General features: G+C 34.4%; 110 protein-coding genes (2 of these 110 only partly in view). 85 read left to right on the forward strand and 25 right to left on the reverse strand.

Features of this window, described 5'->3' with window-relative positions:
• On the forward strand, positions 1–315 hold the 3' portion of the coding sequence (locus tag ACJJVN_RS04320) for a ribonuclease HII (RefSeq protein WP_405377245.1). The gene continues 267 nt to the left of window position 1, outside the view; 315 of the gene's 582 nt are visible here — the last part of the coding sequence; its start codon lies beyond the left edge, outside the window; the stop codon is at positions 313–315.
• An 83-nt stretch (positions 316–398) separates the two neighbouring features.
• Positions 399–2,831: a hypothetical protein gene (locus tag ACJJVN_RS04325; RefSeq protein WP_405377246.1), complete on the forward strand. Its 2,433-nt coding sequence runs from the start codon at positions 399–401 to the stop codon at positions 2,829–2,831.
• Between the two features lie 11 nt (positions 2,832–2,842).
• On the opposite strand, the gene ACJJVN_RS04330 is transcribed toward ACJJVN_RS04325, so the two are convergent.
• Positions 2,843–3,931: a DNA topoisomerase IB gene (locus ACJJVN_RS04330; protein ID WP_405377247.1), complete on the reverse strand. Its 1,089-nt coding sequence runs from the start codon at positions 3,929–3,931 to the stop codon at positions 2,843–2,845.
• A 189-nt stretch (positions 3,932–4,120) separates the two neighbouring features.
• Here ACJJVN_RS04330 and guaB point away from each other — a divergent pair, with 189 nt between their 5' ends.
• The 11 genes from guaB (at position 4,121) to ACJJVN_RS04385 (ending at position 12,694) form a co-directional block, all read left to right on the forward strand.
• Entirely contained in the window at positions 4,121–5,593 is a 1,473-nt protein-coding gene (guaB, locus tag ACJJVN_RS04335; protein ID WP_104515555.1) for an IMP dehydrogenase, read from the forward strand.
• 3 nt (positions 5,594–5,596) lie between these two features.
• A complete protein-coding gene (locus ACJJVN_RS04340) occupies positions 5,597–6,211 on the forward strand; it encodes a fumarylacetoacetate hydrolase family protein (RefSeq protein ID WP_104515554.1) in 615 nt (204 codons plus the stop codon).
• Complete coding sequence (locus ACJJVN_RS04345) at positions 6,208–6,543, forward strand: Hpt domain-containing protein (RefSeq protein ID WP_405369588.1); 336 nt, start codon at positions 6,208–6,210, stop codon at positions 6,541–6,543. Before ACJJVN_RS04340 ends, ACJJVN_RS04345 begins: the two co-directional genes overlap by 4 nt.
• Positions 6,544–7,800: a CinA family nicotinamide mononucleotide deamidase-related protein gene (locus tag ACJJVN_RS04350; RefSeq protein WP_405377248.1), complete on the forward strand. Its 1,257-nt coding sequence runs from the start codon at positions 6,544–6,546 to the stop codon at positions 7,798–7,800. It begins immediately after the preceding gene.
• A gap of 59 nt (positions 7,801–7,859) precedes the next feature.
• Entirely contained in the window at positions 7,860–8,099 is a 240-nt protein-coding gene (gene rpmB, locus ACJJVN_RS04355; protein ID WP_104515551.1) for a 50S ribosomal protein L28, read from the forward strand.
• Positions 8,100–8,119: 20 nt separating this feature from the next.
• Entirely contained in the window at positions 8,120–8,305 is a 186-nt protein-coding gene (rpmG, locus tag ACJJVN_RS04360; protein WP_104515550.1) for a 50S ribosomal protein L33, read from the forward strand.
• A gap of 8 nt (positions 8,306–8,313) precedes the next feature.
• On the forward strand, positions 8,314–8,466 hold the full coding sequence (locus ACJJVN_RS04365) for a DUF4295 domain-containing protein (RefSeq protein WP_101012092.1): 153 nt from the start codon (positions 8,314–8,316) through the stop codon (positions 8,464–8,466).
• Between the two features lie 597 nt (positions 8,467–9,063).
• Complete coding sequence (gene ftsY / locus ACJJVN_RS04370) at positions 9,064–10,017, forward strand: signal recognition particle-docking protein FtsY (protein WP_104515549.1); 954 nt, start codon at positions 9,064–9,066, stop codon at positions 10,015–10,017.
• An 81-nt stretch (positions 10,018–10,098) separates the two neighbouring features.
• Positions 10,099–11,697, forward strand: coding sequence for an amidase family protein (locus ACJJVN_RS04375; protein ID WP_405377249.1), 1,599 nt, complete (start codon positions 10,099–10,101; stop codon positions 11,695–11,697).
• Positions 11,698–11,732: 35 nt separating this feature from the next.
• On the forward strand, positions 11,733–12,074 hold the full coding sequence (locus tag ACJJVN_RS04380; protein ID WP_405377250.1) for a hypothetical protein: 342 nt from the start codon (positions 11,733–11,735) through the stop codon (positions 12,072–12,074).
• A gap of 8 nt (positions 12,075–12,082) precedes the next feature.
• Positions 12,083–12,694, forward strand: coding sequence for a DUF1684 domain-containing protein (locus tag ACJJVN_RS04385; RefSeq protein ID WP_405377251.1), 612 nt, complete (start codon positions 12,083–12,085; stop codon positions 12,692–12,694).
• Here ACJJVN_RS04385 and ACJJVN_RS04390 read toward each other — a convergent pair.
• From ACJJVN_RS04390 to ACJJVN_RS04400, 3 genes are all read right to left on the reverse strand, one after another.
• Complete coding sequence (locus ACJJVN_RS04390) at positions 12,691–13,554, reverse strand: carboxypeptidase-like regulatory domain-containing protein (protein ID WP_405377252.1); 864 nt, start codon at positions 13,552–13,554, stop codon at positions 12,691–12,693. The genes ACJJVN_RS04385 and ACJJVN_RS04390 overlap by 4 nt on opposite strands.
• Positions 13,555–13,675: 121 nt before the next feature.
• Positions 13,676–14,380, reverse strand: a complete 705-nt coding sequence (locus ACJJVN_RS04395) for a VanW family protein (RefSeq protein ID WP_405377253.1) — start codon at positions 14,378–14,380, stop codon at positions 13,676–13,678.
• The gene (locus ACJJVN_RS04400; protein WP_405377254.1) at positions 14,377–15,054 is read right to left on the reverse strand and encodes a class I SAM-dependent methyltransferase; all 678 of its coding nucleotides are present in this window, start codon (positions 15,052–15,054) and stop codon (positions 14,377–14,379) included. Before ACJJVN_RS04400 ends, ACJJVN_RS04395 begins: the two co-directional genes overlap by 4 nt.
• 166 nt (positions 15,055–15,220) lie before the next feature.
• On the opposite strand from ACJJVN_RS04400, the gene rimO reads away from it, so the two are divergent.
• Positions 15,221–16,531, forward strand: a complete 1,311-nt coding sequence (rimO, locus tag ACJJVN_RS04405) for a 30S ribosomal protein S12 methylthiotransferase RimO (RefSeq protein ID WP_405377255.1) — start codon at positions 15,221–15,223, stop codon at positions 16,529–16,531.
• A gap of 237 nt (positions 16,532–16,768) precedes the next feature.
• Here rimO and ACJJVN_RS04410 read toward each other — a convergent pair whose 3' ends face one another.
• Positions 16,769–18,655: an ABC-F family ATP-binding cassette domain-containing protein gene (locus ACJJVN_RS04410; protein ID WP_405377256.1), complete on the reverse strand. Its 1,887-nt coding sequence runs from the start codon at positions 18,653–18,655 to the stop codon at positions 16,769–16,771.
• Between the two features lie 293 nt (positions 18,656–18,948).
• On the opposite strand from ACJJVN_RS04410, the gene ACJJVN_RS04415 reads away from it, so the two are divergent.
• The 30 genes from ACJJVN_RS04415 to ACJJVN_RS04560 all read left to right on the forward strand — a co-directional run bounded on the left by ACJJVN_RS04415 (position 18,949) and on the right by ACJJVN_RS04560 (position 50,662).
• Positions 18,949–19,758: a polysaccharide biosynthesis/export family protein gene (locus ACJJVN_RS04415; RefSeq protein ID WP_405377257.1), complete on the forward strand. Its 810-nt coding sequence runs from the start codon at positions 18,949–18,951 to the stop codon at positions 19,756–19,758.
• A 2-nt stretch (positions 19,759–19,760) separates the two neighbouring features.
• On the forward strand, positions 19,761–22,220 hold the full coding sequence (locus ACJJVN_RS04420) for a polysaccharide biosynthesis tyrosine autokinase (RefSeq protein WP_405377258.1): 2,460 nt from the start codon (positions 19,761–19,763) through the stop codon (positions 22,218–22,220).
• Positions 22,221–22,223: 3 nt separating this feature from the next.
• The gene (locus ACJJVN_RS04425) at positions 22,224–23,081 is read left to right on the forward strand and encodes an ABC transporter permease (RefSeq protein WP_405377259.1); all 858 of its coding nucleotides are present in this window, start codon (positions 22,224–22,226) and stop codon (positions 23,079–23,081) included.
• On the forward strand, positions 23,081–23,908 hold the full coding sequence (locus tag ACJJVN_RS04430; RefSeq protein WP_405377260.1) for a polysaccharide pyruvyl transferase family protein: 828 nt from the start codon (positions 23,081–23,083) through the stop codon (positions 23,906–23,908). Before ACJJVN_RS04425 ends, ACJJVN_RS04430 begins: the two co-directional genes overlap by 1 nt.
• On the forward strand, positions 23,901–25,121 hold the full coding sequence (locus ACJJVN_RS04435; RefSeq protein ID WP_405377261.1) for a polysaccharide ABC transporter ATP-binding protein: 1,221 nt from the start codon (positions 23,901–23,903) through the stop codon (positions 25,119–25,121). The genes ACJJVN_RS04430 and ACJJVN_RS04435 overlap by 8 nt, the downstream gene beginning before the upstream one ends.
• The gene (locus ACJJVN_RS04440) at positions 25,109–26,053 is read left to right on the forward strand and encodes a class I SAM-dependent methyltransferase (protein ID WP_405377262.1); all 945 of its coding nucleotides are present in this window, start codon (positions 25,109–25,111) and stop codon (positions 26,051–26,053) included. The genes ACJJVN_RS04435 and ACJJVN_RS04440 overlap by 13 nt, the downstream gene beginning before the upstream one ends.
• Before the next feature lie 11 nt (positions 26,054–26,064).
• Entirely contained in the window at positions 26,065–27,237 is a 1,173-nt protein-coding gene (locus ACJJVN_RS04445; RefSeq protein ID WP_405377263.1) for a glycosyltransferase family 4 protein, read from the forward strand.
• Positions 27,238–27,271: 34 nt separating this feature from the next.
• The gene (locus ACJJVN_RS04450) at positions 27,272–27,442 is read left to right on the forward strand and encodes a glycosyltransferase (protein WP_405377264.1); all 171 of its coding nucleotides are present in this window, start codon (positions 27,272–27,274) and stop codon (positions 27,440–27,442) included.
• Positions 27,439–28,260, forward strand: a complete 822-nt coding sequence (locus tag ACJJVN_RS04455; protein WP_405377265.1) for a hypothetical protein — start codon at positions 27,439–27,441, stop codon at positions 28,258–28,260. Before ACJJVN_RS04450 ends, ACJJVN_RS04455 begins: the two co-directional genes overlap by 4 nt.
• Complete coding sequence (locus ACJJVN_RS04460; RefSeq protein ID WP_405377266.1) at positions 28,260–29,108, forward strand: glycosyltransferase family 2 protein; 849 nt, start codon at positions 28,260–28,262, stop codon at positions 29,106–29,108. Before ACJJVN_RS04455 ends, ACJJVN_RS04460 begins: the two co-directional genes overlap by 1 nt.
• 1 nt (position 29,109) lies before the next feature.
• Entirely contained in the window at positions 29,110–30,135 is a 1,026-nt protein-coding gene (locus ACJJVN_RS04465; RefSeq protein WP_405377267.1) for a glycosyltransferase family A protein, read from the forward strand.
• A 20-nt stretch (positions 30,136–30,155) separates the two neighbouring features.
• Positions 30,156–31,214, forward strand: a complete 1,059-nt coding sequence (locus ACJJVN_RS04470; RefSeq protein ID WP_405377268.1) for a glycosyltransferase family 2 protein — start codon at positions 30,156–30,158, stop codon at positions 31,212–31,214.
• Between the two features lie 17 nt (positions 31,215–31,231).
• Positions 31,232–32,722 carry a hypothetical protein gene (locus ACJJVN_RS04475; protein WP_405377269.1) on the forward strand — a complete coding sequence of 497 codons (1,491 nt, stop codon included), beginning with the start codon at positions 31,232–31,234 and terminating at the stop codon, positions 32,720–32,722.
• A gap of 88 nt (positions 32,723–32,810) precedes the next feature.
• Positions 32,811–33,941 (forward strand): glycosyltransferase, encoded by a 1,131-nt coding sequence (locus tag ACJJVN_RS04480; protein ID WP_405377270.1) that lies wholly within the window; start codon positions 32,811–32,813, stop codon positions 33,939–33,941.
• Between the two features lie 77 nt (positions 33,942–34,018).
• Complete coding sequence (locus ACJJVN_RS04485; RefSeq protein WP_405377271.1) at positions 34,019–35,644, forward strand: sulfatase-like hydrolase/transferase; 1,626 nt, start codon at positions 34,019–34,021, stop codon at positions 35,642–35,644.
• Positions 35,613–36,416, forward strand: a complete 804-nt coding sequence (locus tag ACJJVN_RS04490) for a hypothetical protein (protein ID WP_405377272.1) — start codon at positions 35,613–35,615, stop codon at positions 36,414–36,416. The genes ACJJVN_RS04485 and ACJJVN_RS04490 overlap by 32 nt, the downstream gene beginning before the upstream one ends.
• A 56-nt stretch (positions 36,417–36,472) precedes the next feature.
• Complete coding sequence (locus tag ACJJVN_RS04495) at positions 36,473–37,144, forward strand: cytidylyltransferase domain-containing protein (RefSeq protein WP_405377273.1); 672 nt, start codon at positions 36,473–36,475, stop codon at positions 37,142–37,144.
• Positions 37,141–37,953, forward strand: a complete 813-nt coding sequence (locus ACJJVN_RS04500; protein ID WP_104515526.1) for a formyl transferase — start codon at positions 37,141–37,143, stop codon at positions 37,951–37,953. Before ACJJVN_RS04495 ends, ACJJVN_RS04500 begins: the two co-directional genes overlap by 4 nt.
• A complete protein-coding gene (locus ACJJVN_RS04505; protein ID WP_405377274.1) occupies positions 37,950–38,882 on the forward strand; it encodes a polysaccharide deacetylase family protein in 933 nt (310 codons plus the stop codon). The genes ACJJVN_RS04500 and ACJJVN_RS04505 overlap by 4 nt, the downstream gene beginning before the upstream one ends.
• Positions 38,883–38,891: 9 nt before the next feature.
• Positions 38,892–39,938: an N-acetylneuraminate synthase family protein gene (locus tag ACJJVN_RS04510; RefSeq protein WP_405377275.1), complete on the forward strand. Its 1,047-nt coding sequence runs from the start codon at positions 38,892–38,894 to the stop codon at positions 39,936–39,938.
• Positions 39,935–41,074, forward strand: a complete 1,140-nt coding sequence (neuC, locus tag ACJJVN_RS04515) for a UDP-N-acetylglucosamine 2-epimerase (protein WP_405377276.1) — start codon at positions 39,935–39,937, stop codon at positions 41,072–41,074. Before ACJJVN_RS04510 ends, neuC begins: the two co-directional genes overlap by 4 nt.
• On the forward strand, positions 41,055–42,467 hold the full coding sequence (locus ACJJVN_RS04520; protein ID WP_405377277.1) for a UDP-glycosyltransferase: 1,413 nt from the start codon (positions 41,055–41,057) through the stop codon (positions 42,465–42,467). Before neuC ends, ACJJVN_RS04520 begins: the two co-directional genes overlap by 20 nt.
• Positions 42,434–43,600, forward strand: a complete 1,167-nt coding sequence (locus ACJJVN_RS04525) for a glycosyltransferase family 4 protein (RefSeq protein ID WP_405377278.1) — start codon at positions 42,434–42,436, stop codon at positions 43,598–43,600. Before ACJJVN_RS04520 ends, ACJJVN_RS04525 begins: the two co-directional genes overlap by 34 nt.
• Positions 43,597–45,093, forward strand: a complete 1,497-nt coding sequence (locus tag ACJJVN_RS04530) for a glycosyltransferase family 2 protein (protein WP_405377279.1) — start codon at positions 43,597–43,599, stop codon at positions 45,091–45,093. Before ACJJVN_RS04525 ends, ACJJVN_RS04530 begins: the two co-directional genes overlap by 4 nt.
• Before the next feature lie 2 nt (positions 45,094–45,095).
• Positions 45,096–45,875 (forward strand): glycosyltransferase family 2 protein, encoded by a 780-nt coding sequence (locus tag ACJJVN_RS04535; RefSeq protein WP_405377280.1) that lies wholly within the window; start codon positions 45,096–45,098, stop codon positions 45,873–45,875.
• Between the two features lie 61 nt (positions 45,876–45,936).
• Positions 45,937–46,914 carry an exostosin family protein gene (locus tag ACJJVN_RS04540; protein WP_405377281.1) on the forward strand — a complete coding sequence of 326 codons (978 nt, stop codon included), beginning with the start codon at positions 45,937–45,939 and terminating at the stop codon, positions 46,912–46,914.
• A gap of 1 nt (position 46,915) precedes the next feature.
• Complete coding sequence (locus tag ACJJVN_RS04545) at positions 46,916–47,905, forward strand: glycosyltransferase family 2 protein (protein ID WP_405377282.1); 990 nt, start codon at positions 46,916–46,918, stop codon at positions 47,903–47,905.
• Entirely contained in the window at positions 47,905–48,453 is a 549-nt protein-coding gene (locus ACJJVN_RS04550; protein ID WP_405377283.1) for a serine O-acetyltransferase, read from the forward strand. Before ACJJVN_RS04545 ends, ACJJVN_RS04550 begins: the two co-directional genes overlap by 1 nt.
• Positions 48,450–49,595: a glycosyltransferase family 4 protein gene (locus tag ACJJVN_RS04555; RefSeq protein WP_405377284.1), complete on the forward strand. Its 1,146-nt coding sequence runs from the start codon at positions 48,450–48,452 to the stop codon at positions 49,593–49,595. Before ACJJVN_RS04550 ends, ACJJVN_RS04555 begins: the two co-directional genes overlap by 4 nt.
• A complete protein-coding gene (locus tag ACJJVN_RS04560; RefSeq protein ID WP_405377285.1) occupies positions 49,592–50,662 on the forward strand; it encodes a glycosyltransferase in 1,071 nt (356 codons plus the stop codon). The genes ACJJVN_RS04555 and ACJJVN_RS04560 overlap by 4 nt, the downstream gene beginning before the upstream one ends.
• A gap of 82 nt (positions 50,663–50,744) precedes the next feature.
• On the opposite strand, the gene ACJJVN_RS04565 is transcribed toward ACJJVN_RS04560, so the two are convergent.
• Genes ACJJVN_RS04565 through ACJJVN_RS04575 form a run of 3 tightly spaced genes read right to left on the reverse strand, consistent with a single transcriptional unit; the run spans position 50,745 to position 52,916 of the window.
• Positions 50,745–51,107, reverse strand: coding sequence for a carboxymuconolactone decarboxylase family protein (locus tag ACJJVN_RS04565; RefSeq protein ID WP_104515512.1), 363 nt, complete (start codon positions 51,105–51,107; stop codon positions 50,745–50,747).
• Between the two features lie 4 nt (positions 51,108–51,111).
• A complete protein-coding gene (gene tatC, locus ACJJVN_RS04570; RefSeq protein WP_104515511.1) occupies positions 51,112–51,948 on the reverse strand; it encodes a twin-arginine translocase subunit TatC in 837 nt (278 codons plus the stop codon).
• Positions 51,949–51,950: 2 nt separating this feature from the next.
• The gene (locus tag ACJJVN_RS04575; RefSeq protein WP_405377286.1) at positions 51,951–52,916 is read right to left on the reverse strand and encodes an SIS domain-containing protein; all 966 of its coding nucleotides are present in this window, start codon (positions 52,914–52,916) and stop codon (positions 51,951–51,953) included.
• An 86-nt stretch (positions 52,917–53,002) separates the two neighbouring features.
• On the opposite strand from ACJJVN_RS04575, the gene recQ reads away from it, so the two are divergent.
• Positions 53,003–55,195: a DNA helicase RecQ gene (gene recQ, locus ACJJVN_RS04580; protein WP_405369547.1), complete on the forward strand. Its 2,193-nt coding sequence runs from the start codon at positions 53,003–53,005 to the stop codon at positions 55,193–55,195.
• 266 nt (positions 55,196–55,461) lie between these two features.
• A complete protein-coding gene (locus ACJJVN_RS04585; RefSeq protein WP_104515508.1) occupies positions 55,462–56,070 on the forward strand; it encodes a hypothetical protein in 609 nt (202 codons plus the stop codon).
• Between the two features lie 84 nt (positions 56,071–56,154).
• Here the strand turns inward: ACJJVN_RS04585 and ACJJVN_RS04590 are convergent, their stop codons facing one another.
• Entirely contained in the window at positions 56,155–56,817 is a 663-nt protein-coding gene (locus tag ACJJVN_RS04590) for a hypothetical protein (RefSeq protein ID WP_104515507.1), read from the reverse strand.
• A gap of 126 nt (positions 56,818–56,943) precedes the next feature.
• Between ACJJVN_RS04590 and ACJJVN_RS04595 the strand changes: the two genes are divergently transcribed.
• From ACJJVN_RS04595 to ACJJVN_RS04625, 7 genes are all read left to right on the forward strand, one after another.
• Positions 56,944–57,876 (forward strand): peptidylprolyl isomerase, encoded by a 933-nt coding sequence (locus ACJJVN_RS04595; RefSeq protein WP_104515506.1) that lies wholly within the window; start codon positions 56,944–56,946, stop codon positions 57,874–57,876.
• A 347-nt stretch (positions 57,877–58,223) separates the two neighbouring features.
• Positions 58,224–59,315, forward strand: a complete 1,092-nt coding sequence (locus ACJJVN_RS04600; RefSeq protein WP_405377287.1) for a BT_3928 family protein — start codon at positions 58,224–58,226, stop codon at positions 59,313–59,315.
• Positions 59,312–60,385 carry an ABC transporter permease gene (locus ACJJVN_RS04605; RefSeq protein WP_405377288.1) on the forward strand — a complete coding sequence of 358 codons (1,074 nt, stop codon included), beginning with the start codon at positions 59,312–59,314 and terminating at the stop codon, positions 60,383–60,385. The genes ACJJVN_RS04600 and ACJJVN_RS04605 overlap by 4 nt, the downstream gene beginning before the upstream one ends.
• Before the next feature lie 152 nt (positions 60,386–60,537).
• Positions 60,538–61,290, forward strand: coding sequence for a triose-phosphate isomerase (gene tpiA / locus ACJJVN_RS04610; protein ID WP_405377289.1), 753 nt, complete (start codon positions 60,538–60,540; stop codon positions 61,288–61,290).
• A complete protein-coding gene (locus ACJJVN_RS04615) occupies positions 61,280–61,864 on the forward strand; it encodes a DUF1287 domain-containing protein (protein WP_405377290.1) in 585 nt (194 codons plus the stop codon). The genes tpiA and ACJJVN_RS04615 overlap by 11 nt, the downstream gene beginning before the upstream one ends.
• Positions 61,854–62,705, forward strand: a complete 852-nt coding sequence (prmA, locus tag ACJJVN_RS04620; RefSeq protein ID WP_405377291.1) for a 50S ribosomal protein L11 methyltransferase — start codon at positions 61,854–61,856, stop codon at positions 62,703–62,705. Before ACJJVN_RS04615 ends, prmA begins: the two co-directional genes overlap by 11 nt.
• Positions 62,706–62,763: 58 nt before the next feature.
• Positions 62,764–63,039 (forward strand): ATP-dependent Clp protease adaptor ClpS, encoded by a 276-nt coding sequence (locus ACJJVN_RS04625; protein WP_104515618.1) that lies wholly within the window; start codon positions 62,764–62,766, stop codon positions 63,037–63,039.
• A gap of 99 nt (positions 63,040–63,138) precedes the next feature.
• Here ACJJVN_RS04625 and ACJJVN_RS04630 read toward each other — a convergent pair whose 3' ends face one another.
• Positions 63,139–63,816 carry a M24 family metallopeptidase gene (locus tag ACJJVN_RS04630; protein WP_104515501.1) on the reverse strand — a complete coding sequence of 226 codons (678 nt, stop codon included), beginning with the start codon at positions 63,814–63,816 and terminating at the stop codon, positions 63,139–63,141.
• Positions 63,817–63,988: 172 nt separating this feature from the next.
• Here ACJJVN_RS04630 and ACJJVN_RS04635 point away from each other — a divergent pair, with 172 nt between their 5' ends.
• Genes ACJJVN_RS04635 through ACJJVN_RS04650 form a run of 4 tightly spaced genes read left to right on the forward strand, consistent with a single transcriptional unit; the run spans position 63,989 to position 69,143 of the window.
• A complete protein-coding gene (locus tag ACJJVN_RS04635; protein ID WP_405377292.1) occupies positions 63,989–64,675 on the forward strand; it encodes a TetR/AcrR family transcriptional regulator in 687 nt (228 codons plus the stop codon).
• Positions 64,662–66,335 carry a peptidase domain-containing ABC transporter gene (locus tag ACJJVN_RS04640; RefSeq protein ID WP_405369538.1) on the forward strand — a complete coding sequence of 558 codons (1,674 nt, stop codon included), beginning with the start codon at positions 64,662–64,664 and terminating at the stop codon, positions 66,333–66,335. Before ACJJVN_RS04635 ends, ACJJVN_RS04640 begins: the two co-directional genes overlap by 14 nt.
• A 2-nt stretch (positions 66,336–66,337) precedes the next feature.
• A complete protein-coding gene (locus ACJJVN_RS04645) occupies positions 66,338–67,693 on the forward strand; it encodes an HlyD family secretion protein (RefSeq protein ID WP_104515498.1) in 1,356 nt (451 codons plus the stop codon).
• Positions 67,680–69,143: a TolC family protein gene (locus ACJJVN_RS04650; RefSeq protein ID WP_104515497.1), complete on the forward strand. Its 1,464-nt coding sequence runs from the start codon at positions 67,680–67,682 to the stop codon at positions 69,141–69,143. Before ACJJVN_RS04645 ends, ACJJVN_RS04650 begins: the two co-directional genes overlap by 14 nt.
• 16 nt (positions 69,144–69,159) lie before the next feature.
• On the opposite strand, the gene rluF is transcribed toward ACJJVN_RS04650, so the two are convergent.
• Positions 69,160–69,915 carry a 23S rRNA pseudouridine(2604) synthase RluF gene (rluF, locus tag ACJJVN_RS04655; RefSeq protein WP_104515496.1) on the reverse strand — a complete coding sequence of 252 codons (756 nt, stop codon included), beginning with the start codon at positions 69,913–69,915 and terminating at the stop codon, positions 69,160–69,162.
• 143 nt (positions 69,916–70,058) lie between these two features.
• Here rluF and ACJJVN_RS04660 point away from each other — a divergent pair, with 143 nt between their 5' ends.
• The 3 genes from ACJJVN_RS04660 to ACJJVN_RS04670 all read left to right on the forward strand — a co-directional run bounded on the left by ACJJVN_RS04660 (position 70,059) and on the right by ACJJVN_RS04670 (position 72,228).
• Positions 70,059–70,580: a hypothetical protein gene (locus ACJJVN_RS04660; protein WP_405377293.1), complete on the forward strand. Its 522-nt coding sequence runs from the start codon at positions 70,059–70,061 to the stop codon at positions 70,578–70,580.
• Positions 70,581–70,698: 118 nt separating this feature from the next.
• Complete coding sequence (locus tag ACJJVN_RS04665) at positions 70,699–71,064, forward strand: hypothetical protein (RefSeq protein ID WP_104515494.1); 366 nt, start codon at positions 70,699–70,701, stop codon at positions 71,062–71,064.
• A 168-nt stretch (positions 71,065–71,232) separates the two neighbouring features.
• Positions 71,233–72,228: a hypothetical protein gene (locus ACJJVN_RS04670; protein WP_405377294.1), complete on the forward strand. Its 996-nt coding sequence runs from the start codon at positions 71,233–71,235 to the stop codon at positions 72,226–72,228.
• Here ACJJVN_RS04670 and ACJJVN_RS04675 read toward each other — a convergent pair whose 3' ends face one another.
• The 3 genes from ACJJVN_RS04675 to ACJJVN_RS04685 form a co-directional block, all read right to left on the reverse strand.
• Entirely contained in the window at positions 72,229–72,687 is a 459-nt protein-coding gene (locus tag ACJJVN_RS04675) for a hypothetical protein (protein ID WP_405377295.1), read from the reverse strand. It abuts the gene before it with no gap.
• A gap of 20 nt (positions 72,688–72,707) precedes the next feature.
• On the reverse strand, positions 72,708–73,175 hold the full coding sequence (locus tag ACJJVN_RS04680; protein WP_405377296.1) for a transcription elongation factor: 468 nt from the start codon (positions 73,173–73,175) through the stop codon (positions 72,708–72,710).
• 69 nt (positions 73,176–73,244) lie between these two features.
• Positions 73,245–74,219: a fasciclin domain-containing protein gene (locus ACJJVN_RS04685; protein ID WP_405377297.1), complete on the reverse strand. Its 975-nt coding sequence runs from the start codon at positions 74,217–74,219 to the stop codon at positions 73,245–73,247.
• Positions 74,220–74,388: 169 nt separating this feature from the next.
• Between ACJJVN_RS04685 and mnmA the strand changes: the two genes are divergently transcribed.
• From mnmA to ACJJVN_RS04770, 17 genes are all read left to right on the forward strand, one after another.
• Positions 74,389–75,585, forward strand: coding sequence for a tRNA 2-thiouridine(34) synthase MnmA (gene mnmA, locus ACJJVN_RS04690; protein WP_104515489.1), 1,197 nt, complete (start codon positions 74,389–74,391; stop codon positions 75,583–75,585).
• Between the two features lie 41 nt (positions 75,586–75,626).
• Positions 75,627–77,207, forward strand: a complete 1,581-nt coding sequence (locus tag ACJJVN_RS04695; RefSeq protein WP_405377298.1) for a S8 family serine peptidase — start codon at positions 75,627–75,629, stop codon at positions 77,205–77,207.
• 140 nt (positions 77,208–77,347) lie between these two features.
• Positions 77,348–78,304 carry an NAD(P)H-dependent flavin oxidoreductase gene (locus ACJJVN_RS04700; protein ID WP_405369531.1) on the forward strand — a complete coding sequence of 319 codons (957 nt, stop codon included), beginning with the start codon at positions 77,348–77,350 and terminating at the stop codon, positions 78,302–78,304.
• Positions 78,297–78,932, forward strand: a complete 636-nt coding sequence (locus tag ACJJVN_RS04705; RefSeq protein ID WP_405377299.1) for a hemolysin III family protein — start codon at positions 78,297–78,299, stop codon at positions 78,930–78,932. Before ACJJVN_RS04700 ends, ACJJVN_RS04705 begins: the two co-directional genes overlap by 8 nt.
• A 114-nt stretch (positions 78,933–79,046) precedes the next feature.
• Positions 79,047–79,391, forward strand: coding sequence for a hypothetical protein (locus ACJJVN_RS04710; RefSeq protein WP_104515485.1), 345 nt, complete (start codon positions 79,047–79,049; stop codon positions 79,389–79,391).
• 196 nt (positions 79,392–79,587) lie between these two features.
• Positions 79,588–80,661 carry an efflux RND transporter periplasmic adaptor subunit gene (locus tag ACJJVN_RS04715; RefSeq protein WP_405377300.1) on the forward strand — a complete coding sequence of 358 codons (1,074 nt, stop codon included), beginning with the start codon at positions 79,588–79,590 and terminating at the stop codon, positions 80,659–80,661.
• 21 nt (positions 80,662–80,682) lie between these two features.
• Positions 80,683–83,862 (forward strand): efflux RND transporter permease subunit, encoded by a 3,180-nt coding sequence (locus tag ACJJVN_RS04720; RefSeq protein WP_405377301.1) that lies wholly within the window; start codon positions 80,683–80,685, stop codon positions 83,860–83,862.
• Positions 83,852–85,288, forward strand: a complete 1,437-nt coding sequence (locus ACJJVN_RS04725; RefSeq protein WP_405377302.1) for a TolC family protein — start codon at positions 83,852–83,854, stop codon at positions 85,286–85,288. The genes ACJJVN_RS04720 and ACJJVN_RS04725 overlap by 11 nt, the downstream gene beginning before the upstream one ends.
• Positions 85,289–85,541: 253 nt before the next feature.
• The gene (locus ACJJVN_RS04730) at positions 85,542–85,958 is read left to right on the forward strand and encodes a response regulator (protein ID WP_405377303.1); all 417 of its coding nucleotides are present in this window, start codon (positions 85,542–85,544) and stop codon (positions 85,956–85,958) included.
• Positions 85,958–86,506, forward strand: coding sequence for a heme NO-binding domain-containing protein (locus ACJJVN_RS04735; RefSeq protein ID WP_104515481.1), 549 nt, complete (start codon positions 85,958–85,960; stop codon positions 86,504–86,506). The genes ACJJVN_RS04730 and ACJJVN_RS04735 overlap by 1 nt, the downstream gene beginning before the upstream one ends.
• A complete protein-coding gene (locus ACJJVN_RS04740; protein ID WP_405377304.1) occupies positions 86,493–87,704 on the forward strand; it encodes an ATP-binding protein in 1,212 nt (403 codons plus the stop codon). The genes ACJJVN_RS04735 and ACJJVN_RS04740 overlap by 14 nt, the downstream gene beginning before the upstream one ends.
• A 4-nt stretch (positions 87,705–87,708) precedes the next feature.
• A complete protein-coding gene (locus ACJJVN_RS04745) occupies positions 87,709–88,839 on the forward strand; it encodes an FIST signal transduction protein (protein ID WP_405369524.1) in 1,131 nt (376 codons plus the stop codon).
• Positions 88,840–89,886, forward strand: a complete 1,047-nt coding sequence (locus ACJJVN_RS04750) for an ATP-binding protein (protein WP_405377305.1) — start codon at positions 88,840–88,842, stop codon at positions 89,884–89,886. It abuts the gene before it with no gap.
• 4 nt (positions 89,887–89,890) lie between these two features.
• Positions 89,891–90,208, forward strand: coding sequence for an Hpt domain-containing protein (locus ACJJVN_RS04755; protein WP_405369522.1), 318 nt, complete (start codon positions 89,891–89,893; stop codon positions 90,206–90,208).
• Positions 90,209–90,244: 36 nt separating this feature from the next.
• A complete protein-coding gene (locus ACJJVN_RS04760) occupies positions 90,245–90,970 on the forward strand; it encodes a LytR/AlgR family response regulator transcription factor (RefSeq protein WP_405377306.1) in 726 nt (241 codons plus the stop codon).
• A gap of 110 nt (positions 90,971–91,080) precedes the next feature.
• Positions 91,081–93,513 carry a DUF4114 domain-containing protein gene (locus ACJJVN_RS04765; RefSeq protein ID WP_405377307.1) on the forward strand — a complete coding sequence of 811 codons (2,433 nt, stop codon included), beginning with the start codon at positions 91,081–91,083 and terminating at the stop codon, positions 93,511–93,513.
• 463 nt (positions 93,514–93,976) lie between these two features.
• Positions 93,977–94,276: a hypothetical protein gene (locus ACJJVN_RS04770; protein WP_405377308.1), complete on the forward strand. Its 300-nt coding sequence runs from the start codon at positions 93,977–93,979 to the stop codon at positions 94,274–94,276.
• 71 nt (positions 94,277–94,347) lie between these two features.
• Here the strand turns inward: ACJJVN_RS04770 and ACJJVN_RS04775 are convergent, their stop codons facing one another.
• Positions 94,348–96,369: a tetratricopeptide repeat protein gene (locus ACJJVN_RS04775; protein WP_405369519.1), complete on the reverse strand. Its 2,022-nt coding sequence runs from the start codon at positions 96,367–96,369 to the stop codon at positions 94,348–94,350.
• 347 nt (positions 96,370–96,716) lie between these two features.
• Between ACJJVN_RS04775 and ACJJVN_RS04780 the strand changes: the two genes are divergently transcribed.
• The 4 genes from ACJJVN_RS04780 to ACJJVN_RS04795 all read left to right on the forward strand — a co-directional run bounded on the left by ACJJVN_RS04780 (position 96,717) and on the right by ACJJVN_RS04795 (position 99,776).
• Positions 96,717–96,857: a hypothetical protein gene (locus tag ACJJVN_RS04780; RefSeq protein WP_405377309.1), complete on the forward strand. Its 141-nt coding sequence runs from the start codon at positions 96,717–96,719 to the stop codon at positions 96,855–96,857.
• 4 nt (positions 96,858–96,861) lie between these two features.
• Entirely contained in the window at positions 96,862–98,112 is a 1,251-nt protein-coding gene (locus ACJJVN_RS04785) for a sugar isomerase (protein WP_405377310.1), read from the forward strand.
• Between the two features lie 122 nt (positions 98,113–98,234).
• Positions 98,235–98,534, forward strand: coding sequence for a hypothetical protein (locus tag ACJJVN_RS04790; RefSeq protein ID WP_405377311.1), 300 nt, complete (start codon positions 98,235–98,237; stop codon positions 98,532–98,534).
• A gap of 39 nt (positions 98,535–98,573) precedes the next feature.
• Positions 98,574–99,776 (forward strand): glycosyltransferase, encoded by a 1,203-nt coding sequence (locus tag ACJJVN_RS04795; RefSeq protein ID WP_405377312.1) that lies wholly within the window; start codon positions 98,574–98,576, stop codon positions 99,774–99,776.
• Here the strand turns inward: ACJJVN_RS04795 and ACJJVN_RS04800 are convergent.
• The 3 genes from ACJJVN_RS04800 to ACJJVN_RS04810 are packed head-to-tail and all read right to left on the reverse strand — an operon-like array spanning position 99,763 to position 105,556.
• Positions 99,763–101,286: a cellulase family glycosylhydrolase gene (locus ACJJVN_RS04800; protein ID WP_405377313.1), complete on the reverse strand. Its 1,524-nt coding sequence runs from the start codon at positions 101,284–101,286 to the stop codon at positions 99,763–99,765. The two genes, ACJJVN_RS04795 and ACJJVN_RS04800, sit on opposite strands and share 14 nt — an antisense overlap.
• Positions 101,283–102,479 carry a hypothetical protein gene (locus ACJJVN_RS04805; RefSeq protein ID WP_405377314.1) on the reverse strand — a complete coding sequence of 399 codons (1,197 nt, stop codon included), beginning with the start codon at positions 102,477–102,479 and terminating at the stop codon, positions 101,283–101,285. The genes ACJJVN_RS04800 and ACJJVN_RS04805 overlap by 4 nt, the downstream gene beginning before the upstream one ends.
• A 35-nt stretch (positions 102,480–102,514) precedes the next feature.
• Positions 102,515–105,556, reverse strand: a complete 3,042-nt coding sequence (locus tag ACJJVN_RS04810; RefSeq protein ID WP_405377315.1) for a hypothetical protein — start codon at positions 105,554–105,556, stop codon at positions 102,515–102,517.
• A gap of 183 nt (positions 105,557–105,739) precedes the next feature.
• On the opposite strand from ACJJVN_RS04810, the gene ACJJVN_RS04815 reads away from it, so the two are divergent.
• Together ACJJVN_RS04815 and ACJJVN_RS04820 are read left to right on the forward strand one after the other, a co-directional pair.
• Complete coding sequence (locus tag ACJJVN_RS04815; RefSeq protein ID WP_104515616.1) at positions 105,740–106,555, forward strand: dolichyl-phosphate beta-glucosyltransferase; 816 nt, start codon at positions 105,740–105,742, stop codon at positions 106,553–106,555.
• Between the two features lie 26 nt (positions 106,556–106,581).
• Positions 106,582–107,547 (forward strand): type I phosphomannose isomerase catalytic subunit, encoded by a 966-nt coding sequence (locus tag ACJJVN_RS04820; RefSeq protein ID WP_405369510.1) that lies wholly within the window; start codon positions 106,582–106,584, stop codon positions 107,545–107,547.
• A 5-nt stretch (positions 107,548–107,552) separates the two neighbouring features.
• Here the strand turns inward: ACJJVN_RS04820 and ACJJVN_RS04825 are convergent, their stop codons facing one another.
• Together ACJJVN_RS04825 and ACJJVN_RS04830 are read right to left on the reverse strand one after the other, a co-directional pair.
• Positions 107,553–108,221 (reverse strand): ZIP family metal transporter, encoded by a 669-nt coding sequence (locus ACJJVN_RS04825; RefSeq protein WP_405377316.1) that lies wholly within the window; start codon positions 108,219–108,221, stop codon positions 107,553–107,555.
• Between the two features lie 80 nt (positions 108,222–108,301).
• Positions 108,302–109,465, reverse strand: a complete 1,164-nt coding sequence (locus ACJJVN_RS04830) for a class I SAM-dependent RNA methyltransferase (RefSeq protein ID WP_405369508.1) — start codon at positions 109,463–109,465, stop codon at positions 108,302–108,304.
• A 44-nt stretch (positions 109,466–109,509) separates the two neighbouring features.
• On the opposite strand from ACJJVN_RS04830, the gene ACJJVN_RS04835 reads away from it, so the two are divergent.
• Positions 109,510–110,310 (forward strand): SAM-dependent methyltransferase, encoded by an 801-nt coding sequence (locus ACJJVN_RS04835; RefSeq protein ID WP_405377317.1) that lies wholly within the window; start codon positions 109,510–109,512, stop codon positions 110,308–110,310.
• Between the two features lie 111 nt (positions 110,311–110,421).
• Here ACJJVN_RS04835 and pyrF read toward each other — a convergent pair whose 3' ends face one another.
• Both pyrF and prfA read right to left on the reverse strand, forming a co-directional pair.
• Positions 110,422–111,231: an orotidine-5'-phosphate decarboxylase gene (gene pyrF, locus ACJJVN_RS04840; RefSeq protein ID WP_405377318.1), complete on the reverse strand. Its 810-nt coding sequence runs from the start codon at positions 111,229–111,231 to the stop codon at positions 110,422–110,424.
• Positions 111,232–111,344: 113 nt separating this feature from the next.
• Complete coding sequence (gene prfA / locus ACJJVN_RS04845; protein ID WP_104515463.1) at positions 111,345–112,421, reverse strand: peptide chain release factor 1; 1,077 nt, start codon at positions 112,419–112,421, stop codon at positions 111,345–111,347.
• Positions 112,422–112,484: 63 nt separating this feature from the next.
• Here prfA and ACJJVN_RS04850 point away from each other — a divergent pair, with 63 nt between their 5' ends.
• Positions 112,485–113,012 carry a peptide-methionine (S)-S-oxide reductase gene (locus ACJJVN_RS04850; protein WP_405377319.1) on the forward strand — a complete coding sequence of 176 codons (528 nt, stop codon included), beginning with the start codon at positions 112,485–112,487 and terminating at the stop codon, positions 113,010–113,012.
• 40 nt (positions 113,013–113,052) lie between these two features.
• Here the strand turns inward: ACJJVN_RS04850 and ACJJVN_RS04855 are convergent, their stop codons facing one another.
• From ACJJVN_RS04855 to ACJJVN_RS04865, 3 genes are all read right to left on the reverse strand, one after another.
• On the reverse strand, positions 113,053–113,400 hold the full coding sequence (locus ACJJVN_RS04855; RefSeq protein WP_405377320.1) for a GIY-YIG nuclease family protein: 348 nt from the start codon (positions 113,398–113,400) through the stop codon (positions 113,053–113,055).
• Positions 113,401–113,532: 132 nt separating this feature from the next.
• On the reverse strand, positions 113,533–114,711 hold the full coding sequence (locus ACJJVN_RS04860) for an AIR synthase related protein (protein WP_405377321.1): 1,179 nt from the start codon (positions 114,709–114,711) through the stop codon (positions 113,533–113,535).
• A 331-nt stretch (positions 114,712–115,042) separates the two neighbouring features.
• Positions 115,043–115,343, reverse strand: partial view of a glutamine synthetase III gene (locus tag ACJJVN_RS04865; RefSeq protein WP_104515459.1) — the end only. Its footprint extends 1,886 nt past the window's final position; 301 of the gene's 2,187 nt are visible here — the last part of the coding sequence; the start codon falls outside the window, past its right edge; its stop codon occupies positions 115,043–115,045.

The raw sequence follows: 115,343 nt of genomic DNA on the forward strand, positions 1-115,343 counted from the left end.
GCGATGCACCAGGCTATAGATGGGCTAAAGCTAAGGCCAGAACATATTGCTGTGGATGGTAATAAATTTAATCCTTATCCTGATGTAGAGTCTACAACAGTTATAAAAGGTGATGGTAAGTATCTACATATCGCTGCGGCATCTATACTAGCCAAAACATATAGAGATGATTATATGGCTGCCATCGCACTAGAACATCCTGAATATGGTTGGGAACAAAATCAAGGCTATCCTACTAAGAAACATAGAGCTGCAATTAAAAAATACGGTGCCACGCCTTATCATCGTGTGAGTTTTAAATTACTGCCAGATTAATTCATATTAGTTACATAAGTTGTTCTTAAATATGTGGTTTAGAAGTAATTTCATTTTTATTTTTGTCTATCCAAATCAATTCTATGCGTCATTTTTTAGTCTTTATAATTATTATCTTAACAATTACCGGCTGTAAAGAAGATCAGTTTATTAATCATGATCTTATAAATCGCATTCCTACAGACTCTAAGGTTATTGTGCATACAGATAATCTTGAAGATTTAGATCAGTTTTTTAGTACGAGCCCATTGTATCAAGATGTAGCTAATCTCTCACGTGTTAAAGAATTGAAAGCCGCAGCATCATTTTTAAAATACTACGATCTAGAAGACGACTCTCTAATAGCATTGAGTATGCAAGGTAAAAATGAAGTAGTGATTACACTTATCACGTCACCTATTGAGCAAGTTAATGACTCTACTAGTGTCACATCATTGATTAATTATAATAATGAAGAGATTATTAAAACACAAAAACCTGATGGGGCTTATTTTGCTATAAACCATAAGGGAATGCATCTGGCTAGTTCTTCTCAATTGGTGATAGAAAGTTTGATAAGAAGAAATGTAGATGATTATGTTTTTGACGATGGATTTAAGAAAATTTATAAAAGAACAAAAAGTGGTAATACCTTTTTTGTAAAGGCTACAGAAAAGAAATGGCTTGAACAATTTTTATTAGGTAAGAATATAAATGACAACGGTAATCATGCACAATGGTATCAACTAGAGGTGCAACCTAATGATGTTGCACTACAGTTAGATGGTGTGATCACCTATCGCGATAGTGTAAGAATGGATCACGATTTATATAATAATATTCAATCTACTGAAAATCGCATACAAGAAATTGTGCCAGTAAGTTTGCGCAGTGTAAAGTCAGTTACTTATAAGAAGCCATCGCAGTTAGTTGATAATCTGAGAAGGTTTCATAGCAACGATGTAAAAGTAGGCAGCCAGCTCATGGAGATTCTAGATAATACTCAAGAAATGAGTGAAGTTTATCTAGAAAAAACTAATGCTCTGGTATTTACTTTAAAACCATATGAGGCCATCTTTATGAATCTAGATAGTCTTTCTACAGCAAAGTTTACTTACAGAGATCAAGTAGTTTATGAACTGACTAACCCTGTGAAAACTGCTGCGATACAACCGCTTGTAATGGCTAGAGAATATAAATATGTCATGGTTATAGAAGAGCACCTTATCTTTTCTAACAGCTCCACAACACCTGAAGAGTTTATATCTAATTTTCAGAATAAAACTGTACTTTCAGAGCAATCGTGGTGGGAAAACACGAGCGAATATTTAAGTTCTAGCAGTAGTCTGCTCAAGATAACTAGTCTCAAGGAATTTAAGAATATCGCATCAAAGAGCAGTAAGAATGATCTTAAAGTCATTGAGAAGTTAAATGAAGATGATTATCCACTAATGGTAAGTCAGTATGTTCATGAAGACGAGTACGCTCATTATCATATGCTTATTCCTATTGTAAATTCTAATGATGTAGAGCAACAGGTAAGTCAGGTAGGTACTTATAAATCACCTAAGAAGATTGTGGCTGGTCCATTCTTATTTCCTAATCATTTAAATAAGAAGCATGATGTAGCGTTTCAAGATGAAGATTTTACCTTGCATTTGTTATCAGATACAGGAGTAAAATGGTGGAGTAAAAAGTTAGATGGTCTTATTCTAGGAAATATAGAAGTGACAGATGCTTATAAGAATGGTCGCAAACAGATGGTGTTTGCAACCGGTAGTTCAGTTTATTTTCTAGATAGAAATGGTAGAGATGTTAATGCATATCCTAAAAGGTTTAAAGATGCTATTACACAACCTTTAAGTGTATTTGATTATGATAATAAAAGAGATTATCGATTTTTAGTTACTCAAGGAGAAGAGCTGGTAATGCTAGATCGAGATGGTAAAACGGTAACTGGTTTTAAGTATAAAAAAGATGCTGCTATAAAAACTCAACCTAAACATATACGTGTAGGGAAGAAGGATTATATAACCTTTGCTAAAGCTGATAACTCAGTAGCTTTATTAAACAGGACAGGTGGAGTGCGTACAAAGGTTAAAGAAAAAGTGAAGCTAACTTCTCAAATATTCTTGTATAGAAACAAAGCTATTGCCCTAACAGAGAGCGGTAAATTAATGGAGTTAGATCCTGTTAAAGGGGTTCTCAAGTATACAGGTTCTTATCATAAAGACGCTGGGCTAGATGCTACGAGTTCTATTAAATTGATACAGGATAATAATAATATTACCATTAATAATAAAAAAATAACGCTGCCATACGGTACGTATCTGGCAGCGCAAGTAGAACATTTATCTAGCGGTGATTTTATCCACGTGGTAGAAACTGGAGAGCATAGAGTGTATGTTTTAGATAAAGATGGTGAGGTATTATCTTCATTGCCAGTGTACGGGAAATCACAAAGTGATGTTGCACAGTCTAAAAATAGATACTTGTCTACTCTAGATGGAGATGATGTCATTATCTATAAATGGTAAATTAAATAGGGTTATTCCTTGGTTAGGGAAAATGTTATCTCAAACTCATCAATAATTTCTTGTATGCATTTTTCTGATGCGCTAAAAAGAGCATCGTCTTTATAAGACCTTATTTTATCTCTATAATCCGCAAATTGATCAGTGCCATAAATATTTGAAATTTGAGGATGTACGTAATACTGTTTGCACACAGCTCTCGTGTTTCCTAATGCCGCAGCTGCCGCGTCATAACCTTTTAAAATGTTTTTATCGCATTCTTTTTCAGACTTTGGTTGGGGTAATTCTATTATTTTTTCAAAGAACTCTCTAGTTGCTCCCCATGTTCTAAAATCTTTTGCGCTGAATATTTCTCCAGCTATTTCATGCATATAATCGTTAATCATACCACTGTCTATAGCGTGGTGTTTACCGTTTGTGTCATAATACTTAAAAAGTTCCCATCCAGGAATCTCTTCACACTGGTGGATAAATTCTATTAACTCTGGGTTTTCTATCGTTGTGTTTTGTTGAACACCTTTTTTGCCGGTAAAAGAAAATAGAATTCTGCCATCCTCTTCATCTACATGCTTGGCTCTCAAAGTAGAAAGTCCGTAGGTTTTGTTTTTATCTGCATAGTATTGGTTACCTACCCTTATGTAGGTTAAATCCATGATAGATAGCACTAGAGCTAGGCATTTCTCCTTAGGCACCCCTTTTAGGTCTAGGTCTTTTTGTAATCTTTTTCTTATTTTGGGTAACGCTTTCGCGAAAGCGGACATTTTAAAAAACTTAGTCTGATTGCGTAATAAAGTCCATATGTTATGATATAAATAGACTTTTCTACCCTTATCATCTCTTCCTACCACTTGTAAATGACCATTAGGAATTTTACTGATGCGTACCTCTTGCCATGCTGGCGGTATGACAAGTGATTTTATTCTTTTTAATTGCTTTGCGTCACTTAATCTTTCTTTGTTATCTATTAAATAGGTGAAGCCTTTTCCATGCTTTTTACGATGTATGGAAAGATGTTGGTCTTGAATATAAACTAGGTCTGCTAGATGTGCAGCTGCCTCTGGTTGAGTAAGGCATTCTTTTATTTGCTTTGAGGTCAGTGTCATACTCAAATTTAATTAAGAACTCTTTTTGTCTGACCTAATAAATAGGTAATTGGCTATAATTTAAGTTCTATGTTTATTAACTAAAGATATTTTAAAGGTTAAAGTTCAACATATCTTGTTTTTAATATAAAATTACCTATAAAGGCAGCAATTAAAAAGTTACCTTTGTGTGCAATAAAATTCTATTGCATGATCTCCCACGATTCCAAGTTCTTAGGTGAAGGTTTAACCTATGATGACGTACTTCTAGTACCAGCATATAGCGAGGTGCTTCCTAGAGAAGTAAGTATTAAAACTAAATTTACAAGAAACATAACGCTTAACGCTCCGGTTATATCGGCAGCCATGGATACCGTTACAGAAAGTCGTATGGCTATTGCTATGGCTCAAGAAGGCGGTATAGGTATTTTGCATAAAAACATGACTATCGATGCGCAAGCACAAAAAGTACGTCGCGTAAAACGTGCAGAGAGCGGTATGATTATCGATCCGGTTACTCTTACAGAACAGGCTACCATAGGTGATGCCAAAGCTAGTATGAGGGAACATGGTATAGGTGGTATACCTATAATCGATGAGCAAGGATTTATAAAAGGTATTATTACTAATCGTGATTTGCGTTTTGAAAAAGATAATGATAGGTCGGTAAAGGAAGTGATGACTTCAGAAAACCTAGTTACGGCAAAGACTGGTACGTCTTTACAAGAAGCTGAGGTAATTCTACAAGAACATAAAATAGAAAAATTATTAGTCGTAGATGATTCTGGTAAATTAGAAGGTTTAATCACCTTTAGAGATATTACTAAGCTTACTTTACAGCCTAATGCAAGTAAGGATGAGTTCGGTCGTTTGCGAGTGGCAGCTGCCATAGGTGTAACAGGTGATGCATTAGAAAGAGCAGCTGCGCTAGTTGCTGCTGGAGTAGATGCTGTTGTTATCGATACAGCTCATGGACATACTAAAGGTGTGGTAGATGTTTTAAAAATAGTTAAAGCAAAATTCCCTCAACTAGAAGTAGTGGTAGGTAATGTAGCTACTTCTGAGGCAGCAAAATACTTGGCAGATGCTGGTGCAGATGCTGTAAAAGTAGGAATAGGTCCTGGATCTATTTGTACAACTCGTGTAGTCGCTGGAGTTGGTTTCCCGCAATTAAGTGCGATCATGGAGGCAGCTCATGCTTTAAAAGGAACTGGTGTTCCTGTAATTGCAGACGGTGGTATACGTTACACAGGTGATATTCCTAAAGCAATAGCAGCAGGAGCAGACTGTGTTATGCTAGGTTCTATGCTAGCTGGTACGACAGAGTCTCCTGGAGAAACTATTATTTATGACGGTCGTAAATTTAAATCTTATCGTGGTATGGGTTCTGTAGAGGCGATGCAGCATGGTTCTAAAGATCGTTATTTCCAAGATGTAGAAGATGATATTAAAAAACTAGTGCCAGAAGGTATCGTGGGACGTGTTCCTTATAAAGGAGATTTAGTAGAAAGCATGACGCAATTCATAGGTGGTTTAAGAGCTGGTATGGGGTATTGTGGAGCAAAGGATATTGAGTCTTTAAAAGCATCTGGTCGTTTTGTTAAAATTACTTCGGCAGGAATGATGGAAAGTCACCCACACGACGTTACTATTACAAAAGAGGCACCTAATTATAGTAGATAATATATGAAGATTATATGCATAGGTCGTAATTATACAGATCATATAGAAGAACTAGCAAACGAGCGTCCAGAAGAACCTGTCGTTTTTTTAAAGCCAGACACTTCTATATTATTACATAAACAACCGTTTTTTATACCACCATGGACAGATGACGTGCACCATGAGGTAGAGATTATTGTTAAAATCAATCGTATAGGGAAGCATATAGATCAAAAATTTGCTCATAAATACTATGAAGAAATAGGTTTAGGAATAGATTTTACTGCTAGAGATGTGCAACAAAAACTTAAAGGGAAAGGGCTGCCATGGGAAAAAGCAAAAGCTTTTGACGGAGCAGCAGTAGTCTCTAGAGAGTTTGTAAATAAAAAAGAGCTTCCAGAAATGGATAACCTCGATTTTCAATTGTTTAAAAACGGACAGTTGCAACAAGATGGAAATTCCTCACATATGTTGTGGAAAATCGATGAGATTATAGCTTACGTATCTCAATATTTTACACTTAAAATAGGTGATTTGATCTTTACAGGAACTCCGGCCGGCGTTTCAAAAGTGAGAGAAAATGACGTTTTAAAAGGTGTTCTTCACGGTAAGGAGATGTTTGATATTAAAGTGAAATGAAACAAATATCCTACGACTTAACAAACGTTATAGCTATGTCAGATAATGACAGCGATTTTGTTAAACTCATGGTGCATACATTTATAAAAGATATACCTCGCGATCTAGAACGTCTTGCAGTAGCTGTAAGTGAGCAAGATCGTGCTGGGGTACATCGTTATGCTCACAGGATAAAACCGACTCTAGAATTATTCGGTATAGAGTCCTTTAGACATGCTGCAGCCTTAGAATTGTGGGGTAAAAGCGATGTAGAATTAAATATTAAAGAAGATTTCCTGCGTCTTAATCAAAATTTAAGCGAAATATTAATCCAGCTCAAAAGAGATTTCTAAATGAAAGCGACTATTATAACTATAGGTGATGAGATTCTCATCGGTCAGATTGTGGATACTAATTCAGAATGGATGGCTCAAGAACTCAATAAAATAGGAGTAGATGTGTATGAGATTATTTCTATAAGTGATAATAGAGAGCATATTTTGTCCGCTTTCGCGAAAGCGGAATCCCAATCTGACATCGTGCTCATGACTGGTGGTTTAGGTCCTACAAAAGATGATATAACCAAGAAAACAATCTGTGAGTATACAAATGATACTCTTGTACTTAATCAAGATGTTCTAGATCATGTGACGCAATTATTTGCAAAATATGTAAAAGATGCTATGGTAGATATGAATAAAGATCAGGCTCTTGTACCTTCTCAGGCTCAGATTATTAAAAACGATTTTGGTACGGCACCAGGAATGTGGTTTGAGAATAACGGTGTTATATTTATATCTATGCCAGGAGTTCCTTTTGAGATGAAGGAGATCATGTTGTCAGGAGTTTTACCTAGGTTAAAAGCAATGCCGGGATTGCCATTTATACACCACAGGACTATTTTAACGGCTGGACAGGGAGAAAGTACCATAGCTACTCGATTAGAAGATTGGGAGAATAATTTACCAGCATCTATCAAGTTAGCTTACTTGCCTAGTTTAGGTACAGTCCGTTTAAGGTTGAGTAGTAAGGGAATGGATAAAGATCACATTCTTAAAAGTGTAGATGATCAAATAAAAGAATTGTACTTACTTATTCCAGATATTATTGTGGGAGAAAGTAATGAAGAAGGTCTAGTAGATCAGGTGAGTCGTTTATTTAAAGAACAGAATAAAAGTCTAGCAACTGCAGAGAGTTGTACCGGCGGTAAAATCGCAAATTTAATCACCGAAATTCCTGGAGCTTCACAATTTTTTAAAGGAAGCACGATAACTTATGCTACAGCGTCCAAAGTGGACATCTTAGGCATCGACGAGACGTTAATAGATAAATACTCGGTAGTAAGTCATGAAGTTGCAGAGGCGATGGCTGTGGCTGCAAAGAAAAAATTTGAATCAAATTATGCTATTGCGACCACAGGTAATGCTGGTCCCTCAAAGGGTGATAGCGATGCTCCGGTAGGGACTGTATACATTGGTATAGCTACAGAGGATGAGAGTTTTGCGTTAAAATTCATGATGGGAAATCATCGAGAAAGAGTGATTCAGAAGACGGTAAATAAGGCGTTTGAATTACTTCAAAAAGAATTATTGAAAAAGGGTGGTCAATAGACTTGTGAGATCGAATAATATATCGTTATTTTGCATTCCGATTTTAAACAACAATAATCATGTCTCGAGTTTGTGAACTTACTGGTAAAAGAGCGATGACTGGGAACAACGTTTCTCACGCTATGAATAAAACTAAGCGTAGATTCAACGTTAACCTTTTCAAGAAGAAATTCTATCTACCTGAAGAAGATAAGTGGATCACTTTAAAAGTGTCTACTAGAGCAATAAAAAACATCAACAAGAAAGGAATTACTCAAGTAATTAAAGAAGCCCGTGCTAAGGGTCTTTATACTAAGTAGTTTTATAAAAGTTATATAAGATGGCAAAAAGTAAAGGAAATAGAATTCAAGTGATTCTACAATGTACAGAGCACAAAGAATCTGGAATGCCAGGTATGTCTCGTTACATCACGACAAAGAATAAGAAGAACACGCCAGATCGTCTTGAAATTAAAAAATTCAATCCGGTTTTGAAGCGTATGACTGTTCATAAAGAAATTAAATAATTTAAGACATGGCAAAGAAATCCATCGCATCCCTACAAACGGGAAATGTAAGATTAACGAAAGCAATCAAAATGGTAAAATCTCCTAAAACAGGAGCTTATACATTTGTAAGTGCTATTATGGCGCCAGATTTAGTAAACGATTTCTTGAATAAGAAATAAGTTGGTTATTAAAACGTAAAAACGTCTTGCTGAAAAGTAAGACGTTTTTTTATTATATCCCTTTTAGTTTTAAAGTCTATTGTTACTCATTAAGATTTGATACACTATTAGGGTATTATTTGTAAGACACTTCATTCTTTAAAGTATTTTGCAGCACCATGTTTATGGTGTTTTTTTTATTTTCTATCTCTTCATTTAAATGTAAAATTAATTTTATAATTAAATGTTGACCTTTTCTACGTTATAGAGTATTCTTAGCTCTAGCTGTAAATTACAAAAGCAGCAATTACATGTATTTTTATTTTTACTTCTATTTTATGAAATAATGGATGATATGCTCTCGTGCTTATTTAAAAGAATCTAATATTTTTTTTAGGCTAACAATTTCAAGTCTTAATTTTTAACATTTGTTATCATAGTTACTTGTGTGCGTCTAGCAATATTAAATAGATTCATATTTTTAGTTCAGTTAGTGTGTTGAAATAGGCTTGTCTGGTTGTAAATCAATCATTCATTTACTTATAACCATCCTTTAATCATATCGATAGTCGTTATTGCAATTAACTTTCCTATTTTTGTATCACTTTTAAACAAACCATGAGTTTTTTCAAAAAAATATTTTCTAAAGAAAAAAAAGAAACCCTAGATAAAGGGCTGGAGAAGTCTAAAACCAGCTTTTTTGATAAATTAGGTAAAGCCGTAGCTGGAAAGTCTACTGTAGATACAGATGTTCTCGATGATCTCGAGGACGTGTTGATCTCTAGTGATGTAGGAGTAGCTACTACGGTAAAAATTATAGATCGCATAGAAGCACGTGTAGCAAGAGATAAGTACTTAGGTACGTCAGAGCTAGATGGTATATTGCGTGAGGAGATTGCAGGATTAATGAGTGAGGTAAATCATGGCGATGCTACAGAATTTACTATTCCAGAAACTGACGGTCCTTATGTAATAATGATAGTAGGTGTTAACGGTGTTGGTAAAACGACTACCATAGGTAAGCTGGCTTACCAACTTAAAAAGGCTGGTAAAAAAGTTGTATTAGGTGCAGGAGACACTTTTAGAGCCGCGGCAGTAGATCAACTAGATATATGGGCGCAACGTGTAGGTGTAGAAATCGTTAAGCAAGATATGGGTAGTGACCCTGCTAGTGTTGCTTTTGATACTTTACAAAGTGCAGTAGCTCAAAATGCAGACGTTGTACTTCTTGATACCGCAGGTCGTTTGCATAACAAAATCAACCTGATGAACGAGCTTTCTAAAGTAAAGCGAGTAATGCAAAAAATAATACCTAACGCACCGCATGACGTTATGTTAGTGCTAGATGGATCTACAGGGCAAAATGCTTTTGAACAAGCAAAACAATTTACAGCTACTACCGAAGTAAGTAGTCTTGCGGTTACAAAACTGGATGGTACTGCAAAGGGTGGTGTAGTGATCGGTATTTCTGACCAATTTCAAATTCCTGTACGTTATATAGGTGTGGGAGAAGGAGTAGAAGATTTACAGGTTTTTAATAAAGTAGAATTTGTAGACAGTTTCTTCAATTAGAATACATTAAAACATATATTTAGAACTCTCGTAGATAGTTAATATATCTGCGAGAGTTTTATTTTTATACAAAATTACCAAATGAGAAAAATTTTATACTTCTTACCGCTGCTTTTTTTAGCATGTAAATCTTCAGATACAGGTGTTAAATCATCAAGTAAAGATTTTAGAGAATTTAAAGTAATAGATTCTAAGTACCTGGTAAAAGATCAGATTTTTGGCGATTTGCTAGATGAGGTGGTTAGCTTTCGCGAAAGCGGAAACTTAAAAGATCTAATTCTAGAGAAGAGTATTCCTGAAATCCAAGAATCCATTGCTAGTGGGCAACTTTCTTATCGTGATCTTACTCTGTTTTATCTAAAAAGAATTTATAAGTATGATAGAGAAAATTCAAAATCACTTAATGCAGTAATCAGCATCAATCCTAATGTCTTAATGCAAGCAGATGCAGCCGACAAAGACCTTGCTTTCCTAAAGGAAGATGGTGCAGATATAGTTTACCATACTTTGAGAGGTATGCCTCTATTACTCAAGGATAATATCAATACAATAGATATGCCTACCACGGCTGGTGCAGCTGTGTTGATAGGTAATCAAACTTCTCAAAATGCTAAAATTGTTAATAACCTGAGACAAGAAGGTGCTGTTATTTTAGGTAAAGCTAATTTAAGTGAGTGGGCTTACTTTTTCTGTGGGGACTGTCCTAGTGGTTATAGTGCAGTAGGTGGACAGACTTTAAACCCATACGGAAGAAGGTCTCTAGATACAGGTGGTTCTAGTAGTGGTAGTGGTGTTGCAGTTGCTGCAAATTTTGCTGTTGCTGCTATTGGTACAGAGACTTCTGGATCGATATTGTCACCATCGTCTCAAAATAGTGTTGTAGGTTATAAGCCTTCTACAGGGACTTTTAGTGGTTCTGGAATTGTGCCTATTTCTAGTTATTTAGATACCGCAGGACCTATGACTAAAAATGTTATAGATAATGCTATTTTATCTCAAGCACTAGGTGTGCCTTTTGAATTAATAGAGAGATCTGGTGCTCATAACTTAGAAAATGCAACTGTAAAAGGTGTGCGTTTTGGAGTATGGACCTCTTTCAGAGAGAATCCTTTATATGCACAAGCATTGTTAGATCTAGAAAAAGCTGGTGCGGTGCTTATAGAGTTAAATGATACAAGACCGCAATTAGATGGTTTCTTAAAATTGCTTAATGCCGATATGAAGAGAGATCTTCCTGCTTATTTTGCAGGTCAGTCTAATTCTAAGTATCGCGGTTGGGATGTGAATACGGTTATGGATCTAAATAAAAAAGACTCGATACGATCTATGCCTTATGGGCAAAGTTTATTCCAGGGTATTATTGACGAGCCTAGTATAACAGATGGAAAGTTTTGGGAATTTAAGACCGCTATGACGGCTAGAGCGCAAGAATATTTTGATAAACTTATAAAGACTCATGATTTGAGTGGTTTTATATCTATTAATAATTACACCGCAGGTACCGCTGCTGTTGCTTTTTTTCCAGCGATGACAGTTCCTATGGGTTATGACGACAAAGGAGAACCTTATGGACTTACTTTTATAGCACCTAATGAAGAGGACAGGCTACTTTTTAATTGGGCTGCCGCTTATGAGAAAATGACTCATCATAGAGTCATGCCACAAGATTATAAAAATTAGGACCTACATTTTAAGAATTTATAACAGCATAGAAATTGGAAGAAACAAGACCGCCTATATGGAATAGTAAGAGTATCGCGACTGTAACTAAAGTGATTGCTATTTATGCTGCTTTTTATTTATGTGTTGTTATTGGACAAATTTTTACAAATCCGGTGTGGGATAATCCACTTGCTCCATCAAATGCTTATTATCCACTTTATTTAATGGCGGCTATTCATTTGATAGTATTGATACTAACCGGCGCTAGCGTTTTATTTAAAAACTACCATTGGATAGTAACGGTTATTGCTGCATTAATCGTCACGCTGTCTCGATTTTATTATAATGAAATAGCAGAGTATATTTGGAATATAAGTGCGACACCATTTTATTAAATGATCTTATGAAAATCACTTTTACCTTTTTAGTATTAGTTTTTAGTTTAGGATTATCGGCGCAAGATTATGAGCAAGAATCATTAGACTACCGCAAGAATTTATCTGCCGAATATAAGTCGGGAGAGAATAATGTGTTAACGGCCAAAGAAAGAAAAACCTTCGGCTATTTGAATTTCTATGATTTTGATCCTGAATTTGTTGTTGAAGCTCGATTTGAAAAAATAAATAATACAGAAGAGGTGAAGCTAGCAACATCTACCTCTCGCATTGCTTCTTATGTCAAGTATGGCTATTTACACTTTACTTTAAAAGGGAAGAAATGTAAATTACTAGTTTTATCTAGCCCTAGTTTAAAAGATGATCCAGAGTACTACAATTACCTATCGGTGTTTTTTACAGATAAGACTAACGATAAAGGCTCTTATGTCGTTGGGCGTTATATGGAATTGAGATCTCCATTAAGTGAAAAAGTAGTTCTTAATTTCAATAATACGTATAATCCTTATTGTGCTTATAGTAATCGGTTTTCATGTCCGATTCCTTCTGCAGAGAATTATTTGCCTCTAGAAGTAACGGCAGGTGTTAAAAAAGGTTTTAAGAGTTTTAGGAAGTTTTAGAAATAGAAGGAGTATCCTAATCCTAGTTGAAATTCTTCATAACTAGCGAGGTGTTTGTAGCCTATATTTAAATTAAAATTATTGATGTAGTAAACAATTTGGGCGTTCAATTCATTGAAATCTTGCCAATAAATGAAACTTGAACTTAGGATTAAATTCCACATTTCTCTTTTCAATCCTAAACCGTAACCTATTTGATTACTATCAAAACGCCCGTTATAATTCATGTAACCACTAATTAGGCTAAATTGTTGATGCTTAGTTGCTGAGAGAATACTAAATAATTTACTCAGACTTATTTTATAACTATGATACTGATTATCATTAAAATTTGCCGTTTCAAAAGCGGCTTTTAGATCTATCGAAGTGTAATCTTTAAAATTTATGTTACGTTCTAAACCTAAATTATAATTATAGTTTCCATTAAAACCAGATTGTGCTCCAAAATCAAAAGAATAAGGTCTAGGTATTATTCTGCGTTTACTAGAAAAATGAAATCCATAAGTTTCATAATTGATTCCTGTGATTAATTTCAGATCTTGTTCTCTTCCTCTTCCTAAGTAAACGTTTATAAAAGCCGGATCCTCCTTAAGTTCAATGTTGATCACCTCTTGATTTTCTACCTTAATTTCCTTGGTCTTATATCCAAAAAATGAAAATTCTAAAAAATCATTTTGATTAATAGCAATGGAATATTTACCACTAAGGTCTGATACAGTTGTAATGAATGTTCCTTTCACTTTAATGGTGGAACCAAGAATAGGTTTTCCATTAACATCGCTAACTGTCCCAGTAATTGTTCTTTGTGAGAAGCAAAAACTGGTTGCGAATAAAAAGAAGTAGAGTAGTGCTGGTTTCATAAGTTGGTTAAGTTACTCAAACATAAGAAGAACGATAATTTTTGTAAAGAAAGAATGAGTGAAAGCTGCTTTTGATTGAGGAAAAGGTATTTTAAACTTAAACTTAAACTTAAACTTAAACTTAAACCTTATACCTAGAAACGGCCAAAACTTCTCCGTCACCATTCTTAGTTTCCACTATTTTATGAGAATCTGTAGAGATGAGTTGCCATGTGACTCCTTGTTCTTTTATAGGGTGATCGCTTAGTAAATGTAGATCTAACTTTCCTTCTTTAAATTCAATTTGAAAAGCTATATGTTGGTTCAAATTATTTTTAAATCGCAAATCTTTGTAACCGTAGACTACTGTTGCATCACTACCTAATGGTGTGTAACGCGTCTCTTCTGTATAAATGTCTATAGAATGATGATGTCGTTCTACGATTTCTATTCCTGCTCGCAACAGAGCAATGTATAGCATACCAGAAAGCTGGCACAAACCACCGCCATAATCTTCTTGTAGTTTTCCAGAGAGTAGATTACGCCCTTTTTTGAATCCGTTTTTTGCGATAGGCGCAGGAATACTGTTCCAGTAAGAGAATGTTTCTTCAGGTTGGATAATTAAACCATCTATATGTTGAAATGCAAGTTTTATGTTAAGAACTTTATTTGCAGCTCCAGCGTTGTTTTTAATAGGTTGTGTGACGGTAAGTCGGTGCTTTAGATCCCATGTCGTGGATCTTGTTACTGCAATCTTATCTGAAAAACCACTACTGCGATCTTTTCGACTTCTTTTATAAAGTTGCCATTTGATTTTTAACAATTTAGGAACTAGTTTACGTATCATTTCTTCTTCAAAATTACGGCTGTGTAACTGCTGTAGGATTTCAAAAAGCTACGACATAACAATTGGTCCATTCCATAAAACCACGATCGTATTATTACAGGAAATTTATGAATGGGCAAAAATAGAAAACCACGAGAGTAAGTTACTGTAAATAATTCTCCTACCAACTCTTTTACATCTTTCAAATCCATACTGGTCGCACCATGCCAGTTGGCTGCTTTATAACTGATTAAACGACGTCTTTTATCTGATGGGTAGTCAAAGACGAGTGCGCCACCAGGTTTTAAAAGTCGGTGGGATTCTTTGATAATGTCCTTTATCACTTCACGATCTAAATGCATCATCACATGAAAGGAATAGATTTTCTCAAATTGTTGATCTGCAAATCCTGTGGCAGTACCGCTAGCAACTTTTAGTTCTTTTTCTGGATGTTTTTCTATTGCTAGAGCTAGCATTTGGTCACTGGGATCGATACCATAATGTGCATAGTCTAGAAATCTGCCTGTGCCGCAACCTAAATCGAGATGCTTTTTGAGGTCGCGCTTTCCTACATATCGGTCAAAAAATGCAAGTTCTTGACGGTGAATAAAATCACCATAAGAATTGTTAAATCGAGAGCTGTCATAAGTTTTAGCGATTTTATTGTAGTACGATACATTCTCATTATTCTCCATTCTTTGTGTTGGGTTACAGTGCAATCTTGCAGTAAAGTTAGAGAAAAGAAAAGAAGCTTTATGGTAGAGATTATGTTTGATGAAAATTCCGCTTTCGCGAAAGCGAGATAAAAACAACCATTAACCGTACATAGTAGTGGGCTAAGTCGTAAATTTGCAGCCGCTTATGAGAACAAAAACAAGAAAAAAGAATAAGATCAACGTAATTACATTAGGTTGCTCTAAGAATGTGTACGATAGTGAGGTGCTGATGGGCCAGTTAAAGGCTAGTGGTAAGGACGTTGTGCATGAAGAAGAAGGTAATATAGTCGTGATTAATACTTGCGGTTTTATTGATAATGCAAAAGAGGAGTCGGTGAATACGATTTTAGACTTTGTAGAACGTAAGCAAAATGGAGAGGTAGATCAGGTTTTTGTTTCTGGATGTCTGTCTGAGCGTTATAAACCAGATCTTCAAAATGAAATCCCAGATGTAGACCAGTATTTTGGTACTACAGAATTACCATCTCTATTAAAAGCACTGGGTGCAGACTATAAGCACGAGCTGATAGGTGAGCGTGTTACTACAACACCTAAAAACTATGCATATTTTAAAATAGCCGAAGGTTGTGATAGACCCTGCTCTTTTTGCGCGATTCCTTTAATGCGTGGCGGACATAAAAGTACACCTATTGAAGACCTAATTACTGAGGCTGAAAAGCTTGCGGCAAAAGGTGTTAAAGAATTAATTCTTATTGCTCAAGACCTTACCTATTACGGTCTTGATTTATATAAAGAAAGAAGACTGGCAGAATTATTACGTGAGCTAGCAAAAGTAGAAGGAATAGAGTGGATACGTATGCATTATGCATTCCCTACTGGTTTCCCGCTAGATGTTCTAGATGTAATGAAAAATGAGCCTAAGGTATGTTTTTATCTAGATATTCCTTTACAGCACATTTCTACACCAGTTCTTAAATCGATGCGTCGAGGTACTACTTTTGAAAAAACTAATGCACTTCTAGAGAAATTTAGAACGTTAGTTCCAGAGATGGCAATACGTACGACTCTTATAGTAGGTTACCCTGGCGAGACTGAGGAGGATTTTGAGATTTTAAAGCAATGGGTAAAAGACCAGCGTTTTGAGCGTATGGGATGTTTTACTTACTCTCACGAAGAAGATACACATGCTTACAAACTAGAAGACGATGTCCCAGCAGATGTTAAGCAAGAGCGTGCTAATCAAATCATGGAAATTCAATCTCAAATTTCTTGGGAGCTGAACCAACAAAAAATTGGTAAAGAATTTAAGGTGATGATAGATCGCAAGCGTGGTAATCACTTTGTAGGCCGTACAGAATTTGATAGTCCAGATGTGGATAACGAGGTGCTTATTGATGCAGAGAAGCATTATTTATCAGTTGGCTCTTTTGTGAATGTAAAAATCACCGAGGCAGAAGATTTTGATCTTTTTGGCGTGCCTGTAGATGAGAAATAGATTTATAGCAACATCTATAAATACTAAATAATTTATATCAAAAAGGAACAGGAATTATTCTGTTCCTTTTTTTTGTGGATGTTTCTGCACCCTTTAGGGTTGGGGAATGGAAACAACAAAACAGCAAAAAGCCTTTGTTTCCACACCCTTTAGGGCTGAGGAACGGAAACAAGAAAACAAAAAAAACTTCCTGTTTTAAGAGGAAGGTTTTAAATCTATAATAAGGTGTGAAATAGGTCAGTTTTTAGCAATTTGCTCACTTAATTCTAACCATTCCATCTCTAGTTCTTCTTGTTGTGCTTTAGTTTTTTCTAGTTGTATAGAGTTTTCAGTCATTTGGTCTGCATGAATGTTAGGATCTAAGAAACTGTCTTGTAGTTTTTTCTTTAACTCTTCCAGTTGCTTGATTTTATTCTCCATTCTAGAAAGCATTTTTTGTTGCTCTCTAGTCGGTCCAGATGTAGGGGCAGCAGTTGTGGTTTCTATCTTTTTTACGACTACTGGTTTTTCTTCTTCGGTGGCATCCTTATCTAGGGCGATGTCTGTATTACCTACATAAGCTCTGAAATCACTGTAGTTACCAGGGAAGTCTGTAATATTACCAGACTGATTAAATACAAATAAATGATCTACTATCTTATCCATAAAGTAACGGTCGTGACTTACTACTATAATACAACCAGGGAAATCCATTAGGAAGTTCTCTAGTACATTTAGTGTAGGGATATCTAAATCGTTAGTAGGTTCATCAAGAATTAAGAAATTAGGATTTTGAATGAGAACTGTACATAAGTAAAGACGTTTGCGTTCTCCACCACTTAGTTTTTCTACAAAATCATGCTTTTTCTTGTTGTCAAACATAAAACGCTCCAGTAACTGGCTCGCGCTGATTATTTTACCTTTATTTAAAGGGATGTACTCACCGTATTCTTTAACGACATCTATGACTTTTTGACCAGGTTTTACTTCAATACCACCTTGAGTGTAATACCCTATTTTAACTGTTTCTCCTATAACTACTTTACCAGTATCTGGAGTAAGTGCACCAGTAACCATGTTTAAGAACGTAGATTTTCCAGTACCATTTTTGCCTATGATTCCTAGTCGTTCTCCACGTATGAAATTATAAGAAAAGTCCTTAATCAAATGTTTATCACCGAACGATTTACTCAGTTTGTGTAATTCTACAACCTTTGTTCCCATACGTTGCATATTAATCTCTAGTTCTACCTGATGATCTTTACGACGGTTATGAGCGGCTTCTTTAATTACATAGAAGTCGTCTATACGAGATTTTGATTTAGTACGACGCGCTTTAGGCTGGCGACGCATCCACGTTAATTCCTTTTTATAAAGTTGTTGTGCTTTTTCTTGATTAGTTTGAGCTATTTCTAAACGTTCTTGCTTTTTCTCAACGTAGTAAGAGTAGTTTCCTTTGTATGTGTATAGTTGTCCTTGATCTAATTCTATAATTTCATTACACACACGGTCTAAGAAATAACGGTCGTGTGTTACCATAAGTATGGTGTAGTCTTCTTGTTTAAAGTATGCCTCTAGCCACTCGATCATTTCTAGATCTAGGTGGTTAGTAGGTTCATCCATTATTAAAAGTTGTGGGTCTGACAGTAAAGCCATAGCCATGGCGATACGTTTTTTTTGTCCACCGCTTAATTTACCTACTTTTTGAGTCAGATCATCCAGTTTTAATTTAGAAAGAATCTGGCGGTACTTAGTTTCAAAATCCCAAGCGTTTGCCGCGTCCATGGCATCTAGAGCTTTCTGCATCATGTCAGCATCATCAGGATTTGCCATCGAGTGCTCATAATCTGCTATGATTTTCATCGTAGGTACGTCACTATCTAGAATTACTTCTTCAATAGTCATCTCTGGATTAAGATTAGGTTCTTGCGATAAGAACGCCATTCTTAGATCACTTCTATAAGCTACATTACCGCTGTCAGGTTCTTCTGCGCGAGTGATTATATTGAGCAAAGTAGATTTACCATAACCGTTTTTTGCTACAAAACCTATCTTCTGTCCTTGGTTGATACCTAGTGATAGGTCTTTAAAAAGAACTTTGTCAGCAAATGCTCTGGAAACGTTTTCTACAGTTATATAATTCATGGTAATCCTGCTTAAATTAAGAAATGCAATATTACGGTGTTAAGTGTTAGTATAGTGTGGTCATCCCATAAAATTTGACGCTTCTTGAGATGGTATTCCTATATTAGGATTATTCAAATTAGTCTGTGATGGGCTAGTGTGGTCTCGATTGTTTTATGTTTGTTCCGCTTTCGCGAAAGCGAGATTATCATACATCTTTTAACATATGTATCGATTATATACTAATGAATGGAATCAAAAATAGATTTTTACTTCAATAATTCTATATTTGCAGCTTACTTTATTTTCTATACATGAGAAAGCTGTTAGGCGTTTTGGTACTTTTTTTATTATTAATAGCGAGTTCTTGCGTACCTACATCTAAGATTACTTATTTACAAGAGTCTAATAATACCGCAAACGATTCTTTGATCGTTATTAGGAAAATACAACCACCTTATCGTTTACAAATTAACGATATACTTTCTATTCAAATAAAAGCACCTATAGATCCAGATCTGGTAAAGATGTTTAACGTACAAGGTGATGAAGGTAATATAAGATCTACTCAAGGTGCTGGTTTATATTTTACAGGTTATACGGTAGATCAACATGGAGATATACGTGTGCCGCAATTGGGTAAAATAAAAGCGATAGGCATGACGGTGGAAGAGTTGCGTGAGTTGATAGAAAAAAGACTGCTGACTGAATATTTTAAAGAAAACGCAAATTTATTTGTTACCGTAAAATTAGATGGTTTGCGATACACTATGGTAGGAGAGGTAAATGGTACAGGACAAAAAAACATCTATAGAGATCAGGTAAGTATTATAGAGGCTATTGCAGACGGTGGTGGTGTGCCCATTACGGGCGATTTAACCGCTGTAAAAATAGTAAGACAGTATCCTGATGGTGTGAAAACACACGAGCTAGATTTAACAAGTATAGATGTGGTGTACTCTCCTTATTATTACATACAACCTAATGATATGATCGTGGTGAATCCTTTACCGCAAAAAGCCCTGGGTACAGGTACAACTGGCTTGTCTTCCTTTACAACTATATTATCTGTGTTTACTGCGTTAGTAGGAACTGTTTTATTGATTAACAATATCTCTAATTAACCATGGAAGAAGAAAATGAAGTTAACAGCCTAACTGGTATATTTGATATAAGACAGTTTTTGTCTAAATTGTTACGCTTGTGGTGGTTGTTATTACTTTGCCTAGGTGTAGGTATAGGTTATGCCTATTATAAGAACCAGTTTATCCAGACCTATTATGATATGGAATCCTTAATTAGTATTAAGGATAATTCAAATCCGTTATTTACGAGCAATACCAGTCTTACCTTTAATTGGGGTGGTACTACAGATAAGGTTACTACAGCGATTACTCAATTCAAATCACGCTCTCATGCAGAGAAAGTTGTGGACGAACTTCAGTTTTATATCAATTACATTAAAGAAGGTAAGTATTATAATGTAGACGCCTATAAGCAAACACCTTTCTTTATTTATGCCGTAGAAGATGCCTTGCAAATAAAAGGCAATTCCATACGTATTAATGTTTTAAACGACAAAGAATTTGAGTTAAGTGCTAATTTTAGTTCAAATAAAGCAAGTGCTTTTAATTATTTTACCAAAGAAGCAGGTCAGGTAGATATTCCACAAGGAGAGTGGAAACAGAAATTTGAATTTGGTAAGCCTATAGATCTGCCTTTTTTACATGTGACTATAGAAAAGACCAGCAGTACGACTCAAAAAGGAACATGGTTGTTTAATTTTGGTGATTACTGGGGTACGGTAAGTCGTTATAAAAGTATATCGATTCTTCAAAAACCTACCGGTTCTTCTATCATACAACTTTCTTTAAGAGGTTCTAATAAAGATAGATTAGTAGATTATATCAACTCCAGTTCTGTTGTTCTTGAAAAAGGAGAGCTAGAACGTAAGAATAAATTTGCAGTGAGCACTATCAAGTACATAGATAGCAGTCTTATAGCCCAAGCCGAAGCTATTAAAGCATCTGAAAATGAATTGGAAGATTTTCAATCTAAGAGTCAGTTAATAGACGCAACAGTTCAAAATAGTGATTTCAATACAAAGCTTACTGATTTTGAATTTCAGCGAACTAACCTTCAGAATAAATTAGATTATTACAATAACCTACGCAATTACCTAAGAGATAAAACAGATTACACAGCCATACAGGCACCTACAGTAGTTGGTATTACAGAAGGTAGTGTAGTAGGAAGTGTTGCCAGATTAATACAATTATCTGAAGAGCGTAAACGCAGGCAGTTTGCCATGAGAGAAGACGCACCTATTTTCAGAGAAATAGATCGCGATATCAACGCTATTAAAGAAGTTATTTTTGAAAATATTTCTAGTTCCAAACTTCAACTTAATGGCGAGTTAAAACAACTCAACTCTGAGATTTATAAAATAGAAGCTCAGATTAAAACCTTACCTAAAGAACAACAAGAATATCTTAAAATACAGCGTCAGTTTGATTTAAGACAGAATGCTTATAATATCTTCCTAGCTAGAAGAGCAGAGGCAGAGTTAGTTAAAGCAGCAAACGTGTCGGATATTTATGTCATAGATGCTGCAAAAAATATAGGTAGAGGTGGACAGCGCAAAGACTCAAATATCAATTACTTAATTGCTTTAATGGTGGCATTTGCAGCTCCTATTTCAGTCGCTTTTGTACTTACTATTTTAGATAACTATGTGCATAGCCCTAAAGACCTTGAAAAACTGAGCCCAGTTTCTGTGTTAGGTGTTGTGGGTAAAATGGATCATCCTACTAATTTAATAGTGCGTGACAAACCTAAATCTACGATAGCAGAATCTTTTAGAGGTATACGTTCTAGTTTACACTTTATTTACGATCAAGAATCACAATACGACTCACGTACCATTATGGTTACCAGTAGTGTAAGTGGGGAAGGGAAGACATTTACCAGTATCAACCTTGCTACTGTTTTTGCTTTAAGTGGTAAACGCACCTTGCTGGTAGGTTTAGATTTAAGAAAGCCTAAGATATTTGATGATTTTGAAATCGATAATGATTTAGGAGTTTCTAACTACTTAGTAAACGATTGCTCCTTAAATGATATTATAAGGTCTGCAGGAATAGAAAATCTAGATATAGCGCTTTCTGGTCCAGTACCGCCCAATCCTAGCGAGCTTATTATGTCTAAGCGTGCTGGTGACATGATAGAAGAATTTAAAAAAAATTACGATTACATCATTCTAGACACACCGCCATTAGGCCTGGTGGCAGATGCGTTAGAAATAGCAAAACATGCTGATGCATCTCTTTACATGGTACGTCAGGGCTATACTAAAAAGGGAATGCTAGATATGGTGAATGATAGATATAAAAGGGATGAAATAAAAAACCTGAGTTTTATATTTAACCACTTTAGTGATAAAGGTACTTACGGTTATGGCTACGGTTACGGTTACGGCTATGGTTATGGAGCCTATGGTAATGGATATCATGAAAATGATGTGAAAGATGGTTTTTTAATGAAAATTAAAAAAGTCGTACGATCTATATTTAAACTTAAGAGCTAATTTATGTCAGATAAAGACTGGCTTTATGAAATCAAGCCTAAAGGAAAATTAATTGACCTGAACCTAAAAGAAATATGGCGTTATAGAGACCTGCTAGTTCTTTTTGTTAAGCGAGATATTGTCACTGTCTATAAACAAACCGTTTTAGGGCCTTTATGGTTTTTAATTCAGCCACTTTTTACGAGTGTGGTTTTTACGCTAGTTTTTAACACATTTGCAGATATTAAAACAGGCGGTGTACCACCATTTCTATTTAATCTGGCAGGTATTACCTTATGGAATTATTTTAAAGAATGTCTAACTTCTTCTAGTTCTACATTTACAGCAAATGCGAGCTTATTTGGTAAAGTGTATTTTCCTAGATTTATTGTACCGGCTTCTAAGGTATTATCAGGACTGTTTAAGTATGGTATACAGTTACTTATATTTGTCATCTTTTACTTGTATTTCATTTTTGTAAAAGATAGAGATATTGTTCCATCTATATACTTTTGGCTATTTCCCTTAGCAGTAGTTAATATGGCTTTGCTAGGATTAGGCGTAGGTATGATTTTGAGTTCTATGACTACTAAGTATCGAGATCTTACTATATTAGTTTCCTTTGGTATCAACCTATTAATGTATTTAAGTGCGGTGATGTATCCATTAAGCGAGGCAAAAATAAAAAGTCCAGATTGGGCATGGATTATAGAAGCAAATCCACTAGCGCAAGTGATAGAACTATATAGAAACCTATTATTAGGTACAGGTGATATTTCTTTTTCTGGTTTAGGGATCAGTTCGTGTATAGCGATTATTGCTTTTTTAGTAGGTCTTATAATTTTTAATAGAACCGAAAAAACTTTTATCGACACCGTATAATGGCAGCAATACGACTATACTGGTGGAGCGAGATCTTTATCCAGAAAAAACAGAAAGAAAATTACGGCGATCTATTAGGTAAATATCTAGTAGAAAAAATTTCTGGTAAAAAAGTAACTTGGGTACGTGCTCAAAAATTTTCTATTAGAAACCTATTTAGTCATTTATATGTAACGATTGGTAGTGTACTCGCTCATATCAATACCTATTGCACGGTATGGGGTAGTGGTATTAACCATAAAGATGAATCTATAGCTAGTGCTAGATTTTTGTCTGTTAGAGGTCCGCTTTCGCGAAAGCGAATACTCGAACTAGGTTATGAGTGTCCAGAGGTCTATGGAGATCCGGCACTTTTATTACCGTTATATTATCAGCCTAAAGTAGATAAAAAATATACATTAGGAATCATACCACATATCACTGACCTAGAAATAGCAAAGAAACTTTATGGGCAAAGTAAAGGTGTCAAAATTATAGATTTTAATACCAACGATATAGAAGAAACAACTAGTGAAATACTAAGTTGTGAACATATTTTATCTTCTTCTTTACACGGTGTTATAGTGGCACATGCTTATCAAATACCGGCTGTACAGGTCAAGTTTTCAGATAATATTTATGGTGATGGTGTTAAGTATCACGATTATTTATTGTCTGTAGGTTTAAATACTTATCAACCAGAATTTATAAAGAATGAGATAGGGGTAAATGAAGCGGTGACTATGATAAAGAATCATGAAAGTTCATTACCATCTAATCAGGTAATTCATAATATACAGCAAGGCTTACTGGCTGTGTGTCCTTTTAAAACGACAAGCGATGAGTGATGATGTTATTTTAAAAGCTGTAAATGTTTCTAAACAATACCGTTTAGGAACCGTAGGAACTGGTACCTTAAGTCATGATTTAAATAGATTTTGGGCTAAGATAAGAGGTAAAGAAGACCCTTATCTTAAAATAGGTGCTGTAAATGATCGCAGTGCTGCGGCCACTAGTGATTATGTGTGGGCGATAAAGGATATAAACTTTGAGGTAAAACGTGGCGAGATACTAGGTATTATTGGAAAGAATGGTGCTGGTAAATCTACTTTATTAAAGATACTTTCTAGAGTAACCAGCCCTACAACAGGTTCTATAAAAACTAAAGGTCGCATCGCGAGTTTACTAGAAGTAGGTACTGGTATGCATCCAGAACTTACAGGTAGAGAAAATGTATATCTCAATGGTGCTATTTTAGGAATGACTAAAACAGAGATAGCAAGTAAGATTGATGAGATAGTTGAGTTTTCTGGCTGTCAGATGTACATCGACACACCTGTAAAGCGTTATTCTAGCGGTATGCGCGTGCGATTAGGGTTTGCAGTAGCTGCCTTTCTTGAGCCAGATATTCTAGTGGTAGATGAGGTACTGGCCGTAGGAGATGCCGAATTTCAGAAAAAGGCTATTGGTAAAATGCAGGACATTTCTAATACTAGTGGAAGGACGGTGCTTTTTGTGAGTCACAATATGGCTGCTGTGAAGAGTTTGTGCACGAGAACTATTGTTTTAAGTAATGGAGAAATTAGTTTTGTAGGAGAAACTAATGACGCGATAAATGATTATTTAAAGATATCATCGAATAATCAGAATGATATGCAGATAAAACAATCTGACCTTATTTCTGAAATCCGATTAGAAGAGAAAAACATTAATCATAACCAAAATTTACGTATTCATTTAAAGTTAGATTATAAAGAATATGATACGATAACTATTGGTTATGTTTTAGAAAATAATTTTGGAGAAAGAGTTGCAGCAGCAAATATGCATCAAGCCTCTGAAAAATTTGAAAAACAAAATGGAACTGATGTAGTCATAGAGATTCAAAATATGACTCTAGTTCCAGGTCTTTATAACATTTCATTATTTATAGGAAATGGAACTTTTGATTTAGAAGAATTGAAAAATGTTTGCGAGTTTTCTATGGAATGGAATTATAATATAACCTTGCCAAAAAAGAATTGGGGACAAAATTACTTTAGCACTTTATGGATTCAGTAAAAACAAATTGCATATTATGCAAATCAAATGACTTGTCAGTTGAGTCGACTTTTGATTCAAAATTGATTAATAATATTTATCAAGAGTCATTTGGTAGAGATTTTTCTCAGTTTTTCAACCTTGAATCTTTTTCTTTTTTTAAATGCAATGATTGTAGCCATTTGTTTTTTGATCCTAGAATGGCTGGTAATGATAAGTTCTATGAAGTTTTACAAGAGATAAGAGATAATTATTACAGTCCGTTGAGACCTGAATTTTTAATGATTAAAAAATATATAACTCAAAAAGATAAAGTCTTAGAAGTAGGTGCTGGCGATGGAGATTTTGCAAAAGTTATAAGTTGTAATAGCTATGTAGGTTTAGAATTCAATGATCTGGCCATTAAAAATGCAATGGCAAAAGGGGTTAGACTTAAAGATGAAAGTGTTGAAACTCATTCTTTATCTAACAAAGAGGTTTATGATGTTATTGTAAGTAATCATGTTCATGAACATGTAAGTGATTTATATAGTTTTATAGAAGCTGGGGTAAAATGTTTAAGGAAAGATGGATACTATATTTTTTCCGTACCGAATAATGATAATCATGACACATCTAGTATCAACCATACTTTGAATTTACCACCACATCATATATCTAGGTTTACTAAGAAATCATTTGAAAGTTTAGATATTTTTGGTTTAGAACTGGTATCTCTTGAATCGGTTAAGGTTTCTAAATCTCGCAAGTACCGTCTAGGTATAGTTAATAATTTTCTTTTAAAGAAAATAGCAAAATTTAATAATTGGAATCAAGTCGCTATTTCACTCAAGTCCGTTAATAAAGCAACTAATTTGATAAATAAACTCCCAATTAAGTTGAAACTTGTTATCTATAAATTCTTAATTAAAGATCAAGGTTTAAATAGTGTTGTAGTGTATAAGAAATTGTAATTGATTTTAAAATGAATAAAAATGTACTGATAGTAATGAACTCTTTTCCTGAGCTTTCAGAGACTTTTATTAGAGATCATATTCTTTCTGCTTTAAATGTTTCAGAAAGTGTTTATGTTGGTGCAAAAACGATAAAATCAAATTCGCAGGCGTTAGAAGGATATCATGACATTATATCTAAGGTAAAAATTTTTGAGATAGGAACCTTTTATGAATTGACAAAATTTAAAGCTTTTCTGTCATTAATTAATCCATTTAATTTTTATGATCTTCTTTTACTTAAGTTTCATAAAAAAGATTTCAAAAAAAAAATACTCAATAAAAGGTTTAAAAAACTTGTTGAGAATAATAAGATAGAAAATATACATTTTCATTTTGGGGATATAGCTAGAGAGTTTTTTAAAGTTATTGGACCGATAGAAAATGTAAAGATTCATGTCACTTTTCACGGTTATGATATTAGGCACCTTTCACAAGATCCTCAATTTTATACTCCGATAATCCAACATGTTGATACACCTATAGCAATCTCTACTTGGAATTTTAAGGCTTTGTTATCTGCTGGATTTAATCCAGAGAAAATTAAGAGAATAAATAACCCAATTGATGATAAGTTTTTTTCTGCGCTTAATGTAAAAGAAAAACAGAGTTTAATAAAAATGTTAGCCGTAGGTAGGTTAGAAAAAGTTAAAGGTTTTGATAACCTTTTAAGAAGTCTCCCACTATTACTGAAGTCATTAAGAGAAAAAGATGTTGAGGTACAGTTGACTATTATAGGAGAAGGCTCAGAAAGACAAAATTTAGAAATGCTCATTTCAGAATTGGCAATTCAGGATTTTGTTTCTTTAACTGGTTCTAAAAATAGATTTGAGATAAAAGAGATGTATAATCAATCTGATTTTTTAGTTATAAGCAGTTTGCATGAAGCATTACCTACAGTTATGCTAGAGGCAATGAGTATGGGGTTACCTATCGTGTCAACCTCAGTAGGTTCAATTCCTTATGAATTACCTGATGATAATATTCTATGTTCTCGAAATGAACCATCTGAAATGGTTCAAGGATTAGAACAAATGATATTTTTAAAGAGTTCGTGGGATTCAATAGGTAAGAGTAATCGACAGTATATTTTAAAAGAATATGGAAGAGATGTTTTTGAAACAAAATTGAGGTTATTGTATTAAGACTTTTAAATATTTAATCTATATTCATTAAGTAATGAAGGACAATTTAATTTCAATAATAATTTCTACTTATAATAGGGCACATGTTATTATAGAAACTTTAGAATCTATTAGTAAACAGACTCATGAAAATTGGAAGTGCATTATTGTGTATGACGGAAGTAATGTAGGTAATAAAAATCTTATTAATGATTACGTTTTATGATAAAAGCATTAGCAGTATTAGTTAATTATGGATCTGAGCAGCTATCTTACTTAGAACAGGTAGTAAAAGAGTTGAACAACTTTGAGAAATATGAGGTTACTGTAATTGTGCAGTCTAATATTTCATTAAACATAGAAGGTATAGATCATGTTAATGTGATGCAGTTAGAAGATTATCAGTTACTACCTCTTACTTGTAGAGAGGTGATCTGGAATCATAGAGACGACTTTGATATATTCTTATATGGAGAGAACGATCACTTATTTAAAGAATATCACTTAGATAACCATATCAAATATTCTAACTTACTGCCTGATAATAGAATAAGCGGTTTAATTCAGTATGAATTTAATGATCAAGGTAATTATTACCCTGCATATCATTTAGATTTTGATTGGGATTTTCAATCAGTAGAAGTGTTCGATAACAAAGTATTTGCTCATTTTAATAATGTTCATCAAGCAACATTCATTTTAACAAAGTCACAACTCGTTGAAATAGGTTCTAGAATTAACTTCAAGGAATTAGTAAACAACGAGCGTAGTTTTTCACAAAAAATCCTACGTCGATTAAGAAAGAAATTAAATTTAAAAGTAGAGCCTCTAGAAAAATATAGTGTTAAATGTAAAGTGAATACCGATATATTTGAATTTGCAGGTAAGAAAAAACTAATTTGTATTTCTGAATTTGAAGATAATTTGATTCATCATCTTCCTAACTTGTATATAGATGGAGATAAAGGAAGACTCAAGTTGAGATCAGATGAATTAAAGATGAAAAAATCTTTGAATCAGTTATTAGGTACTAATAAATACTAATGGATCTATCGATTGTTTTTTTATCTAGAGTGAGCAATGATGTGTCTATAACTATGTTAGTTAATGCTATTACCTCGTGCATAGAAACTACTTTAGATTATAAGGTGGAGATAATTGTCGTAGAAAGTGGTGATTTAGATAAAGCCCAACAAATAGTTGAAAATAAGGCCACTCTTATTCCTTATAAATTTTCTGAATTCAATTTTCATAAAGCATTGAATATCGGTTTAGAAAATGCAAATGGTAGATTAATTTGTTTTTCAAATAATGATGTAGTTTTCTATAAAGATTGGTTCGAGCACATCGATCTATCGATTACTCAATACGATTTAGATCTAGCCTCTCCAGTAGATCCTAAGGAAGATAAATTATGGATGACCAATAAAGAAAACATATCTTTTATAGAAGGTTATCAAATCCAGAAACATTTTAAGGGATGGTGCTTTGTTGCTCATAAAAGAGTCTTTAATGTAATTAAGAAATTTGATGAACAATTTGATTTTTATTTTGCCGATAATGATTTTATAACCCAAGTAGAATTTTCAGGTTTTAAACATGCTGCAGTTCTATCATCAAAAGTTCATCACCTTGCAAAAGATTCTACACCTTATATAAAAGATGCTGGGCTATTATTAGAGAAAGAAAAAGTAAATTTACATCAAGTCCCCAGTTATGTAATTAAAGAGAATCGATGGTGGTTGGTAGAAAATAAAAAGATGATTAATGGACTACTTAAATATCATAAAAAATGGGGGACTCATAAAATAATAAAAGGTAAAAAGATGATATCTCACTACCTTATAAAATGGAATTTGAAAAGGTTTTCTAGAATTTTATTCCTAAAATAATATGCGAGAAGGAAAGAATCCTATCAGAGATCAACGACTAGAAAATAAGGAGAGCAATCATGTGATCATAGTGCCTTTCTTTATTAGTAATAAGGAAGAGTATTTTTCTGGTACTCTAGACATTTTAAAACTATGTTTAAAGTCGTTGCGCCTTAATTCTAGCTATGATTCTCAAATACATCTCGTAGCAAATGGCTATCGATCTATTGCAATAGAAAAAGAATTGTTAGAATTACATCATCAAAGTATTATAGATCAACTGAGTATAATTGCAAAACCTATAGGTAAGGTAAATGCAATTTTAAGTGTTTTAAGAAATGTTAGATCATCTTTTGTAACGATTACCGATGCAGATGTTCTTTTTCTCCCACAATGGGATAAAGAAGTTTTAAACGTTTTTAAAAACTTTAAAAAAGCTGCCGCAGTATCTCCTGTTCCTATTTTCAGAACCCACAATAGGTTAACATCAAATATTTGGGCAGACTATTTATTTTCTAATAAGCTTTCTTTTTCTGACGTAGAAGATCCAGAGGCTATGACCCAATATGCAAAAAGTATAGGCTGGCCCTGGTTAGATAAAAAATATAAAACTAAATACATGACCCTTACTGCAATTAATGGAGAGAAAGCAGTAGTAGGGAACGGCCATTTTTGTGTTACTTATAATACCTCTATTTTTAAAGCCTTGCCCTATGAAAATGCAGATTTTATTCTAGGTGGAAATTCAGAAAATAAATACCTTGACGAGCCGGCAGTTTTATGTGATGGATATAGATTAGCGACCTTGTCAAATAACGCTTACCATATGGGGAATAAACCAGAACCCTGGATGAGTGACTTATTGAATAGTTTTTTACCTCTAGAAAAAGAAGACTTTACTATTCTTAATCATAAATTTAGACCTCGTAAACTAACGTATAAAATTAAAATCAAACTTTTTAAAAATGTACTATCTCGTTTTAAATTACTAGACGTTTTTTACAGAACAAAAGGTCTATCTAAAAATGACATTGAATTTATAAAATAGATCCTAGAAAACATTAATAAATGAGTCTTTCCATAGTCATAGTGAATAGAAATAGAGCTTTTGAAATTGTTCAAAAGACACTAGATTCTATATATCCACAGCTCAATGATAGCATTATGCTTACCATTGTAGATTACGGTAGTGATATAGATTATCAACACAAATTTAAAGCATTACTAGAAGAAAGTTTTCCCAAAATTTATTTCATACTTTGCCCTATGCAAGGTCAACTTTTCCATAAAACGCGTGCTATTAATATGGTATTGCGTGATTGTACAGCTACCTTTTTTATGGTGCTAGATATGGATTGTATAGCGCATCCAGAATTTATAGAAAAGGCGTTGATACTAGCCTCAGAAAATGAGGTGATTAATTTTCCTTATGGATTTTTAAAAGAAGAAGAAAGTAAGAGTTTAAAAGCATTCAGTGATTATCAAGTAGATTTTATAGGTGGATTAACCGGCACAGCTATTTTTAATACAGCGAAATTACAAACCATAAATGGTTTTGATGAGTTCTATCACAATTGGGGTGCCGAAGACGCCGATATGTTTGACCGTCTAGAACGCATCGGTGTACAGACTAATTTGTACAAGGAAGATGTTTTGTTATTGCATCAATGGCATGCAAAGGGTTACAGAGATAAAAAAAGTAAGCAACCGTTTCATAGCTACTTAGAAAAGGTGAATCATGAATATTACACGCTTTCGCGAAAGCGTAACATCACAAAAGTTAACTTAGATGATCAATGGGGTTTGACCTGTGATCCTGCTGCATATACACGTTTAAAAGAACCTACCGAAATCTGGGAATTTGAAAACTATCAACAAGAAATTACCGGTTTATTTGCGAGCTTAATAGTTCAGCCACAAGAAAACCCTGTGGAGATAAGAATAACCAAGGTTTCAAAAAATAGTAAGGATAAAATTAAAAAAATCCTTAACAAAAAAACGAAATCTGTTCTAGATATGGATCTGGTTAATGATAGACTGCTAGAAACGATTATCTTGCATTATCGCAATAGACCGTACTTTTATGAGTATGATAAAGATTTAGCGGTTATAAAGGTGCTCATTTAATGGCAAACTAAATATCGATGATTGAAAAAGTGACCAGTTATACAGCTATTAAAGACTTTATTCTAGAAATAGAAGATAAATATCCTGTAGATAAATGGGTGTATAATGATATTCCATTCTGGCCTCATATTAGGGTAAAGCTATATTATGCGCTTATTCAGTCTGTTAATAATCAAGAGCATCAAAAAGTTAATAAAACAATTCATGTTGATCAAATAGGCTCTTCTAGATTAGAACGATTGAAACGATTATGGCATTCTTCTGTAGCTTTTAATAAATTTCTTAAAGGTGTTGATAAGAGAGAGTTGCTTTTTATGAGTCTCGATATGCATAAGGTAATTCACAATGATATCTATTTTAATAGATTTTTTGACTCTATGATTGCAGTAAATGATTTAGAAAAGAATTCGTTTACATTTGAAATCAAGAAACATTTGCGTCCTTGTTATAACCAGAATGCTGTGGAAACAGTAGCACCGTACTTAGATTTTTATAATAAGAGATACAAAATAACTCGCTTTTTATATCCATTAAAGAATCTAGAATCTAACAATACCCAAAACGTTGATCGATTTAGGGAGTTTTTAAATAATAACGGATTATTTGAAATTTCTAATCAACTCAAAAATTCTAATTTAGAAAAATGGTCGACTAAGATTAGAGTTTTTTCAAATTTCTATACGAGGTACCTAATTAAGGCTAAGACAAAGAAAGTTATTGCAGTTAGTTATTATGGATTTGACAGTATGTGGTCTTGCATGCATGCAGCAAACAAATTAGGTATTCCTACGGTAGATTTTCAGCATGGTCCACAGACTGAGGTGCATATGGCATATGCTAGTTGGTCAAAAATTCCTAAAAATGGATTCTCGATTATGCCTAAGGAATATTGGTGTTGGGATAAAGAGTCTGCTCAAGAAATCAATAAATGGGCAATACCGGTGAATACAATAGCAAAAGTTTATGGACAACCATGGTTAGCTTTTACACAAAATGAAAACAAGAAAGTAGATACTTCAGAAAAGGAGCCGATCGTTTTATACACGTTACAAACCTTTCCTTTATTTACATTAGAGAATACATTCACACCGGATATTATAAAATTAATAGAAAATTCAAAGTATAAATGGATTCTTAGGTTGCATCCCAGTAATTCTCAAGATTCACATTTAGTTGAAAGTTACCTAGAAGAAAATCATGTAAGAAAAGAAAAATACACTATTCAAGGACCTAGTGACACTCCGTTACCTGAAGTTTTAAGAGAATCCTTACTGCACATAACAAACTACTCAGGTTGTACAATTGAAGCAAGGGAATTAGGAGTTAAAACCATACTAATTGATACAGTAGGGTTAGAGGTGTTTAAAAGCTATATTGATAATGATTTAGTTGTTTTTGCGAATAAAGAAGAAATTGAATTTCATTATAAATTAGAGAGGTTGATATTAGAAACTGTTAAGAATGAGAATTTGTCAAGTAGAAAAATAGTTAATCCTTTAGAGTTTTAATTTGTGGATGCCGTTTAGCTTCTTATATGATCATTTTTGATAACCATTTCAATAAAGAAATTCTAAAAGAGATGTTTAAATTTACCGTATGAAAATCCTCCTAGTTTCCATGAATAATTTACACTTTACTCGCTGGTCTGAACAGTTGAGGGAAAGTGGTCATGAAATATACTGGTTTGATATATTAGATCAAGGATATTCTCCTGCCATGAGTTGGATGACTCAAGTCACTGGATGGAAAAAAGGGTTTTTAAAGAAAAAAGGAAGATCTTTTATTAAAAAACGTTTCCCTAAATTCTTCTCGTTTCTATCGTCAAAATTAGACGTATCGGTAGAAACAGCATTTGAAAAAGCGCTTTTAGAAATACAACCAGATGTCGTTCATAGTTTTGCTCTATACATTTCATGCACACCTATTTTAAAGGTAATGAATACATATGAAAATGTAAAATGGATGTATTCTTCATGGGGTAGCGATTTGTATTATTATCAAAATATTCCAGAGTATTTAAATGATATTCAAAAAGTATTACCACGAGTCGATTACCTAATAACAGATTGTTTAAGAGATCATAAGATTGCAATAAAACATGGTTTTAAAGGAGATTTCTTAGGTGCCTTTCCTGGTGGTGGTGGTTTTGAATTAGAAAACATTCAAAAAAGAATTAAAACAGTATCTGAAAGAAAAGTTATTCTCATAAAAGGAAATCAAAATAGATCTGGTAGAGCATTACCGGTTTTAGAAGCGATAGTAACCATCAAGGATTTACTGACCGACTATCAAGTGGTAGTTTTTGGAACAAAAAATCAAGATGTTTTTGAGTTTCAAAATGAGACAAATATAGATATCCAGGTTCTGGGATGGTTAACTCATGATCAAATTATAAATTTTATGTCTAAAGCTCTTATTTACATAGGAAATAGCAACTCTGATGGTATGCCTAACACCATGTTAGAAGCCATATGTTGTGGAGCGTTTCCTATACAAAGTAATCCTGGAGGTGCTACTGCTGAGGTGGTAACGCACCGATTGAACGGTTTACTTATTGAAGATTGTGAAGATCATATGGAAATAAGAGAACAAATCACCTTTGCTTTAGATAATAATGAAGTTCTACTTGATGCCTTTAAATACAATCAAACTTATGCTCAAGAGCATTTAAGTCGAGTAGTTGTTACTAGAAAAGTTTTAAAAATTTATGATATTATTTATTCTTAGACAGCATGAAATTCAAGAGATGATTTTTAATATTCTGACCTTGTTCATCTAAATTTGAAAGATTATTCTTTTTCAATATGGATTTCAATAAAAAAATAAACTTTAGTAATACATGGTTGCGAAGTTTGCTTGTGACTGTACTATTTTTAATCGTTCAATTTTTTGGCATATATATGGTTAATAAATTTGAATATACCAGAGGTGGAATAGGTAACTCATTATTAGATTTTATAAAACTAGAATTTTGGTTGATAGCATTTATAAGCTTTGGTTTTCTTCTTATTTTGAGAAGAAATATAGGTTCGATGATTTTAGTTTTTTTTACTACCATATTTTTTTATGTCTTTGTAAATGAATTTTATATCGCATTTAAAAGATTACCTAAAGCTTCAGAAATACAAGAGATACCAGAGCTTTTAAGTACGTTCGATATCTCAATTTTAATTCTAATTTTATTAATTGTAATGGTTTATTTAATCTGGACATTTAGCCAGCTTAAATTTAATAGGTTCAAATTGATCACATGCTTTTTAATGTTTTTTAGTATTTTCTTCATCGTTAAAATAAAGCCTATTATTTATATCCAGATCTATGAGCGTATAGACTTTACATATGAAACATGGGACTCTAAAAAGAGTGCGAGATCTAGTGGATATTTAAATTTTCTGCTATATGAAAATGCAAAAAAGAACTACGCTTTAAATCAATTAAAAGAGAAAAACATAACTGTAGAAGCACTACCTGATCCTATTATAAAGAAGCTACAGAAAAGTAACGTACATATTATTGTTTTAGAAAGTTTTTATGATCCCAATATGTTTGAGGCACTAGAACTATCAATAAACCCCATGTTTTATAAATTTCAAAAATTTCAACAAAATGTAAGTACTTCACCTGTTTATGGAGGTGGAACGGCTCAAGCAGAATTTGAAGTTTTAACAGGTGCTCCAGCTTTAAATAAATATGATAACATAGAATTTAACTTGTTTACAGGAAGCGAAATTCGAAATTCGCTGCCTTCCAAATTAAATAGATTAGGCTATTTAACTATCGCAACAAATGCATTAACACCTGATGTTTTTAATTCTTATAAAGCTTATCAATCTTTAGGGTTTAAAAATCAATTTTATTTATCTGGTGAAACTTATCTTAAGAAGAAGGAACAGGATCGATTCATAAAAGATTCAGATTTATTAGATCAGAATATTCAATTTTTAAAACAGACATTTAAAGAAAACCCTGATAAACCGGTTTTTAATTATGTGTTAGGCATGTATGGTCATTCTCCAAATAGTTTAGATACATCCATAAACCCTATCTTGATAGATGTTATGAAAGATAAACAAAGCATTACTGATGATAAATTTAAAAGATCAATCAATCAAATTTACTATCGAACAGAAGCATTAGCAAAATATATAGAAGAATTGGCTGTAATTGACCCAAATTCTTTAATATTAATAATTGGTGACCATCTTCCCGTTATAAATAAAATAGAAAAATATGAATACTTTGAAGATGATATTTACAAGACAATTTTTTTTCTAATACAAAATAATAAATCGTTAGCTCCTAAAAATAATAGTTACTACCATCATGATATGTCAGATTTGGTTTTAAAAAAGTTATTCTCAGAATATCCTATATCTAAACTATCTAAATTAGAAAAGTATGAAGAAGTTTTATATCAAGCTACGCAATAATCCTAGATATTTTTTTACTGGGTTATTATTAACACCATTCATTCTTGCATATATGGGTCTTTCCGTAATTGATCTATGGACCACATATGTAATTTCAGATCATCGATTATCAAATTTAGATTTTAAAGTATGGTCTCACGCCGGTTTTATAAAAGATTCTAACTTTGAATTAGATAGCATGGAAAGTTTTGAAAAGGCAAAGTCTAATGGAGCAAAAGGAATTGAAATTGACGTAATTTATGATGTCGATATGGATGAGTTTATCGTATCACATGATTTTCCCTATAAATTACATAATAACGAACCATTAAAGTTAGACTCAGTATTTACTGTTTATAAAGAAGAATATAATTACTGGTTAGATTTTAAAAACTTAAAGGATTTAGAAGAAACAGAAGTGAAGGAGTCTTTTAAAAATTTGGTCTCGTTATTAGAAAAAAAGAATGTTTCTCAAGATTTTGTTTTAATAGAGTCTGTTCATTTAAAAAACCTTAGTTATTTTACTAAGAATAATTTTTATACTAGTTGGTGGATTACACCATCTAAGTCTAGATATCTTTCTCATTTAAGAAACTATAGTCATAAATTAAAATATATTCTAGGAGAATACTCTTCTCTTTCCATGCCTTATAAATACTATGAAAGAGTTGAAGAACCTATGAATAACATTCCTGTCAATTTATGGACTATAAATGATAAAGATTTCTTTCATAAAGTGAAAAATAAAAAGCAAATCAAAATTATATTAACTGATAATAACTGGTATGATTAAGATGATAATCTCTACAATTTTTGCTAAACATATGTACCACTTTGTAAACACAGTAAATGAACCTAACTAACCTAGTCATTATACCAGCACGCGGTGGCTCAAAAAGGCTGCCTGGAAAAAACTTAAAAGAATTAGATGGCATACCATTAATCCAGCATAGTATACAATATGCTTTATTAGCTGGTAGTCTAATTGATACAATCGTCGTTACCACAGACAGTAATGAGATAGCGCAAGTGGCTATGGATTGTGGCGTAGAAGTGATCAAAAGGCCAACAGAACTATCTGGTGATCATGAGCCCGTTATAAGTGCGATGCAACATACTCTGGAATCCCTATCAGGTTCTTATGAAAATGTCATCTTGTTACAACCTACAAATCCGTTGCGACCAGGGAATTTACTGAAAGAATCTTTAGAATCTTTTGAGAGTTCTAAAGTAGATAGTTTAATGACGGTGGATTTTCTAAAAGAAAAATTCGGTAAAATAGTAGGCGATAAATTTGTGCCAGAAAACTATATTATGGGACAAAGAAGTCAGGATTTGCCACAATTGTATCGAGAAAATGGGCTGCTTTATATCACAAAGGTGAGTGAGATTTTAGAAGGAAACATTCTTGCAGAACATAATTTTGCTATGGTCGTAGATCATCCATTTTCTAGAGTAGATATAGATGATATCACCGATTTTAAATTTGCTGAGTTAATGCTAGAAATGCATGCCTCATGAAAAGAGTTGTACTTTTAACTTCTGGAGAATTGCGTCATGATTTTTTCAAGATGTACATCTCGTTGCAGCCTGGAATAGAGGTAGTCAGGACTTACTGCGAGAGTATCGAAAGAAATCTAGTTTCTAAAATTAAAGATACAAAGCAGTCTCATCTTAGATTTCAACATTTACAGGCTAGAGAACAAACAGAGATCGATTTCTTTTCAATATTTGTTGCGTATAGTCAAGATCTATCACAATCTAAACATATTGAAAAAGGAGCTATTAATGATCCAGAGATCGTTCAAGAAATTATTGAGTTGTCTCCAGATTTAATAATTTCATACGGTTGCTCTATAATCAAAGCGCCTTTGATAGAGGCATTTCCAGATCGTTTTATAAATATACATTTAGGATTATCGCCCTATTATCGAGGTAGTGGGACTAACTTCTGGCCATTTGTAAATGATGAACCAGAATATTGCGGTGTCACTTTTATGAATATAGATAGAGGAATAGATACTGGAAAAGTGATACATCAAATACGTCCAGATATGTATCCGCTAGATACTTTTCATGTGATATGTAATCGATTGCTTATTAAATCTTTTAAGACTTGTGCATCCCTAATTAATCAATATGATCGATTAATTTCTATGCCTCAAATTAAAGATTCAAATAAAGATAAGATTTATAAAAACGCAATGTTTGACGAGAGTAGTGTAGAGATGTTGTATTCTCGCTTTCGCGAAAGCGGAATTACCAACTACTTAAGAGATAAAAAACAAAAAGATCTTCTTGTACCTATTATAAAAAATAGTGCCTTATGATGAAAGCAGTTATGTATCATTATGTAAGACCTGACTCTACAAACCTGCCGTTTTTTAAAAATCTACATGTAGAGGATTTTGAAAAACAATTAGATTTTTTTGAAGAAACTTATGGGTTTGTAGATAAAAATGATTTTTTGAAAAGTTTAGAAACTGGGCAACCTGTCCGAGGTGTCGTTCTAACCTTTGACGATGGTTTTAAAGACCATTATAAATATGTAATGCCCATTCTGTTAGAAAGAAAACTATGGGGATTGTTTTATATCAACACAGGAGTACATCAACAGCAGAAAATACTAGATGTACATCGCATACACTTATTATTGGGTAAGTACAGTGGTGAAGAAGTGTATCTCAAATTAAATGAAATTCTAGAAAACAAGCATTTAAAGGACGAAGAAATAACCGCCTTTAAAGAAGATACCTATCAATTACAGATTAATGATGCTCATGCAGCACTGGTAAAACGCACATTAAATTATTACATAGATTATGACTATAGAGAGTCTATTCTAGATGCGTTAATGGATCATTTTTTTGAAAACCAAGATCACTTATTTTCTGAAACTTATATATCACCTACAGAAATGATCGAGATGCAAGAAAAAGGAATGGTCATAGGTAGCCACACGGTAAATCATCTAATCATGAGTAAGTTAAGTCTTGCTAGACAAGAAGAAGAAATACTAGATTCCTTTGAATATTTAATGACTCATATTGTTCCATTAGATATAAAGACATTTTGTTACCCTTATGGAGGATTTCATACCTTTACAAAAGAAACAGAAACCTTGCTAGAAAAGCATCAGGTGCAGTTTTCATTTAATGTAGAATCTAGGGATATTACATCAAATGATTTGCATAATAGGAAACAAGCGTTACCTCGATATGATTGTAATGAGTTTCCATATGGCAAATGCCGCAATTAACAATTAACTATGAATCCATTTATAGAAATAGCAGGACGTAAAATAGGTCCAGATTATCCACCATTAGTGATCGCAGAATTAGGTATTAACCATGAAGGTAGCTTAACAGCTGCAAAAGAAATGGTAGACGCAGCAGCGAGAGCTGGTGTAGAGGTTCTTAAACACCAAACGCATATCGTAGAAGATGAGATGACTGGTGCTGCAAAGAAAGTGATACCAGGTAATGCAGACGTTTCTATCTATGAAATAATGGAGCGTTGTGCTCTTAATGAAGAAGATGAAAGAGCATTAAAAGCCTATGTAGAAGAAAAAGGAATGATCTTTATATCAACCCCTTTTTCTAGAGCAGCTGCAAATAGATTGCAATCTATGGATGTAGAAGGCTATAAAATAGGTAGTGGTGAGTGTAATAATTATCCTTTACTAGAACATATCGCTAGTTTTCAAAAACCTGTGATTCTCAGTACAGGAATGAATACCATAGAGAGTGTTTCTAAAGCGGTTGCTATATTTAAAAAACACAACGTACCACTAGCGATTTTACATACAACCAATTTATATCCAACACCAGCACATCTCGTACGTTATGGAGCAATGGTAGAGATGCATGAGGCTTTTCCAGATTTGGTTTTTGGACTGTCAGATCATACAGTTTCTAATCTAGCGTGTTTTGGTGCTGTAGCGTTAGGAGCATCTATTTTAGAAAGACACTTTACAGACCACATGCAGCGCACAGGTCCAGATATAGTGTGTTCTATGGACGAGAAAGAAACCAAAGAATTAATAGAAGGAAGTGCGTTACTACAACAAATGCGTGGTGGGACAAAAGAACCAGCTGCCGAAGAGCAAGTGACTATAGATTTTGCCTTTGCAACCGTATGTGCTATACAACCTATTAAAAAAGGAGAGGCTTTTTCTAAAGATAATATTTGGGTGAAAAGACCAGGTACAGGAGAAATACTAGCAGTAGATTATGATCAGGTTTTAGGTCAGGTTGCTCTTAGAGATATAGAGATAGATAGTCAGTTGCTTAAAAGTGATGTAGAGCTTTCATGATAGGAATAAAAAAAATAGCATTTCTTACAGGTACTCGAGCAGATTTTGGCAAAATAAAATCCTTGATTCAAATGCTTGTGGAGCACGATGGTTTTGATCCCTATGTATTTGCAACTGGTATGCATCTAATTCCTATTTATGGCGATACGATTGTAGAGATAGAACGATGTAATTTCCCTCATCTTTATCGATTTGAGAACTTTACAAGTGAGAATACGATGGATCTTACACTGGCTAAAACTATAGAAGGTTTTAGTGCTTATGTAAAAGAGGTAGAGCCAGATTTAATAGTCGTTCATGGAGATAGAGTAGAGGCGCTGGCAGCAGCAACTGTAGGAGCTTTGAATAATATTTTAGTAGCTCATATAGAAGGTGGAGAATTAAGCGGTACTATAGACGAATTGATACGTCATGCGGTTTCAAAGCTTTGTCATGTACATTATGTGTCTAACATAGAAGCAAAAAACAGACTGATGCAAATGGGGGAATTACCACAAGCAATTTCTGTAATAGGTTCTCCAGATGTCGATATCATGTTCTCAGATCAACTTCCAGATCTAGAAGAAGTGAAGAATTATTATGACATCGATTTTAAAGAATATGCGATATGCATGTTTCATCCAGTAACTACCGAGGTTGATTTATTAAAAGATCAAATCTATGCATTAAGAGATGCTATGATAGAATCTGGTAAGAATTATTTAATCATTTACCCTAATAACGATCACGGTTCTAGTATTATACTAGATGCTTGGAAAAGTATAGCGTCTCATAAACAATTTAGAATACTACCTTCTTTAAGATTTGAATATTTTCTAGTAGCGCTTAAATATGCCTCTTTTATGATAGGTAATAGCAGTGCAGGTGTGCGAGAAGCACCGTATTATGGAATACCGTCCATAAACATTGGATCAAGACAGTTAAATAGAGTTACTTCTAGTGCAGTGATTAATGTAAATGCCGATAAAAAAGAAATTTTACAGGCGATTGTAAACCTGCCAGAAGAGCGTTTTGAAATCGAAAATACATTTGGCTCAGGGAATAGTGCAACACTTTTTAAGGAATCGCTAGAAAGTGATGATTTATGGAATTTAAACCATCAAAAACAGTTTCTAGATGTCAGACCACAAGCCTAAGATATTTGTACTTCTACCAGATGGGGTGGGGTTAAGGAATTTTGCTTTTACTGATTTTAAAGAAATTGGTGAGCAAATGGGTTTTGAGGTTGTGTTCTGGAACAACACCATATTCCCACTTCAGGAAGAGTTGGGATTTAAAGAAGTGGTGATTTCTAATGCAGGACTTCATCCTTTAACAGGTGTTTTATCTCGTGCAAGAAAACGTGTGGAGTTATCGCTTTCGCGAAAGCGAACTAATGATAAAGTCTACGATACATACAAATTTCCATTACGCTGGAAAGGAATTAAAGAAGGGCTTAAAAATCTAATAGTTCTTTATTATCAAAATTTTAGATCTTCAAAAAGTGGGCTAGAAAAGTTATTGATTAAAATCGATGACAAAGAACGTTCTACTGATCGTTATAAGGAATTAAAGAGTCAGCTAGAAGAACATGAGCCGGTAATGGTTTTTTCTACGACACAACGGGCAACTATGGGAATAGCGCCTATACTTGCAGCAAAAGATTTAGGTATTAAAACGGCTACGTGGGTGTATAGTTGGGATAATCTACCCAAAGGAATGTCGACCATTACTACCGATGCTTATTATGTCTGGTCAGAATTAATGAAGAAGGAATTGCTGGAGTATTATCCAGAAACTAAGAATGCTGCCATACATATAACAGGAACACCACAATTTGAACCTCATTATAATGAGGGTATAATAAAAACTAAGGAGGCCTTTTTTAAAGATCATTCTTTAGATCTTCATAAAAGATATTTCTGTTTTTCTGGAGATGATTATACAACGTCGCCATTAGATCAATATTATCTAGAAGACTGCGCACAAGCGGTGGAGAAATTGAATTCTGAAGGGTATAACCTAGGAATTATTTATCGTAAAGTGCCTGTTGATTTTACAGGAAGGTATGATGCCGTATTAGAGAAATATAAAGATGTCATTACTAGCATTGAGCCGTTATGGAAACCGGTAGGTAAAGAGTGGAATCAAATCATGCCCACAAAAGAAGATTTTGAACGACTGGTAAATACTTGTTTCCATAGTGAGTTTGTTGTGAACATAGCGTCTTCTATGGTATTTGATTTTGCCATACATGGTAAATCATGCATTTATCCTAATTATGAGCAACCACAATTAACACCTAGTTTAAGTAATATAAAACATGTGTATGAATATGTGCATTTTAGATCTATGCCAGATGTTGAGAAAGCAGTAATTTGGGCAAAGAGTAAAAGTGAGATCTATGAGTGTATTAAAGATCTGTTGGATCAAAAAATATCATCTGTAGTAGAATCTAATGATTGGTTTGAGGTCGTGAACCATCCAGAGTCTCCAGAAAAAGCTAGTGAGCGTATATGGAGTGGGATAAAGGAGATGATATGCACATAGCTTACTTAACACCAGAATACCCTCATGAAAAAATCAGCAATGGTGGTGGCATGGGTACGAGTATAAAAAACCTCGTAGAAGCACTAGCAGAATTAGGGCATGAGATAACGGTATTTGTTTATGGTCAGCCGGTAGATATGGTGTTTGTAGATCATAAAATCACCTTTCATTTAATAGCACAAAAGAAGTATCAACTAGGTGGTTTTTATTTTTATCGAAAACATATTGAAAAATATATCAATATGAATAAAGGTAGCATAGAATTACTAGAAGCGCCGGACTGGACAGGAATCACTGCTTTTATGAAGTTACGACTGCCTTTAATTATAAGATTTCATGGTAGTGATACTTATTTTTGTCACATAGAAAAACGAGCTCAAAAAATTAAAAATAATTTTTTTGAGAAAAATGCAGTTAGTAAAGCAAAAGCTTTTATAGCACCTACAAATTTTGCAGGTGAGGTCTCTATGAAGTTGTTTCAACTTCCTATGGATAAATTAAAAGTGATTCCTTACGGTTTACAGTTAGAGAATTTTAAAAATGAAGAACCAGATGTCTACACCCCTTTTACCCTTTTAAATATAGGAACCTTAATACGTAAGAAAGGAGTCTTTCAATTGATAGAAGTTTTTAATAGAATCGTAGAAAAATTTCCAGAAGCACAATTGTTATTTATAGGTGGTGATAGTAATGATGTGTTAACAGGTAACTCTTCAACCTGGGCAATGATGCAAGAAAAAATGACTGATAAGGCAAGGTCTAATATTGAATACTTGGGTAAATTACCGTATAACCAGGTTAAAGATCAAATTGTTAAAGCGCATGTTTGTGTTTTCCCTTCCCTTGCCGAAACTTTAGGAATGGTAACGATAGAATCTATGGCATTATCAAAAGCAGTAGTAAATACAGATATAGGCTGGGCACAAGATTTAATTAATCATGGTGTAGATGGTTACATGCATCATCCAGACGATATAGGTAGCTATGTAGACACTATATCTATGTTGTTTACTAATAAAGAATTAGTAAAAGGGTTAGGAGAAAAAGCCACCCAAACAATTCAAAATAAATTTGATATTAAAAAGAATGCGCTTGAAAATATAGAATTTTATAAGTTAGTTTTGAATTCATGATTGTACTTATACATCAAGAGAATACAGATAATAATAGAGCTATACTTAATGGTAACAATATTCCGTTAACTAAGGGTTCTACAGTAGAGCATTTAAAATATTTAGCTTTTAGATTTCCTAATGAATGGATTGGGTGGACAGATAAAGAAAGAAAGTTAGATCAGTGGGACAGTTTTTATGATCACAAACCAACTAATTATACTGCTTTAAGTAAAGGGAATGCACCAGAATTTTTGAATAAAGGAATAGGTTATGTAGAAGATACTCCTTTTATCAATTTTAAAGAAAATCAATGGTTTCCTACATGGGTAATGAGTATAGAACTGGGAATGATTCACAGTTCAATTTTGAATAAGGTTAATTTTGATAAAACTCAGGGTGATTTTGAATATGATTTAAATCTATTGACTAGAACTCTACAATCTCAAGGACTTTTTTGTTATTCTAATTTGTGTAAAAATCAATCGCTAGAGAATTCAAATGTATTGATATATAAGTTTGTAGCACAAACTAAAAAAAATGGTTGGATCTTGTTTTTGTTATTATGTCATTTGATTTATGAAAGACGTTTTCCTTTTCTCGCTTTCGCGAAAGCATTATTTCACAAAAAACAAGAAGTTAAAGTAGACGTTCTAGATATTCAAAAAAATAATGATACTGGAAATATAGAGACAGATTATGATGTTATTATCCCAACAATGGGAAGAGCATCTTATTTAAAAAATGTTCTTAGAGACCTCTCTGTACAAACTGTCTTACCTGTAAAAGTTATTATAATAGAACAAAATGGAGACACAACGGCCACCACAGATTTAGATTATTTAAAAAATGAAGAGTGGCCATTTCAAATCGATCATCAATTTATCCATCAAACTGGTGCATGTAATGCCAGAAATATCGCATTGACTAAAACTTCAGCAACATGGACGTTGTTTTTTGATGATGATAATAGATTTGAAGAAAATCTTTTAGAACGCATTTTTAAGAGTTTATCGATAACTAATGCACGAGTTCTCAATATGGCTTATCTCCAGAATGGTGAAATCGAAAAGCAAAAAACTTTCAAGCAGTGGCCCTTTTTCGGTTCTGGATGCTCTATTGTTAATAGAGAAGTTTTAGAGAAATGTAATTTTGACATGGCATTAGAACATGGCTACGGAGAAGATGTGGACTACGGAATGCAAATACGTAACGCTGGTTACGATGTGATTTATGCACCACAAATTCAAATTTTGCATTTAAAAGCACCTATAGGCGGATTCAGAAAACCCCATGTGTTTCCATGGCACAAAGAAGATGTACAGCCGAAGCCTTCTCCTCAAATTATGTATTATCGCAAAAAAAATTATACGCATAAGCAATTGTTAGGTTATAAAATGGTGCAGTTTTTTAAAACCTATGGGGCTTTTGAAACAAAGATTCCGTGGAAACACTATGCAAAGTATAAGCAAGCATGGAGCTCAAGTCAAAAATGGGCAAATAAAATAAATTAATTATGATAAGAGTAAGCTTTCTTATTACACATTATAATAGGCCACATGACTTAGTACAATGCGTTAATGCAATAAATAAAATAGCATGTTTAGAGGATGAAATAGTGGTTAGTGATGATTTCAGTTCTTCGGAAAATTTAGAAATAGTAAAAGGCCTTAAGGTCACACAATTAATCTTAGCTGATAAAAATACAGGATTAGCTTCTAATTTAAATAGAGGTATAACACAATGTAGAGGAAAGTATATTCTTTACTGTCAAGAAGATTTTATTTTAAATCTAGATTTAAAATTTAAATTGAATCTGTTTCTAGAAGTATTGGATAGAGATATTGTGGAAATGCTTAGACTAAAAACTTATATCAGCTTTAAAAAGATGATTGAATTAGATACTGATCTATCAATTATACCAACTTTTTCTTGGTGTAATTTTTTGACAAACCCATATAGATATAGTGATCATCCATTTTTAGTAAAGAATGATTTTTTTAGAAAAAATGGACTTTATCTAGAAAACACATCTGGCGGTTACGGAGAAACAGAATATGCGATAAGATTAGCTCATGCTAAAACAAGAATAGGTATGACGTACAAATCTTATGCTAGTGTTTTGCAAAATAGTAATTCTGTCATGGTTAATGAAGTAGGTCATAAACCTATTAGTATAAATATGAACAAAAAGGTTATTCGATTTTTAAGAGTGACGAGACTTTACTTTGAATGGATACTTTATAGTGATCAGAAAAGAGGATTGATAACCTACAAAAACCAAAGAAAATCTTAATTAAGTGATAATCAGATTATTTACATATAAAGAATTGCTAATACCTGAAAATAGGAAGCAAGTGCATCCCTTACTTTTTGACTTACATTATTATGAACACGCGCAAGAATCTGTTTTCAAACATTATGAGATAGTTCTAATACCAGAACAAGCAGATGTATTTATTTTTCCTGTAAATTATTTAACAATTAATGAAAAGCGATATGAATCTCATTTTAATTCTTTATATCAATTAGCCAAATCTCAAAATAAAAAGCTCTTAGTGTATACAGGAGGAGATTATGGTAAAACATTTAATGATCCTAATATTATTACATGGCGTAACGCTGGTTTTAAGAGGTCTAATGATGAGAATACACTTATTCTACCTGCTTTTATGAGCGATCCATTAGAAAAGGGTTTCATAGATTTTAAATTATTAGAATATAAAATAGTTCCACACGTTTCATTTACCGGTTTTGCCACGGCTAGTTTTAAAGAGCAGGTTAGAATCAATTTGTCAACGTTAAAAACTAACCTCAAGAGGTTGATTAAACAAGAAGATAGCGACTACCAAAAAGTGTACAATGCAGCTGGTAAAAGATTCAGCTATCTTCAAAAGTTGGAAAGGTCTACAGGTATAAAAACAGATTTTATATACAGAGATAAATACAGAGCTGGTTCAATAACAGTAGAACAAAGAGAAAAATCTACTCGTGAGTTTTTCGAAAATTTAAATAGCTCTCCGTATACTTTTTGCTTGCGTGGTGCAGGTAATTTTTCAGTTCGATTTTTTGAATCCCTTGCATTGGGAAGAATACCTATATTAATAGATACGGACGTGCAATTACCGCTAGAAGGAATCATAAATTGGGATAAACATATATGTCGTGTTAGTACAGAAGAAAATCTTACAGATGCGATAACTAGATTTCATACTTCTCATGATCGAGAATCGTTCATAGAATTACAAAATAGCAATCGTAGGTTATATGAGAGATACCTGAATAGACACGCTTATCTTTGTGAAATTCATCCTATTTTAAAATCGATATTGTAATATGAAAGTGTCCCTTATCCTTTGCACCTACATGAGACCAGAGCCTTTGTCAAGGTTAATGGATAGTGTGATGATACAATCTAAATTACCAGATGAGGTATTGATTATCGATAGTTCTACTAATGATGATACTAGTGCACGCTTTCGCGAAAGCGGAAATAATATCATACATTATCACAAAGTATCAACCGAACATCGTGGACTCACGAGACAACGCAATTTTGGAATAAATAAAGTGGCGTCAGGTATGGATATTGTTGCGTTTCTTGATGATGACACCATTTTAGAAAAGGAATATTTCTCTAATCTTATCAAGGCTTATGAAAGTTTGCCAGATGCATCAGGAATAGGTGGTGTAGCAACTAATGAAAATAGATGGCAGCCTAAAGAAAATAAAGAATACGATAAGAATGCTTTTTACACTTTAGAAAATTATGTAGTTAAAGAATCTTCTCGTAATGTATTGCGTAATAAACTAGGTCTTGCGTCTAATGTGTTGCCTAGCCTCATGCCAGCATACTCACATGGTAGAACTTTTTCTTATCCATTAACAGGTGATAACTATCCAGTTGATTTATTAGTGGGAATGAGTATGTCTTTTAGAAAAAAAGTGGTGGATTCTATAAAATTCTCTACCTATTTTGAAGGATATGGTCTCTATGAAGATGCAGATTATTCTCTGAGAGCATTACAATACGGGCAAAATTATCTCTCGACGAGTGTGAAGTTAGAACACCATCACGACGCAGCAGGAAGACCTAATAAATATGCCTACGGTAAAATGGTGGTCCGTAATGGCTGGTATGTATGGCGAGTAAAACATCCTGAACCATCTTTTAAAAACAAACTCAAGTGGTATCAAATCACCGTATTGCTTACTGGTATTAGATTTCTCAATATCTTTACTACGAGCGAGCGCAAAGAAGCGTTTACAGAATCTATAGGAAGAACAGTAGGAATTATAAGTCTGTTATTTAAGAAACCTAGATAATGAAGTTTTCAAAAGACATCAAACGGTATACAGATTACAGTGGTAAGTCTGCTTTAGTCATGTTGTTGACTCAGCAAGGATTATGGGCGTTACTACAGTATCGTTTTTTTAATTGGATTTATACATCTAAGCTGCCTAAAATATTAAAATGGCCACTATTGGCTATAGGAGTTCTCAAATTAAAAGCCATAGAAATCTTAACAGGGATAACCATTCCATATAGTGCAACCATAGGAGAAGGTTTTTATATAGGCCATCATTCTGGTATTGTAATTAACGCAAATGCTGTTATAGGCAAGAATTGTAACATATCTCAAGGGGTAACCATAGGTATAAGTGGTCGTGGAGATAATCGTGGAGTTCCTGTAATAGGTGATCGTGTTTATATAGGTGCAAATGCAACGGTAGTTGGGAAAATAAAAGTAGGAGATAAAGCGGTGATAGGAGCCAATAGTCTTGTAGTTAAAGACGTTGTTGCGGGAACCACTGTGGTAGGTGTGCCGGCAATTAAAGTAAGTGATAACGATTCAGCTGATTATATTTTATGAGATTACTCATTATATCTGACGCACCTATTTTAAGTAATTCTGCTAAGAAAGAAGCGTATGCACCTTATGTAAAGGAAATGGATTTATGGATGCAACATGCCAGTGATGTTTCTTTCGTATGTCCTACAAAGTATGATCGCAAGCTGCTGACACAGCCTTTCAAAAAACAAGATTTCAAACAAATAGGTTTACGTAGACTAGAATTTCACACATTACTTTCGGCATTCATATCGTTAATCACGATTCCATACCAAGCCATAGTGTTATGGAATGCCATGCGCAAGGCAGATCATATTCATCTAAGATGCCCAGGTAATCTTGCTTTACTAGCTAGTATGATACAGGTTACGCTTCCGCGAAAGCGTAAAACGGTTAAATATGCTGGGAATTTTGATTCTCATGCAGCACAACCATTATCTTACAGGTGGCAAAAGAAAATACTTTCCAACACCACGTTAACTAAAAATATAGACGTTCTGGTTTATGGAGAATGGCCAGGACAGACTAAAAATATAAAATCATTTTTTACGGCTACTTATTCAGAAAGCGATAAGGGCGGTTTTTCAAAAGAACTTAATGAGCCGTACCAATTCATTTTCGTAGGAACACTTTCTCAAAATAAGAATCCGCAATTGTTAGTAGAACTTATGGAGCAATTTCATAAAGAAGGTATTGCGGTACAAGCTCATTTTTATGGTGATGGTCCCATGATGGAAGAGTTAAAAACTAGGACCGATTCTCATTCTACACCATGTTATTTTTATGGAAACCAAAATAGCGAGGTTCTTAAATCGGCTTATAAAAAGGCTCATTTTTCTTTTCTAGCGTCTCAAAGTGAAGGCTGGCCCAAAGCCGTGGCAGAATCTATGTGGTATGGATGTATACCTATCGCGACACCAGTAAGCTGCGTACCGTGGATGCTTGGAATAGGTGAAAAACTAACTTATGAAAACGACAGTTTTGAACAGATAGGCTCTAGAGGGTTGATTTATAATAATAAAGAGCAGGTAGTTTTTGATATTAAAAAACTAATAAGTAAACCTGAGGCAATGGCTGTTATGTCACAAAATGCTCTGGCCTGGTCTCAAGAGTATACCATTGAAAAGTTTGAACATGAAATAGTTAAATTGATCCATTCATGAAAGTACTTCAAATCATAGATAGTCTTGATGCTGGTGGTGCAGAGCGTATGGCGGTTAATATAGCAAACGAGTTGCAAGCAGCTGGACATGAATCTCATTTGTGTGTTACAAGGAAAGAAGGTCTTCTTAAAACGGCTATAAGTAAAGAAGTCGGATATATATTTATAGAAAAAAAGGGGAAACTAGGATGGGTAGCTTTAAGTAAGCTGAAAAGATATATTAAAGAACATCAAATAGAACTAGTTCATGCTCACAGTACATCTGCATTTACTGCGGTAGTAGTGCTATTTTTATTAAAAAATAAACCTAAATTGATCTGGCACGACCATTATGGTAAAGCAAATCAACTAGAAGCACGACCGTTAAAAGTGTTGAGGTTTTTATCTGGGTATTTTAATCAGGTGATAAGTGTAAATAAGCTTTTAAAAGCTTGGGCTTTAAAAGAGTTGAAATGTGAGTCGGTAACGTATTTAGAAAATTTTGCAACGGCTACTTTTAATCAAGAATTGCAAACACCACTAGCTGGTAGAGAGAATAAGAGAATCGTCTGTCTGGCCAACCTAAGAGAACAAAAAGATCATTTAAATTTATTAAAAGCTTTTGAAGTTCTTAAAAAGGAGTGTCCAGAGTGGAGCTTGCATTTATGTGGTCAAGATTTTAATGATGATTATTCTTTAAGGATAAAGCAAGCGATAGAACAAAGAGATCTCAAGGATCACGTGTTTCTTTTAGGTTCTCGAGCAGATGTAGGAGCCGTTTTAAACACGTGTGATATAGCGGTTCTTTCTTCTCAATCAGAAGGTTTACCAGTAGCATTATTAGAATACGGCCTGCATCATTTACCAGTGGTAGTGACCGATGTAGGAGCGTGTAAAGAAGTCGTTGCTGATTATGGAATAGTTGTAGAGTCAGAAAATGCTCAATTGCTGTCAGCAGCTATTTTAAAGTTGATTGATAATAAAATACAGCGAGAAGATTATGCTACAAAGTTTCACAATCATGTGATGGATCAATATGGGAGCAAGCGTTATATAAATAAGCTAGTAAGCATTTATCAGAGCGCTTGATTTTAGGCCATAAAAAAAACTATGTTAGATCTTTCTAAAACTAAAAAGTTCTAACATAGTATCTGTGTGATGTTGAATTGATTTAAGCTTTCTCTGAGGCAGCTTTTTCTTCTACAGCATCCCAGTATTCATAGGCACGACGCAAGTGAGGTATTACAATTGTACCACCTACTAGAGTAGCTATAGAAAGAGCTTCTACCACTTCTTCTTTAGAAATTCCTTCTTTATGACTAGCTTCTAGATGGTACTTTACACAGTCGTCACATCTTAAAACAGTACTAGCTACTAGACCTAGTAATTCCTTTGTTCTCTTATCTAGTTTACCTGCTGTAAAAGCATTGGTATCTAGATTAAAGATGCGTTTTATAATTTTATTATTGTCTTCAAGAATGGCATCGTTCATTTTCTCACGATACGCATTGAATTCTTCTACTTGATTGCTCATAATTTTAAGGGGTACCTAATTTCTTATTTCTTTTTTCCTGACGGTAGAGGACAAATTTAGATATGAAAATGCTCATTTCATATAAAATTAACACAGGTATGGCAACTATTATTTGACTAGCCACATCTGGTGGTGTTATTACTGCAGCAACTATAAGGACTATAACTAGAGCAAATTTTCTATTTTTTCTTAAACCAGCAGGTGTTGCTAGTCCTATTTTAGTAAGGAAATAAATAATTACCGGTAGTTCAAATAATAGTCCCGAAGATAATATAGAAGCTCTTATATAGCCTATATAACTAGATAAACTAGGCTCTGTAGATATTTCTGGGCTCAAATTATAAGTCATCATAAAATGAACTGATAATGGTGCTATGACAAAATACCCAAAAGTCACCCCTATAAAGAAGAGCAAAGAACAAACGATTATAAAACCACTGCTGTACTTCTTTTCACTAGCTTTTAATCCAGGCGATATAAATTTCCATACTTGGTAAAGTACCCATGGAAAAGCGACTATAAAACCTACAAGAATAGAAGTCCATATGTGAGTAGAAAACTCGTCAGACATTTCTTTGGACTGTACTTTAAAGTTAAAGTCAGGATTACAAAAATCACTAACTACTCCAAAGTAATTCCCAAATTCACAAAAGAATTCATAAGTAACAAAGGTACCTCTCTTAGGACCGAAGATAATCGTGTCAAAAATAAAGTCAGTAAAGACACCAGCTATTATAGCACCTGCCAGAATACCGACTATAGAACGTATCAAACACCAGCGCAGTTCTTCTACGTGATCTAAAAATGACATGTTATTAGGGTCTAGATTTTTACGAGCCATGACTATACGATTCCTTCTCTAATTAAATCGTGTATATGCACGACACCAGCATATCCTTTATCATCTACAGCAATTAATTGAGAGATGTTTTTTTCTTCCATTAATTCGCGAGCCTGTACGGCCATCGAGTCTGCAGTAATAGTTTTAGGATTACTACTCATAATATCGCTCGCAACTAGATCGTCTATATTCTTACCGCTAGAAAGCATACGTCTTAAATCACCATCTGTAATAATACCTATTGCATTATTGTTTTCTGTAACTACGGTCATGCCCAGCATGTTTTCTGATATGTTTACAATAACATCTCTTAACGATGTGCTTCTACTTACCTCTGGTTTTTTATTACCGTCTATAATTCCCTGCACTCTTAAATACAGTTTTTTACCTAGTGCGCCACCAGGGTGGTACTTAGCAAAATCTTTGTCGGTAAAACCTTTTAGTTCTAATAAACTAACAGAAAGTGCATCACCTATAACCAGTTGTGCGGTTGTGCTAGTAGTAGGAGCAAGACCATTAGGGCACGCCTCTTCTTTAATAGGAGCGTGCAATACATAGTCTGCTTCTAGACCTAGAAAAGAATCTTTATGACTAGTAATAGCAATTAATTTATTATTGAAGTTTTTAATGAGCGGCACTAAAACCTTAATTTCTGGAGTATTTCCACTTTTTGAAATACAGATCACCACATCATTATCTTGTACGATACCTAAATCTCCATGAATAGCATCTGCAGCATGCATGAAAATCGCAGGCGTACCTGTAGAGTTCATTGTGGCAACTATTTTCTGCGCAATTATGGCACTTTTACCTATTCCAGTGATAATTACTCGACCTTTTGAGTGATGTATGTGTAATACCGCTTTCGCGAAAGCGGAATCGATTCCATCTACAAGATCTGTAATAGCTTGTGCTTCAATGCGAATTGTTCTCCTCGCAACTTCTAATACTTTATTTTCTTGATCCAAACTTGATTACTTTTAACTATAATTTGCGATAAGCAAATTATATCGTAAATTTAGCTTACAAAGATAAACAAAAACGCAGCAGCCGCATGGCAGATACGCAGATAGGATTAGAAGAAAATCTAAAGAAATATTTTGGATTCGGGCAATTTAGAGGATTGCAAAAGAAAGTAATAACCTCCTTATTAAATAAGGAAGATGTTTTTGTGATCATGCCCACCGGTGGTGGTAAATCACTATGCTATCAACTACCAGCATTAATGCAAGAAGGTACCGCTATCGTGGTCTCACCTCTTATTGCATTAATGAAGAATCAGGTAGATGCTATACGTGGTGTTTCTGATCATGATGGTGTTGCTCATGTATTAAACTCTTCTTTATCAAAGGGTGATGTGCAGCGAGTAAAAGATGACATTACTAGTGGAATTACAAAATTGTTATACGTCGCACCAGAATCACTTACCAAAGAAGAATATGTAGAGTTCTTAAAAGAGCAAACGATTTCTTTTCTTGCTGTGGATGAGGCGCACTGTATCAGTGAATGGGGACACGATTTCCGTCCTGAATATAGAAACTTGCGCAGGATTATAGATCGCATAGGAAAAGATATTCCTATCATAGGTCTTACCGCAACTGCTACGCCTAAAGTGCAAGAAGATATTCTTAAAAACTTACAGATTACAAAGGCTACTACCTTTAAAGCGTCGTTTAATAGGCCTAATCTTTTTTATGAAGTGCGTCCTAAAACCGCTACGGTAGATGCAGATATTACTCGTTTTATCAAACAAAATGAGGGTAAATCTGGTATCGTTTATTGTTTATCTCGTAAACGAGTAGAAGAACTTGCACAAGTATTACAAGTGAATGGTATAAAAGCAGTTCCTTATCACGCTGGTTTAGATTCTAAAACTAGAGTCCTGCATCAAGACATGTTCTTAATGGAAGATACTGATGTGGTGGTTGCTACCATTGCATTCGGTATGGGAATAGATAAACCAGATGTACGTTTTGTGATACACCACGATATACCTAAAAGTATAGAGTCGTATTATCAAGAAACTGGTCGTGCTGGTCGTGATGGTGGTGAAGGTCACTGTCTAGCTTACTATGCATATAAAGATATAGAAAAATTAGAGAAATTCATGTCAGGTAAACCTATTGCAGAGCAAGAGATAGGTCATGCGTTACTACAAGAAATGGTAGGGTATTCTGAAACCAGCATGAGTCGTAGACAGTATATTCTCCACTATTTTGGTGAGAAATTTGATCCAGCTACTGGTGCTGGTGGTGATATGGATGACAACATGCGCAATCCTAAACCACAAAAAGAAGCAGTAGAAGAGGTTAAAAAATTAGTTCAATTAATAGGTGATGCTGGTGAGCGCTATAAATCAAAGGACATAGTTAGTATCCTGATGGGGAAAAATAACGCCATGATTTCTAGCCATAAGGTAGATCAACAAGGGTACTTTGGTAGTGGTAAGGATAAAGATAAAGCTTATTGGACCGCCTTAATACGTCAGGTTCTAGTGGCTAGACTTATTAAAAAAGATATAGAAACTTATGGTACTTTAAAAGTGCTAGATGCTGGTCGTGAGTTTATTAAGTCTGGGAAGACTTTCATGATGAGCGATGATCATACTTATAATGCGTCTTCAGATCAAATAGTAGGTGCTGCAAAGGGTGGCGCAGTAGATGCACAATTAGTTAAGTTTTTAAAAGACCTGCGTAAAAAAGTAGCTAAGCAAAAGAATGTACCTCCATATATTGTATTTCAAGATCCATCTTTAGAAGATATGGCTACTAAGTATCCTGTGAATATGGAAGAAATGGCAAATATTCATGGTGTAGGAGAAGGTAAAGCAAAAAAATATGGAAAACCTTTTGTAGAACTAATATCCACATATGTAGATGATAATGATATTACTAGACCAGATGATCTAGTAATTAAAAGTACTGGTGCAAAATCTGGTAATAAACTATACTTTATTACTAGTATAGATCGCAAACTTAGTTTTGACGATATGGCCAGTGCAAAAGGCATGGACATGGATCAATTAATCAACGAGCTAGAGAGTATCGTTTACAGCGGTACAAAACTTAATGTAGGTTACTGGATTGATGAAATGCTGGACGAAGATCAACAAGAAGAATTGCATGAATATTTTATAGAGTCAGAGTCTGATAAAATAGACGCAGCTGTAGAAGAATTTGATGGCGATTATGAAGAAGAAGAAATAAGACTTTATAGATTGCGCTTTATAAGTGAAGTAGCTAATTAATTAGTACATCTTTATGTTATATAGATAGACGCTTTTAAAAATACATTTATCATTAGAAACCCATTAAGGAAATTTATTCTTAGTGGGTTTTTTTTATTAATTCCGCTTTCGCGAAAGCGGAATTAATAGATACATTATCAATAAGTTATATTCTTATCTGATTTGATTTCTAAAAAGTTTTAGTAAATGGCACGGCTCTTGAAAGTAGGTAAGCAAGGGCAAGCCGAAAACCTGATAGTGTAGGCAACATTTAAAATATAGAAATCATGAAAAGAATATTACTTTTTATTGCAGCTGGTCTGATGATGACGATTACTGCTCAGGCAAATGAAATCGACCTGAAAGAATCAAATGATTTCAAAATTACCGATAGTAGATACCGTAGCGCACAACCGGTATTATTTACTTATAATAATGTGGATTATGCCATTTTTCCTAATGGTAAAATAGAATTTAAATTGCCTAATAGAAATGCGCGATCTACTAATAGACGAGGTGTGAACCGTAGATATAGCCTTAATAGTGTGTCTAACTATTCTACTTATAGAAGAAACTATGTGAGGTATAACCGTAGTGGACAGGCCGTGAAAATAGGGGATACTCGTATTTATTATAACAGTAGAGGCGATGTGGCTAGAGTAGGTAAATTAAATGTAGCTTACAGAAATGGTGTCTTGCGTAAAGTAGGTGGCCTAGAGGTACAATATAATAGACGCGGTAAGATTACTGCGGCAAGAGGTCATGTACTTGTTAGAAATAACTATGGACGTGGACACGATTGTAACGATCATAACTTTGGTCATTTTCATGATCAGGAAGATGATAATCAAGACTGGGATAACGGAATTTACTTTAAACGTAATTCTAAAAAATAAAATCGCTGTGTAAGTGAATAAATGATAAAACCTCTTAAGATGAATTTCTTAAGAGGTTTTTTGATTATGATTAATTAAGTAATATTAGTCTCTAAGTTCTTCTATTTCTTGGGCAGTAACCTGTCTGAATGCAAGCTTAAAACCTTCATAAGCTGCAAATCCATAGAAAAGTATGTCCATGAAACCGAAAGTTTCTGTCATTAAATCTATGAAGAAGGAATAGTCAAAAGAAGTTAAAGCTTCTAAATATCCTATTTCAGAATACTCTGCCATGAAGCCTATGGAGCTTAAGAAATTACCTAAGAAACAACTTAAAACGGCTATTACAGCACCAGATATTCCAAAGATCATGTCGATACCTTTACCCATAAACCTTACAGAATAACCGACTATAAATCCTATTCCTATAGCCATATAACCTATTTGATAACCAGTAGCAACGGTTACCGCTGCCCAGATTACTGCGCCTACTAGTCCAGCGACTATACCAGCAAGGATTCCTACAGGTAAATTTTGTTGAGCTCTTAATTTTTCATTCATCGTTTCTGATAATCGGTAAAGATTAACGTCATCTTCAGGATTTAATGGGTCGCGTCTTTCAACGATGCTAGTATCGGGCACATATTGCAAACATTGGCCTTGAAAATCTGCTTTGCGGCCTGTTAGTCCACATAACATGCCTTGTTGCATGTCCATTTTTCTATTGGTACATTTTTCACAAAAAAGAATTTGTTCTTCTCGAGTCATTGGTAGGTTGGTTTTATGGTTGGGTTTGAGATAAAAGCTAACAATATAAGAAGTAAAAAAACTATACCAGCTTTCTGAAGACTGAATTCTAATGAATTATCTTTGCAGCCTTAAAAAACTATAAAAATGCAAGAAGGAATTTACGCAAAATTTGATACAAGTAAAGGAGAAATCCTTGTTCAACTTCATCACGATAAAACACCTGGAACTGTAGGTAACTTTATAGCGCTAGCTGAAGGTAATTTAGAGAACAAAGCCAAAGATCAAGGAACACCTTATTATAATGGTCTTAAGTTTCACAGAGTAATTCCAGATTTCATGATCCAAGGTGGTGACCCACAGGGAACTGGTGCTGGTGGTCCTGGTTATAATTTTGATGATGAATTTCACCCAGAATTACGTCATGACGGACCTGGTGTTTTAAGTATGGCAAATGCTGGACCAGGAACAAATGGTTCTCAGTTTTTCATTACACACATCGCTACAGACTGGCTAGATGACAAGCATACTGTTTTTGGTAAAGTTATAGAAGGACAGGATGTGGTAGATGCTATCGCACAAGGTGACGAGATTAAAACGGTTACTATTGTAAGAGAAGGTGATGCGGCAAAAGCATTTAATGCTGTAGAAGAATTCCGTCAGTTTGAAGGAGCTGGGAAACTACGTGAAGAGCAAGCTAGAAAACAAGCTGACCAAGAGATTGACGAGATCGCAATGGGCTTTGATAAAACAGAAAGTGGTTTACGTTATAAAATCATTCAAGAAGGTGATGGAGTAAAAGCTGAAAAAGGTAAAACAGTAAGCGTACATTATAAAGGAATGTTGCCTAACGGTAAAGTTTTTGATTCTAGTTTTGATCGCAAGCAACCTATAGACTTTGCACTAGGTATGGGACAGGTAATCGCTGGTTGGGATGAAGGTATCGCTTTACTTAAAGTAGGTGATAAAGCACGTCTAGTTATACCATCGCATATCGCTTATGGTAGTGCTGGTGCAGGTGGTGTTATACCGCCAGATGCAACATTAGTATTTGATGTAGAGTTAGTTGCTGTAAAGTAATTATTCTTAAATTATAATTTAAAAGCCCTATTCTTTATGGAATAGGGCTTTTTTCTGTTTAGGTATTAGGTATATGTGGGATTGGGATGTGGAATAATTTTTTTGACCTTTAAAGCTATTTAAAACAACCGTAAAACCCTTTGTGTTGCTCACTCGACTTTGCCGAGATCGTCGTCAGTCTGTTTTCTACTTCTACAAGCTCAGTATAAAACTTTTGGAAAAGGGAAATGCATTTAGTTTTTCCTAAAATCAATAACCTAAGACCAAAAATCCTACACCTAATACCTCATTCTAATACCACATGCCTCATGCCTAATACTTATATTTGTCTCAACAAAGAAAAAAGCATGAAAGGATTAGTTACATTTTGCCGTTGGTTCGTTGGGGTATTATTTATTTTTAGTGGTTTAATTAAGTTAAATGATCCTTTAGGGTTTTCTTATAAACTAGATGAATACTTTAGTGCAGCGGTTTTAGGGTTAGAATTCTTACAGCCATTTGCATTACCTCTGGCTATCTTTTTAGTAATTTTTGAGGTGATCTTAGGAATCATGTTATTAATAGGATTTCAAAGAAAATTTACGATCTGGTCACTTTTATTGATGATCGGTTTCTTTACATTCCTAACTTTTTATTCTGCTTATTTTGATAAAGTAACGGACTGCGGCTGTTTTGGTGACGCTATACCTCTAGTACCATGGGAATCATTTGCAAAAGATGTGGTGCTATTAGTGATGATATTGATTTTGTTTTTCAATATGGATAAATGGAAATCCGCTTTCGCGAAAGCGAAGTCCTCCATAATCATTCTCGTTTCTACTATCATTTGTTTTATAATCGCTTACTATGTATTAATGCATTTACCGATTTTAGATTTTAGAGCTTATAAGGTAGGGACTGATATAGAGGTGGCCATGCAAGAAGACCCTAGTCAACCAGATATTTATGGTTATGACTGGTATTACACGGTAGATGGTAAAGAAGAGATAATTACTACAGATGGTCAGGTGCCAGAAGGTCGTCCAGGATATGATAAAGTAGAAACACGTATTATTCAAGAAGCAGCACTTCCTAAAATTCATGACTTTTCTATAGAAAAAGATGGAGAAGATTATACGCAAGAGATTCTAGATAAGGAAAAAGTTGCCTTTGTTATGATTTATGATGTTTCAAAAATTGAGGAAGGTGGTATGGAAAAGCTCGCTAGTTTTACTACGAGAGCACAAGCAGCTGGTTATGAGGTTATAGGTTTAAGCGCAAATGGTATAGAGCAATTAGAGCCGTTAATGAAATCTTATGATTTTAGTATTCCGTTTTACACGACAGATGGAACACAATTAAAAACTGCTGTACGTTCTACACCAGCTGTTATGACTATTAAAAAAGGAGTAGTTGCAGGTAAATCTCACTGGAATGATTTTGAGAGTTTATCTCTATGATAAACTATGTGCTTAAAAAAATAGGATATGCATTACTGACGCTCTATGGAGTGGTAACCGTTATATTCTTATTATTTTACCTCTTACCTGGTGACCCAGCACAAATGATGTTGGGGCAAAACGAGTCTGAAGAACAGCTGGCAAATGTGCGTGCCAAATATGGGTTAGATAAATCTATAGGTACTCAGTATATGTACTTTTTAAATGACCTGTCTCCAGTTTCTTTTCACAGTACTGACAAGAGTGATTTTACTTATGATAATGGTAAATATACAGGTGTAGATCTCTTTACTATAGGGACTACATCTACTTATTTTAAATGGCCTTATTTAAGAGAATCGTTTCAGAAAACTGGTAAAAAGGTAAGCTACATAATAGGAGAGACCTTACCTAACACGATGATTCTTGCACTTGCAGCAATAAGTGTAGCTCTAATTCTAGGATTGATTTTAGGAGTCATTTCGGCATTGTATAAAAACAGCTGGATAGATCAATTGATACAGGTGATAAGTACTATGGGCATGAGTGTGCCTAGCTTTTTTAGTGCTATTATTTTTGCTTTTATCTTCGGTTTTGTGCTTCATGAATTTACTGGCCTTAAAATGAGTGGTAGTCTATATGAGATGGATGATTATGGTGAGGCGATGCATTTACAGTGGCGCAACCTTATTTTACCAGCATTAGTTTTAGGAATTAGACCGCTAGCTGTAGTATCTCAATTAATGAGAAATAGTTTGCTAGAAGTAATGGGGCAAGAATACATAACTACCGCATATGCCAAAGGACTTACTACATTACAAGTAATAAAAAGACATGCTTTTAAAAACGCACTTAATCCTGTAATTACAGCAGTAAGTGGCTGGTTTGCGAGTATGCTAGCAGGAGCAGTTTTTGTAGAATATATCTTTAACTGGAATGGTATAGGTAAAGAAATAGTAGAGGCGCTCAACACACAAGATTTGCCAGTTATCACAGGAGCGGTTCTTGTAATAGCAACGTTGTTTATTCTTATCAATATTATGGTAGATTTAATTTACGTCTGGTTAGACCCACGAGTAAAGTTAGAGTAAATTATAAAATACTTGCGGTCTTCTTAATAAACATCTGCACACAAACTTTATTCAATAATTAAAAGGCAATACCTTTGCAATTGCTTGCATAAGAGTATTAAAATAATCAATTTTGGTATTATTGAAACCTTAATGACCTTAAAACAAACGCGATGAGAAAAAATATAGTAGCCGGAAACTGGAAAATGAATTGTGATCTTGCACAGACACAAGCTTTAATAACAGATTTAAAAAAAGGCCTAGTTAATGACGTTAACTGTGAATTAATGATAGCGCCATCTCATCCTTTTTTATATAATGCTTTTAACAGTACTTGTGATACCGTAATAGAGGTTGTAGCACAAAATGTTTGTGAAGCAGACAGTGGTGCATATACTGGAGAGATTTCTGTACCTATGTTGCAAAGTATAGGTATTAAGACTGTTATTATAGGTCACTCGGAGCGTAGAGATACTTATGGTGAAACAGATCAATTAATTGCTGCCAAAACGAAAGCAGCTCTTGATAAAGGATTGCGAGTTATTTTTTGTTGTGGAGAACATTTAGAAGATCGTAAAGCTGGTAACCATTTTGATACGGTAACTAAACAAATAGAATTAGGTCTCTTTGATCTTACAGCTGCGCAAATGGAAAATGTGGTAGTAGCTTATGAACCAGTATGGGCTATAGGTACAGGAGAAACTGCAAGTCCAGAGCAAGCTCAAGAAATGCACGCGCATTTACGTTCTTTTATAGAAACTAAATTTGGTGAAGAAACGGCAACTAACACCAGTATTCTTTATGGTGGTAGTGTAAAACCGGCAAATGCTGCTGAGATTTTTGCAAAACCAGATGTAGATGGTGGACTAGTAGGTGGTGCATCTCTAGATGGATCATCTTTCCTTGATATAGCAAATGCTTTTTAAGAAACTAATTCTACTATTATTTCTCACTATTGGTCTACCAGCAATAGCACAAACGGATTATGGTTTAAAAGTAGCTGCGGCTGCCCAAGAATTAACAAAGGATCACGTGGTTTATAACGGTAGCTATTTTAGCATTCCTTATCCAGATGGTGATGTGCCTGCAGGATACGGAGTGTGTACTGACGTAGTCATAAGAACTTACAGAAAGTTAGGTGTTGATTTACAGAAAGAAGTTCATGTAGATATGAAAGCACATTTTTCAAAATACCCAAATAACTGGGGATTGAAAAAAACAGATACTAATATCGATCATAGAAGAGTACCCAACTTGCGTACGTTCTTTAAACGTAAAGGATTAAGTATTGCGGTAACTCAAAATGCAAAAGATTATTTACCTGGTGATATAGTAAGTTGGACCTTAAATAATGGACTAACACACATAGGAATGGTTTCTAAAACCAAATCAAAAGATCAAAAAAGGTACCTAATGGTACATAATATAGGAGCAGGGCAAGTGTTAGAAGACTGCCTTTTTAATTTTAAAATTACAGGACATTACCGTTATGGAAAATAATACTACCGACCAGATTTATGTAGAGTACGACTTTACAGTTACACCACAATTACCGTGGAATGATGTTCTTATGGCACAACTTGGAGAGGTAGGTTTTGAGAGCTTTATAGAGACTGAAACTGGGATTAAAGCATATGTTTTAAAAACTACAGATGCTGCTACTATTCTCGATACAGTAGATATTATGAATAATGATTTATGTGATATCGCTTTCGCGAAAGCGGAAATACCACCAACAAATTGGAATGCAGAATGGGAAAAGAATTTTAACCCAATCACGGTTAATAATAGATGTGAAGTACGTGCGCCGTTTCACCAAGCTAGTGGTGTAGAGTATGACATCGTGATAGAGCCTAAGATGAGTTTCGGTACGGGACACCACCAGACTACACATATGATGATAGAACATTTACTTAATGAAAATGTGGAAAATCTTGAGGTTTTAGACATGGGTAGTGGGACAGGTGTACTAGGTATTCTAGCGCAAATGAGAGGTGCTGTTAAAGTAGATGCTATCGATATAGATACCTGGTGTTATGAAAATGCACTGGAAAATGTAAAGCGTAATAAAACAGATAAAGTCGCTGTTATTCTAGGTGGTGCAGAGCAACTGGAAGGTAAATCTTATGATTTTATAATAGCCAATATTAATAGAAATATACTGCTACAGGATATTCCTGTTTATGCAAAGAGCCTTAAAAAAGGCGGTACCATACTTTTTAGTGGGTTTTATGAAGAGGACTTAGTTCATATTAAAAATAAATGTATGGAGAGTGGTATTGTTTATGACTCTCACCTCAAAAAAGACAGCTGGATAGCTGCAAAAATGATTAAATCCTAATTTAATCGGTTTAAAAACGAATATTATCAATGTATTTGATTAAATTTAGCCTATGAAAATGAGCACACAAGACCAGGTTCTTCCAGAACTAGATTTGGAAGTCTTGGAGCAAAAGGAAAATAAAATAGTCCTTTTTAATGACGAAGTAAATACCTTTGATCACGTGATAGACATGCTAGTAGCTGCCTGTGATCACACGCCTGTACAGGCAGAGCAATGTTCTCTTATAGTTCACTATAAAGGAAAATGTAATGTTAAAACAGGTGGTTATGATGATTTAAAACCGCGTTGTACCGCTTTACTAGAAGCCGGTTTAACTGCAGAGATTCAATAAAGATTTTGCTTTCCCCTTTTTATTCAATTAGAATAAAAACATAAAAAATGCCTGTTTATAGCAGGCATTTTGTGTGTCATGTGATTTCAGTATAGATTTTTAAAAACCTGCTAGTTGTTCATAAAAAGCACCGATCTCATTCTTACTATCAATGAGGTGAATCTCTATAATCCAGTAGCGATCCTTACCGCTCGTGTCTTTTTGATTCATAGGTGTATGATTTTCAGGATGTATGTAATTAGTCTTATCCTCACCATCCAGTTGTTCATGTGGGAAGTGACCTATTAAATGACCGGCGATAGGACCACCGTATTCCCATCCATTGTTTAGAGCTAGAATGGTGCAATACTGGTAGAGTTGTGCGCCAGTGATATCTGGGTTTTTAATTAGATAGTCATTGGCATCTTTCCACATGCTTTCTACATCGTGCATTAATTTTATCTTACGTATGTCATTACCCACTACATAAGTTCTACCAAAGTCTGCCTCCCAATCTTCTATAATAGGACCAAAGTCTATAAATAGTATGTCGTCCTCTTTAATAGTAAGATCTTCTGGATTTTCATCATAAGGATGTAGCGTGTTTTTACCTGCTCTAACTATGCGTTTGTGCCAGTATTTTTTGATTCCGAACAACTCATCTGCTAGTTCAAAAACTTCAGTATTAATTTGCTTTTCAGTTTTACCTGGTTTTATAAGTTCTTTATTTTCAATTTCTTGAAATAAAATCGCTGCTTTCTCTTCAGCTTTTTGAAGTTCTAGTAAGGTGTCTGTCATAAAGTAAAAATAATGTTCCATTAATATGCAGCATTATAATTTGCTTTAAATTAACTAAGCTGGGATTCTGTTATTTTAATTCATTAAGCTAAAACACTTAAGGTGTTAATTAATATATAAACTAACTATGATTAATAGTAATACTATTATGTTTGTTTGATAATTGAAAAATATGCATTCACTTCTTAAAAATCTAAAGGTTGAGATTAATGATAAATTATATCTTAAAGATCCAGAAAGCTCTGACTTAGGTAAGCGCATAGTAAGTCACAGTATAGAAATGATTTATGAATTGGGTTTTGAACAATTTACTTTTAAGAAGTTAGGTGTTATTATAAAATCTAATGAGAGTTCTATTTATAGGTATTTTGAGAGTAAGCATAAACTCTTACTATATCTCACCTCATGGTACTGGAGCTGGATAGAATACCAGTTGATTTTAGAAACCATGGTAATGACTACCGACCAGGATAAGTTAATTAAAGCGGTAGAGATTTTAACTCAAGAAGTTTCTCAAGATTCTAACTTCAGTCATATAAATGAAGTCCTTTTAAATAAAATAATCATTTCAGAGTTCTCAAAATCATATCTGACTAAATCGGTAGATCAAGAGAATAAAGAAGGTTTTTTTGCTATTTACAAACGCCTCGTGGTGCGACTTAAGGATTTAATTACTGCAGTAGATGCTACGTATAAATTCCCTTCTTCTTTAAGTAGTATGATTATAGACGGTGCTTTACATCAACATTTTCTTAAAGATCATTTTGCGGCAATCACAGACTGTAATAGTCATACCACACCTACCCATTACTTTTTAAACTTAATTAATCAACTTATTATCACAAATGAAAAAAGATAAAAATATACTCACAGCATGGCAGCGTTTAATGCGCATGTTAGAAGTTGATAGAAAAGATATTAGACAGATTTTTTACTATGCTATTTTTGCAGGAATAGTAGGGTTATCCTTACCACTAGGGATACAAGCTATTATTAACCTTATTCAAGGTGCGCAAATAAGTACCTCATGGATACTTCTTGTAGTTTTGGTAACTGCTGGTGTTGCCTTTGGTGGTGTGCTGCAAATTATGCAAATAAGAATTACAGAAAACATTCAGCAGAAGATTTTCACAAGATCTTCATTTGATTTTGCTTTCAGGTTTCCTAAAATTAGAATGAGTGAGCTGCGCGGCACGTACCCACCAGAACTAGCTAATAGATTTTTTGATACCCTTACTATACAGAAAAGTCTTTCTAAATTATTAGTAGATTATCCTACGGCGTTATTACAAATTTTATTGGGATTGCTTTTACTATCGTTTTATCACCCATTCTTTATCGTTTACGGTGTTTTACTAGTAGGTCTGGCTTATATATTATTTAAATTCACAGCCGAAAAAGGTCTAGAAACCAGTATTCTAGAGTCAAAAAGTAAGTATAGAGTAGCGCACTGGCTACAAGAAATCGCAAGGTCACTAGTTAGTTTTAAACTCTCAGGAGTGACTAATCATGCCGTGGAAAAAAATGATGCTTTAGTTTCAAATTACCTTAATTATAGAGAGCAACATTTTAAAGTTTTAGTACGACAGGCCATTCAATTAATAGGATTTAAAGTTTTAATTACTGCAGGATTATTAATTATAGGTGGTTTATTAGTTTTAAGTCAGGAGATGAATATTGGTCAATTTGTCGCAGCAGAACTTATTATCCTAATCATTATAGGTGCGGTTGAAAAAATAATCTCTGGTCTAGAGTCATTTTATGATATGCTTACTTCATTAGAAAAATTAGGGGAAGTCGTAGACAAAGAATTAGAACCTCAATCAGGAGAGCATCCCTTTGCTCAGGATCAAAGTTTTAGTGTAGAGTTGGATCAAGTAACTTTTACAGTACCAGAAAGAACACAACCTATTCTTAATAATATATCTTTAAAAATATCAGAGAACTGCACAATTTTAGTAAACGGCGCAAACGGTAGCGGTAAAGCCACCCTATTAAGGTTAATAGCTGGTATCATAGAGCCTACTCAAGGTAGTATTTATGTGAATAATTCAGACTTAAGAGGTCTAGATCTTAATTATTATAGAGCAAATTTAGGGCAATCCTTAAGTGAAGAAAGCCCATTTGAAGGTACTTTGAGGGATAACATAACATTTGGAGATGCTTCAGTTAATGACGAGCGTATTTACTGGGCACTAGAAAAATTAGGACTGGTTAATTATCTTAAAAAATTACCTAAAGGACTGGATACGGTCATATTTCCAGAGGGTAAACAATTAAGTTATACGGTAGCAAAGAAAATTGTTTTGGCGCGCAGTATCGTTAGATATCCTAAGATGCTTATTCTCAAAGATCCGTTAGATCAATTTGAAAAGGAAGAGTCTGCTAGAATTATGGACTTTTTAACTGATAAGTCTAATGGCTGGTCTATTGTAGTGGTTAGTCAGAATAGAGAATGGATGAAACGATGTGGTAGAATGATCACATTACACAACGGTAAATTAATCTTAGATCAATAACTATGCTTAATATTTCTAAAAATAAACTTTCAGAACAGCTGGACTTAAATAACTTTAAGGCTGGTAGAAGAGTATTGAAGCGCAAGCATTTTAAATTCTTCAATAGATTTTTAGGTGGTTTTGCCATATTTGCCATCATATTAATGTTTTTTCCTTGGACTCAAAATGTGAGTAGTAATGGATTTATTACCACATTAACACCAGATCAAAGACCATTAACGCTGCAGTCTCCTATTGCAGGTCGTATTGTAGAGTGGTATGTAAAAGAAGGTGATAGAGTGGTAAAAGGGGATACCATTTTAAAAATAAGCGAGGTTAAAAGTGAATACTTTGACCCTAATCTAGTAGATCGTACAGGACAACAAATAGACGCAAAATCTGCTAGTGTAGAATCGTATCGTGAGAAAATAGCCGCGCTAGATAACCAGATAGTAGCTATAAGAAGAGAGCGCGAGTTAAAGTTAGATCAAGCAAAAAATAAGTTGATCCAGTCCCGACTTAAAATTATTCAAGACAGTACAGATCTAGAAGCAGCAAAAAACGACGAGCAAATTGCTCAAACACAATTAACTCGTACAGAGACGTTAGAAAAAGAAGGTTTCAAATCTCAGGCAGACGTAGAAGAGAAAAACCTAAAAGCTAGAACAACCCAATCTAAAACAATATCTCAGCAGCAAAAGTTATTGCAAAGTAGAAATTCATTAATTAATGCAGAGATAGAGCTTAACCGCATAAGACAAGAATATGCTGAGAAGATAGCAAAGGCGAGAAGTGATCAGTTCACAGCACAATCGAGTCAGTTAGATGTAGAAGCGCAGGTCAGTAAACTAGAGACAGATCGTACTAATTATCAAATCAGAAACGACTTGTACTTTGTTACCGCACCACAAGATGGTTTTATAAATAAAGCAATAAAAGGTGGTATAGGTGAGACTTTTAAGGATGGAGAGGCGCTTATCAATATCATGCCTACTAATTATGATCTGGCTGTAGAAACATTTATCGAGCCTATAGATTTACCACTTATGCACGTAGGAGAAGAAGTGCGTGTGCAATTTGACGGCTGGCCAGTGATTATATTTTCAGGATGGCCTAACGCATCTTATGGAACCTATGGTGCAAAAGTCGTTGCTGTAGAGACCTTTATAAGTAACAATGGTAAATACCGTGTGCTACTTGCTCCAGATGAGGAAGACCATGAGTGGCCAGATGCCTTGCGTCCAGGTTCTGGTGCGCGCACCATTGCCTTGTTAGAAGATGTGCCTATCTGGTATGAATTGTGGCGTAAACTCAATGGTTTTCCACCTAATTATTACACACCTCAAACTACTAAAAAAGATCAGAATGGGAAGAAATAAATCATTCTCTATTTGTTTTACGATAGTGTTATTAATGGTTTCCTTAAGTGTGATGGCGGCTCCGCTTTCGCGAAAGCGAGACCTACAACAACCTCCAGAAACTATATCTCTAGATACTACGGTAATGAGTCTTAGAGAGTTTTTAGGCTACGTAAAAAAGCACCACCCAGTTGTAAAACAAGCAAATCTAGTAATAGACGAAGGTCAGGCACAATTGTTAAAAGCTCGTGGTGGTTTTGACCCTAAAATAGAGGTAGATTATAATCGTAAAGATTTTAAAGGAACAGAATATTATGACGAGTTAAGCGGCGCATTTAAAATTCCTACATGGTACGGTGTAGAGTTTAAAGCCGGTGCAGAGCGTAATAAAGGGGAGTTTCTAGATCCATCACTTACTGTTCCAGAAGATGGGCTTTACAGTGCTGGTGTTAGTGTACAATTAGGTCAGGGATTATGGATTAATGACCGTATGGCAACTTTGAGAAAAGCAAAGTTATTTAAACAACAAACCCAGTCAGAAAAAGATTTACTAGTTAATGCTGTTATTTATGACGCGACACAAGTTTACTTTGAATGGTGGCAAGCATCGCAAGAAATAGATCTATTTAATGGTATTTTAAAAAATGCCAAAACTAGATTAAGAGGTGTAAAACGCAGTGTAGAAACTGGAGATAAGGCCGTTATAGATTCTGTAGAAGCGCGCATTGCGGTTAAAAAAAGACTCTTGGGCTATGAGCAGGCAAAGATAGATTTTATAAAGAAAAGCCTAGAATTATCAAATTATCTATGGATAGATGACGTACCAGTAGAATTGCAAGAAAATGTGATTCCAGAAGAAGAACTTATTTCTCAAATAGATGCTGCACTAGAAATCATGGGACAGTCTCTAGATCTTTTTACGGTAGATAATCATCCTAAAATTCTAGCATTAAATCTTAAAATGGATCAGTTAGAGGTAGATAAAAAACTTAAAGCAAATAAATTGTTGCCTAAAATAGAAGCAAAATATGATGTTTTATCACCAGACTGGAATAACGCAAGCTCATATAAATTAAGTGATTATAAAGCTGGGGTGAAATTTTCTGTACCTTTATTTTTAAGGAAAGAACGTGGTGATTTAAAGCTAGCTCAAATTAAATTACAGGATGCAGAATATGATATTCTATCTTCTAGTCTAGCGATAGAGAATAAAATAAAAGGAATATTTAGTGAGATAGATTCTTATCTCGTGCAAAATGAAATCACACAAGAGATCGAGCAAGATTCTAGACTCATGCTCACTGCAGAGGAGCGTAAATTTGAATTAGGAGATAGCTCTCTATTTTTAATCAACTCTAGAGAGACTAAATTAATAGAAGCCAGTCTTAAAAGGCTAGAAGTAGGTATGAAATTATTGGGCTCAAAAGCTCGATTATTTAATAGCCTAGCTATAGTGCCAGAGAATTTATAACTAGCTGTTTAAACAGTTAGTTATTTCCTTGCGCTTTTTGTCTATGGTATTCTTTAGAACTCTCACTAGTCAGCTCGTTAAGTTTATTTAACTCTTCTTTAGTCAGGTCTCTATATGTACCATGCGCTACATCTAGAGGAATATTCATGATGCGCACACGTTTTAATTTAGTCACGCGATAGTCTAGATATTCACACATGCGACGTATCTGTCTGTTAAGTCCTTGTGTGAGAATTATTTTAAAAGTCTTGCGACCTATTTGTTCCACTTCACATTCTTTAGTAACCGTATCGAGAATAGGTATTCCAGATGCCATTTTTCTAATAAAATCCTCATTAATTGTACGGTCTACGGTAACTATGTATTCCTTACCATGGTTGTTACGAGAGCGCAATATCTTGTTCACGATATCGCCGTCGTTAGTAAGTAAAATTAATCCTTCACTCATTTTATCCAGTCTACCGATAGGAAAAATACGCGTAGGGTAGTTGATAAAATCTATAATATTGTCTTTTTCAACACGTGTGTCTGTAGTACACACAATACCTACAGGCTTGTTAAAAGCTATGTAAACAGGCTTTTCTTTCTTCTTAGAGATAGATTCTCCATCTACAGCAACAGCATCATTGGGCATTACTTTAGTCCCCATTTCTGGTACTTTACCATTAATAGTTACACGTTCTTGCTCGATTAATTTATCTGCAGCGCGACGAGAGCAAAACCCTTGCTCACTTAAGTATTTATTAATACGTATTCCTGTAGTTTCTGACATGTTGCAAAGGTAGGATTTTGTACCATATTTTACATTCTACTTTTACACTTTAAGGATTATATATAATTGATAAATCCTTGATCATTAATATACCCATGTAACAAAATAAGTATCGCGACTACTTATAGTTAAACGCTATCATTATGGAAACGAACCAAAACAACAATCCAAATCAACAACAACAACAACAACAACAATATGGGCAACCTTCTGGTTCACAGCAATACCAGCAGCATTATTATAATTACATGCCTACAGATAATTTAAGCACCTTTGCGACTTTACACCTCGTAAAAGGTATCTTAACCATACTATTTTCATTATTCTTTCTATTATATATGTTTATAGGTACTGCAATGACGTTTGCACCTATGCAAGGCGATGTAGATATGCCTTTTCATCCAGGTAATATCTTTGTTATTATAGGTGGGATAGGGTTTTTAATAACAGTGACTATTGGGATCTTGACACTCCTCGCAGGTAAATACATTAAGGAAAGACGCAATTACAACTTCATTTTTGCGATAGCTATCATTAACTGTATCACAGGAGTTTTGGGTATTGTCTTAGGTATTTTTACCATATTAGATTTGAATAAACCTCATGTACAAGCTCAGTTTCAACCTGGTTATGATCCCTTAAATCCGTTAGGTAATATTCAGTAATATTTGTGTTTCGCTTTCGCGAAAGCGGAATCTACATCCATCTTTAATTAATTACCTATTTCTTTAATCAATTTGAGAGATGATAGCAGTACCTTTGCAGTTAGAAATTAAATAGATAATGACTTTAGAACAATTCCTTACTGACATCTTATTCAAAGACCTAGACTACAAAGTTACTGAAGATGGCGTGCACGTTTTTCCATCAGAATCCTTCAGAGAGGTGATAGAAAGAAGTATGAAAAATGGTGTAGGAATGTACAAAGTACTCGTTTGGAAAAATGATGAGGTGGAGCAAGTTCTTACACACGATCAGTTTCTTAAAAAAGCAACTGATTTAAGATGGGCAAAAACTGCTTATTTTAAATATGCTCGAGAAGATGCAAACTATCACTTTAGTGGAGAGTTTAAAGTATCTGAAAAGTTATTGCAACGTGCGGCTTTGTTTGTTCCCAAAGTGAAGAAAAAAGACGAAGAAGAGGAGTAATCTTCTTAATTATAGCATTCAAAAACCAGCCGTTAGGCTGGTTTTTTAGTTTTCACTAATTGATATGCAGTATTCACTCAATCTGACTAGAAAGGATGCTGTAAATCATATACTTTTATTTTGTAAATTTAGTAACACTTAGATAGTTACTTGTAAAATTGAAGTATTATGAAATCATACCAAATCAAATTTGACAATACCTGTGACGAAGACTGGAGCCAGATGACGCCTGATCAAAAAGGTAGATTTTGTGACTTATGTTCAAAAAGCGTTATCGATTTTACAGGAAAAACTCCTGAAGAAGTATTGGTGTATTTAAAAGCAAATAAAAACACTTGTGGTAGAATGTCTTCTAACCAGTTAAGACAGCCAGTAATAATAGCAGATAAAGACTATTTCCAAATCCCTTATTCTAAGACAGCAGCCAGTTTAATGATGGCAGCAAGTTTAGGCGCAGTCACTTTAGGTAATGGGCAAACTAATCCTTTAAAAGTTACAGAGCCTTTTGAAAAGGTGATCGATACTTATCAAGATGGTAAGGAGAATAAAGCAGTAGTTAATAAAAATGTGGCAGTAAATAACGCTTCTATAGAAACAGCTACAACTTCTAGAGTTGAAGAAATTGTTCAAATAAAGGGTATTATAAAATCTAAAGAAAATAGAAGAAACATAGAAAATGCAAAAATCACTTTTTATGGTCTAACTGATTATGTAACCACCTATTCTGACGCGCAAGGGAATTATGTTTTAAAAGTCCCTACTCATTTAATTAAGGATAAAAACTTAGTGAGTTATGAGTTTAGTGATATAAAGGCAATAGAAAGAGAAGACAACGGTCTTATATATAATCCTCATTTTGAATTTAAAAACGTAATTATCTCAAAAACTGATTTAGGAAAGAATCAAGATGTTCTAGCTAGTTATATGGTGATGATGTTAGGAGGTGTAAGCCATTATAGAGTTTCTGATCCTCAACCTTTAGTGCTAGTAAATGGAGCGAGAGTTTCTTTTAATAAATTTAAAAGAAATAGGTATGGTAAGGACACTGACATAAATTTTGAGTCTATGCATAGTGTTTATATTGAAGAAAACATGGCTAAGGAATTATTCGGTAGTAAAGCTAAAGATGGCGCTTATCTTTATTATGATAAACTGAGCAAATAATTACTTCACAATATCTCTCAATATTTTAATATGATGGTGCGTGTGTATTCCCATAAATTTAATCGTGTCTTCTAAGTTTAACCATCCAAAAAGTGGGTGTCTAAAAGTCTTATTACTAGGTAAAGTATTAAGGTTTTTTATAGCCTTTTCAGCTTTATCGAGTTCTATTAATAGTTCTTCTTTAGTCTTGATATTTTGCGGTAAGGTTTGTTTAGGTGCGCGGCCTTTACCTCTAGGTATGTAACCAGTTTTCATTATTATGAATTTGGTAAAAGAAAATTTAGGTTGATAATCTCCAGGATTAGAGTGTTCTAATACCTCGCATATGGAATTTAATATTTGTAAACTATGATCTATGTGCCAGTAAGTTCCTTTTTTAGAAACTTTATTATTTTCTATATCTCCTTTGTTTATAAAGGGTTTAATTTCAGTTAATTGATTGTATAATTGATCTGACATAATGGAGTGGAGCATTTAAATTAATATACGTTAAGTATCATTACTTCCCGATTTTGGAATAGAATAGTATCTCCCTTTTTTTTACTTTTTAATGCCTGTCCTATAGGTGAAGATAGAGATATTGCAAAGCAATCTATATGATTAACCACTAGTTTTCCCATTCCGGCGCCTATGTAAAAATAACCGGACGGAAGTACAACAAGGGCTCCTGGTTCTATAAAGGAGCATTCTTTATCAGGATCGATGCGCAGTAGTTGATCTAGGATAATAGATGTTTCTGCTCGTTGTCTTTTATAGAGTTCTTCTTCATTTTGAATCATCGCTCTTCCTGTCTCATATTTATCACCAGCGCTACTTTTAGTTTCATTGCGCTTTGCATCCATCAAAGAATCTAGATTTTTTTTTATAATAGATAATCGTTCACCTACAGTTTCTAGACAGTAAGTGTTGATAGCTTTTTTAAATTCAGGAAAATCGATAGTACTCATATAAAAGTAAATATAGAATAAAAAAAGTCTCGTTTTAAACGAGACTTTTAAAATAAGAATAGTGTGTAATTAATTACTGCGTATAAATAAATCAATAATATGCACCACACCATTAATAGCTGTAATGTCTGTAGTAGTAACATTTGCTGTGTTCATTGTGCCGTCTGTGATCACCGTACCAGCACTTATATCTACAGTAAAAGATGTGCTAGGTCTTAAAGTGTTAACTCTTAAACCAGTACTAAGATCTCCAGAACGTAAACGGTCATTACCTACTACGTGGTATGATAAATCTTCGTCTATGTCTGTCTGACCTGTTATGTCTGCAATAGAATCAAACTCGTCTGTAGTGTTTAAGTCTACCAGTGCCTGAAATGCAGCATCGTTAGGTGCAACAATGGTATAAGGATCCATTAAAGTACCATCCGTATTAGAAAGGTCAGTTTCCAATCCATTTGTTTGTAAAGCTGCAGTCAGTTCACTGAATTCTGGATTTGCAGCAATTAAAGAAAAGACAGTCGGTAATTCTATCACAGTATCTACTATGTGTACGACGCCATTATCTGCGTCGTTATCTGCATCTATAATAGTTGCGTTACCGTTTAATAGAATAGAAGTACCTGTTTCAATAAATAAATCTAGAAATTCTATCTCGTCATCTTTACCTAGTGTTTTTATATAATCGGTAGTCATTACATCGGTAGTAACCTCGGTCGTTAATGTATGATATTGAAGGATATCCCTTAAGTCTGCCACAGGAATATCATCTATACTAGCGATACCGTTAGCGGTCAGGTAATTTGCAAAAGCATTATTGTTAGGAGCAAATAAAGTATAAGTAACTGAAGAATTAAAGGTAGTATTTAAACCTGTTCTTATAAGTGCAGCGTTTAACATGCTTAGATCTGCATTGTTTTCTGTCTGATTGAGTATCGAGTTAACGCCAGGTATTATATTACCACCATCATCTGCATCTTCACAAGCGGTAAATAATAAAGCTACAGTAGCAAAAATAGCTATGGTGTATTTCTTAAAAGTATTCATTATTTTCAATATTCTTTTTCAGCTTGCAAAATAACGAAATCAAAGCATTTATATTGCTAGTTGCAAGTGGAAACTCTCGTTATTTTTGATAGAGAAAGTACTTGTAGCGATAAGAAAAATCTAACACGTTAAAAACTCTTATAGTTGACTCTTATTGTATTTTTGCACCATGGCAAAAGTAGTAGTAGGACTTTCTGGTGGCGTAGACTCAAGTGTAGCGGCACATTTATTAAAAGAACAAGGTCATGAGGTGATAGGTCTCTTCATGAAAAACTGGCATGATGACACCGTTACTATAAGTGATGAGTGCCCGTGGTTAGAAGATTCTAACGACGCAATGCTGGTTGCAGATAAACTAGGTATCCCTTTTCAAACAGTAGATTTAAGTGAGCAATATAAAGAGCGCATAGTAGATTACATGTTTGACGAGTATGCGAGTGGGCGCACGCCTAATCCAGATGTGTTGTGTAATCGCGAGATTAAGTTTGATGTCTTTATGGATATTGCACTGGAACTAGGTGCAGATTATGTTGCAACGGGACATTATTGTCAGAAAACAACTACCGTAGAAAACGGTAAAGAAATACATCACTTAATAGGTGGAGCAGACGCAAATAAAGATCAAAGCTATTTTCTTTGTCAGGTGTCTCAAAAACAACTAGCTAAAACTCTTTTTCCAATAGGTCATCTTCAAAAACCTGAGGTAAGAGAAATAGCTGCTGAGCAAGATTTAATTACCGCAGGAAAGAAAGATTCTCAAGGATTGTGTTTTATAGGTAAAGTAAGATTGCCAGATTTTTTACAACAGAAGTTGCAAGCAAAAGCTGGTGACATTGTAGAAATAGATGCACAAACCAGTCGTGATAAAATGCTAGAAGTAAATGCTGCTGCAGATTCTGGCGAGGGGAATGAATTGGTTACGCTTTCGCGAAAGCGTAAATATCAACCTACAGACGGGAAAAAAGTAGGAGTACATCAAGGTGCTCATTATTTTACTCGTGGACAGCGCAAAGGACTAGCCGTAGGAGGTACACCAGAGCCTCTTTTTGTTATAGAGACAGATGTAAATACCAATACTATTTATGTAGGTCAGGGAAAACAACACCCAGGTTTATACCGTCGTGGATTATTTGTAACAGCTGCAGAGACGCACTGGATAAGAGAAGATCTAGAAATAGCAGTAGGTGAGACCCTAGATGTTATGGCGCGCATACGATACAGACAGACTCTAGAGCCGGCAACTTTGCACCGCACAGAAGATGGTCTTTATGTCATTTTTAATGACGAGCAAAGCGCGATCTCTCCAGGTCAGTTTGTAGCATGGTATCAAGATAATGACTGTTTAGGTTCTGGGGTAATAGCTTAGTATCACGCAAATTGTGATAGAATAAGTGTAAATTTACTTCTATGAAAAAAATAATATTTATTCTTTTTGCATTTATTTCTATTGCTACAAATGCACAAGATTTTCATGCATTGGTTTATTTTGTAGATAAACCTAATGTGGCGACGTCGTTAGCAAATCCGCAGAGTATACTGACTCAAAGATCTATAGATCGTAAAATGAGACATAACATTGCGATAGACGATCGTGATGTGCCTATGAATCAAATATATGTAGCACAAATTAAAAGTCAGCCAGGTATAAGTTATAAAGCCCAGTCTAAGTGGTTTAACTGTGTGCATGTAGTAGGTACTACGACAGCTATCGATGCACTGGCCAGTTTGCCTTTTGTTTCTAGTATAGATTATACAGACCCTACAAAAAGTGCGTCTGTAAGCAATCGTGATAAATTTGCAAACATGGTTACCACACCTCTGGTTTATGGTACAGCTAGAAATCAGATAGAAATGATAGGCCTAGATGATTTGCACAATACAGGTAACGCCGGTGCTGGAATGTTAATAGCAGTAACAGACTCTGGTTTTCCTAACGTAGACATAAATACAGGTTTTGCACAATTGCGCAACAATAATGGTATTAAAGGAACTTGGGATTTTGTACAACGAGATAATTCTATTTATGAAGATAACTTTCATGGCTCTAGAGTACTGAGTGTCATGGCAGGAAATGATCCTAATAATTTTGAAGGTACCGCACCAGACGCTGGTTATTACTTATTCCGTACAGAAGAAGGAGCACAAGAAACACCAGCAGAGATGTCCTACTGGGTGCAGGCTGCAGAGCGTGCCGATTCTCTAGGAGTAGATGTTATTAATGTTTCTTTGGGCTATTTAGGCTTTGATAACACGGCAGAAAGTCTCGATTACCAAGACATGAATGGTGTCACTTCTTTTATATCTCAAGGGACTAATGTTGCTTTTGAAAAAGGGATAATAGTAGTGACCAGTGCAGGTAATTCTGGTAACAGCACCACGCATCCTTATATTGCATCTCCTGCAGACGCTTTAGGAGCATTTGCCATAGGGTCTGTAACAGACACAAGAGCAAAATCTAGTTTCTCAAGCATAGGACCTACCGTAGACGGTCGCATACGTCCTGATATTGCAGCTCAAGGTAGCGCGACTGCGAGTATAGATGAGTCTGGTAATCTTGTGACCACTAGTGGTACATCGTTCAGTGCACCCATGATAAGCGGCGCGATGGCATGTCTCATGCAAGCATTTCCTAATCTCACACCGCAACAAATAATAGATGCCGTGCGTGCTAGTAGTGACCAGTCCTTATTGCCAGATAATTTATTAGGTTATGGAATTCCTGATTTTGGTGCAGCACAACAGACTTTAAGTTCTGCTAATTTTAATACACAAGATTTTAATTATTACATAAAAGATAAAACTCTGTTTTTTAATACTGCTCAAGGCGAAAACGTAACCTCTTTCCAGCTCTATAACTTGCAAGGGCAGCAGGTCATTAAAAAAGCGACAACACAAGATGGTTTTATAGATCTTAACCAAGTCTCTAGTGGATTGTATCTTTTTACTATAGATCAAAGTGATGTTACTTATAAAGTGGTGATTAGGTAATTGAATTAGTATTATTTAATGTGTTTTATTCATATTGAAGCCTTTTCTAAATTAAATATTAAGCTCTTAGCAAAGGGAAGACTGTAACTATTTAATCTTCCTTAAATTTGTAGCACAATCAAATTCAAGTAGCAAAATCTATGTCTCAAAACGCAATTACTCAGCTTTTCAAAATTAAATACCCTATTATTCAAGGTGGTATGATATGGGCAAGTGGTCATAAACTAGTCACTGCGGTAAGTAATGCTGGTGGGTTAGGATTAATAGGTGCAGGTTCTATGTATCCAGAAGTATTGAGAGAGCATATTCAAAAAACAAAAGCAGGGACAGATAAGCCTTTTGGGGTAAATGTTCCACTTCTTTATACAGATTTAGAGGAAATTCTTCAAATAATAATAGAAGAAAAAGTACCTATAGTTTTTACAAGTGCAGGAAATCCTAAAACCTACACAAAGCGTTTAAAAGATGCTGGAATAACCGTGGTTCATGTAGTAAGCTCTGTAAAATTTGCCTTAAAATCTCAAGAAGCTGGTGTGGACGCAGTAGTTGCCGAAGGTTTTGAAGCTGGTGGACATAATGGTAGAGAAGAGTCTACCACTTTGACACTTATACCGCAAGTAGCACAAGCTATTGATATTCCATTAATTGCTGCAGGTGGTATAGCCACTGGTCGTGGTATGCTAGCAGCCATGACTCTAGGGGCAGATGGTGTACAAGTAGGTAGTAGATTTGTTGCAACACATGAGGCGAGTAGTCATATCAATTTTAAAAATGCGGTGGTAGAGGCAGGTGAAGGAGCAACTCACTTAACCTTAAAAGAACTAGCACCAGTACGCTTAATACGTAACAAATTTTGGAACGATGTTCAAGAACTTTACAAAAAAGCGCCCACTCCAGAAGATTTAAAAGAGCTTTTAGGTAGAGCGAGAGCAAAAAAAGGAATGTTTGAAGGAGATTTAATTGAAGGAGAATTAGAAATAGGGCAAGTCTCTGGATTAATAAACGATATTATTCCTGCTGCACAAGTGGTGGTGGATATGGTTACAGAATTTGAAGAAGCTAGAAAAGAATTATCTAACCTTTCTTTAAATGGCTAGAATTCAAACAGCAATAGAAGAAAAGTGGAATGTAATTACTCATGGTTTTGGTTTTCTTTTATTCATAGCGATTACCATAGGCTTAATTTATCAGGCTAACTGGTCAGTAGATTACATGCTGCCAGCTATTCTTGTATATGTGTTATCTCAATTGTTTTTATATTTCTCTTCTACAGTTTATCATAAAGTAGAACCTGGTAAACTAAAGTTTAAACTGAGAAAATTAGATCATATCTCTATATATGGTTCTATTGCTGGTACCTACACACCAGTATGCCTTATTACTTTAGAACAATCTAGCGGCTGGTATATACTTGCTGCGGTTTGGGGAATTGCTGTATTTGGAATTATTTGGAAACTTTTCTTTACAGGTAAATTTGAGGCTTTTTCTAGCATTCTTTATCTAGTAATGGGCTGGATGATTGTCTTTGATTTGCAAACTTTAAGTGATGCTTTTACAGATTTACAAATGAATCTTCTAATTGCTGGTGGTGTTTTCTTTACCGTAGGAATCATTTTTTATGCGTGGAATAAGCTTTATTTTAATCATGTCATCTGGCATGTTTTTGTTTTAGGAGGTAGTCTTAGTCATGCCGCCATGGTATGGAGTATAGTACAAGGTAGATAAGCAGTACTTTGAGTTTCTTATTTATTTTCTTCATTGATTATTTATGTTAAAGTACTACTAAGACACATTATCTTAACGTCTTCTTATATAATTTTGAAGTCTCAATAGAAAGACGTGAAATACAGTACGCTGTTATTATTCTTATTTGCTAGTTTTCTTAATCTAGCCTCAACTGGTGATTCCTCATCATATGATGGTTTATTGAGTAATCTTGTTACTATACAACAAGAAGATCACGATTCTAAAGAAAAGATAGACGCTTATGAAGAAGTAGGTGAAGAAGAAGAGGTTAGTGAGAAAGATTCTACAGATACCGTTTCTAGCTTATTTCATTCCACCTCGAGTAATATTATTGCCGAAGTAAACTCTTTCAAAAAAGAAAATTTCACTACTAGAGAAGGTGTTTATTTAGTTTCTCAACAGAATTTGTATCTCATTTACGAAGATATTAGAGTCTAGTACCATCAATTAATCACAGACCTCACCATCAGAGGTGTTTTTATAGACAGCCCTTTGCTGTTCCTATCTGTGATTCCGATACTCAGTTTAATTTATTTTGGTTACCAGTAAGTTATGAAAGTTTTTTGCTTTCTATACACTGCTATGTCTTGAATTAAACTCACTCAATTTATCTATCAATTAATACATCATTCCGTTGAAAAAAATCATTCCTTTTATAGTAATGGCCTTACTTGTTGTGAGTTGCCAGCACAAAGAAGAAAAACATAAATCCATCCCTACTCTAAGAGTAACAAATCTAATTTTAAAAGATACTACCATAACTAGAAAGTATGTGAGTCAAATCCATGCGATGCGTCATATCGAGTTAAGAGCCTTAGAACGAGGTTATCTTCAAAAAATATATGTCGATGAAGGACAGAAAGTAGAAAAAGGGCAGACCATGTTTGCTATAAATGCAAATGTCTACAAAGCCGAACTTCAAAAATCAAAGTCTGAAGCAAGAGCTGCAGAAATAGAATATGATAACACAAAAATGTTATCTGATAAAAATGTAGTTTCTAAAAATGAACTAGCACTCGCCGAAGCTAGACTAGCAAAAGCAAATGCGGAAGTTCGTATGGCGCAAACACATTTAAATTTCACCACTATTCACGCTCCTTTTACTGGGATTATGGATCATCTAGAAGCAAGAGAAGGTAGCCTACTTGAAGAAGGTGAATTGCTTACTAAAATATCTGACAATAGTAAGATGTGGGTATACTTTAATGTTCCTGAGTCTGAGTATATTAATTATGTAACGGATACCACGACACACGCTTCTAGTGTTCAATTACAAATGGCAAATTCGGCTATTTTTAACCATAAAGGAAAAGTAGAAACTATAGAAGGTGAGTTTAATCACGAGACTGGTAACATTGAGTTTAGAGCTACATTTCCTAATCCAGAAAGTCTTTTAAGACATGGACAGACTGGGAACATATTGATGAATATACCGTTCAAGAATGCTAAAATAATTCCTCAAAAAGCAACATTCGAGATTCTTGATAAAAAGTACGTTTTCGTCGTGAACGATAAAGACGAAGTAGAACAACGTCAAATCAACATCTTAGAAGAATTGCCTTATCTGTATATCGTAAAAGACGGTATAGATAGCAACGACCGCATTTTAATTGATGGATTAAGAAAAGTGCGTAATGGGCAAAAAATCAATGCAGACTTCATAGAACCAAAAACAGTACTAGCAGACTTAAAGCTAGTAGCTGAATAACCGGTTTCAAAAAATAATAAGATGTTTAAAAATTTTATAAAAAGACCAGTACTGGCCATAGTAGTCTCGTTGATTATTATGATTATCGGTGGATTATCGATTAAGAGTCTTCCTATTTCACAGTTTCCAGAAATAGCCCCACCACGTGTACTTATTACTGTAGCCTATCCAGGTTCTAGTGCTGAGGTACTTACTAATACGACACTTATACCGCTAGAAAGAGCCATAAATGGTGTACAAGGAATGAAATATATCGTGTCTGACGCAACTAGTGCAGGAGAGGCTACTATTCAAATAATCTTTGAATTAGGTGAAGATCCTAACGTAGCGGTGGTTAACGTAAAAAACCGTGTAGATCAGGTTATCAATAAATTACCACCACTAGTACAACTAGAAGGTGTAGTAGTTTCTAGGGTACAACCTAGTATGTTGATGTACGTAAATCTCTTCAGTAAAAACAAAAATGACGATGAAAAGTTTTTGTACAACTATGCAAATGCAAATGTGATTCCTGAAATAAAAAGGGTAAACGGTATTTCTAGTGCAAAGATTCTAGGTAGTCGACAGTATGCGATGCGTTTATGGTTAAAACCAGATCGCATGCGAGCATATAATGTTTCTACAGAAGAGATCATGGAAGCCATTAATGAGCAAAGTGTTATCGGTAGACCAGGGCGATTAGGTCGTAGTTCTGGTCAGGAAGCACAATCATTAGAATATGTACTAGTTTACAAAGGAAGGTACAATAAGCCAGAAGAATATGAAGATATAATTATAAAAGCAAGTCCTGATGGTGAGATATTAAGACTGAAAGATCTTGCACGAGTAGAATTAGGAAGTGAATTCTTTGATATTTATTCTAATAAAGATGGATATCCATCTGCGGCGATAGTTTTAAAGCAATCATATGGTAGTAATGCCAGTGATGTTATCGAGCAGATTAAAGAAAAAATGGAAACAATGAAGCAGGATTTTCCTGCAGGTATGGAATATGAAGTGAGTTATGATGTTTCTAATTTCTTAGACGCTTCTATTGAAAAAGTAATACACACATTAGGAGAGGCTTTCATCTTAGTATCTCTAGTTGTATTTCTATTTTTAGGAGACTGGCGTTCTACATTAATACCAGTTCTTGCAGTTCCTATATCATTGATAGGAGCATTTTTTGTAATGCAAATGTTTGGTTTAACAATTAACTTAATCACATTGTTTGCGTTAGTTCTTGCTATAGGAATTGTGGTTGATGATGCCATAGTTGTGGTAGAGGCAGTGCATGCAAAAATGGAAGAAGTACCTGGTATTTCTCCATATAAAGCTGCGCAGCAAGTTCTAGGTGAGATAGGTGGTGCAATTGTAGCCATTACTTTGCTTATGGTAGCTGTATTTGTGCCGGTAGCATTTATGAGTGGTCCTGTAGGTGTGTTTTATAGACAGTTTGCTATTACTATGGCTTCGGCAATTACTTTATCTGCAGTGGTTGCACTTACTTTAACACCAGTGTTGTGTGCAATGATTTTAAAAAACAATCATGGTAAGAAAAAGCGTAAAACACCTATTACCTATTTATTAGACGGTTTCAATAATTTATTTGAAAAACTAACCGGTCGATATACTAATGTTTTAGAGAAAATAGTCTCAAGACGTTTATTAACTATTGTAGTCTTAGGAGCTTTTATTGCCGCTACATTCTTTGTAAATAAAACACTTCCTGCAGGGTTTATACCTAATGAAGATCAAGGGATGATTTATGCTATTGTGCAAACACCACCAGGGTCTACACTAGAAGAAACTAATAAAGTTTCTAGACAGTTACAAGCCATAGCCGAAGAGATAGATGGAATCAAATCTGTCTCATCCCTTGCAGGTTATGAGATCTTAACTGAAGGACGTGGCTCTAATGCTGGTACTTGTTTGATCAATTTAAAAGACTGGTCAGATAGAGAGCATTCTGTACACGAGATTATTGAACAGCTAGAAGAGGAAACTGAAAAGATGGGTGCGGTCATTGAGTTTTTTGAGCCGCCTGCAGTACCAGGTTATGGAGCAGCTGGCGGTCTAGCCTTACGTTTAATAGATCAAAACAATGAAACAGATTACCAAGAGTTTGATAAAATCAATCAAGATTTTATGGATGCACTAGGTAAAAGAGAAGAGTTAAGTGGTCTATTTACCTTTTATGCAGCAAATTATCCCCAATATGAGTTAGAGATAGATAACGCTCTTGCTATGCAAAAAGGAGTTTCTATAGGTGTTGCAATGGAAAACTTAAACATTCTAATAGGTAGTACCTATGAACAAGGTTTTACAAGATTCAATAACTTTTTCAAAGTATATACTCAAGCTGGTCCAGAATACAGAAGATATCCTAGCGACATACTGGATTATTATGTAAAGAATGATGTAGGTGAAATGGTGCCTTATTCTGCATTTATGAAATTGAATAAGAAACAAGGACCTAATGAAGTTACTAGGTATAACCTATACAACTCTGCAGCGATAAGAGGTAACCCTGCAAAAGGTTTTACTACAGATGATGCGATAAAAGCCGTTCAAGAAGTAGCAAAAGAAACCCTGCCTAGAGGTTATGATATCGCATGGGAAGGACTTTCCTTTGACGAGGCTAGAAGAGGTAATGAAGCGATTATCATTTTTGGTATCGTGTTGATATTTGTTTATTTCGTTCTTGCTGCACAGTATGAGAGTTTTATACTGCCACTAGCAGTAATTCTATCCTTACCAGTAGGTATTTTCGGTTCTTTCTTTTTATTGAAAATTCTAGGTTTGGCAAACGATATATATGCACAAGTAGGTCTGGTCATGCTGGTAGGACTGCTGGGTAAAAATGCCGTCTTAATTATAGAATATGCTGTACAGAAACGTAATCAAGGCATGTCCATAAGAGAGGCAGCTATAGAAGGAGCAAAGGTTCGTTTCCGTCCTATTTTAATGACATCGTTTGCTTTTATCGCAGGACTTATACCTCTAGTAATAGCTAGTGGAGCAGGTGCTGTAGGTAACCGTACCATAGGAACATCTGCCATGGGTGGTATGTTATTCGGTACCGTATTCGGTGTTCTAGTAATTCCTGGACTGTATTACATATTTGCAACTATAGCAGATAAACGTTCTATGATTAAGGACGAAGATTTTGAACCATTAACGGAAGAGTATAACTACAACGATCAGAAAAATGAAGACTAATTCGATAATAAAAGCCCTAGTCGCTGTACTGATTTTACTATTAGTGCACTCTTGTGCATTACCTAAAGTGACTCAAAAAGATCCCAATAAGAATCTACCGACTACATATCAAAATGAAGTCACAGATTCTGTAAACTCTGCAAAGGCAGACTGGAAAACCTTCTTTGAAGACCCTGCTTTAACAAACCTTATTGATGAGGCTGTTGTGAATAATAAAGAAGTAAACATCATGCTCCAAAAGATCATGATGTCTCAAAATGAGATTCAGACTAGAAAAGGAGAGTACCTACCATTTGTAAACCTAGGCGCAGGAGCTGAGGTAGAAAAAGTGGGTCGATACACTCGCAATGGTGCCGTAGAAGAAAATTTAAACATAAGAGATGGAAAAGCATTTCCAGATCCATTAGGTGATTTTAAATTAGGAGCTACTGCATCATGGGAACTAGATATTTGGAAAAAACTTAGAAATGCAAAAAAAGCTGCTGTTCTAGAATATCTAGCCACTACAGAAGGTAAAAACCTACTGGTAACTAATCTTGTTTCTGAAGTAGCACGTTCTTATTATGAACTCGTTGCACTTGATAATGAATTACAAAATTTGAATCAGAATATCGAAATTCAGGAAAATGCACTAGAAGTGGTTAAACTTTTAAAAGAAGGTGCACGTACCACATCACTAGCAGTAAAACGTTTTCAGGCAGAGGTGCAAAAGAACAAAAGTGAAGTATATCTCGTAAAACAAGAAATGCGTGAGACAGAAAATGAAATCAATTTTCTACTAGGTCGCACACCGCAACCTATCGTTAGAAATGCGACAGATTTTATAGACCTAGTTCCTAAAATTGTACAAACTGGTATCCCGTCACAATTGTTGCAAAACAGACCAGATGTACGTCAGGCAGAATTAGAACTAGCCGCAAGTCGCTTAAACATTAAAGTTGCTAAGGCAGATTTCTATCCATCCATAGGTATCAAAGCTGGTGTAGGTTTTAATGCTTTTAATCCTAAGTTTTTATTAAACACACCAGAGTCTCTCTTATACTCTGCAGCGGCAGACATTATGGCGCCGTTAGTAAATAGAAATGCTATTAAAGCAGCGTACAAAAATGCAAATTCCCGACAGATACAGGCCGCATTTGAGTATGAGCAGCAACTTTTAAATGCTTATAAAGAAGTTGCAAATCAAGTTTCTAATCTAGATTATCTCGTTAAAAGTTATAATTTAAAAGAGCAACAAGTGCAGTCATTAACAGAATCCATAGAGATAGCAAACCAGCTATTTCAATATGCGAGAGCAGATTATATGGAGGTGCTTTTAACGCAACGTGATGCATTAGAGGCTCGCAAGGAATTGATCCATACTAAAAAAGAGCAAATGATAGCAACTGTAGATCTTTATAAAGCACTAGGTGGTGGCTGGCGTTAAATTATGAGTAAGATTATTTGATTGGAGTGATTAGAAATGGGTAATGTGGATGGCGTTACCCATTTCTTTTTTAGGTAGAAATAGCTTGTTTATAATTCCGCTTTCGCGAAAGCGAGACAAAAACAATCTATCGGTAATTTGCTCCGTCGACACTTAACGGTCATTCGTCGACACTAAAATGGGTATTGATCTAACTTTATCCAAAAAATGTATAATTTATGATCATATTTGGCGATACTCTAAAATAGAACTGTTGGAAAATATAAAGCTTAAAATTCTTCTTATTGAAGATGATGCTATAGAAGTAATGAAATTAAAACGAGCAATAAAGAAACTTGAGTTGAGTCATGAACTTATAGAAGCAAAGAATGGAGAAGAAGCACTTGTTATATTGAGAGATGATAAAGTGATTCCAGATGTGATTTTTCTAGATCTCAATATGCCTAAGATAAATGGGCTTGAATTTTTAAGAATACTTAGAAAGGATGATGTATTAAAATACATACCTACAGTCATGTTAACTACTTCTAATAATCGTAAAGATGTACTTGCATGTTATGAAACAGGTGTTGCTGGTTATATAATAAAACCACTCAAATATGACGATTACGTAAAGAAAATTGAGATAGCTTTACAGTACTGGAGTATGAATGAATTAATTAAGGCATAATGAAAGGAATAGTTTTTACAGAATTTTTAGAATTAGTAGAAGAGAAATTTGGCTTTGAAATGGTAGATACCATACTTAGTAATGCCGATTTGCCTTCTAACGGCGTGTACACTGCTGTAGGAACTTATAGTTTTTCAGAGATGTTAAGTCTGTTGACCAATTTGAATAAAGAAACAGGAGTACCGATAAACGACTTGCTTTTTGTTTATGGAGAACATTTTTTTAGTGTAGTAGAAAAGAGTTATCCTACCTTTTTAGAAGAATTTACTGACCCAATAGAAATGCTATCTTCTATAGAAAATCATATACACGTAGAGGTGCGCAAGATATACCCTGATGCAGAACTGCCTACTTTTACCGTGGTAGAAAAAACTGAAAATACACTAGTGATGATTTATAAATCGAGTAGAGCGATGTCTTCATTCGGTAAAGGACTTATGAATAAAACTCTAGAGCATTTTAATGCTAAAGCGAGTATATTAGTAGAGAACATTAAAGAAAATGGTACAGAGGTAAAATTCAGTATTGAAATTCATGGCAGAGGATAAACTTAAAATGTATGAACGAGCCATCGCTCGTGAAAAAGCTGCTCGTAAAGAAGCAGAGCGCATTCTAGAAGAAAAATCTAGAGAGCTATATTTTAAGTCCAAAGAATTAAAAGTTTCTAATAAAAAATTAGAAGAACTGGTAGAAGCAAAAACTTCAGAACTTAAAGGGGTTTTTGAAAATATAGTGGACGCTTATGTAGTAATGGACATTCCTGGTAATGTTCTTAAAATGAATGAAGCTGCAGAAAAACTATTAGGTTACACTGTTGATGATAAAATAAATTTATTAAACCTTGTCATTCCTGAAGAACATGAAAGACTAGCAGAAAGCTTTCAACAACTTTATAAAAATGGCTCTATAACAGATTTTAATATTAAAATCTCTATAGCAAATGGTGCTATACGTCTCGTACATGTTAATGCTAGTATGATCTATGATAGCGATAATAGACCTATTGCCGCACAAGGAATAGTTAGAGATATTACAGAGTTAAGAAGTCTAGAATTACAAAAACAAAGTCTTCTTAAGAAACTAGAAAAGAGTAATGATGAGCTGCAAGAATATGCACATGTGGTATCTCATGATTTAAAGTCACCATTGCGCAGTATAAATGCATTGATAAGTTGGATTAAAGATGATAATGAAGGAAAGCTGTCTCCAGACACGTTAACTAACTTTGACATGATAGAGGCTACTCTAGAAAAAATGGAGCAACTTATATCAGATGTTTTAGAATACTCGAGTATTGTGGGTGATACTAGTTCACTTACTAATGTAGATTTAAACATTGTCATGGACGACATAATTACCTTGCTACACTTTCCTGAGCATATACATTGTACGGTTGTAAAACCACTTCCTACTATTAGGGTAGATCGAGTTAAAATCCAGCAATTGTTTCAAAACTTGATAAGCAATGCCGTTAATTATAGCGATAAAAATAAAGGTCTTATAGAAATAGACTTTGAAGAAGGAGACAAAAAATACACCTTTTCTGTTAAAGATAATGGTATGGGTATAGATAAAGAATACCATCAAAAGATTTTTCAGATTTTCCAATCTCTCAATAAAAGAGAAGAGTCTACCGGTATAGGATTATCAATTGTAAAGAAAATTGTTGATTTATATAATGGACGTATCTGGTTAGAAAGCACTTTAGGTAAAGGCACAACTTTCTTTTTTACCATAGAAAAATAAAATTATGAAGACACTACAGTTACAGAAGGCTAAAGGGAAAGATTGGGAATACCTGAGTGAGAAAATAAAGCTTAAAAAGCCACTAGTTCTTATTTTAGGAAATAGATTTATGCTAGAGGATCAAGACATTTATAATGAATTAAAATCTTTATTTCCTGATGGACATTTAGTTTTCGGTTCTTCTTGTGGAGAGCTGGTAGGTAGTAAAGTGAATGATCAACACATTACGGTAACAGCTATTGAATTTGAACGCACAACATTTGAGGTTCAAACTTTTAATATACAAGAAAGTAAAGGTGATAGTGAGATTGCAGGAAAGGAAGTAGTAAGTAAACTTAATCCAGAAGGGCTTAAGCACATATTTGTAATATCAGAAGGTAGTTCTGTAAATGGATCTGCTCTTACAAAAGGGATGCAAGAAACCTTACCCAAGGTTTTAATTACTGGTGGGCTTTGTGGTGACGACGCTCGTTTTGAAAAAACACTTGCTTCTTATAACGAGGCACCTAAAGAAGGAGAGATTATTGTCATCGGTTTTTATGGAGATAGTTTTGAGGCTTCTTTTTCTATTTATGGAGGCTGGACACCATTTGGCCCAGAGAGACTAGTCACAAAATCAGAAGGAAATGTACTTTATGAAATAGATGGAAAACCAGCACTAGATCTATACAAAACCTACCTAGGTGAGAAGGCAAAAGATTTACCAGCGTCTGCACTTATATATCCATTAAACGTAAAAAGTGAAGAGAATGAACAGTCATTTGTCCGTACCATTCTCAATATAGACGAAGAAAAAAACGCCATGATTCTAGCAGGAGATGTACCTATTAATTCTTCTGTACAATTAATGATGACTAATATGGATAGTATAGCCGCAGCGTCAGAAACTGCAGCCATAAGAGCCATGGAAGGAAGAAATGAATCTCCACAGTTAGCATTTCTAATAAGTTGTATAGGTCGTAAACTAGTTCTAGATCAAAGAATAGAAGAAGAAATAGAAGAAGTGCGTGGTATAATAGGAGAAGATGTGGTAGTAAGTGGTATGTATTCTTATGGAGAAATAGCACCCTTTTATGGAGAACGCAGCTGTAAACTACACAACCAGACCATGACTATAACTTTAATAAGTGAATAAATGAATCCACTGTTAAATAGACAAATACGTAAGTACCTGCCAGACGATGTTAAGGATAGGGAAGATGTTCAGGACTTTTTAAAATCTGTAGCAGCTTCTTATGAAAATCTAGATGACCAGTTTAAAATGACTCAAAGAGCTATGAAAATAAGTTCTGACGAGTTGTTTGAAGCTAATAAATCCCTAAGGGAGGAAACACGACAACAGCGTAGTTTACTCTTAAGGTTGCAGACCGTAATTAATACAGTACAACCAGAAAGTAGTGATGGTGATAAGGAGAGTTATTCTATAAATGGAAGTAAAAACATTGCAGAATATATAAGCGAGCAGGCAGAGCAGTTGATTAAAGTCAATAAAAATCAAGAGAAATTACTGGAAGAACTAGCACTTCAAAATCAAGAGTTAAACGATTATGCACACATAGTATCACATGATCTTAAATCCCCATTAAGAAGTATAGAAGCACTAGTAAGCTGGCTTAAAGAAGAATATAGTTCTAATTTTACAGATGAAGGTAGAGGATATTGTGCGCTTATAGTGGCAAACGTTGAAAAAATGGATGCTCTTATTTCTGGTATTCTAGAATACTCTTCTATAGATAAAGATACTCGAGTACAGCGAGATATAAACCTAGACTTATTAGTTCAAGAAACGGTAGAATTACTACATATACCAGAACATATAAAGGTGAAAATACACCATTTACCTATTGTAAAAGGAGATCAAATTAAATTACAACAGGTATTCCAGAATCTTATTGATAATGCAGTAAGTAATATGGATAAAGAAAATGGGCGCATAGATATTATTTCTAGAGAATTAGATACAAAATACCAGTTTGAGATTAAGGATAACGGTAAAGGAATAAATGCGGCATACTTTGATAAAATTTTTCAAATTTTTCAAAAGCTAGAAAATGATTCTAAAAGCACCGGTATAGGACTCTCCATCGTAAAGAAAATTATTAACTACTATGACGGTGAAATATGGCTGGATAGCGAGCTAGGAAAAGGGACATCGTTTTTCTTCACATTACCTAAATCATAATATTATGGAACAACCTAATTTGAGTTATATCAACGATCTTGCTGCAGGAGATGAGTCTTTTAAGAATAAACTTATTGAGGTGGTAAAGGATGAACTACCGGTAGAAATAGAAATTTACCATAGTAATATGAATAGTTCCGCTTTCGCGAAAGCGGCAGAAAACGTACATAAATTAAAACACAAACTAGGAATTTTAGGACTAGTAGATGGGTATGAAACTGCTATTGCTTATGAAGAACAATTGAAATTAGGGAAGAGCAGTCTTAAAACTGAATTTGAATCCATACTTGTTGCATGTAATCATTTTATAAATGATTTATAATATGTAAATTGCTCTATAACCAAAACCTAGAACCTTTTGAATTGTATAATAATTGATGACGAAGCGGCTGCGAGAACTATAGTGGCACACCTGTGCAGTCAGGTAGATAATCTAGATGTTATTGAAGAATTTCCTAATGCCATAAGTGCAATGAAATTTCTTAATAAAAATGATATTGATCTTATATTTCTAGATCTTCATATGCCAGATTTTAGCGGATTTGATTTTATTGAGACACTCAAAAATCCACCTAAAATAGTACTTACTACGTCAGATAAAAACTTTGCTATAGAGGCTTTTGGTTACGACTGTATTGTTGATTATTTACTAAAGCCTATTACTTTTCCTCGTTTTTTAAAATCAGTTCAAAAAGCTCAAAAAGAGAAGGTTGCACCTCGTGTTGCGGCAGCACCAGCAGCTCCTGTTGTAAAAGAATCTACCGCACTAGTGGAAAAAGAACTGTATGTGAATATAGATCGCAGGCTGGTTAAGATACTTTTTGAAGATATTTATTTGATAGAAGCCAAAGGGGATTATATACTCATTAAAACAGAAAAGAAAAATTATACGGTTCATTCTACATTAAAGAAAATAGTAGAAAAATTACCGGACTCCTTATTCTTAAAAGTTCACAGATCTTACATTATTAATTTCAAGAAAATAATAGATATAGAAGATAATAGTGTGCTTATAGCAAAGAATGTTATTCCTATAAGTAGGTCTAATAGACCAGAATTAATGCGCAGACTTAACTTATTGTAAATAGGTTAACTAGCTAGAACGACCATTCGTCGACAGTAAAAAGGTACTAATCGTTTTAAAAATTTTAAGACGATGTAGCAGATTAAATTTGGCTTATAAATCAATAGGTCATGAAAAAAATTACTTTACTCTTAGCATTAATTTGCAGTACAATAGCGCTTTCTCAGAATTATCAATATCTAGGAACATTTAGTTCTGATGGGACACCAGATTATCTAGAACCAGTCAATGATGTTATTACAGGTACATTATTAGAAACGGTTAATAATGCACTTCCTGAAAGTTATCCAGTTCCAGATTTTAATCCGCAATATTTATCTTCTGGATATGATACTGATATTGTTTTAGAGGCAGATGGAGATATCTGGGTAACCTTTGTAGGAGAAGGTGCCGGTTATAAAAATGTCTTAGGCTTTTATACCTATGATGCGACTGTAGCTGTTCATCCTGCACCTACACCTAGTGATGTAACTATTATTTTTCCTAACATATCAGCACAGTTTAGTGGTGGTGGACTTATACCTGGAAACAAAGTACATTTAGGTTCTTTTACAGCAGGAACAGGAATAGGATGGGTACTACTAGCAAATGGATATCAAAATAACCAGGTAACTCCAGGTTTGTGGCAACTTTATTCTAATGAAGATTACAATCCAGAAAATGATCCAACAATAAGACAGCATAATGTATTATTAAATGATTCAGAAAATGAACGTATCATTTTAGGTTTTGAAGATATACGACGCGATTATGCATCTTGTGATCAAGATTTTAATGATGCCATTTTTTACATCACTGCAAATCCATTTTCAGCTTTAAAAACAACTAATTTATCTGTTCCAGATTCAGGTCTTAAAACAGTTTCTTCTGGTAACGATGGTGGTTTAGAGAGCAATGGAGATCTAGCTGGTCTTATAGCCAAACGTAATTTGACTAGATTAAAAGAGAACAACAAAATGTCTCAAAAGTCGATGCAAAGATCTTTTTTAATGAAAAATGGAACCATACCTACTTCATTAGATGGTTATTTACCTAACTCTGGTAAGTTTAATACAGAAGTGGCTCAGTATTCTACACCTACCGACTTGATAGGTATTACAAATGCAAATGAAGTGCTGGCTGTGGATTATTACCTACAGGCAGATCGTGTATCTGCAGTTCTTGCTACATCTACCCAAAATGGGGTTTATGATCACTCTAAGGCTATTTGTGATCGATTAAATAAATCAGTTTTAGATGATGTTAGAACGGTAACAGCAAGAGGACACCAGTTATTAATATCGACTATCATACGTGATAATGGAGAAGTAGAATATGCCGTTAGTTTTTCTATTAAATTAGGAACTGCAGCAAATGAGGTATTTAGTTTTTGGAGTATAGATCGTTACCCTGCTGGTGATTATAACAACTATCAAGTTTGGGGAGGTTCTTATTCTCAAGTGTTCCATATAGTAAATCATATACTAGATGCATATACTGTTCAAAAAACATTGAATAGCGTCGCTTTAAGCAATGTAGTGCCACCAGTATTTGTACGTAGTGGTTATTATGAAGAAGGTAAATTGTATTTAGAAATCAATAACTCACAAGGATATCAAAGCTTATTTTTAAATACCAACCTTAAAGCAACAGAGGTAGCAAGCTTAGTTCCTTCTAATAGTATGTTGAGTTTAACAGGTAGCACTATAGAATCTATAGTAGTAGATACTGGTAGTATTTTTGACGCAGGAGTTTCTATAACACCTAATCAAAATGAACAAATAGATGCTTTATATCTGGCAGATGGACCATGGGGTAGAGACTATGTAGACGGTGAGGTTCTTATCAATACATTTGACGTTACCACTACAAATTCTTTTATGGAAAACGATGTTTATTATGTAGAAAGAAATCCATCGATACAAGGTCAGATCAAAGAAACATTAAACCTTTTCAGACATTTAAAAGCAGGCGATCAATTAGTGACAGTTTCAGATTATGACCAGATGTCATTTACGGTAAATAACTCTTTACCTATGGAGATTATTTTAATTACAAATGAAGATGTACTATGGGCAGACCGTTACCGTTACAACATACCTGCACATCTTACAGCAGCTGATTTACTTATTAATTTCTCTGACTTTTTGAATTCGTCAGGAGCATCTACTACTAGTGACCAATTAAGATCTGTTGTGTTTTCTGTAAGTGGAGATTATAGCACGTTTCAACCATTTAATTTAAGTATAAATGACTTAAAATTTAAATCAAGCAGCAATACACTAAGTCTTGATAATAATAGTCTATTAGAACAAGCAACGGTAAGTAACTACCCTAATCCATTTGTTAACAATACTAAATTTGAACTAGTAAATGAAAGTGATAAAGTAAGCATCACACTTTTTGATTTATCTGGTAGAGTAGTAGACGTTCAAAAAATACAAACTGGTCAAAACAACCGTACAGTAAGCTACTCAAAGCCGTCTTTAAAACCAGGAATATATATGTATAGAATCACAGACGAAAAAAACCAAAGCTACTCAGGTAGAGTTGTAAAGGAGTAAATTCTTTAAAAAATTATTAATGCTAAAACCATCACTTGAAAGAGTGATGGTTTTTTTGTGTTGGATCTGATTTCATTGAATAGTTGAGTGTGTGTAATTATTTTCTTGTTAAGAATGTTTTGTAATTTTATGTCAGTGTATTTGCTATTCTAAAATAGATAAGTAAACATATGTAAGTTATCTATCTATATGTCAAATGCGATTTTTAATAGTTTTCAATTTGATTATAAAGGGAGTTCTAATACCTGAGTTTACTATAGAGTCAGGAAAACTAATTAGATTATGTTTACCCAATTTTGACTCAAATGAAGTTGATCTGACTGGCGATTTCCGGTACAAATTATTAAATCACTTTGAGATAATACTACCTAAATCAAAACACTCAAAAGAACATACCAGAAGCGGAGTTTTCAACTTTACCAAATCTATTACTGTAGAGTAATACCTTAATAATACTATAAAAGTGGATGCTAAGTATGCTCAGAAGATAGCCGACTACTTAAAATTAGATGTACATGATAAGGTTAATCAACTACCTGTTGGAAAACGAAAAGCGCTGTCCATCAAATGTGATTTTGAAAAGTATGATCTTCTTGTTTTTGATTACTATGGAGTCAGTGCAGACCAAATTGAATACTTAGAGAATATGGTTGACGTAGAAATTGGCAAAGAAAAGTGTGCAATAGTTATAGATAGACTAGAGTTCAATCAAGAGATTGAGACTAATAAAAATATCACTCGCTTAGAAATATCCACGACATAAAAATACCGCCATCTCACTTTTATAAAGTAAAATAGCGGTACTATTAAATAAGCACTCGATTATATTAGAGGCTAGAATTTAAACAACTTTCCTTTAGTAACTTGTAGTCTAAGAGTAAAACCTACTTCAGTAAATTCAAATCCTGCTGCTGTTGCGCTTGCTATATTACTGTATTTGCCATAAGCACCAGCTTGTAATCTAGGAGAGAAACTGTAGATTAATTTTGCCTCAGCTCTTAGTAAAGTAGTAGCCTCGTCTTGTTCTACAAATTGATATCCACCAGCTACATTTGCTAGATATGTCCATTTACCACTGTTACCATTGAGATCTATAAAAGCCTCTGCAGCCTGATAGATACTAGGACTAAAATATTGATTAGGTAACTGCTCTTTATAACTTAAATACTGATAGTTTAAACCTGCCTTAATAGCTGGCGCTTTAGTAAATGTGTAATAAAGAGAAGTGAATAACAAGTTTCTAGAGTTACCATCTGTTTGTTGCGTATGCATTAAACCGGTGTACCAGCCTAAATTAAAAGTCGTACCCATATTATAATTAAGCATGTAATTATTTAAGAATATCTTCTCGTCTATAAGAGCAGCATTAAAATTTTGTAACTCACGACTGTAGCCTATCTCTAGATTTTGTAGAGCAAATGGTCTTGTTTTTAAGAACAAAGAACCATTTACATCTGTATAGCTATTCACGTCTGCATTTGCTTTTGTAAAACCTAGAGTGCTTTCTACCCATGTGTTATTTTTGATTCTGTATTTAGTACCTAATGAGATATTAGTATTATTTGCCATATTACCCAGTGTCATATTTTCTGTAGTTCTATAAGAGTAATTAAAGCTAGCCGTAAAACGATCTGAAAAAGGAACCGTAGCATTTATACTTGCTCCATAAGCTTCATTATCACCATTATCTCTAGTGTATGCAGCAGTTGTGTTTATCGTAGGACTTAATGAATTATCAATGGCTGCTATTAAAGACTTAGCATCTTTTTGCTCTGGATAATATTCTAGAGTTTTCTGAGCATAGGCATATGCTTTCTTTAAATTTCCCTGACCACGGTATGCATTTGCAATTCCTAAATTACCGCTGAAAGAGGTACTATCCTTTTCTAGAATAGCCTTATAGTAATCTATACCTTTATTTATTTTACCAGTATACATAGACATAGAAGCACTTAGAGCACTTATTCTATTACTAGATCCTAGTAGGTTAGTTAACGAGTCTATTGCAAGGGTTGCATTTTTATATTTCCCATTCCATATAAGCGCCTGTATATAACGCTCTTGAGTAGTCATGATTTTAAGTGAGTCGTTTTTGGCTAGTGTAGTAGCCTCTTTTGCATACTGAAGCGCTTCTTTATCCTTACTATCTAAGTGTGCAACTAGTGATAACCCTACTAGTGCATTACTACGGTCTTCTATTTTGTTATAAATATCGTTTGCTTTTTCAAAATCAGAACTGGTAATATAAACGTTTGCTAGCGCACTCATAGAGTCTGCATCGTTAGGGAAATCAACAAGATTTTCTTCTAGTAGACTTATAGAAGTAGGGTAGTCCTGTGCGGTTAATGATTGAGATGCTTTACCTAGTCTCATGTATTTTTTAGAAACCACTGCATTCTGGTTACCAGGTAAAATCTCTAGAGCTTTATTTACATATAATAAAGCTGCGTCATATTCTTTTAGATTAGATAGTGTGTTTGCATATCCTAGTGTTGCAGGAAAACTAGTGCTATCTTTTTTTACTAGGCCTTCATACATACCCTTAGCCTCGTTAAAATCTTCATTCCATAATAAGGACTCAGCATAATTCAGTAAAATCTCAAAATCATTAGGATAGGTAGCTTTAAGATCTGTAAAAAGTTCTTTAGCTTCTACCGTATGGCCATTAAGACCTAGAGCGCGACCATAACATAACCTAGCTGTCTTATTAGTAGGGTAATCATTAAGTACTTCTTCAAAAAAGGTTTGTGCTTCAGCATATTTACCAGTTTCTAAAAAACGGAAACCAGCATTCATATCCTGACCGTAGCACATCGTACTTACTAATAAAATTAAAAAGAGACCTAGATTTTTCATTGTTCGTTTATTTACACCTGCAAGTTATCACCACATACCACAGTTTTAATCTGCGGTTAATTGCAACTGGTCTACACTTTTTGTCGATTCAAAGACATTCCATTTCTACCTGCGACAGTTTACTACTAACAACACTTAAAAAGTGAGTTTTTTAGATAGCTTATAACTGCTCTATATAGTAGGTGTTTATACCGCTTTCGCGAAAGCGGAACACCACAAACCTCTAAAATTCTTTTAAAGAACGATACTTACCATTCGTCTACAGCATTTTTCATCTGGTCGAAATTGAGCGTTTTACACGCTATTGAGATCGCATATTTGTATCAGAATTTAAAAACAACACAGCTATGCAACTTACACTTATAAAGAATGACAACGCAATGAGAATCGTACATAACGGCAGAATGAGTTCAAAGAACTATCAATTAACCGTAGTACATAAAAGGGTAGATAAGCCTGTTATACAATTAATTGCTTCTACAATATAAAACTATGTTAGCCATTACTCAACGTTTAAGAAATAATATTACACAAGAGCAGCTTTTTATGCTCAGCGCATTTATAGTAAACGGCGGAAACTATTTTTATAACCTCATGTTAGGGCGTTATTTAGGACCCACTCAATTTGCAGATGCTGCTATTTTAATAACCTTATTATTAGTACTATCATTTATCGCGATGACTTTTCAATTAACCGTAACTAAGGTTACGGTAGAATTTGCTCCTGAGCAAAAAAAGAGTTTTATAGCAAAGATTTATAAGTATGCGATAGGTACTGGGCTTTTTTTAGGAATGATAACGGTAGGGTTTGCTGGAGGGCTTAAAGATATATTTCAGACACAATCTTCAGGTATGTTTGTCGCATTTGGTATGGCGATACCTTTATATTTTATAATGAGTATCAATCGAGGTGTTTTACAAGGGGAGAATAATTTTTTCCACCTATCGATTACCTATCAGACAGAAATGCTTTGCAGGTTGCTGCTTACTTTTTCATTACTTCTATTAGTAGACTTACCATCAGAATATGCTGTTTCTATAGCAATAGGTGTTTCTTTTATTGCAGGACTTTTTCCTTTGAGTAGAAATTCTAAGAATACAAGTCCAGCAATTATTATTTCTAAGACAGAACAAAAGAGAATTTTATTGTTTTTTATTCTTACTGCCTGTTATGAGCTTACTCAAATAGTATGTAATAACAGTGATATATTATTAGTAAAACATTATTTCCCATCTTATGATGCTGGCTTATATGCATCTCTAGCTCTAATAGGTAGAGTGGTTTATTTTGTAACATGGATGTTTGTTATGTTACTTCTTCCTAAGGTTCTTCAAAATCGTAAAGAAGGAAAAGATGCTGTGCCTGTACTTAAAAAGTTTGTAGGATATATTACAGCTCTTTCTTTAGTAATAGTAGGTTTTACATTTATTTTTCCAACTACAGCTGTGTATTTACTTTTTGGAGAAGATTATGTGAGCATTGCTCCCTTATTAGGATGGTATGCACTGGCAACTTCATTTTTTGCTTTGGCAAATATTTTTGCTTATTATTTTTTATCATTAGATCATTATAAGCCTATAGTAATAACAGCCATTTTTGGAGCACTACAAGTAGTGACTATTATATTATTTCATGATAGCCTTTTACAAGTTGTGATGGACCAAGTATATGTAATGGCAGGATTACTTATAGCACAACTTTGCTATTTCTCAAAAGAACAACACAGAGCAAAAAAAGCGTAAACGATAGTAAATGATCACTCGTCTACACTTAATGTCGATCTATCGTTATTTCTTAAAATCAAGGAATCTATGCTAGATATTTGCAGTGTAAACAAACAATAATAACATTTAAAACAAATATCATGGCTTTAGAAATCAACGAAATAGAAGGAGTACTTACACTAACAGGAACAGTTTCTAACACTCACGTTCAAGAGTTGTTAAACTTTATTTCTATAGTGGTAGAAACAGAAGATAAAGTAATTCTTAACCTATGTGGTTTAACAGAAGGAAAGGAACTTTTAATGGGTAGATTAAATGAAATGAAAAGAACAATAGCAGACGATAAGATGCTTTTGTTTTATGGAGCAAAGACTGAAAATGTTAGTCTTTTATTCCAACAAATTAATAATCCTATTTATCCTAATAGGCTAGCAGCATAATCCACTACAAAGATTCCACTCACTTTAAAAACCAAAATCATGAAATTAGCAATCGTCACAGCATATCCACCTAGTAAAGTAACTCTTAATGAATATGCCTATCATTTAGTAAAACATTTTAGACAGCATCAAGAAGTATCAGAACTGGTGCTTTTAACAGATGATCTTGCGGCTGAGGCGGTGATCGATTTTAAAGAAGAAGGTTGTAAAGTAACTGTAAAACCATGTTGGAAATTTAATAGTTATGCAAATGTACTTTCTATTGCAAAAGCAGTCAGAATTACACAACCAGATATGGTGTTGTACAATTTACAATTCATGAAATTTGGAGATAAGAAAATACCAGCTGCATTAGGCTTATTCTCTCCATGGTTAACTAAGTTAATGAAAGTAAAAACTACGGTACTACTTCATAACATTATGGAAACGGTAGATCTTGAGAGTGCAGGTTTTACAACTAATAAAATCAAAAAAGGAATTTTTAATTTCATAGGAGAATCTTTAACACGTGTTATTCTTAAAGCAGATAAAGTTGTACTAACCATAAGTAAATATGTAGATATCTTAGAAGAAAAGTATCAAGCAGATAATTGTGTGTTGATACCACATGGTACATTTGAAATACCAGAAGAGCCTTCTTACGACTTACCTACTGGAGCTCTTAAAATAATGACTTTCGGAAAATTCGGTACGTACAAAAAGGTCGAGAATTTAATAGAAGCGGTAGAGCAAGTGAGAACTCGTACAGGTAAAGATCTAGAAATAGTTATTGCTGGTACAGATAACCCTAACACAATAGGATACCTTGATAATGTAAAAGAACAATATAAAGAAGTGTCTAACATTACTTTTACAGGTTATGTTGCAGAGGAAGATGTGCCCACTATATTTTCAGAAAGTGCTATGGTTGTATTTCCTTACACTTCTACCACAGGTAGCTCAGGTGTATTGCACCAGGCTGGTAGTTATGGTAAAGCGGTAGTAATGCCAGACTTAGGAGATCTAGGTATATTAGTAAAAGAAGAAGGTTACAAAGGAGAGTTTTTTGAACCAGAAAGTGTAGAAAGTTTAGCTGGAGCTATTGAGAAATTAGTACAGGATACAGCATACAGAAATGGGATAGCACAAGCAAATTATAAAGCGGCAACGGCATTACCTATGTCTGTAATCACAAGAATGTATTTAAATGAATTTGGTGTAGAAGAAAAAATGACAGATTATCAAATGCCTATGGCAGTCTAGAAGATCTATTTTTAATGACATTGTAAGCAGGTTTTATACCTGTAGAGTCCATAATCCCAAAGTAAGCCTGTTTGTTTTTGCGCCATGGAAGCGATCCTGCGACATCTTGGGGAATATTATCAAAATCATAAAGAGTCCAAAAGAGATAGTTAATGCTATCTCTTTTTTGCGTTTCTAGAAGTTGTTTATAAAAAAGAGCCTGATCTTCTTTATCATTTCCATTAAATGTCCAGAAACCATCATAACTAGGTAGTCCTATTTCTTGTAAAACTATCGGTTTTATGGTAGACTTTTTTAGTGCATTATGAGCACTACTTAACTCTTCTAGATCTTGATAATAATGATAAGATATAAAATCTACATCGTCTTTTAAATTAAGAGCAGCCTTGTGAGAAGACCATCCTATAGTCACAGGATGTAAAGAGTCCAGTTGTTTTAACGCCTTAATAGTTTGAGATAACCAAGAAAGTACACGATCCTTACCACGGTTTTTAAAATCAAGATCGGGCTCATTTTTAATATCCCAACATAGAACCGCTGGATGATCTTTTACAGAACTAACAATACCTTTAAGATGCTTGTTAGTTAGTGTCCAGTTGTTCATGTCATAATCACCATAGAAATCAAAAAGAGTAATCATAACTTTTAAGTCGGCTTTTTGAGCCTGGTCTAGAAGAGTGTTCAATCTGTTTAATTTGAGGTCATCTATCTCTGCTTTTCCAAAATCTTCATAGCCTATAAATATTCTAATCGTATTTAGATTTAAGTCTTTAATTATTTTAAAGTCAGCAATTAGAGTCTCTTCTTTTATAGAATCATTAAAAGTGTCCCAAGGGTGTTTTTCTGGATAATAATTAAGCCCTTGCATTTGTTCTATTCCTACAGGCGCGATTTGTGCAATGGTTGAATTTTGATGTACGGCAAGTTTTTCAAAATGTCTCACACGCCAGAAACCATCTTCTAGTAATAAAATGATTCTATAGTCTTCGTTAAATTCTCGTTGTGTTACAAACACATGGTCTTTATATATTTTTTCTACTCCAGTGACCTGCCTGTCGGTCAGAACAGCTACAGTACCGTCTGCACTATAAAAATTGAGTGTAATGTGATGGCTCAATGTGGTAGACTGTATCGATATATTTTGAGCAGCGTTGTACTCAATTAACGCATTTACTTTTTTACGAGCAGTTTCTGTATAATGATCATAAATACCATCTATGTTATTGTTTTCTAGAGCTAGATTCTTAACGTACCACGCGTCCAAGTAATCTTGTTCTATTTTTTGTTGGTTTGCAGCCTCCATAGGTCTACCAGGGTTATCAATAGATACCCAGGTTACATCTGGTAAATAATAATCTGTGCGTGCCACATCTAGATGCAACATCTTAGAACTATCTGCACCAGTGTTGAGGTATGCAATAACCTGACTTATTCCATAAATAACACTAGCGTTTAAAAAAATAAACACAGCGATAATAAAAATGCGGTATAGGATTTTATTTTTTTTCACTTGAGATCTATAGATTTTAATGCAGTAATCCCTAGAGATTCTACCTTTAATTCATAGTTGCCTGGCAGGATAGTTTTTGTGTCATACGTATGAGAGACTATTCCTTTTTTAGTCCTTAAGATAATTTCTTTACCATCTAATTTAAGAGATACTTGTATGCCGTCTGGTACTGTTTGTCCTAAATAACTAGTTAAAGGACCTATGATTATGGTGTTTCTTTCTTGTTTTTGTATGATGATTTCTTTTAAAATAGACTTGAAATTTATATCTATTTCAGGACTCTCTACCATGCCGGTAATGACTCCTCTTACTGTCCATGTAGAAGGTTTTTCTGGATGTAACGCTTTCGCGAAAGCGTAACCATTAACAGTACTTGCCGTAGTAGTCCATCTTTGATTAAAATTATCTATCATAAAAAAGGTCACTAAAGTACCGTCGCTCATTACGTTACCATTAGGGTCTTTAATTTGATCGGTTTTAATGCTGATGATTTCGTTACCGTCTGCATAGTTGTGGTTGCTATCTTCATATATTTTAAAAGGTCTTGCGATGTCAGGAAAAACATCGGCAACTAGTTCTGTAGAAGAGATATTACTTAGCGTGCTACCAGTTATCAACCTGCCAGTAGTTAATGGAGAGTTGATTCTTTGCCATGTAAAACCTGCCGTTACTTTGTGTACCTCTTTATTTATAGTTCCTTTAAATTGATGTTGCATTAAGACATTTGTGCCATTAGGTAATAAGTTATCCAGACTGTCTACAGGTATACTGACTAGCATGGTGTAGTCTCTATTATTTGCTATTATACTACGTGGGCCCAAATAATTTTCTACCGTTTTTAAAGCATCTAAATTTGAAAATAATTTAAAATCGCCATTCTGTATGGTCTTACCACCAGCAATAAGTTGCCAGTTAATAATACCTGCATGTTGAGTTATTTCTTTAGGAATATTAATTTTGAGTTGTTTGTTACCCATTTCAATAGGTAGAACGGTTGTTCCATAAGTACCTGAAATTATAAATTCTAGTTGGTCTACATACTCTTCTTCAAAAGATTCAAATTGAATTAGTATTCCAGTATTAGTAACTACCTGGTCAATAGGTGATTTAATGCTGCAATTATAGGTAGTAGTCTTTTCCACTTCTTCTTTACTAGCCGTAGAGCAAGAAAAAAGTAGAGCTATAAGAGCCATGACTATAAAAATATGGATATGTAGATTTCTTTTTATCATCGTGGATTACCTATATATGCATTAGTACTTATAGATATATATGAATATGGTAAGCGAGTTACAGGTATTAAAAATTCATTAGTTCCAGCTTTGTTTCTATTAGGGTTTACCTTGGCAGCAATACTCTTATTGGGTAGTCCATTTACGGACACGTTTAAGAGACTAGAAGAAATAATTAACGGCTGCTCCATTTCTGGTAAGTGTATGCTAAAAGGTCTTTTGCGTTGTGGGCGTACACTTTCATCTACATAAACGGCATCTGTCCATATCATTTCTTTAGATTCGTTATAATAACTTATAAGTAGCTGCGGTATAGTAGCTGCTTCTATACTAGGGTTGAATAAAAAGCCTGTCAGTTCGCTGGTATTTACATTTATTTGAGAAGGAGCAACAGCTTGATATAAATCGGTGGTCGCGACATTTGCTTTAACCTGTATTTCAAAGTTTTCTGGCATTTCAAATGGCCTGTCAGGATCATTACTACTATTAAATTCGATTAAAAATGGAGTAGTCTCTTTGGCCAATAATTTGTGTTTTACAATATCTTGTGCATTGTATCTAGCAATTTCTTCATTGAATTTATTATAAATAGCACCAGTTACTGCAATGTCTGCTGGAATATTATCTACATTCTGGATAGACCCAACTATATAAAAAGCAGTGTCTCTTTGAACAAGTGTAGCATTAACGACCTCTACCACTGGCTGTTTTAAAACATCTTCATGAAAAGTTTGCTCTGATGTTATTTTGCGTTTTCCATGATTAAAAAATCGTGTACCGCTCTCGAACATTAATTGATCTGGTGGGATGTCAGGATCTACATTTTTAGGCACTATATACCATTTACCTTTTTCTTTTTTAATAGAAAGAGTGTCTCTAGTTTTAATCTCTTTAAGTGGTGTAATCCAGCTTATAGATGCCACACCTGTTGCAGTAGACTTAGTTTGATCAATAACATTTACCGATATGCTATCCATTTTTGCATAAGAACTTAATAGACCATCAGTCACAGAAATTTCTAACATAAATTGCGAGATCTCCTTTTCACTAGATGGATCTATATAAGAATGTGCTCTTTCAAATTCTTTAAAATCTAGTGCGTCATAATAGGCAGTTACTACACTTTCAGGACTCATTTGTACAGATTTCTTCAGGTAAAAACCGTAAACCATATACACGATAAAAAATAGCATAACACCTAACCATAAAAGTGAAATACCGTATAATAACTTTAAGACTAATCGCGAGGCTGGTTTTACTGTAAAGTAAATGCGTTGCTTTTCTTTATTATCCTTATAAGAGTTGAACCACATACTACCTAGGTAAAGCAATATCGCGATGATTACTGTAGAAAAGGGGATAATACCCCACATTAATTTTTGAAATAATGGGACATCATCTTTAGGCAAAATACTAGGTAAAGGAGCGATACCAGAGCGTTCCCATACAGTTATGCCGTTTTCTAATAAACTAAGTCTATGCCACCCTGTAAAATAGAGTAGTGGATCATAGAATTTGTCATTTGAGAAGACATACTTTAAATGAAATTTTTCTGGTACGGTAAGAAATTGCTGTAAAGATCCCAGACCTTCTATACCTCTGTATTTAGAGTTTTCTAGACGTTCTACAGCTCTAGAAGTAAGTTCTGGTAATCTACGTGCAGAGTGGTAGTTACCATCTACTGTAGTGGCCTTAGTTTGTGCAGACAGCCATGCCATTTGATCTCCAAAACCTAGTGGCAGGTAACGCCACTTGTCATGATCATCTTCATTTAAGAAATTGACAATAGGTTGCATTTTTATAGGGTCTGGCTGGCTAGGTCTAAATTTACCGAGCGTCATGGTAAAAACAGCTATAAAAATAAAAGTAACAGCTAGAAAACCACCACTAGCTCTATGAATGACTGCGCCCCATTTTTTCTGTAATAACTCTTTATAATCTCCATCGGTAAATCGATAACAAAACTCTCCAAATGCCGGTAGAGCCATTATCGATGCCCATAAAGTAAAACGGTCTAGGGTAAGAATGTTGAATGCATTTTCTCCCAATACCATTAAGGGAATAGGTGTGGTGCCACCGGTCCCTAAAACAAATAAAATGCTAAAAGAGATTCCGAAAAACAAAAGCCTTTTACTGTAATAACGATAGAAAAAATAGGGAAGAAGTAACAATAAAATACCCCATGGAATAATAAAGAATACCAGTCCAGAAGATGTCACTTCTATAAAACTATCTCTAGATCCATGCGGTATGGGTACTTGAGTAATAGGATTGTTTTTTGTGTTGATCCAGTAAGGTAGAATACAGCCTATTATTAATACTAGAGAACATGCACCGAATAAGATAATGCGTTTTAAGTGTGTCCATAACGCTTTCGCGAAAGCGAAAATAGTAACCTCATTATTGTTATCAACTTTCTCTCTTGCAGCATCCATCAATACCGTACCTATTAATGGGAAAATAAAAAAGACCATTCCGAAAATAGGTGTTACATGGTGAGATGTTACTGTAATAGCTAGTAATCCCAAAGACTTGAAAAGGTAAATTTTCTTACCAGTCTTTAACCATTTATAGATCTCTGGCAGCGCATGCATGAGAATGGAGATACCTATAACACTAGGCAACTGACCAAATATGTGTAAGGTTTCTACAAAGCAAGATGAGAATACTGCCATGATCGCCGCATAACCAGCAACCTTCTCATTAGGAATAAGAACCTTAGTAAACCTATAAACACCTGTAATAAATAGAACGACACCTATTAGTGCTACAGTAAACATTCCAAATTTTAATCCACCTATTAAAGAAAGCACTCCTATAGTCTGATGGACTAGTGGTGGATATCCCATAACAGTAAAGCCTGTATACCAGCTGTAACTCCATGGCTCAAACCAGCTTGTAGCATAATGATTTGCAAAAAATAAATGAATCAATGCATCATATGTCTTTTCTATAGTAAAAAACATAGAGGTCCCATGGAATATGATTCCTAGTAGGACAGCGGTGATTAAATATTTATTGGTTTTTGAAGTCTGCATTATGAACTTGAAAAATAGTCATTCTTTCTACGATGTAAAGATAAATCTTTCTATAAATGGTCCGTCTATCGACGAGTGGTTTCTGTCTATGCTTAACCGTCGTCCATCGAAAATCCCTGATTTGGACCTCTTTACCTCAGTATGTTTGTAGTGTAATTAATGAAAAACTTAAATTTTACAAGTATGAAAACTGGAATTATTATCCCTTGTTATAATGAAGAAAAGAGACTAGACCAAGAAGCATTTGTTTCTTTTGTATCTCAAAATGAAGACTACCATCTGTGTTTTGTAAACGACGGTAGTAAAGACAACACGCTAGATGTTCTACATAAAATGAAAGAACAAGCGCCAGACGCTATAAGTATAGTAGACGTAAAGAAAAATTCTGGAAAAGCAACGGCTGTTAGAGCAGGAGCGAGATTTTTATATAATGAATCATATATCTCTTCTATAGGTTTTATGGACGCTGACCTTTCTACAGATTTTAGAGATTTTAAAGATCTGGTAAAAACTATGAAAAACGAAAATAAGATCATGGTTTTCGGTTCTAGAAACTCTGGTGGGAATAGCAAGATAGAAAGGAACTTTATGAGAAATGTTTTCTCTAAGTTCATAAAACAATTTATTCTATTGATTCTAGGCATGCCTATCAGAGATACTCAATGTGGAGCAAAAGTTTTTACTAGAGATATAGTGCCTGTTGTATATCAAGAAGCTTTTTTAAGTAAGTGGTTGTTTGATGTAGAGATCTTTTTAAGACTTAAAAAACACCTAGGTAAGGATAATGTTATGAAGAGAATTACAGAGCAACCATTAATGAGATGGGTACATGTAGATGACTCTAAATTAGGTACTAAAGATGCTTTAATTATCCCTAGTAAATTAACTCAAATATGGTTCAACTATAATTTATTGAACACAGATAACTCAGTACGTGAGATATACGGTGGCTCTTTTGAAATGAACACCGCATCAACTGAATATTCTATAGCAGCATAAATTTCTACTCTTTAAAATTATTTATTATGAAAGCATATCCTATCAAATTCGAGCCTATACTTCAAGAAAAAATATGGGGTGGTTCTAAACTAAGAACAGTTTTAAACAAAAAAGCTATCAGTGATTCTACAGGAGAAAGCTGGGAAATATCTGGTGTACAGGATAACATATCTGTAGTAAGTAATGGAATGTATAAAGGTCTCTCTATAGTAGATCTTATAGAAAATCATAAAGAACAATTTGTAGGAATGAAAAATTACCGTCACTTTGGTAATGAATTTCCACTATTAATTAAATATCTAGATGCAAGAACAAATCTATCTGTTCAAGTACATCCAGATGATCAAATGGCAAAGGCAGAGCACGATTCTAAGGGTAAAACTGAAATGTGGTACATCATGGATCATGAAGAAGACGCTTGTGTTATTAATGGATTTAAAGATGATAAAGTAACGACTTCTTCACTTCAAGAAATTACTATAAATAATGTAGAACAAATACTGAATACAGAGAAGGTAAGTAAAGGTGATTCTTTCTTCATACCAGCTGGTAAGGTACATGCTATAGGAGCAGGTGTTCTAGCTGCAGAGATTCAACAAACGTCTGATATCACATACAGAGTTTATGATTGGGATCGAGTAGATAATTTTGGGAATGAAAGAGAACTACACATGGACCAATCTATGAGAGCTGTAAAAAGAAGTAGTACTACTTTAAGTAATAACATAGAATTTCAATCTGACACAAACGTATTAGCAGACTGCACCTATTTTACATCTACTATTTTAAACGTAGATAAAGCGATGCAAATGGATTATACTAACAAGGATTCGTTTGTGATTTATATGTGTGTAGAAGGATCATTTGAGATTACTATAAATAACCATACAGAAATGATAAGTGTAGGAGAGACGGTTTTAATCCCTGCAAATTCAACAAATGTATCTGTAGACACAGAGGCTGCAAAAATTATAGAAGTTTATATCAAATAATTGCCTTAAAGTAAAAATCCCAAAGCCGCACCTATTAGCATCACTACTATTTTTGCTAGATTAAATTTATGTGCTTCACTAGCCTCTAGAATAAGTGTCGTAGAAACATGAAGTACAATACCAGCAACTATCGCTTTTATAGGTAACATAATATCTTTTAGAAATTCTATATTTCCAGCAGTAATACTTCCTAATGGAGACATTGCTGCAAAGAATAATAGAATAATTACAGCTTTGACTTTATTATAATTACTAGATAATAGAAATGAAGTAAAAATAAAAGCAATCGGTATTTTATGAATAGAAATACCATATATCATACTATTCTCTCCTTGTAAAGGCATGCCTTCTAGAAATGCGTGCAAACATAAACTACCGAAAAGCAAATAAGGAAACACTGGCATTTCTTTGTTTATATGTAAATGGCCATGCTCTGCACCTTTAGAAAAGAATTCTAAAATAATTTGTAAAAACACACCACCTAGTAAATAGGCGCCATACGTGCTATCACCACCTTCATAAATATCAGGTAAAAACTCGCTAGCTACAGCACTTAATAAAAACGCTCCAGAAAAAGCGAGAAGTAATTTCATGCGATTTCTAGACTTTGCTTTTATTAATAAAGCAGCCAAAAAACCGATTAATACACCGAGAAAAGGTAAAAGTAAATTCATTATATTTTTACAAAGCAAATTGAAATACAGTTTTAATTACTGTATCAACTTAAATAATTAAAGCTATAGAGGTTTTAAACCTATTCCTCTTTATCTACTAATTTATGTATTTTTTTAGTCCCTTTGTACATCTCATATTTAACTAGTCTCGCCTCGATTTTACCGTTATATAATTGGATTTTACGAGATGGACGCAGGCCTACAAATTTAAGCGCCCCCATATTACCAGTAATCATCCATGCGGTAGACCCAGCATAGCGTTGCTTTAAAGTATCACCTATTTCTTTGTAAAACTCCTCAACATCTACAGATATACGCTCATCATACGGTGGGTTAAACAAAATAAAAGCACTCGCACTTTGATGATCTCTAAAAAAGTCTCCCTTTTCTACCGTTATAAAATCACTTAGATTGGCATTCTTTACGTTCTCTATAGCTTTTTCTACCGTGTAACCATCTGCGTCACGTGCGATTATTTTACCATCAAACTCGCGCATCTTTTTCAAACAGCTCTCTTGAATATTCTCAAACAACTGATTATCATAATCTGGCCATTTTTCAAAGCCAAATTCAGGACGGTTTATATTAGGCGCAATGTTAGCACCTATCATAGCTGCCTCGATAGCTATCGTACCACTACCACACATAGGATCTATAAACGTAGAACGTTGGTCCCAATTACTCAAAAGAATAATACCAGCAGCAAGCACTTCATTAATCGGTGCCTCGTTAGTCATATTTCTATAACCACGCTTGTATAAAGGATCGCCACTTGTATCTAGAGATACATCTACATTTTGATCATTTATATGTACCGATATTCTCAAATCAGGATGTTTAGTATCCACATCTGGACGTTGTCCTGTATTGCGACGTATTTGATCTACTATAGCATCTTTAGTCTTTAAAGCCACATACTGACTGTGGTTAAAATACTGTGACGCTATCGTACCATGAACAGCAATCGTGTCATGATGTGTTAAATGTTTAGACCAGTCATATTGATAAATTCCGTCATAAAGATCCACCTCATTACGCGCTCTAAAACTATAAATAGGTTTTAAGATTCTAATAGCGGTACGCAACATCATGTTTGCTTTGTACATAAAACCTTGGTCACCAGTGAATTCTACCATACGGACACCACGCTTTATATTCATGGCACCTAGTTGACGCAACTCTTTTTCAAGTACTTCTTCTAGGCCAAAAAGCGTTTTGGCAATCATCTTAAAATTTTGAGACATTTTCGTGAGATTTGAACGGCAAAATTAAGGTATTTTTGTGGTCTATGAGCAATGTAAACACATCAGATCAATGGTTCGCTAGTTGGTTCGACACACCGTATTATCACATCTTATATAGAGATCGTGATTACACAGAGGCTGGACAGTTTATGCAACGACTTACACAACGTTTAAAGTTGAGTAAAGACTCTCATATCATGGACTTAGCCTGTGGTCGTGGACGACATAGTATGTATCTTAATAAATTAGGATATCGTGTAACTGGTGTTGATTTGAGTGATAGTAGTATCGCTTTCGCGAAAGCGGAATTAAGAAAAACCACTTCTACACCTTCTATTAATGAAGGAAATAAAGATTTAAATCCTATAGATGCTTCTCGAATAGAGTTTCATGTGCACAACATGACTGTTCCTTATGACCAGACTTTTGATGCTGTTTTTAATCTATTTACCAGTTTTGGATATTTTGATGATGCTGCAGATAATCTTAAAACGATCGAGGCAATAAAATCTAATCTTAAACCAGGTGGATATGCGGTTATAGATTTTATGAACGCACATTATGTAGTTGAAAACCTAGTAAAAGAAAACTCTAAAACAGAAGAAGGAATCACCTTTCATAACTCACGACGTTTCGAAAACGGCTTTATCTACAAAGACATAAAATTTAGAGATAACGATCATGATTACCATTTTACTGAGCGTGTAAGTGCATTAACTTTAGAAGATTTTCAAAGTTATTTTGCAGCAGCAGGAGTAGAGTTAATAGACGTTTATGGTAATTACCAGTTAGAAGATTACGATCAAGAAACTTCAGATCGTTTGATCATGATTTTTAAAAATTAAAATAGCCGTAAAGGTTAATTCAATTATAAATGCATAATCCCTTATTTAATTCTTAAACGAATTAGATAAGGAATTATGAAATATTGGATAAAATTTTTAAATGACCGTTACCTAGATCAAGTCGGCCATTTGTTGCTGTAAATCGAGAGCTTTTGCTCTTGCAGCTTCTGCAAAATCACTACCATTAGATGCATAGATAATACCACGTGAAGAGTTTACTAACAATCCTATTTGATCATTCTTTCCATATTTTACTACTTCTTCAAGTGAGCCACCTTGAGCACCAACTCCAGGGACTAGTAAAAAAGAATTTGGAACTATTTTTCTAATATCTGCTAGATATTCCGCTTTTGTAGCACCTACTACATACATTAATCTATCACTATTCTCATATTGAGAAGCTGTTTTAAGAACTTCTTGATATAGAGGTTTTCCATCTACAGTTTTAGTCTGAAAATCAAAGGCACCTTGATTAGAAGTAAGTGCTAGTAAAATGGCAAACTTATCTTCAAATGCAAGAAACGGCTCCACAGAATCTTTTCCCATATATGGAGCAATCGTTACACTATCAAAATTCAAGTCTTCATAAAAAGCCTTGGCATATCTTGTTGATGTATTACCTATATCGCCACGTTTAGCATCGGCTATAGTGAAATGATCTGGAAAATTCTCGTTGAGGTAATTGATCGTTTTTTCTAAAGCCATCCAGCCTTTTACACCATAAGCTTCAAAAAAAGCAGTATTAGGTTTATAAGCTACACATAGATCATGAGTTGCATCAATAATAGCTTTTGAAAATGCAAAAATAGGATCTTCTTCCTGCAATAAATGGGCTGGTATTTTTTCAAGATCAACATCTAGGCCTATGCATAAGAAGGATTTCTTTTTATTGATTTGAGAATGAAGTTTATCTATGGTCATAGAGGTAGTTATTTCGGCGGATGCGATCCGCCCTTTACTGAGTTTGATGGATGCGATGCGTCAATATTGGTATATATGAACTGAAAATATGTTTCGGCGCATGGCATGCGCCGTTATAAACCTTCATCCGTCATTTTCAACTTCTCGGTATTATCTACCAGTTGAAGCTCGTCGATGATTTTTTGAATATCACCATTGATAATGTTATCTAGATCATATAAAGTAAGGTTGATACGGTGATCTGTAACACGTCCTTGTGAGTAGTTATAAGTTCTAATTTTGGCACTACGGTCACCAGAACTCACCATGCTTTTACGCTTTTCAGAATCGGCTTCCATTTTCTTTGCAAGCTCCATTTCATATAAACGAGAACGTAAAACCTTTAAAGCTTTTTCTAAGTTTTTATGCGACGATTTTTGATCTTGACAACTCACGATCATACCAGTAGGCTCGTGGTGTAATTTTATCGCACTATAAGTAGTGTTTACCGACTGTCCACCAGGACCTGTAGAAGTAGTACGTTCTATGCGTACTTCTGTCATGTCCAGTTCTACGTCAAATTCTTCGGCCTCAGGAAGTACCATTACCGTAGCAGCACTTGTGTGCACACGACCTTGAGTTTCAGTTTGTGGTACACGTTGTACACGGTGTACCCCAGCTTCAAACTTGAGTGTTCCATACACATCTTCACCATTTACTTCTAGAATAATTTCTTTATAACCACCACTGGTACCGTGACTAGTATCTACTACACTTGTACTCCAGCCTTTACTAGAACAATATTTTTCATACATTCTAAATAAATCACCAGCAAAAATACTCGCCTCGTCACCACCTGCACCAGCACGTATTTCCATTACTGCATTCTTTGCATCTTCTGGATCTTTAGGAACCAGCATCATGCGTATCTCTTCTTCAAGAGCAGGAATAGCCTCTTTAGCTTCATCTAGTTGCATTTGAGCCATCTCAACCATATCGGCATCGCTGCCGTCTGCTATGATTTCTTTTGCCTCGTCAAGATTTGCAGTTAATTCTATATAAATCTCACGTTTATCCATGAGATTTTTAAGATCTTTATATTCTTTGGTCAGTTGTACGTATCGTTTTTGATCAGATATAATATCTGGTTGAATGATTAGGTCGTTTACCTCGTCAAAACGATTTTTTACAATATTTAATTTATCTATCATGGTCTATATCAAGTGTTGCGAAAATACGGAATTTGCTTCTAATTTTAAACTATAATCTTGCTTATGAAAACAGATTTGAAACTAGGCTTAGGAGGTGGCTGTCATTGGTGTACAGAAGCTGTATTTCAGTCGATTACCGGTGTGATGAGAGTAGAACAAGGTTATGTCTCTAGTGTCACACCATTTGAAACTAGAAGTGAGGCCGTAATCGTCCATCTTACTGATTCTATGAATCTAGAAAAATTAATCGATATTCATTTGCAGACACATTCTTCGACTAAGGAACACAGCAGGCGTGAGGATTACCGCAGTGCTATTTATTATTTTGATGAAGAAATGAAAAGTAGGATAGAGGATATTGTGTTCTCGCTTTCGCGAAAGCGGAACGAAAAATACATCACTCATATCATTCCGTTTTCATCTTTTGAAGCATCGCGAGAATCGATACAAAATTATTACAAGACAAGACCAGAAGCACCGTTTTGTAAACGATATATTGAGCCGAAATTAGAGGTTGTAGATGAGATGTTGAAGGATTATGGGGATGCGCAAATAAATAGACAGGTCGATAGTCAATTCGAGCGCAGTTGAGAATGATTTAATAAAGAGTTGTTACTAATTAAAGAAAGACCTAAAACTCCTTAATAGCGGTGTCGATTTCATGCTTTGTGGGTTGATACTTGTGGTGAGTCATATTCCTGCATTCTGCAAGAATTTGTATAGTGTCAAATTCTCCGTTAGCTAATGCTCGTTTTTTTGCAGCACTCCATTTCTTGATTTTTTTTTCGTAATAAATGCAATACCGTACATCTATAAAACGCTCTCTATAAATCAGTTTTAGTGGCCTTCTTTTGAAAGTGAAGGATCTAGGATTTTTACCCATATGGTGTTCTCCCAGACGTCTCTCGAGATCATTAGTCATTCCTGTGTATAACAAGCCATCAGAGCATTCAAGAATGTAAAGGTGGTAGTATTTCATCAATAAAGCTTTTAGACTAGTAATCGTTCTCGACTGCGCTCGAACTGACATCGAATGATATCAGTTCGAGCCTATCGACAAGCTCAAGACAGTATGTATTCGAGAATGTTTCAAACGTATAGAGTGATTTTTTTAATACTCAAAAACACCAAACTCACTATCGATAGTAAGTTTCTTAGAGCTTGCAGCTTCTACACGACCTATGATTTTTGCATCTACATTAAATGACTTAGAAATCTCTATAATTTCTTGTGCTATAGATTCATTTACATAAAGTTCCATGCGATGTCCCATGTTGAAAACCTGATACATTTCTTTCCAGTCGGTACCAGATTCTTCTTGTATCATTTTGAAAAGTGGTGGCAATTCAAACATGTTGTCTTTGATGATGTGCAGGTCTTTTACAAAGTGTAAAATTTTAGTTTGTGCACCGCCAGAGCAGTGAACCATACCGTGCAAATCTGCACGATTTACATTGCTTAATATTTTTTTAATGATAGGTGCATAGGTACGAGTAGGGGATAGGACTAATTTACCTGCATCTAGCGGGCTGCCTTCTACAGCGTCAGTTAGGTCTTTTGAACCGGAATAAACTAGATCTTCTGGTACTGCTGCGTCATAACTCGCAGGAAATTTTTCTTTTAGGCTCTTATTAAAAACATCGTGTCTAGCGCTGGTAAGACCATTAGATCCCATACCACCATTGTATTCTGTTTCATAAGTGGCCTGTCCAGAACTAGAAAGTCCTACAATAACGTCACCTGCTTTTATGTTTGCATTGTCTACTACATCACTGCGTTTCATACGTGCGGTAACGGTAGAGTCTACGATAATGGTTCTTACTAGATCACCAACATCGGCAGTTTCTCCACCGGTAGAAATAATTTCTACACCGTGTGACTTTAAATCTGCGATAAGTTCTTCTGTACCGTTGATAATAGCACTGATTACTTCTCCTGTAATGAGGTTTTTATTTCTTCCTATAGTGCTGGAAAGTAGAATGTTATCTGTTGCGCCTACACAAAGTAAGTCGTCTACATTCATTATTAAAGCATCTTGAGCGATTCCTTTCCAGACCGATATGTCTCCAGTTTCTTTCCAGTACATGTAGGCTAGACTAGACTTTGTCCCAGCACCGTCTGCATGCATAATAAGGCAGTGATCTTCAGATCCTGTTAGAGAATCTGGTACTATTTTACAAAAAGCCTGTGGAAACAGTCCTTTATCTACGTTTTTTATCGCGTTATGTACGTCTTCTTTGCCAGCGCTTACACCACGCTGCGCATATCTTTTGGAAATGTCTTGGCTCATATGGCAAATTTAATATTTACAAGCAATTAAGAGCTATTAACTTTTAAGTATTAAGTAAAAAGTATGAATAGGTTGTTAAGAAATATCCCAATCAGATGGTTCTCTTTCAAAAAATTAAAGAACATCCACTTAAAATATTGCTGCTATTTTTAAAGCTAACAAAGTAGATGAGGCATACTTCACCTTTTTCTATCGTATTTATAGTCTGATTTTATGGTCTGACTACTTATTTTGATTATTGTTTTTTCGTTTCCGCTTTCGCGAAAGCGAAACATAAAAAAGCCTCTAATAATAAAATTAGAGGCTTTTAAATCATTTATTAACTAGTTGATTAACGAGTAAATAATAACTCACGGTACTTAGTAAGTGGCCATAATTCATCATCTACTAATAATTCTAATTTATCACAGCTGTAACGTATCACATCAAAGTAAGGTTTTACGTTATCGCAGTATTGAGCAGCAGTTTCTTCAGCGTTTTTAGCTTTGTTTGCTTTTTTACGAGCATCAGTCATTTCTGTAATTCCCTTGTTGATTTTCTCAATGTGTTCTGAGATATCTTCAATAAGAATCATTTGCTCTTTGGCATACTTTTTAAAGTCTTTACCGTAGATTTCTTTTAATCCTACTACG

Origin of the sequence: Nonlabens sp. Asnod3-A02, assembly GCF_045063755.1 — a bacterium.
Taxonomy (GTDB): Bacteria; Bacteroidota; Bacteroidia; order Flavobacteriales; family Flavobacteriaceae; genus Nonlabens; species Nonlabens xylanidelens.

Coding starts and splice junctions, on each gene's coding strand:
- ACJJVN_RS04340 (WP_104515554.1), top strand. CDS start 5,597: ATGAAGATTATATGCATAGGTCGTAATTATACAGATCATATAGAAGAA.
- ACJJVN_RS04825 (WP_405377316.1), bottom strand. CDS start 108,221: ATGAATTTACTTTTACCTTTTCTCGGTGTATTAATCGGTTTTTTGGCT.
- ACJJVN_RS04585 (WP_104515508.1), top strand. CDS start 55,462: ATGAAAAGAATATTACTTTTTATTGCAGCTGGTCTGATGATGACGATT.
- ACJJVN_RS04820 (WP_405369510.1), top strand. CDS start 106,582: ATGAAAGCATATCCTATCAAATTCGAGCCTATACTTCAAGAAAAAATA.
- ACJJVN_RS04350 (WP_405377248.1), top strand. CDS start 6,544: ATGAAAGCGACTATTATAACTATAGGTGATGAGATTCTCATCGGTCAG.
- ACJJVN_RS04555 (WP_405377284.1), top strand. CDS start 48,450: ATGAGATTACTCATTATATCTGACGCACCTATTTTAAGTAATTCTGCT.
- ACJJVN_RS04850 (WP_405377319.1), top strand. CDS start 112,485: ATGAAAACAGATTTGAAACTAGGCTTAGGAGGTGGCTGTCATTGGTGT.
- mnmA (WP_104515489.1), top strand. CDS start 74,389: ATGGCAAAAGTAGTAGTAGGACTTTCTGGTGGCGTAGACTCAAGTGTA.
- ACJJVN_RS04460 (WP_405377266.1), top strand. CDS start 28,260: ATGGATCTATCGATTGTTTTTTTATCTAGAGTGAGCAATGATGTGTCT.
- ACJJVN_RS04635 (WP_405377292.1), top strand. CDS start 63,989: ATGCATTCACTTCTTAAAAATCTAAAGGTTGAGATTAATGATAAATTA.
- rpmG (WP_104515550.1), top strand. CDS start 8,120: ATGGCAAAAAGTAAAGGAAATAGAATTCAAGTGATTCTACAATGTACA.
- ACJJVN_RS04430 (WP_405377260.1), top strand. CDS start 23,081: ATGGCAGCAATACGACTATACTGGTGGAGCGAGATCTTTATCCAGAAA.
- ACJJVN_RS04600 (WP_405377287.1), top strand. CDS start 58,224: ATGAAAGGATTAGTTACATTTTGCCGTTGGTTCGTTGGGGTATTATTT.
- rpmB (WP_104515551.1), top strand. CDS start 7,860: ATGTCTCGAGTTTGTGAACTTACTGGTAAAAGAGCGATGACTGGGAAC.
- ACJJVN_RS04475 (WP_405377269.1), top strand. CDS start 31,232: ATGATTGAAAAAGTGACCAGTTATACAGCTATTAAAGACTTTATTCTA.
- ACJJVN_RS04590 (WP_104515507.1), bottom strand. CDS start 56,817: ATGACTCGAGAAGAACAAATTCTTTTTTGTGAAAAATGTACCAATAGA.
- ACJJVN_RS04505 (WP_405377274.1), top strand. CDS start 37,950: ATGATGAAAGCAGTTATGTATCATTATGTAAGACCTGACTCTACAAAC.
- prfA (WP_104515463.1), bottom strand. CDS start 112,421: ATGATAGATAAATTAAATATTGTAAAAAATCGTTTTGACGAGGTAAAC.
- ftsY (WP_104515549.1), top strand. CDS start 9,064: ATGAGTTTTTTCAAAAAAATATTTTCTAAAGAAAAAAAAGAAACCCTA.
- ACJJVN_RS04485 (WP_405377271.1), top strand. CDS start 34,019: ATGGATTTCAATAAAAAAATAAACTTTAGTAATACATGGTTGCGAAGT.
- ACJJVN_RS04400 (WP_405377254.1), bottom strand. CDS start 15,054: ATGGAGAATAATGAGAATGTATCGTACTACAATAAAATCGCTAAAACT.
- ACJJVN_RS04480 (WP_405377270.1), top strand. CDS start 32,811: ATGAAAATCCTCCTAGTTTCCATGAATAATTTACACTTTACTCGCTGG.
- ACJJVN_RS04725 (WP_405377302.1), top strand. CDS start 83,852: ATGAAGACTAATTCGATAATAAAAGCCCTAGTCGCTGTACTGATTTTA.
- ACJJVN_RS04365 (WP_101012092.1), top strand. CDS start 8,314: ATGGCAAAGAAATCCATCGCATCCCTACAAACGGGAAATGTAAGATTA.
- ACJJVN_RS04440 (WP_405377262.1), top strand. CDS start 25,109: ATGGATTCAGTAAAAACAAATTGCATATTATGCAAATCAAATGACTTG.
- rimO (WP_405377255.1), top strand. CDS start 15,221: ATGAGAACAAAAACAAGAAAAAAGAATAAGATCAACGTAATTACATTA.
- ACJJVN_RS04670 (WP_405377294.1), top strand. CDS start 71,233: ATGAAATCATACCAAATCAAATTTGACAATACCTGTGACGAAGACTGG.
- neuC (WP_405377276.1), top strand. CDS start 39,935: ATGATAGGAATAAAAAAAATAGCATTTCTTACAGGTACTCGAGCAGAT.
- ACJJVN_RS04765 (WP_405377307.1), top strand. CDS start 91,081: ATGAAAAAAATTACTTTACTCTTAGCATTAATTTGCAGTACAATAGCG.
- guaB (WP_104515555.1), top strand. CDS start 4,121: ATGATCTCCCACGATTCCAAGTTCTTAGGTGAAGGTTTAACCTATGAT.
- ACJJVN_RS04375 (WP_405377249.1), top strand. CDS start 10,099: ATGAGAAAAATTTTATACTTCTTACCGCTGCTTTTTTTAGCATGTAAA.
- ACJJVN_RS04510 (WP_405377275.1), top strand. CDS start 38,892: ATGAATCCATTTATAGAAATAGCAGGACGTAAAATAGGTCCAGATTAT.
- ACJJVN_RS04615 (WP_405377290.1), top strand. CDS start 61,280: ATGCTTTTTAAGAAACTAATTCTACTATTATTTCTCACTATTGGTCTA.
- ACJJVN_RS04490 (WP_405377272.1), top strand. CDS start 35,613: ATGAAGAAGTTTTATATCAAGCTACGCAATAATCCTAGATATTTTTTT.
- ACJJVN_RS04345 (WP_405369588.1), top strand. CDS start 6,208: ATGAAACAAATATCCTACGACTTAACAAACGTTATAGCTATGTCAGAT.
- ACJJVN_RS04565 (WP_104515512.1), bottom strand. CDS start 51,107: ATGAGCAATCAAGTAGAAGAATTCAATGCGTATCGTGAGAAAATGAAC.
- ACJJVN_RS04535 (WP_405377280.1), top strand. CDS start 45,096: ATGATAAGAGTAAGCTTTCTTATTACACATTATAATAGGCCACATGAC.
- ACJJVN_RS04745 (WP_405369524.1), top strand. CDS start 87,709: ATGAAGACACTACAGTTACAGAAGGCTAAAGGGAAAGATTGGGAATAC.
- ACJJVN_RS04775 (WP_405369519.1), bottom strand. CDS start 96,369: ATGAAAAATCTAGGTCTCTTTTTAATTTTATTAGTAAGTACGATGTGC.
- ACJJVN_RS04435 (WP_405377261.1), top strand. CDS start 23,901: ATGAGTGATGATGTTATTTTAAAAGCTGTAAATGTTTCTAAACAATAC.
- ACJJVN_RS04530 (WP_405377279.1), top strand. CDS start 43,597: ATGATTGTACTTATACATCAAGAGAATACAGATAATAATAGAGCTATA.
- ACJJVN_RS04685 (WP_405377297.1), bottom strand. CDS start 74,219: ATGAATACTTTTAAGAAATACACCATAGCTATTTTTGCTACTGTAGCT.
- ACJJVN_RS04385 (WP_405377251.1), top strand. CDS start 12,083: ATGAAAATCACTTTTACCTTTTTAGTATTAGTTTTTAGTTTAGGATTA.
- ACJJVN_RS04720 (WP_405377301.1), top strand. CDS start 80,683: ATGTTTAAAAATTTTATAAAAAGACCAGTACTGGCCATAGTAGTCTCG.
- ACJJVN_RS04560 (WP_405377285.1), top strand. CDS start 49,592: ATGAAAGTACTTCAAATCATAGATAGTCTTGATGCTGGTGGTGCAGAG.
- ACJJVN_RS04695 (WP_405377298.1), top strand. CDS start 75,627: ATGAAAAAAATAATATTTATTCTTTTTGCATTTATTTCTATTGCTACA.
- ACJJVN_RS04810 (WP_405377315.1), bottom strand. CDS start 105,556: ATGCAGACTTCAAAAACCAATAAATATTTAATCACCGCTGTCCTACTA.
- tpiA (WP_405377289.1), top strand. CDS start 60,538: ATGAGAAAAAATATAGTAGCCGGAAACTGGAAAATGAATTGTGATCTT.
- ACJJVN_RS04595 (WP_104515506.1), top strand. CDS start 56,944: ATGCAAGAAGGAATTTACGCAAAATTTGATACAAGTAAAGGAGAAATC.
- ACJJVN_RS04455 (WP_405377265.1), top strand. CDS start 27,439: ATGATAAAAGCATTAGCAGTATTAGTTAATTATGGATCTGAGCAGCTA.
- ACJJVN_RS04660 (WP_405377293.1), top strand. CDS start 70,059: ATGGAAACGAACCAAAACAACAATCCAAATCAACAACAACAACAACAA.
- ACJJVN_RS04860 (WP_405377321.1), bottom strand. CDS start 114,711: ATGAGCCAAGACATTTCCAAAAGATATGCGCAGCGTGGTGTAAGCGCT.
- ACJJVN_RS04755 (WP_405369522.1), top strand. CDS start 89,891: ATGGAACAACCTAATTTGAGTTATATCAACGATCTTGCTGCAGGAGAT.
- ACJJVN_RS04780 (WP_405377309.1), top strand. CDS start 96,717: ATGCAACTTACACTTATAAAGAATGACAACGCAATGAGAATCGTACAT.
- ACJJVN_RS04625 (WP_104515618.1), top strand. CDS start 62,764: ATGAGCACACAAGACCAGGTTCTTCCAGAACTAGATTTGGAAGTCTTG.
- rluF (WP_104515496.1), bottom strand. CDS start 69,915: ATGTCAGAAACTACAGGAATACGTATTAATAAATACTTAAGTGAGCAA.
- ACJJVN_RS04640 (WP_405369538.1), top strand. CDS start 64,662: ATGAAAAAAGATAAAAATATACTCACAGCATGGCAGCGTTTAATGCGC.
- ACJJVN_RS04680 (WP_405377296.1), bottom strand. CDS start 73,175: ATGAGTACTATCGATTTTCCTGAATTTAAAAAAGCTATCAACACTTAC.
- ACJJVN_RS04390 (WP_405377252.1), bottom strand. CDS start 13,554: ATGAAACCAGCACTACTCTACTTCTTTTTATTCGCAACCAGTTTTTGC.
- ACJJVN_RS04465 (WP_405377267.1), top strand. CDS start 29,110: ATGCGAGAAGGAAAGAATCCTATCAGAGATCAACGACTAGAAAATAAG.
- ACJJVN_RS04750 (WP_405377305.1), top strand. CDS start 88,840: ATGAATCCACTGTTAAATAGACAAATACGTAAGTACCTGCCAGACGAT.
- ACJJVN_RS04525 (WP_405377278.1), top strand. CDS start 42,434: ATGGAGTGGGATAAAGGAGATGATATGCACATAGCTTACTTAACACCA.
- ACJJVN_RS04785 (WP_405377310.1), top strand. CDS start 96,862: ATGTTAGCCATTACTCAACGTTTAAGAAATAATATTACACAAGAGCAG.
- ACJJVN_RS04835 (WP_405377317.1), top strand. CDS start 109,510: ATGAGCAATGTAAACACATCAGATCAATGGTTCGCTAGTTGGTTCGAC.
- ACJJVN_RS04410 (WP_405377256.1), bottom strand. CDS start 18,655: ATGAATTATATAACTGTAGAAAACGTTTCCAGAGCATTTGCTGACAAA.
- recQ (WP_405369547.1), top strand. CDS start 53,003: ATGGCAGATACGCAGATAGGATTAGAAGAAAATCTAAAGAAATATTTT.
- ACJJVN_RS04700 (WP_405369531.1), top strand. CDS start 77,348: ATGTCTCAAAACGCAATTACTCAGCTTTTCAAAATTAAATACCCTATT.
- ACJJVN_RS04500 (WP_104515526.1), top strand. CDS start 37,141: ATGAAAAGAGTTGTACTTTTAACTTCTGGAGAATTGCGTCATGATTTT.
- ACJJVN_RS04545 (WP_405377282.1), top strand. CDS start 46,916: ATGAAAGTGTCCCTTATCCTTTGCACCTACATGAGACCAGAGCCTTTG.
- ACJJVN_RS04415 (WP_405377257.1), top strand. CDS start 18,949: ATGAGAAAGCTGTTAGGCGTTTTGGTACTTTTTTTATTATTAATAGCG.
- ACJJVN_RS04675 (WP_405377295.1), bottom strand. CDS start 72,687: ATGTCAGATCAATTATACAATCAATTAACTGAAATTAAACCCTTTATA.
- ACJJVN_RS04705 (WP_405377299.1), top strand. CDS start 78,297: ATGGCTAGAATTCAAACAGCAATAGAAGAAAAGTGGAATGTAATTACT.
- ACJJVN_RS04740 (WP_405377304.1), top strand. CDS start 86,493: ATGGCAGAGGATAAACTTAAAATGTATGAACGAGCCATCGCTCGTGAA.
- ACJJVN_RS04550 (WP_405377283.1), top strand. CDS start 47,905: ATGAAGTTTTCAAAAGACATCAAACGGTATACAGATTACAGTGGTAAG.
- ACJJVN_RS04855 (WP_405377320.1), bottom strand. CDS start 113,400: ATGAAATACTACCACCTTTACATTCTTGAATGCTCTGATGGCTTGTTA.
- ACJJVN_RS04830 (WP_405369508.1), bottom strand. CDS start 109,465: ATGTCTCAAAATTTTAAGATGATTGCCAAAACGCTTTTTGGCCTAGAA.
- ACJJVN_RS04445 (WP_405377263.1), top strand. CDS start 26,065: ATGAATAAAAATGTACTGATAGTAATGAACTCTTTTCCTGAGCTTTCA.
- ACJJVN_RS04650 (WP_104515497.1), top strand. CDS start 67,680: ATGGGAAGAAATAAATCATTCTCTATTTGTTTTACGATAGTGTTATTA.
- prmA (WP_405377291.1), top strand. CDS start 61,854: ATGGAAAATAATACTACCGACCAGATTTATGTAGAGTACGACTTTACA.
- ACJJVN_RS04815 (WP_104515616.1), top strand. CDS start 105,740: ATGAAAACTGGAATTATTATCCCTTGTTATAATGAAGAAAAGAGACTA.
- ACJJVN_RS04645 (WP_104515498.1), top strand. CDS start 66,338: ATGCTTAATATTTCTAAAAATAAACTTTCAGAACAGCTGGACTTAAAT.
- ACJJVN_RS04470 (WP_405377268.1), top strand. CDS start 30,156: ATGAGTCTTTCCATAGTCATAGTGAATAGAAATAGAGCTTTTGAAATT.
- ACJJVN_RS04605 (WP_405377288.1), top strand. CDS start 59,312: ATGATAAACTATGTGCTTAAAAAAATAGGATATGCATTACTGACGCTC.
- ACJJVN_RS04630 (WP_104515501.1), bottom strand. CDS start 63,816: ATGACAGACACCTTACTAGAACTTCAAAAAGCTGAAGAGAAAGCAGCG.
- ACJJVN_RS04325 (WP_405377246.1), top strand. CDS start 399: ATGCGTCATTTTTTAGTCTTTATAATTATTATCTTAACAATTACCGGC.
- tatC (WP_104515511.1), bottom strand. CDS start 51,948: ATGGCTCGTAAAAATCTAGACCCTAATAACATGTCATTTTTAGATCAC.
- ACJJVN_RS04665 (WP_104515494.1), top strand. CDS start 70,699: ATGACTTTAGAACAATTCCTTACTGACATCTTATTCAAAGACCTAGAC.
- ACJJVN_RS04450 (WP_405377264.1), top strand. CDS start 27,272: ATGAAGGACAATTTAATTTCAATAATAATTTCTACTTATAATAGGGCA.
- ACJJVN_RS04520 (WP_405377277.1), top strand. CDS start 41,055: ATGTCAGACCACAAGCCTAAGATATTTGTACTTCTACCAGATGGGGTG.
- ACJJVN_RS04420 (WP_405377258.1), top strand. CDS start 19,761: ATGGAAGAAGAAAATGAAGTTAACAGCCTAACTGGTATATTTGATATA.
- ACJJVN_RS04795 (WP_405377312.1), top strand. CDS start 98,574: ATGAAATTAGCAATCGTCACAGCATATCCACCTAGTAAAGTAACTCTT.
- ACJJVN_RS04330 (WP_405377247.1), bottom strand. CDS start 3,931: ATGACACTGACCTCAAAGCAAATAAAAGAATGCCTTACTCAACCAGAG.
- ACJJVN_RS04425 (WP_405377259.1), top strand. CDS start 22,224: ATGTCAGATAAAGACTGGCTTTATGAAATCAAGCCTAAAGGAAAATTA.
- ACJJVN_RS04395 (WP_405377253.1), bottom strand. CDS start 14,380: ATGATACGTAAACTAGTTCCTAAATTGTTAAAAATCAAATGGCAACTT.
- ACJJVN_RS04735 (WP_104515481.1), top strand. CDS start 85,958: ATGAAAGGAATAGTTTTTACAGAATTTTTAGAATTAGTAGAAGAGAAA.
- ACJJVN_RS04805 (WP_405377314.1), bottom strand. CDS start 102,479: ATGGCTCTTATAGCTCTACTTTTTTCTTGCTCTACGGCTAGTAAAGAA.
- pyrF (WP_405377318.1), bottom strand. CDS start 111,231: ATGACCATAGATAAACTTCATTCTCAAATCAATAAAAAGAAATCCTTC.
- ACJJVN_RS04790 (WP_405377311.1), top strand. CDS start 98,235: ATGGCTTTAGAAATCAACGAAATAGAAGGAGTACTTACACTAACAGGA.
- ACJJVN_RS04495 (WP_405377273.1), top strand. CDS start 36,473: ATGAACCTAACTAACCTAGTCATTATACCAGCACGCGGTGGCTCAAAA.